The organism is Streptomyces sp. SUK 48, from assembly GCF_009650765.1.
GTDB lineage: Bacteria > Actinomycetota > Actinomycetes > Streptomycetales > Streptomycetaceae > Streptomyces.
The window spans coordinates 3,094,229-3,195,000 of the sequence record NZ_CP045740.1 but is presented as its reverse complement, the minus strand read 5'-3'; the positions used below and the strand labels follow the sequence as shown (position 1 = coordinate 3,195,000).

Annotated in this window: 85 protein-coding genes, 2 rRNA genes and 3 pseudogenes (2 of these 90 running past the window's edge); 56 read left to right on the top strand and 34 right to left on the bottom strand. The window is 70.9% G+C overall.

Going from position 1 to position 100,772, the window contains the following annotated elements; translation table 11 throughout:
* Positions 1-2,053, top strand: a 23S ribosomal RNA gene (locus GHR20_RS13510); it begins 1,067 nt to the left of the window's first position.
* A 72-nt stretch (positions 2,054-2,125) separates the two neighbouring features.
* Positions 2,126-2,241, top strand: a 5S ribosomal RNA gene (rrf, locus tag GHR20_RS13505).
* A gap of 96 nt (positions 2,242-2,337) precedes the next feature.
* On the opposite strand, the gene GHR20_RS13500 is transcribed toward rrf, so the two are convergent.
* From GHR20_RS13500 to GHR20_RS13480, 5 genes are all read right to left on the bottom strand, one after another.
* Complete coding sequence (locus tag GHR20_RS13500) at positions 2,338-2,865, bottom strand: hypothetical protein (RefSeq protein ID WP_243878013.1); 528 nt, start codon at positions 2,863-2,865, stop codon at positions 2,338-2,340.
* Between the two features lie 79 nt (positions 2,866-2,944).
* On the bottom strand, positions 2,945-7,690 hold the full coding sequence (locus tag GHR20_RS13495) for a putative T7SS-secreted protein (protein ID WP_153813299.1): 4,746 nt from the start codon (positions 7,688-7,690) through the stop codon (positions 2,945-2,947).
* Positions 7,690-8,328 (bottom strand): hypothetical protein, encoded by a 639-nt coding sequence (locus GHR20_RS13490; RefSeq protein ID WP_153813298.1) that lies wholly within the window; start codon positions 8,326-8,328, stop codon positions 7,690-7,692. The genes GHR20_RS13495 and GHR20_RS13490 overlap by 1 nt, the downstream gene beginning before the upstream one ends.
* On the bottom strand, positions 8,325-8,852 hold the full coding sequence (locus tag GHR20_RS13485) for a hypothetical protein (protein ID WP_153815962.1): 528 nt from the start codon (positions 8,850-8,852) through the stop codon (positions 8,325-8,327). Before GHR20_RS13485 ends, GHR20_RS13490 begins: the two co-directional genes overlap by 4 nt.
* Before the next feature lie 149 nt (positions 8,853-9,001).
* Positions 9,002-10,729 (bottom strand): glycoside hydrolase family 18 protein, encoded by a 1,728-nt coding sequence (locus tag GHR20_RS13480; protein WP_153813297.1) that lies wholly within the window; start codon positions 10,727-10,729, stop codon positions 9,002-9,004.
* Between the two features lie 324 nt (positions 10,730-11,053).
* On the opposite strand from GHR20_RS13480, the gene GHR20_RS13475 reads away from it, so the two are divergent.
* From GHR20_RS13475 to GHR20_RS13410, 14 genes are all read left to right on the top strand, one after another.
* A complete protein-coding gene (locus GHR20_RS13475) occupies positions 11,054-11,917 on the top strand; it encodes a hypothetical protein (protein ID WP_153813296.1) in 864 nt (287 codons plus the stop codon).
* Positions 11,918-11,990: 73 nt separating this feature from the next.
* A complete protein-coding gene (gene cpaB, locus GHR20_RS13470; RefSeq protein WP_111586810.1) occupies positions 11,991-12,701 on the top strand; it encodes a Flp pilus assembly protein CpaB in 711 nt (236 codons plus the stop codon).
* A 12-nt stretch (positions 12,702-12,713) separates the two neighbouring features.
* On the top strand, positions 12,714-13,991 hold the full coding sequence (locus GHR20_RS13465) for an AAA family ATPase (protein ID WP_153813295.1): 1,278 nt from the start codon (positions 12,714-12,716) through the stop codon (positions 13,989-13,991).
* 154 nt (positions 13,992-14,145) lie between these two features.
* Complete coding sequence (locus GHR20_RS37505) at positions 14,146-14,475, top strand: pilus assembly protein (protein WP_153815961.1); 330 nt, start codon at positions 14,146-14,148, stop codon at positions 14,473-14,475.
* A complete protein-coding gene (locus tag GHR20_RS13455) occupies positions 14,475-14,837 on the top strand; it encodes a TadE/TadG family type IV pilus assembly protein (protein WP_153813294.1) in 363 nt (120 codons plus the stop codon). Before GHR20_RS37505 ends, GHR20_RS13455 begins: the two co-directional genes overlap by 1 nt.
* Before the next feature lie 13 nt (positions 14,838-14,850).
* On the top strand, positions 14,851-16,188 hold the full coding sequence (locus GHR20_RS13450) for a CpaF family protein (protein ID WP_153813293.1): 1,338 nt from the start codon (positions 14,851-14,853) through the stop codon (positions 16,186-16,188).
* A gap of 6 nt (positions 16,189-16,194) precedes the next feature.
* Positions 16,195-17,142, top strand: coding sequence for a type II secretion system F family protein (locus GHR20_RS13445; protein WP_153813292.1), 948 nt, complete (start codon positions 16,195-16,197; stop codon positions 17,140-17,142).
* Positions 17,143-17,156: 14 nt separating this feature from the next.
* Positions 17,157-18,044: a DUF5936 domain-containing protein gene (locus GHR20_RS13440; RefSeq protein ID WP_153813291.1), complete on the top strand. Its 888-nt coding sequence runs from the start codon at positions 17,157-17,159 to the stop codon at positions 18,042-18,044.
* 364 nt (positions 18,045-18,408) lie between these two features.
* The gene (locus GHR20_RS13435) at positions 18,409-19,596 is read left to right on the top strand and encodes a histidine kinase (protein WP_153813290.1); all 1,188 of its coding nucleotides are present in this window, start codon (positions 18,409-18,411) and stop codon (positions 19,594-19,596) included.
* Between the two features lie 19 nt (positions 19,597-19,615).
* A complete protein-coding gene (locus GHR20_RS13430; RefSeq protein ID WP_153813289.1) occupies positions 19,616-20,371 on the top strand; it encodes a response regulator transcription factor in 756 nt (251 codons plus the stop codon).
* Between the two features lie 125 nt (positions 20,372-20,496).
* Positions 20,497-20,694 (top strand): membrane protein, encoded by a 198-nt coding sequence (locus tag GHR20_RS37500; protein ID WP_037664603.1) that lies wholly within the window; start codon positions 20,497-20,499, stop codon positions 20,692-20,694.
* The gene (locus GHR20_RS13420; protein ID WP_148027924.1) at positions 20,691-21,308 is read left to right on the top strand and encodes a pilus assembly protein TadG-related protein; all 618 of its coding nucleotides are present in this window, start codon (positions 20,691-20,693) and stop codon (positions 21,306-21,308) included. The genes GHR20_RS37500 and GHR20_RS13420 overlap by 4 nt, the downstream gene beginning before the upstream one ends.
* A gap of 44 nt (positions 21,309-21,352) precedes the next feature.
* A complete protein-coding gene (locus GHR20_RS13415) occupies positions 21,353-21,928 on the top strand; it encodes a hypothetical protein (protein ID WP_153813288.1) in 576 nt (191 codons plus the stop codon).
* Between the two features lie 7 nt (positions 21,929-21,935).
* Positions 21,936-22,568, top strand: coding sequence for an OmpA family protein (locus tag GHR20_RS13410; RefSeq protein WP_153813287.1), 633 nt, complete (start codon positions 21,936-21,938; stop codon positions 22,566-22,568).
* 23 nt (positions 22,569-22,591) lie between these two features.
* Here GHR20_RS13410 and GHR20_RS13405 read toward each other — a convergent pair whose 3' ends face one another.
* Positions 22,592-22,963, bottom strand: coding sequence for a DUF192 domain-containing protein (locus GHR20_RS13405; protein WP_153813286.1), 372 nt, complete (start codon positions 22,961-22,963; stop codon positions 22,592-22,594).
* A gap of 178 nt (positions 22,964-23,141) precedes the next feature.
* Here GHR20_RS13405 and GHR20_RS13400 point away from each other — a divergent pair, with 178 nt between their 5' ends.
* The 5 genes from GHR20_RS13400 to GHR20_RS13380 all read left to right on the top strand — a co-directional run bounded on the left by GHR20_RS13400 (position 23,142) and on the right by GHR20_RS13380 (position 29,649).
* Positions 23,142-23,927 (top strand): methyltransferase domain-containing protein, encoded by a 786-nt coding sequence (locus GHR20_RS13400; RefSeq protein WP_153813285.1) that lies wholly within the window; start codon positions 23,142-23,144, stop codon positions 23,925-23,927.
* Positions 23,928-24,612: 685 nt separating this feature from the next.
* Positions 24,613-25,386 carry an isoprenyl transferase gene (locus tag GHR20_RS13395; RefSeq protein WP_111586798.1) on the top strand — a complete coding sequence of 258 codons (774 nt, stop codon included), beginning with the start codon at positions 24,613-24,615 and terminating at the stop codon, positions 25,384-25,386.
* Between the two features lie 360 nt (positions 25,387-25,746).
* Positions 25,747-27,072 (top strand): PhoH family protein, encoded by a 1,326-nt coding sequence (locus GHR20_RS13390; protein ID WP_111586797.1) that lies wholly within the window; start codon positions 25,747-25,749, stop codon positions 27,070-27,072.
* A gap of 399 nt (positions 27,073-27,471) precedes the next feature.
* Positions 27,472-28,164, top strand: coding sequence for a transglycosylase SLT domain-containing protein (locus GHR20_RS13385; protein WP_181516681.1), 693 nt, complete (start codon positions 27,472-27,474; stop codon positions 28,162-28,164).
* Positions 28,165-28,278: 114 nt separating this feature from the next.
* The gene (locus GHR20_RS13380; RefSeq protein WP_153813284.1) at positions 28,279-29,649 is read left to right on the top strand and encodes an AI-2E family transporter; all 1,371 of its coding nucleotides are present in this window, start codon (positions 28,279-28,281) and stop codon (positions 29,647-29,649) included.
* A gap of 30 nt (positions 29,650-29,679) precedes the next feature.
* On the opposite strand, the gene GHR20_RS13375 is transcribed toward GHR20_RS13380, so the two are convergent.
* Together GHR20_RS13375 and GHR20_RS13370 are read right to left on the bottom strand one after the other, a co-directional pair.
* The gene (locus GHR20_RS13375) at positions 29,680-30,213 is read right to left on the bottom strand and encodes an alkyl hydroperoxide reductase (protein ID WP_111586794.1); all 534 of its coding nucleotides are present in this window, start codon (positions 30,211-30,213) and stop codon (positions 29,680-29,682) included.
* A 3-nt stretch (positions 30,214-30,216) separates the two neighbouring features.
* A complete protein-coding gene (locus tag GHR20_RS13370) occupies positions 30,217-30,771 on the bottom strand; it encodes a peroxiredoxin (RefSeq protein WP_148027885.1) in 555 nt (184 codons plus the stop codon).
* A 133-nt stretch (positions 30,772-30,904) separates the two neighbouring features.
* Here GHR20_RS13370 and GHR20_RS13365 point away from each other — a divergent pair, with 133 nt between their 5' ends.
* The gene (locus GHR20_RS13365; RefSeq protein WP_153813283.1) at positions 30,905-31,855 is read left to right on the top strand and encodes a LysR substrate-binding domain-containing protein; all 951 of its coding nucleotides are present in this window, start codon (positions 30,905-30,907) and stop codon (positions 31,853-31,855) included.
* 64 nt (positions 31,856-31,919) lie between these two features.
* Here GHR20_RS13365 and GHR20_RS13360 read toward each other — a convergent pair whose 3' ends face one another.
* From GHR20_RS13360 to GHR20_RS13350, 3 genes are read right to left on the bottom strand one after another with little or no spacing between them, the layout of a single operon-like run.
* On the bottom strand, positions 31,920-34,256 hold the full coding sequence (locus tag GHR20_RS13360; protein WP_153813282.1) for an ABC transporter permease: 2,337 nt from the start codon (positions 34,254-34,256) through the stop codon (positions 31,920-31,922).
* Complete coding sequence (locus GHR20_RS13355) at positions 34,253-34,942, bottom strand: ABC transporter ATP-binding protein (RefSeq protein WP_111586790.1); 690 nt, start codon at positions 34,940-34,942, stop codon at positions 34,253-34,255. The genes GHR20_RS13360 and GHR20_RS13355 overlap by 4 nt, the downstream gene beginning before the upstream one ends.
* Entirely contained in the window at positions 34,939-35,463 is a 525-nt protein-coding gene (locus GHR20_RS13350) for a PadR family transcriptional regulator (RefSeq protein WP_111586789.1), read from the bottom strand. Before GHR20_RS13350 ends, GHR20_RS13355 begins: the two co-directional genes overlap by 4 nt.
* Positions 35,464-35,689: 226 nt before the next feature.
* On the opposite strand from GHR20_RS13350, the gene GHR20_RS13345 reads away from it, so the two are divergent.
* Positions 35,690-38,062, top strand: a complete 2,373-nt coding sequence (locus tag GHR20_RS13345) for a transglycosylase domain-containing protein (protein ID WP_153813281.1) — start codon at positions 35,690-35,692, stop codon at positions 38,060-38,062.
* A 59-nt stretch (positions 38,063-38,121) separates the two neighbouring features.
* Here the strand turns inward: GHR20_RS13345 and GHR20_RS13340 are convergent, their stop codons facing one another.
* From GHR20_RS13340 to GHR20_RS13325, 4 genes are all read right to left on the bottom strand, one after another.
* Positions 38,122-40,215 (bottom strand): ATP-binding SpoIIE family protein phosphatase, encoded by a 2,094-nt coding sequence (locus tag GHR20_RS13340; protein ID WP_148027881.1) that lies wholly within the window; start codon positions 40,213-40,215, stop codon positions 38,122-38,124.
* Positions 40,216-40,511: 296 nt separating this feature from the next.
* Positions 40,512-41,201, bottom strand: coding sequence for a DUF402 domain-containing protein (locus GHR20_RS13335; protein WP_187279430.1), 690 nt, complete (start codon positions 41,199-41,201; stop codon positions 40,512-40,514).
* 95 nt (positions 41,202-41,296) lie between these two features.
* Entirely contained in the window at positions 41,297-42,682 is a 1,386-nt protein-coding gene (locus GHR20_RS13330; protein ID WP_153813280.1) for a class II fumarate hydratase, read from the bottom strand.
* 145 nt (positions 42,683-42,827) lie between these two features.
* Positions 42,828-44,522 carry a fumarate hydratase gene (locus tag GHR20_RS13325; RefSeq protein ID WP_148027879.1) on the bottom strand — a complete coding sequence of 565 codons (1,695 nt, stop codon included), beginning with the start codon at positions 44,520-44,522 and terminating at the stop codon, positions 42,828-42,830.
* A 156-nt stretch (positions 44,523-44,678) separates the two neighbouring features.
* On the opposite strand from GHR20_RS13325, the gene GHR20_RS13320 reads away from it, so the two are divergent.
* Both GHR20_RS13320 and GHR20_RS13315 read left to right on the top strand, forming a co-directional pair.
* Positions 44,679-45,377: a DUF1707 domain-containing protein gene (locus tag GHR20_RS13320; protein WP_111586783.1), complete on the top strand. Its 699-nt coding sequence runs from the start codon at positions 44,679-44,681 to the stop codon at positions 45,375-45,377.
* A 132-nt stretch (positions 45,378-45,509) separates the two neighbouring features.
* A complete protein-coding gene (locus GHR20_RS13315; protein ID WP_153813279.1) occupies positions 45,510-45,884 on the top strand; it encodes a WhiB family transcriptional regulator in 375 nt (124 codons plus the stop codon).
* Between the two features lie 110 nt (positions 45,885-45,994).
* Here the strand turns inward: GHR20_RS13315 and glpX are convergent, their stop codons facing one another.
* Positions 45,995-47,029, bottom strand: a complete 1,035-nt coding sequence (gene glpX / locus GHR20_RS13310; protein ID WP_153813278.1) for a class II fructose-bisphosphatase — start codon at positions 47,027-47,029, stop codon at positions 45,995-45,997.
* Between the two features lie 126 nt (positions 47,030-47,155).
* Here glpX and GHR20_RS13305 point away from each other — a divergent pair, with 126 nt between their 5' ends.
* Positions 47,156-47,701: a DUF4245 domain-containing protein gene (locus GHR20_RS13305; RefSeq protein WP_153813277.1), complete on the top strand. Its 546-nt coding sequence runs from the start codon at positions 47,156-47,158 to the stop codon at positions 47,699-47,701.
* A 64-nt stretch (positions 47,702-47,765) separates the two neighbouring features.
* Here the strand turns inward: GHR20_RS13305 and GHR20_RS13300 are convergent, their stop codons facing one another.
* The 3 genes from GHR20_RS13300 to xseA all read right to left on the bottom strand — a co-directional run bounded on the left by GHR20_RS13300 (position 47,766) and on the right by xseA (position 49,933).
* Positions 47,766-48,356 carry a malonic semialdehyde reductase gene (locus GHR20_RS13300; RefSeq protein WP_111586779.1) on the bottom strand — a complete coding sequence of 197 codons (591 nt, stop codon included), beginning with the start codon at positions 48,354-48,356 and terminating at the stop codon, positions 47,766-47,768.
* 129 nt (positions 48,357-48,485) lie between these two features.
* Complete coding sequence (locus GHR20_RS13295) at positions 48,486-48,728, bottom strand: exodeoxyribonuclease VII small subunit (protein WP_148027876.1); 243 nt, start codon at positions 48,726-48,728, stop codon at positions 48,486-48,488.
* A complete protein-coding gene (gene xseA / locus GHR20_RS13290) occupies positions 48,725-49,933 on the bottom strand; it encodes an exodeoxyribonuclease VII large subunit (protein WP_111586777.1) in 1,209 nt (402 codons plus the stop codon). The genes GHR20_RS13295 and xseA overlap by 4 nt, the downstream gene beginning before the upstream one ends.
* Positions 49,934-50,025: 92 nt before the next feature.
* Between xseA and GHR20_RS13285 the strand changes: the two genes are divergently transcribed.
* Together GHR20_RS13285 and GHR20_RS13280 are read left to right on the top strand one after the other, a co-directional pair.
* The gene (locus GHR20_RS13285) at positions 50,026-51,033 is read left to right on the top strand and encodes a 4-hydroxy-3-methylbut-2-enyl diphosphate reductase (RefSeq protein ID WP_153813276.1); all 1,008 of its coding nucleotides are present in this window, start codon (positions 50,026-50,028) and stop codon (positions 51,031-51,033) included.
* Positions 51,034-51,082: 49 nt separating this feature from the next.
* Positions 51,083-51,829 (top strand): ROK family protein, encoded by a 747-nt coding sequence (locus tag GHR20_RS13280; RefSeq protein ID WP_153813275.1) that lies wholly within the window; start codon positions 51,083-51,085, stop codon positions 51,827-51,829.
* A gap of 135 nt (positions 51,830-51,964) precedes the next feature.
* On the opposite strand, the gene GHR20_RS13275 is transcribed toward GHR20_RS13280, so the two are convergent.
* A complete protein-coding gene (locus GHR20_RS13275) occupies positions 51,965-52,495 on the bottom strand; it encodes a DUF6542 domain-containing protein (RefSeq protein WP_181516677.1) in 531 nt (176 codons plus the stop codon).
* 188 nt (positions 52,496-52,683) lie between these two features.
* Here GHR20_RS13275 and ychF point away from each other — a divergent pair, with 188 nt between their 5' ends.
* From ychF to GHR20_RS13255, 4 genes and pseudogenes are all read left to right on the top strand, one after another.
* Positions 52,684-53,772, top strand: coding sequence for a redox-regulated ATPase YchF (gene ychF, locus GHR20_RS13270; protein WP_153813274.1), 1,089 nt, complete (start codon positions 52,684-52,686; stop codon positions 53,770-53,772).
* A gap of 180 nt (positions 53,773-53,952) precedes the next feature.
* A complete protein-coding gene (locus GHR20_RS13265) occupies positions 53,953-54,237 on the top strand; it encodes a hypothetical protein (protein ID WP_153813273.1) in 285 nt (94 codons plus the stop codon).
* Positions 54,219-54,632 carry a PIN domain-containing protein gene (locus GHR20_RS13260; protein ID WP_153813272.1) on the top strand — a complete coding sequence of 138 codons (414 nt, stop codon included), beginning with the start codon at positions 54,219-54,221 and terminating at the stop codon, positions 54,630-54,632. The genes GHR20_RS13265 and GHR20_RS13260 overlap by 19 nt, the downstream gene beginning before the upstream one ends.
* A 57-nt stretch (positions 54,633-54,689) precedes the next feature.
* A pseudogene (locus GHR20_RS13255) lies at positions 54,690-55,076 on the top strand (DUF234 domain-containing protein); the annotation flags it as partial.
* 85 nt (positions 55,077-55,161) lie between these two features.
* On the opposite strand, the gene GHR20_RS13250 reads toward GHR20_RS13255, so the two are convergent.
* A complete protein-coding gene (locus tag GHR20_RS13250) occupies positions 55,162-56,394 on the bottom strand; it encodes a serpin family protein (RefSeq protein ID WP_153813271.1) in 1,233 nt (410 codons plus the stop codon).
* Between the two features lie 260 nt (positions 56,395-56,654).
* Here GHR20_RS13250 and GHR20_RS13245 point away from each other — a divergent pair, with 260 nt between their 5' ends.
* The 5 genes from GHR20_RS13245 to GHR20_RS13225 all read left to right on the top strand — a co-directional run bounded on the left by GHR20_RS13245 (position 56,655) and on the right by GHR20_RS13225 (position 61,956).
* On the top strand, positions 56,655-57,407 hold the full coding sequence (locus GHR20_RS13245; RefSeq protein WP_111586771.1) for a GntR family transcriptional regulator: 753 nt from the start codon (positions 56,655-56,657) through the stop codon (positions 57,405-57,407).
* Between the two features lie 380 nt (positions 57,408-57,787).
* Positions 57,788-57,979, top strand: a complete 192-nt coding sequence (locus tag GHR20_RS13240; RefSeq protein ID WP_181516675.1) for an SPOR domain-containing protein — start codon at positions 57,788-57,790, stop codon at positions 57,977-57,979.
* Between the two features lie 69 nt (positions 57,980-58,048).
* Positions 58,049-58,468, top strand: coding sequence for a (deoxy)nucleoside triphosphate pyrophosphohydrolase (locus tag GHR20_RS13235; protein WP_111586770.1), 420 nt, complete (start codon positions 58,049-58,051; stop codon positions 58,466-58,468).
* Positions 58,469-58,650: 182 nt separating this feature from the next.
* Positions 58,651-59,049, top strand: coding sequence for an ATP-binding protein (locus GHR20_RS13230; protein WP_241671012.1), 399 nt, complete (start codon positions 58,651-58,653; stop codon positions 59,047-59,049).
* Positions 59,050-59,367: 318 nt separating this feature from the next.
* Positions 59,368-61,956, top strand: a complete 2,589-nt coding sequence (locus tag GHR20_RS13225) for a SpoIIE family protein phosphatase (protein WP_111586768.1) — start codon at positions 59,368-59,370, stop codon at positions 61,954-61,956.
* On the opposite strand, the gene GHR20_RS13220 is transcribed toward GHR20_RS13225, so the two are convergent.
* Positions 61,852-63,732: a hypothetical protein gene (locus GHR20_RS13220; protein WP_153813270.1), complete on the bottom strand. Its 1,881-nt coding sequence runs from the start codon at positions 63,730-63,732 to the stop codon at positions 61,852-61,854. The two genes, GHR20_RS13225 and GHR20_RS13220, sit on opposite strands and share 105 nt — an antisense overlap.
* 80 nt (positions 63,733-63,812) lie before the next feature.
* On the opposite strand from GHR20_RS13220, the gene GHR20_RS13215 reads away from it, so the two are divergent.
* Positions 63,813-65,021 carry a hypothetical protein gene (locus GHR20_RS13215; RefSeq protein ID WP_153813269.1) on the top strand — a complete coding sequence of 403 codons (1,209 nt, stop codon included), beginning with the start codon at positions 63,813-63,815 and terminating at the stop codon, positions 65,019-65,021.
* 172 nt (positions 65,022-65,193) lie between these two features.
* Here GHR20_RS13215 and GHR20_RS13210 read toward each other — a convergent pair whose 3' ends face one another.
* From GHR20_RS13210 to GHR20_RS13195, 4 genes are read right to left on the bottom strand one after another with little or no spacing between them, the layout of a single operon-like run.
* Entirely contained in the window at positions 65,194-65,964 is a 771-nt protein-coding gene (locus tag GHR20_RS13210) for a succinate dehydrogenase/fumarate reductase iron-sulfur subunit (protein WP_153813268.1), read from the bottom strand.
* Positions 65,961-67,904: a fumarate reductase/succinate dehydrogenase flavoprotein subunit gene (locus tag GHR20_RS13205; RefSeq protein WP_153813267.1), complete on the bottom strand. Its 1,944-nt coding sequence runs from the start codon at positions 67,902-67,904 to the stop codon at positions 65,961-65,963. Before GHR20_RS13205 ends, GHR20_RS13210 begins: the two co-directional genes overlap by 4 nt.
* Complete coding sequence (locus GHR20_RS13200) at positions 67,904-68,725, bottom strand: hypothetical protein (protein ID WP_153813266.1); 822 nt, start codon at positions 68,723-68,725, stop codon at positions 67,904-67,906. Before GHR20_RS13200 ends, GHR20_RS13205 begins: the two co-directional genes overlap by 1 nt.
* Before the next feature lie 36 nt (positions 68,726-68,761).
* The gene (locus GHR20_RS13195; protein ID WP_111586763.1) at positions 68,762-69,049 is read right to left on the bottom strand and encodes a hypothetical protein; all 288 of its coding nucleotides are present in this window, start codon (positions 69,047-69,049) and stop codon (positions 68,762-68,764) included.
* 288 nt (positions 69,050-69,337) lie between these two features.
* Between GHR20_RS13195 and GHR20_RS13190 the strand changes: the two genes are divergently transcribed.
* The 7 genes and pseudogenes from GHR20_RS13190 (at position 69,338) to GHR20_RS13160 (ending at position 80,296) form a co-directional block, all read left to right on the top strand.
* On the top strand, positions 69,338-71,458 hold the full coding sequence (locus GHR20_RS13190) for an ABC transporter family substrate-binding protein (RefSeq protein ID WP_153813265.1): 2,121 nt from the start codon (positions 69,338-69,340) through the stop codon (positions 71,456-71,458).
* Between the two features lie 140 nt (positions 71,459-71,598).
* Positions 71,599-73,506, top strand: coding sequence for a translational GTPase TypA (gene typA, locus GHR20_RS13185; protein ID WP_111586761.1), 1,908 nt, complete (start codon positions 71,599-71,601; stop codon positions 73,504-73,506).
* 545 nt (positions 73,507-74,051) lie between these two features.
* Positions 74,052-75,080, top strand: coding sequence for an ABC transporter permease (locus GHR20_RS13180; protein ID WP_111586760.1), 1,029 nt, complete (start codon positions 74,052-74,054; stop codon positions 75,078-75,080).
* Between the two features lie 192 nt (positions 75,081-75,272).
* Entirely contained in the window at positions 75,273-77,042 is a 1,770-nt protein-coding gene (locus GHR20_RS13175; protein WP_153815959.1) for an ABC transporter substrate-binding protein, read from the top strand.
* 85 nt (positions 77,043-77,127) lie between these two features.
* Positions 77,128-78,108, top strand: a complete 981-nt coding sequence (locus tag GHR20_RS13170) for an ABC transporter permease (protein WP_111586758.1) — start codon at positions 77,128-77,130, stop codon at positions 78,106-78,108.
* A gap of 13 nt (positions 78,109-78,121) precedes the next feature.
* Positions 78,122-79,143: pseudogene (locus GHR20_RS13165) on the top strand (ABC transporter ATP-binding protein).
* Between the two features lie 13 nt (positions 79,144-79,156).
* Positions 79,157-80,296: an oligopeptide/dipeptide ABC transporter ATP-binding protein gene (locus tag GHR20_RS13160; RefSeq protein WP_148027857.1), complete on the top strand. Its 1,140-nt coding sequence runs from the start codon at positions 79,157-79,159 to the stop codon at positions 80,294-80,296.
* A gap of 47 nt (positions 80,297-80,343) precedes the next feature.
* On the opposite strand, the gene GHR20_RS38345 is transcribed toward GHR20_RS13160, so the two are convergent.
* Positions 80,344-80,490, bottom strand: a complete 147-nt coding sequence (locus GHR20_RS38345) for a hypothetical protein (RefSeq protein WP_343336003.1) — start codon at positions 80,488-80,490, stop codon at positions 80,344-80,346.
* Between the two features lie 203 nt (positions 80,491-80,693).
* A pseudogene (locus GHR20_RS38340) lies at positions 80,694-80,990 on the bottom strand (class I SAM-dependent methyltransferase); the annotation flags it as partial.
* A 172-nt stretch (positions 80,991-81,162) separates the two neighbouring features.
* On the opposite strand from GHR20_RS38340, the gene GHR20_RS13150 reads away from it, so the two are divergent.
* Positions 81,163-81,546: a VOC family protein gene (locus GHR20_RS13150; protein ID WP_153813264.1), complete on the top strand. Its 384-nt coding sequence runs from the start codon at positions 81,163-81,165 to the stop codon at positions 81,544-81,546.
* 175 nt (positions 81,547-81,721) lie between these two features.
* Here the strand turns inward: GHR20_RS13150 and GHR20_RS13145 are convergent, their stop codons facing one another.
* The 5 genes from GHR20_RS13145 to GHR20_RS13125 form a co-directional block, all read right to left on the bottom strand.
* Positions 81,722-82,765, bottom strand: a complete 1,044-nt coding sequence (locus GHR20_RS13145) for a dipeptide ABC transporter ATP-binding protein (RefSeq protein WP_111586753.1) — start codon at positions 82,763-82,765, stop codon at positions 81,722-81,724.
* Between the two features lie 25 nt (positions 82,766-82,790).
* Positions 82,791-83,828 (bottom strand): ABC transporter ATP-binding protein, encoded by a 1,038-nt coding sequence (locus GHR20_RS13140; RefSeq protein WP_111586752.1) that lies wholly within the window; start codon positions 83,826-83,828, stop codon positions 82,791-82,793.
* Positions 83,829-83,875: 47 nt separating this feature from the next.
* On the bottom strand, positions 83,876-84,856 hold the full coding sequence (locus GHR20_RS13135) for an ABC transporter permease (RefSeq protein WP_111586751.1): 981 nt from the start codon (positions 84,854-84,856) through the stop codon (positions 83,876-83,878).
* Between the two features lie 101 nt (positions 84,857-84,957).
* Positions 84,958-86,712, bottom strand: a complete 1,755-nt coding sequence (locus GHR20_RS13130) for an ABC transporter substrate-binding protein (RefSeq protein ID WP_153813263.1) — start codon at positions 86,710-86,712, stop codon at positions 84,958-84,960.
* Positions 86,713-86,791: 79 nt separating this feature from the next.
* The gene (locus GHR20_RS13125) at positions 86,792-87,781 is read right to left on the bottom strand and encodes an ABC transporter permease (protein ID WP_111586749.1); all 990 of its coding nucleotides are present in this window, start codon (positions 87,779-87,781) and stop codon (positions 86,792-86,794) included.
* A 513-nt stretch (positions 87,782-88,294) separates the two neighbouring features.
* Here GHR20_RS13125 and GHR20_RS13120 point away from each other — a divergent pair.
* From GHR20_RS13120 to GHR20_RS13100, 5 genes are read left to right on the top strand one after another with little or no spacing between them, the layout of a single operon-like run.
* Positions 88,295-89,914 (top strand): ABC transporter substrate-binding protein, encoded by a 1,620-nt coding sequence (locus GHR20_RS13120; protein WP_153813262.1) that lies wholly within the window; start codon positions 88,295-88,297, stop codon positions 89,912-89,914.
* 5 nt (positions 89,915-89,919) lie between these two features.
* Positions 89,920-90,843 (top strand): ABC transporter permease, encoded by a 924-nt coding sequence (locus GHR20_RS13115; protein ID WP_153813261.1) that lies wholly within the window; start codon positions 89,920-89,922, stop codon positions 90,841-90,843.
* Complete coding sequence (locus GHR20_RS13110; RefSeq protein WP_111586746.1) at positions 90,836-91,816, top strand: ABC transporter permease; 981 nt, start codon at positions 90,836-90,838, stop codon at positions 91,814-91,816. Before GHR20_RS13115 ends, GHR20_RS13110 begins: the two co-directional genes overlap by 8 nt.
* Positions 91,817-91,823: 7 nt before the next feature.
* Entirely contained in the window at positions 91,824-92,807 is a 984-nt protein-coding gene (locus GHR20_RS13105; RefSeq protein ID WP_153813260.1) for an ABC transporter ATP-binding protein, read from the top strand.
* Entirely contained in the window at positions 92,791-93,858 is a 1,068-nt protein-coding gene (locus GHR20_RS13100) for a dipeptide ABC transporter ATP-binding protein (RefSeq protein ID WP_111586744.1), read from the top strand. The genes GHR20_RS13105 and GHR20_RS13100 overlap by 17 nt, the downstream gene beginning before the upstream one ends.
* A 128-nt stretch (positions 93,859-93,986) precedes the next feature.
* Here the strand turns inward: GHR20_RS13100 and GHR20_RS13095 are convergent, their stop codons facing one another.
* Positions 93,987-96,101: a prolyl oligopeptidase family serine peptidase gene (locus GHR20_RS13095; RefSeq protein WP_148027849.1), complete on the bottom strand. Its 2,115-nt coding sequence runs from the start codon at positions 96,099-96,101 to the stop codon at positions 93,987-93,989.
* 177 nt (positions 96,102-96,278) lie between these two features.
* Between GHR20_RS13095 and GHR20_RS13090 the strand changes: the two genes are divergently transcribed.
* The 5 genes from GHR20_RS13090 to GHR20_RS13070 form a co-directional block, all read left to right on the top strand.
* The gene (locus GHR20_RS13090) at positions 96,279-96,473 is read left to right on the top strand and encodes a hypothetical protein (protein ID WP_037659963.1); all 195 of its coding nucleotides are present in this window, start codon (positions 96,279-96,281) and stop codon (positions 96,471-96,473) included.
* A 40-nt stretch (positions 96,474-96,513) separates the two neighbouring features.
* Positions 96,514-97,392, top strand: coding sequence for an N-acetyl-1-D-myo-inositol-2-amino-2-deoxy-alpha-D-glucopyranoside deacetylase (gene mshB, locus GHR20_RS13085; protein ID WP_153813259.1), 879 nt, complete (start codon positions 96,514-96,516; stop codon positions 97,390-97,392).
* Between the two features lie 23 nt (positions 97,393-97,415).
* Positions 97,416-97,808, top strand: a complete 393-nt coding sequence (locus tag GHR20_RS13080) for a DUF6113 family protein (protein WP_148027919.1) — start codon at positions 97,416-97,418, stop codon at positions 97,806-97,808.
* Between the two features lie 198 nt (positions 97,809-98,006).
* A complete protein-coding gene (locus GHR20_RS13075) occupies positions 98,007-100,226 on the top strand; it encodes a hypothetical protein (RefSeq protein ID WP_153813258.1) in 2,220 nt (739 codons plus the stop codon).
* A gap of 230 nt (positions 100,227-100,456) precedes the next feature.
* Positions 100,457-100,772: the start of an ABC transporter ATP-binding protein gene (locus GHR20_RS13070; protein ID WP_181516459.1), read on the top strand. The gene runs 617 nt beyond the window's last position; only the first 316 of its 933 coding nucleotides appear in the window; its start codon is at positions 100,457-100,459; its stop codon lies beyond the right edge, outside the window.

The following is a 100,772-nucleotide window of genomic DNA, read 5'->3' as shown; positions in this document are numbered from 1 at the left end:
GGTCGAGAGGGAAACAGCCCAGAGCATCGACTAAGGCCCCTAAGCGTACGCTAAGTGGGAAAGGATGTGGAGTCGCACAGACAACCAGGAGGTTGGCTTAGAAGCAGCCACCCTTGAAAGAGTGCGTAATAGCTCACTGGTCTAGTGATTCCGCGCCGACAATGTAGCGGGGCTCAAGCGTACCGCCGAAGTCGTGTCATTGCAGCATATAGCCCCAACGGGTGTTGTGATGGGTAGGGGAGCGTCGTCTGCCGGGTGAAGCAGCACCGGAAGGTAGTTGTGGACGGTTGACGAGTGAGAATGCAGGCATGAGTAGCGATACACACGTGAGAAACGTGTGCGCCGATTGACTAAGGGTTCCTGGGTCAAGCTGATCTGCCCAGGGTAAGTCGGGACCTAAGGCGAGGCCGACAGGCGTAGTCGATGGATAACCGGTTGATATTCCGGTACCCGCTGTGAAGCGTCAAACATCGAGCATCGTGATGCTAAGGCCGTGAAGCCGCCCTGATCTCTTCGGAGTTGAGGGGAGTGGTGGAGCCGCCGGACCAAGCGGTTAGTAGGTGAGTGATGGGGTGACGCAGGAAGGTAGTCCATCCCGGGCGGTGGTTGTCCCGGGGTAAGGGTGTAGGACGGTGTGTAGGTAAATCCGCACATCATGTGTCTGAGACCTGATGCCGAGCCGATTGTGGTGAAGTGGATGATCCTATGCTGTCGAGAAAAGCCTCTAGCGAGTTTCATGGCGGCCCGTACCCTAAACCGACTCAGGTGGTCAGGTAGAGAATACCGAGGCGTTCGGGTGAACTATGGTTAAGGAACTCGGCAAAATGCCCCCGTAACTTCGGGAGAAGGGGGGCCACGCTCGGTGATGGGATTTACTCCCTGAGCTGGGGGTGGCCGCAGAGACCAGCGAGAAGCGACTGTTTACTAAAAACACAGGTCCGTGCGAAGCCGTAAGGCGATGTATACGGACTGACGCCTGCCCGGTGCTGGAACGTTAAGGGGACCGGTTAGCTCCATTTCGGTGGGGCGAAGCTGAGAACTTAAGCGCCAGTAAACGGCGGTGGTAACTATAACCATCCTAAGGTAGCGAAATTCCTTGTCGGGTAAGTTCCGACCTGCACGAATGGCGTAACGACTTCTCGACTGTCTCAACCATAGGCCCGGTGAAATTGCACTACGAGTAAAGATGCTCGTTTCGCGCAGCAGGACGGAAAGACCCCGGGACCTTTACTACAGTTTGATATTGGTGTTCGGTTCGGCTTGTGTAGGATAGCTGGGAGACTTTGAAGCTCATACGCCAGTGTGGGTGGAGTCGTCGTTGAAATACCAGTCTGGTCGTGCTGGATGTCTAACCTGGGTCCGTGATCCGGATCAGGGACAGTGTCTGATGGGTAGTTTAACTGGGGCGGTTGCCTCCTAAAGAGTAACGGAGGCGCCCAAAGGTTCCCTCAGCCTGGTTGGTAATCAGGTGTTGAGTGTAAGTGCACAAGGGAGCTTGACTGTGAGACCGACGGGTCGAGCAGGGACGAAAGTCGGGACTAGTGATCCGGCGGTGGCTTGTGGAAGCGCCGTCGCTCAACGGATAAAAGGTACCCCGGGGATAACAGGCTGATCTTCCCCAAGAGTCCATATCGACGGGATGGTTTGGCACCTCGATGTCGGCTCGTCGCATCCTGGGGCTGGAGTCGGTCCCAAGGGTTGGGCTGTTCGCCCATTAAAGCGGTACGCGAGCTGGGTTTAGAACGTCGTGAGACAGTTCGGTCCCTATCCGCTGTGCGCGTAGGAGTCTTGAGAAGGGCTGTCCCTAGTACGAGAGGACCGGGACGGACGAACCTCTGGTGTGCCAGTTGTCCTGCCAAGGGCATGGCTGGTTGGCTACGTTCGGGAGGGATAACCGCTGAAAGCATCTAAGCGGGAAGCCTGCTTCGAGATGAGGACTCCCACCCACTTGATGGGGTAAGGCTCCCAGTAGACGACTGGGTTGATAGGCCGGATCTGGAAGCCAGGTAACTGGTGGAGGTGACCGGTACTAATAGGCCGAGGGCTTGTCCTCAGTTGCTCGCGTCCACTGTGTTGGTTCTGAAACCACGAACAACCAAAGTGCCGGTTGTCAGTTTCATAGTGTTTCGGTGGTTATAGCGTTAGGGAAACGCCCGGTTACATTCCGAACCCGGAAGCTAAGCCTTTCAGCGCCGATGGTACTGCAGGGGGACCCTGTGGGAGAGTAGGACGCCGCCGAACAATTTTTAGGGAAACCCCCGCACCATTGGTGCGGGGGTTTTCTGCGTTCAGGGCGGTTTCAGCGGCACCAGAGGGCCGCCGGCCGAGAGGATGTAGTCACAGAGATGACGTGTGATCCAGCCAGCGCCTAAGGGCCTCGCGTGTCTCCTCGGGAATCGACGTACTCGTGGAGAGCTTGGCGCCCGTGTCCCTCAGGGATCGAATCCTTTGTGGGTTCTTCAGACAGACGATATCTGTCCAGTCCTGCCCTCGTGAGGCTTGAACGACGACACTTCCGTCAGTGGACAGCATAACGAATTCTGGATTACCCCAGCCGTGCCCGGTAACCTGAGTTTCGGCACCGGCTCCGGAGAAGTCCCAGTCGGGTGCAAGTGCCACATGCGCCCACCACGAAAACCTGGATTCCTCTTCCGGGAGAGGGCGTACTGCGACGAGGAATTTTGGATCAGCTCTGTCAAAAAGCCCTTGACTTGCGCTGAGCATGTACCATTCGTGGTTCACTCTTTCCTGATAGTCCGGTGCGTCATTCTCGACGCTTGCCGCCCACTCCTCCCCCTCGGCCGCGGTCGAGTTCGTGAAGCCTGCGAGCCTTGGAGGCATGAGCGGGACGGAGAGTTCCGCCATGCCGAGATATCGCAAGCCTGCTGCGGCCAGGCGCTGAGCAAGGTTCGGTAGGTGCATGGAGATTGCCTCGAAGATGTGGTTAATTTATTGGCCTCTTGGCCCAAGGGTACGGAATGACTTGATCGTAGTTATGTGACCCATCCTTCCGTCGCCCGAGATAGGCGATGTTACCGTCACCGTCGACCATGACGCGCGCCTGACTGAACGGGTCCCCGTTGTCGTAGATCGGACTTCCAGCCCATCGCGCTCCCGCACGGGAGTTACCGCCCCTGTAGAAATCGGATACTCGAGCATCATGAGGGCCGGTCACGCGTTGTGGATAGTCGGGATCATTTACCAGCCTGTTGACGAGGTCGTGGATGTCTTGAGGAGTTTGGAACCAAGCCTTGCGGTCTGCGTTTTCTGCCACGCGGTCGTTGATTGAATGCGGATCATAGTTCTCGTCCGGGTACCACTGACTCTTGTTGGCGTCGGGGCATGCGTCAGGAGCGAGTCCTAGATGGTCCGTCGAAAGTGCGGGGTTGTGAATGTAGGCAGAGGGGTTCAGAGCCGGCGCGAGTCCGAGAGGGTCCGAACTGAGGTACCGCGCCGTTTCCGGGTCGTAATGGCGGAAGTAGTTGTAGTGCAGGCCCGTTTCCGGGTCGTAGTACTGGCCGGGGAAGCGTAGGGGGGTGTACGTGGTGCTGTCCGTGGTCCACGCCGTTGTGCCCCACAGGGTGCTGCGGGTTCGCCAGGCGAGGTTGCCCTGGTCGTCGATCAGTTCGGTCGGGGTGCCGACCAGGTCGGTGACGATGGCGAAGAAGCGGGAGTCGATCTCCTGCTGTGGGGCGTCGGCCGCGGTGATGCGTTCGGTCTGGGACAGGGGTCGCAGGCCCTGGTGGTCCCAGGTGAGGGTGACCGGGTGGGGGAGCGCCGATGAGGTGGTGGTCTGCTCGCAGAGGGTGGTGCCGTCCCAGGTGAAGGTCACCTGTTCCAGGACCGTCTCTCCGTCGTCCGCCAGGCGTTGTTTGGCGGTGCGGCGGCCCAGCGGGTCGTAGGTGTAGCGCCACCGCGTGCCGTCGGGGGTGGTGACCGAGGTCAGGCGGTCCTCGGCGTCCCACTCGTAGCGCCAGGTGTCCGGCTTCCTCGACAGGCGGGTCTTCCGGCGGAGGGTGATGCGGCCCAACGCGTCGTGTTCGTAGCGGACGTTGCCCGCCCGGAGGATGCGGGTGCCCTCGTAGGAGCGGGGGCCGGTTGCCTCCGCGCCCGGGTGGGCCGGGGGCCAGCTCGCCTCGGTCTGGTTGCCGGCCTCGTCGTAGGCGTAGCGCTCGGTCCAGCCCGCCGCGTGGACCGCCGTGACCCTGCCCGTCGCGTCCAGGTCGAAGTGGCGGGCGCCCGCCAGGTGGTCCTCGACGCCGGTCAGGTTGCCGTCGGCCCGGTAGGTGTAGGAGCGGTGCTGGAGCAGGGCGTCCGACGCGTCCCTCACCGATTGGGTCGTCAGGCGGCCCAGGGGGTCGAAGGTGTGGGCCAGGGTCACCGTCTCGCCGATCCGGCGGGTCAGTTCGCGGCCCGTCTCGTCGTAGGTGAAGTCGATCGCGCGGCCCGATGCCACCATGTCGGTGCGGCGGCCCGCCGCGTCGTAGGACCAGGTGGAGACGGCGCCGGTCGGGGTCGTGCGGCCGGTGCGGCGGCCCAGCTCGTCGTGGGTGTAGGCCAGCGTCCGGCCGTCGACCGTCTCGGAGCGCAGGCGGCCGAAGCGGTCGCGCAGCAGTGTCAGTGTCGTGCCGTCGGGGCCCGTCGCCCGGGCCAGTTGGTCGGTCAGGTCGTAGGCGAACGTCGTCACCCGGCCCGCGGCGTCCTTGCGGACGGTCCGGCCGAGTTCGTCGCGCTCGAAGGACACGACCTCGCCGAGGGCGTTGCGGCGGGAGGTCAGGCGGCCCGCCGCGTCGTACCCGTACGTCAGGGTGCGGTCGTCGAAGTCCGTCTCCGTCAGCAGGCGGCCGGCGGCGTCGTAGGCGTACTCCCACGTCAGGCCCTGCGGGTTCGTGACCTGTGTCAGGCGGAGTTCCGCGTCGTGGGCGAACTCGTAGCGCACCCCGTCCGGGCCCGTGCGGGCCGTGAGCAGGTCGAAGTGGGTGTACTCGAAGCGGGTCACGCCGCCCAACGGGTCCGTGTGGGTCGTGCAGTTGCCCTCGCCGTCGTACGTCCACGTCTCTGTCGTACCGTCCGCGGCCGTACGGCGGGTCAGGTGGCCCTCGACCGACCACTCCAGCCGTGTCGTCGCGCCGGCCGGGTCCGTGATCGTGGCCGGGCGGCCGAAGGGGTCCCGGGTGTAGCGGGTGACCGCGCCGAGCGGGTCGGTCACCGTCAGGGGGAGGCCCGCGCGGTCGCACACCAGCGTCGTCGTACGGCCCAACGGATCGGTCACCGAGGTCAGGTGGCCGGAGTCGTCGTACGTGAAGCGGGTCGTGCGGCCCGCCGGGTCCGTCACCGAGGTGCGGTTGCCGCGGGCGTCGAAGGTCTGCCGGACGGTCGTGCCGTCCGGGCTCGCCAGCTTCACCGGCAGGCCCGACCCGTCGTACTCCGCCCTCGACTCCCGGCCGTCCGGGCGGACGATCGAGAGGAGGTTGCCCGTCTCGTCGTAGCGGAACGACGTCGTGTGGCCGAGCGGGTCCGTCGTGGAGAGCAGGCGGTTGTGGCGGTCGCGGACGTAGCTCGTCGTCGCGCCGAGGGCGTCGTTCTCCGCGACCACCTGCCATGCGTCGTTGACCAGGTAGCGGCGGGTGTGGCCCGCGCCGGTGGTCGCCGTCGTGGTGCGCAGGCCCGTCGCCGGGTCCCGGTCCTCGTACGTCAGGCGCAGCGCCATGTGGCCGGCGGCGCCGCCCTCGGCCACGCAGCGGTCCCGGTCGTCGTACGCATAGGTGTAGGAGCGGTCGTTCGTGTCCGTCCAGGAGGTCACCCGGCCGCGGTCGTCGTAGCCGAAACGCAGGGGCAGGCCCGAGGAGTTGACGACCTCGCTGAGGTTGCCGTCCGTGTAGGCGAACCGCTTGAGTTCCTCGCCGGTCGCCGCCAGGTGGTACGACGTGACGCGGCCCGCGTCCGTGGTGATGCGGACGCCCTGGCCGGCGCTGGTGAAGACGGCCAGCGGGGTGCCCTCGGCGTCGTGCTCGAAGGTGAGCCGGTTGCCGTTGCGGTCGTCCACCTGTTCCAGCACGGCCAGGTTCTCGGTCCGGTCGGCGAAGTGCCAGGTGCGGCGGGTCTCCGGGTCGGTGATCGTGTAGCCGCCCGGCACGCGGTCCAGCGGCCGGCGGGGGCCGTGGCCGGGGAGGGTGGGCAGGCCCGGGGCGGGGTGGGGGTACGCGAGGAGCAGACCGTCCTCGGTGACGAAGACGACGCCCTCCGCGTCGATCTCCAGGCGCTGGTCCAGGGTGGAGGACCACGACGGGCCGAACCAGCGGCCCAGCCGGTAGCCGGACTCCACCCGCCGCTTGAGGACCAGGGGGAGCGCGCCGGGGAGCACGACGTCCGTCTGCGGCAGATACATCGTGCCGGTGGCGAGGTCGATGGGGTCGGTGCCCTCGCTCGACAGCGATTCCTGCTCGCGGGAGGGCTGGTGGGGGTCCTCGCGTACCGTGTCCCGGGCGGTGGCCTTCCCGGCGTCCTCCGCGCCCGCCCGCGCCCCGTCCTTCAGGGTGCCCTCGGCCGCCGAGCGGAGCCCCGCCTGCGCCGCGTCGCGGGTCAGATTCACCTCCAGGCCGGCGCCGTCGCCGACGAGGAGCTGGGGGAGCATGCGGCCGCCGAACTCGGACGGGTCCTTCTTGAAGTCGGACCACATGCCCTTCAGGGCGCGGTCGGGGTGTTCGTCGAGGGCCATCAGACCGCTGAGGGTCGTGCTGACGTGCTGGAGGTAGTTGGCCGGGTGCGTGACGTTGTAGATGTCGACGGGGTTGAGGCCGCGCACGAAGGTGAGCAGGCCCGCCGTGCCCTTGACGACGCCGCCCACGAAGTGGACGGCCTCGGCGTCGACCTCCAGATAGTCGTCTTTGAGGGTGTGGCGCAGCCGGGTCAGCGGCGGGGGCTCGGCCGGGGCGTGGGCGAGGGCGGCCTTGACCTTGCCCTGGGCCTCCGCGGCGGCGGTGTCGCGCTGCTCGCGGGCGGTGGTGAGCTTGTGCGCGGCCGCGTCGATGTCGGCCTTGCCGGGGTCGTGGAACGGCTCGGGCCTGGGACCCGGGTCCTCGTTCGCCTCGACCTTCGCGTTGTAGGCGTCGGCCTTCTTGTTGTACGCCTCGGCCGCGTCCTTGGACGCCTTCGTGCCCTTCGTGTAGAGCTCGACCGCCTCCTTGGCCTGGCTCTGGGCCCACGTGACGGTGTCCGCGTACGACTCCAGGGCCTTGGCGGCGCCGAGGCACGCCTCCGCCGCGGCGGCCCACTTCGCCGGGTGCACGCCGAACTTCTCGCGGAAGGCGTCCCCTCCCGCGCCCTCCCAGCCGGAGGAGTCGACCTTGCGCATCCCCTGGGCGACCTTGTCGAAAGCGGCGTGGAAATCGCTGAGATGCCCGGCGCTCGTACGGATGTGCTCCGGATCGCCGTGGAGGAGCTGCCGCGGGTCGTCCGTCTCGCCGAGCTGCTTCTCGCCGGGGGTGGCACCGAGGTAGGAGGCGAGCCCGTCGCCCGCGTCCTCGACCTTGTCGGCCCACTGGTGCAGTCCGATGTGGTCCAGCTCGCCGCCCGCCTTGTGCGCGGCCCAGTCGACGCCCTCGCCGACCTTCTTCTTGCCCGCGTCCCACGCCTTCTCGCCGGCGCCGAGGACGGTGTTGGTGATCTTGCCGAGTTCGCCCAGTCCCATCAGCCCGCACCGCCCTGCTGCCCGGCGGCCCGGGCGCGTTCCTCGGGGGACGGGCCGAAGGCCGCGTCGAGCAGCTTGTGGTAGTCCGCGTCGGACATTCCGCTCGGCCTGATGCCCATGGTCCTCGCGGCCGGGGAGGTCATGAAGTCGCGTGCGTCGTCGTCCCAGCCCTGCTTGCTGTTCGCCCACGCGTCGTCGAAGGACTTCTTGCTGTAGTCCACGTTCCCGTCGTACGGGCTGGACTTGAAGATGTCCCCCCAGCTCATCTTCTCCACGTCCGTCTCACAGGCGTCGGGATTGCCGATCGCCGCGTTGGCGACGTCCTTGAACGTGCCGGTCACATAGTTCTCGGTGTCGTAGTACGTGCCCGCGGCCAGGCCCGTCTTCATCGCGAATCCGCTGCCCTCGTCGATCAGCGCGCGCACGCCCCACTCCCAGCGCTCGCAGAACGACTTGAATGCGCCGGTCAGCCCGTCGTGGCCCAGCTGCAACCCGGTCAGGCCGACTTTGTCGAAGCCCCGGCCGGCGTCCGCCTCGTAGAGCAGGCCCAGTTCCTTCAGTTCGCCGAGGGCGTCGTTCAGCCCCTTGGCGATCAGGGCCAGGCCCTCGGTCTTCAAGTCCTCGTCGTCGCCGCTCACTTGGCCGAAGCCCCCCGTTCCTCCGCCACGTCCACCGCCACCCGGTCCGGCACGATCCCCGCGACCGGCGGGAACAGGGTCCCCGCGCCGCCCACGTCCAGCGCGACCCCGCACGGCACGCCCACGGCGGGCACCGCGGCGTCCAGCAGCCGAGCGCCCAGCCAGCGCTGGTAGGACCACTCCCGGTCGCCCTCGCCCCGCGCCAGCGCGTAGCGGGCCAGGGCCGTCTCGTCGGAGAAGGCGAGGATCCAGCGGACACCGCGGAGATCGGCCGTCAGGGGTACGTCGTGTTCGTCCACGGGGACGAGTACGGCCGTACGGCGGAACTCGCCTACCCGAACGGCCAATTCACGGCGTGCGCGCGCCGACTCGGCGGCGGGGGAACGGATAGGGGAATTCTCGTTCGACGGCACAGAAGGGTGCTCGCCCCGCCCGTCGCTCTCCGTCTTCTCCCGCCCGGCGGGTGCCGCCGGCTCCACGTATTCGGCGAGGCGTGATCTACGCGTTCCTGCCGTCGAATTCATTCCGTCCCCTGAGGCCACGACAGCGAGCATCACATCGGCGTATCGGCGCTCGCAACGTGAATCGGACGCGGCCGGCCGGAAAAGCACGAGGCGCCCGGACTCCGAGGAGGAGGCCGGGCGCCGGGTGGTGGGGGTGGGAGGTGGTCAGGTCACGGCATCGCGTGGACGTGGGAGCCGACCGCGGCGGACCAGCCGTTGCCGTTCGACGCGTCCCAGTTGGTGGACCAGGTCATGGCGCCGCGCAGGTCGGGGTAGGTCTTCGAGGGCTTGAAGCTGCCGCAGTTGGTGCCGGCGGCCAGGCAGTCGAGGGCGTTGTCCACGACCGAGGGGGAGACGTAGCCGCTGCCGGCCGCGCTGGTGGAGGCGGGGAGGCCGAGGCCGATCTGGGAGGGGGACAGGCCGCCCTGGAGCTGGATGCAGGCGAGCGCGGTGAGGAAGTCGACCGTGCCCTGGCTGTAGACCTTGCCGTCGCAGCCCAGCATCGAACCGCTGTTGTAGTACTGGGTGTTGACGACCGTGAGGATGTCCTTCACGTTCAGGGCCGTCTGGAAGTAGGAGGCGGACGTCGACTGCATGTCGATCGTCTGCGGGGCCATCGTGATGATCAGCGACGGGCCCGCCTTCGCGGACAGGGCGCGCAGGGCCTGGGTCATGTACGTCGCGTTCAGACCGTTCTCCAGGTCGATGTCGACGCCGTCAAAGCCGTACGTCTGCATCAGGGAGTAGACGGAGTTCGCGAAGTTCGTCGCCGAGGCGGAGTCGCTGACCGAGATCGTGCCGTTCTGGCCGCCGATCGAGACGACGACCTTCTTGCCGGCCGCCTGCTTGGCCTTGATGTCGGCCTTGAACTGGTCGACCGTGTAGCCGCCGAGGTCGGCCGAGTCCAGGGTGAAGCTCACCGCGCCCGGCGTCGTGGACGCGTCCGCGAAGGCCACCGCGATGATGTCGTAGGCGGCGGGGACGTCGGAGATCTTCTGGACCTTGGCACCGTTGTTGAAGTTCTGCCAGTAGCCCGTCACCGCGTGCTTGGGCAGCGAGCCCCCGGTGTTGCCGCCGGTGCCGGCCGAGGCGGTGGTCGCCGTCACCGCAGCCGACTTCTGCGACTCGCCCGCCGCGTTCGTCGCCGTCACCTGGAAGGAGTACGAGGTGGAGGCGGACAGGCCGGTGAGGGTGGCCGAGGTGCCCGTCGTGGAGGAGACCTTCGCGCCGTTCTCGTACACGGTGTAGCCGGTCGCGCCCGAGGACGCGGACCAGGTGAGCGAGGCGGAGGACGAGGTCGTGGCGGAGACCGCGAGGCCGGTGGGGGCGGCCGGGACAGTGGGGGGCGGGGTGGTGCCGCCGGTGCCGCCGCCGTCGGGGCCGTAGAGGGAGACGTCGTCGGCGTAGTACGCGGCCTGGCCGTACCAGCCGTGGGTGTAGACCGTGACCGACGTGGTGTTCGCGCCCGTGGTGAACGACGTCGACAGCTGCTTCCAGGCCGTCGTGTCCGGCGTCCAGGTGGAGACGTCCGTGGTGCCCGTGCCCGTCACGCCCAGGTAGGTGTAGCCGCCCTGGACCCAGGAACTCAGCGTGTACGAGGAGTTGGGCTTCACGGCGACCGTCTGGGTGCACTGGGCGTTGTCCTGCCCCGCGGGGGTCGCCTTGAGCGCACCGGTGCCGGAGTGGACCGGGGAGGAGACGGTCGTGCCGCTGCCCGCCGAACAGGTCCAGTCGGACAGGCCCGACTCGAAGCCGGCGTTCACGACGTTGTTGACGTCGGCCGCGGACGCCGGCGCGGCGGTCGCGGCGAGGCCCGCGGCGGCGAGGGCGACGGTGACGGCGGCGGACCATGCCGCGAGGCGGCGGGGTGGTCTGGCGGTGCCTGGTGCTCGGTCCACGGGGACCTCCGGGGGAGTCGGAGTGGGGCAGGGGTCCAGCGGGTGGATCCCGACGGGCGCATTCCAAGGGGGTGGAATCCGACGGGTGGAATCCGGGGGGTGGAGCCGGTGGCCACCGGTGCACAGACAAGTTGGTCCAGACCAATCCCGCTGTCAAGAGGTCCAGACCGAGGCGGGGGTCGGCGGGTTTGGCAACCTGCCCCGGTTTGCGGGGACTTGCCCTCGGCGAGTTGCACATGTGCTTCCCCAACGCTGTTCTCCCGCCCTGGACGCGTGGATACAGTGCTCAGGTAGTCACGCAGTGAAGTCACCGGGGAGCGGGGCGTGCCAACTGCCATTGCCGTGACCAGCGCCGACCTGGCGCTGCCGCCACAGGACGAACGCACCATGCCCGCCGTCGTGCTGGCCGGACTCGACCGGCAGCCGCTCGACCGGGCGCTCACCGAACTGAGCGACCTCATCGAGGGCTACGGCCATGTCGTCGTCGTGTGCTCGGCGGCCACCCCGGAGCCGGTCGTACGGCGCCTGTACACCCTGCGCGCGCTGCTGGAGAGCGACCGGGTCGCCCTGCTCCGGCCGCCCGGGCTGCCGCCCCTCGGAGTCGCCGTACTGGGGCGCCAGTTACGGCAGCTCGCCTCCTGCGACCTCAGTCCCGGGGTGCTGGCCTCCGCCGGGCGGCTGCTCGCCCACTACATCCACGCCGGGGCCGTGCTCGGCTCCGTCGCGCGCCTGGACCGGGTGCCGGTCGGGCTGACGGCGCACGCCAGGTCCTGGATGCCGGGCAGCCAGTTCGCCGTACTCGCCCATCCGGAGGCGCAGCTCGTCAAGGTCGCGCCCGACGTCACCCTCAAGGGGCCGGAATTCCCCACCTGGCTGCTGCTCGCGAAGGGTCAGCTGCCCGGCGACTGGGCGGCCGGGCTCGGCACCGCGTGGCAGGCGCAGGGGGTGCGGGAGACCCCGCTGCCCGCCGAGTCCCGCGCGTGGTGGGGGACCGGCCGCATGGTCGAGTTCTGCGCCCACCTCGACGACCTCTCCGTGCTGTACCAACTGGTCACGTCCGTACGGCAGTCCAGCTGCCACTGGTGCGGGCTCGATGTGATCGGCGACCGCTGCGTCTTCTGCTCCGCCGTCCCGCCCCTCCATGAGCCGCCCGCCCCACGGGCCCTGGAACCCCGCACGCCCGCCTGAGCCCGGGAAAGCGCCCACGACCTGTACGTCCATATCCCGAACGACCGAGTCCCCCAATGAGGTTGCACGGTTCATGAACTCCCGTCAGCGCCGCGGCGTGATACTCCTGCTCCTGTCGGTCCTGTGCGCTCTGCTCGCGTTCGCCGGCGTGCTCTCCGTCGTCCACGACGTCGACTCCAAGGTCGGCCCCGAGGTCACCGCCTACCGGGTCCGCTCCGACGTCACGCCGTACACCACCCTGGACGCGGGCCAGTTCGAGAAGGTCAGGATGCCCAAGCGGTGGCTGTCCGGGACCGCGGTCACCGATCTGCGGCAGCTCCAGGGCAAGATCGCCGTCACCACGCTGCGCGCCGGTTCCCTGCTCCAGAGCGACATGATCGTGGACCAGCCCGCCCTCCAGCCCGGACAGCAGGAGGTCGCCATCATGATCGACGCGGCGACGGGCGTGGCGGGGAAGATCACCCCGGGCTCCCGGGTCAATGTGTACGCCACCTTCGCGGGCAAGAAGGAGAGCGATCCGGACCAGTCGAAGATCATCGTGACCGACGCGCGCGTCCTCGACGTCGGCCGGATCACCGCCCTCGACCCGGACGCCGCCAAGAACAACCAGCAGCAGGCCACCGAGGCCGTCCCGATCACCTTCGCGCTGTCCACCCTCGACGCCCAGCGCGTCACCTACGCCGAGTCCTTCGCCCAGCGCGTCCGGCTCGCCCTGGTGGGCCCCGGCGGCGACACCGGCGTCCCGGACAAGGACCGCACCTACGAACTCGCGACGGACAAGTGAGAGGCGGCCCGGATGCCGACCAGGATTCTCCCGGCGGGCGCCGACCCGGACGCCGTCCGCTCCCTCGTCACCCTGCTCAGCCAGCTGCCCGACGCCGAACCGCAGCCGCCGCTCACCGACTCCACCCAGCTGGTGGACGCCCTCGCCCGGCTCGCCGCCGAGTCGGTGGACGAACTGCCCGAGGTGCTCGTCGTCCATGAACGCATCGGCCCCGCGCCGGCGTTGGAGCTGATCCGCGAGATCGCCCTGCGCTTCCCCGCGGTCGGCGTCATCCTCGTCACCACCGACGCGAGCCCCGGCCTGTTCGCCGCCGCCATGGACTCCGGCGCCCGGGGTCTGGTCGCGCTCCCGCTGTCGTACGACGAACTGGCCGCCCGGGTGCAGGCCGTCGCCCAGTGGTCGACGGAGGTACGGCGCCACCTCGGCCAGGGCGGCGAGGCGCCCGGCGGCCCCGGCGGTACGGTCGTCACGGTCAGCGGCGCCAAGGGGGGCGTCGGCGCGACGCTCACGGCCGTACAGCTCGCGCTCGCCGCGCAGGCGTCCGGGCGCTCCACCGCCCTGGTCGACCTCGACCTCCAGTGCGGGGACGTCGCCTCCTACCTGGACATCCAGTTCCGGCGCTCGGTCGCCGACCTCGCCGCCATCAACGACATCTCGCCGCGCGTCCTCGCCGACGCCCTCTTCCGCCATGACACCGGGCTCGCGCTGCTGCTCGCGCCCGGTGAGGGGGAACGGGGCGAGGAGGTCACCGACCGCGCCGCCCGGCAGATCCTGCGCGCCCTGCGCTCGCGCTACGAGGTCGTCGTCGTCGACTGCGGCGCGCAGCTCGGCGGGGCGGGCGCGGCCGCGATCGAGACGGCCGACACGGCCCTGCTGGTGACGACCCCGGACGTGATCGCCGTACGCGCCGCCAAGCGGACCGTGCGGATGTGGGACCGGCTCCAGATCCGCAAGGCCGAGGAGACCACGGTCGTCGTCAACCGGCAGAGCCGGCACACCGAGATCCAGCCCGCGCTGGTGCAGCGGATCACCGGTACGGCGCTGGCGCGCACCGCCGTACCCGCCAACTTCAGGGAACTCCAGGCGGTGGTGGACGCGGGGCGGGTCCATGAGCTGGACGCGCGCAGCACGGTGAAGCAGGCGCTGTGGGCGCTCGCGGGGGAACTGGGGCTCGCGCGGGCGGCGGAGGGCGCGCACCGGGGCGGGACGCGGGGCGGAGTGAGAGGCGGCGCGCGCGGCGGGGCACGGGCCGGGGCGCGCGCCGGGAGCCTTCGGCGGCGGAAGGAGTGAGCCGGTGATGAAGAGGGGCGCGGATTCGGGCCGGACGGGCCGGAGAGGCGGTACGGGCCGCGCGGGCGGTGCGGGCCGGTCGCGTGGTGCGGGCCGGGCATGCGGTGCGGGCCGGGCGAGCGATGCGGGACAGGTGAGCATCGAGTTCCTCGGCATGACGCCGCTGATCCTGCTCACCCTGGTGCTCGTGTGGCAGGCCGTGCTCGTGGGGTACACCTTCACGCTCGCCGGGAACGCCGCCGACGAGGCGGTACGGGCGGGGACGGCGGCGCCGCCGGGCGGTGCGCGCCAGGCGGCCTGCTCGGCGGCGGGGCGCAAGGACCTGTCGGCGGCGTGGCGGGGGGACGCGACGGTGAGCTGCGGCGGGTCCGGCTATGTCACGGCCGACGTCTCCCTGAGGGTCCCGGCGCTCTTCCCGGGCCTGTTCGCCTTCCCGGCGCGGGTGCACGGCCACGCCGGCGCGGTGGAGGAGGCGAAGGACTGATGCGCCACCCGAGCGGGCGTCGTGACCGTCGTGAGAGCCGTGAGCACGGCCAAGTCGCCATCGAGTACCTGGGGTTCCTGCCCGTGCTGCTGATCGTCGCCCTCGCCGGAATCCAGCTCGGCGCGGTCGCCTACGCCGCCGAGCAGGCCGGTACGGCGGCCCGTGCGGGGGCGCGGGCCGCCTCGCTGCGGCAGGACGCGCAGCAGGCGTGCGCGGCGGCGGTCAGCGGGGGGCTGCGGGTGAGCTGTGCGGAGGGCGGCGGGGGCGACTCCGTGACCGTGACCGCGACCGTCCGCATCCCGAAGATCGTGTGGAGCTTCGGGGACGCCACCAAGACGGCGACCATGCCGCTCGACCACTGAGGAGCCGGGGACCATGAGCCTGCGGGCACGCATCAGCACTCCGGAGGAGCACGGCAGCCGGGGCGAGGACGGGCATCTGGTCGCCGCCTACCGGGCCAAGCTGCTGGAGGAGATCGACCTCGCGGAGATGGGCGCGCTGGCCGCCGCCGAGCGCCGCAGCCGTCTCGAACGGGTGCTCGGGCACATCATCAGCCGCGAGGGCCCGGTGCTCTCCACGGTGGAGCGCGCCCAGCTGATCCGGCGGGTGGTGGACGAGGCGCTGGGCCTCGGCATCCTCGAACCCCTCCTGGAGGACACCTCGATCACCGAGATCATGGTGAACGGGGCGGACGCGATCTTCGTCGAACGCGGGGGCCGGGTCGAGCAGTTGCCGCTGCGGTTCGCCTCCGCGGACCAGCTGATGCAGACCATCGAGCGGATCGTGTCGACCGTCAACCGCCGGGTGGACGAGTCGAATCCGATGGTGGACGCCCGGCTGCCGTCCGGCGAGCGCGTCAACGTCATCATCCCGCCGCTGTCGCTGACCGGGCCCATCCTCACCATCCGCCGCTTCCCGCGCTCCTTCACCCTCCAGGAGCTGATCGGGCTCGGCTCGCTGGACGAGCCCATGGTGTATCTGCTGGCGGGACTGGTGCAGGCCAAGTTCAACATCATCGTCTCGGGCGCGACCGGCACCGGCAAGACGACCCTGCTCAACGCGCTGTCCGGGCTCATCCCGCCGCACGAGCGGATCATCACCATCGAGGACTCCGCCGAACTCCAGCTCCAGCAGAGCCATGTGGTCCGGCTGGAGTCCCGGCCGCCGAACGTCGAGGGCAAGGGCCAGGTCACCATCCGCGACCTGGTGCGCAACTCGCTGCGGATGCGGCCCGACCGGATCGTGGTCGGCGAGGTCCGCGGCGGCGAGTCCCTCGACATGCTCCAGGCGATGTCCACCGGCCACGACGGCTCGCTGGCCACCGTGCACGCCAACAGCGCCGAGGACGCCCTCACCCGGCTCCAGACGCTCGCCTCCATGTCCGACGTGGAGGTGCCGTTCGTCGCGCTGCACGACCAGATCAACAGCGCGGTCGACGTCATCGTCCAGCTCACCCGGTTCGCCGACGGCGCCCGCCGGATCACCGAGATCGCGCTGCTGGACAGCCATGGCGGGGAGCCGTACCGGCTGGCCAGCGTCGCCCGCTTCGAGGCGGAGCCGATGACGGCGGACGGCCGGGTGCCCGGCGTCTTCGCCTACTTCCCGCTGCCGCGCCGCACCGCCGACCGCCTGCACATGGCGAGCCAGCCCGTCCCGGGCGCGTTCGGCGTCGCCCGCACCGCCGACCAGCTCGCCACCCGAGAAGCCAGGTAGGCCCCCATGGAACTCCACACCCTCATCCGGCTCACCCTCGGTGCGGCGCTGCTGACCTGCGTGTTCGCGGTGATCGGCGTGCACAGTCACGCCCGGGGCCGGGCCCGGCGCGCCGAGCTGGTGGACCGCCTCTCGCACACCGGGCCGCCGGCCTCCGCCGCCGGGCGCAGGCGGTACTTCCGGGATCTCGACCGGCGGCTGCGCCGTACCCGCCTCGGCCGCCTGCTCGAACGGCGCCTGGTCACCACCGGGCTGGACATCACGCCGGGCGAGTTCTTCGTCGCCATGCTCGGTACGGTCGCCGCGCTCTGGCTGATCGGCCAGGCCGCGCTCGCGCCCTTCTTCGGGCCGATCGCCGGGCTGCTGGGCATCTGGGCGGCGGTGCAGTTCCTCAACTGGCAGCGGCGCAGGCGCATCGAACGGTTCATCGGCCAGCTCCCGGAACTCGCCCGCATCCTGGCCAACGCGACGCAGGCCGGACTGGCCCTGCGCACCGCGATCGGCATGGCCGCCGAGGAGCTGGAGGCCCCGGCCGGGGAGGAACTGGTCAAGGTCGCCGACCAGCTGGCGATCGGCCACTCCCTGGAGGACGCCCTCGGCGAACTCGCCGAGCGTCTCCCCTCACGTGAGCTGGTCGTGCTGGTGACGACGCTGGTGCTGTCCAACCGGGCCGGCGGCCAGGTCGTCTCCGCGCTGCGCAATCTCACCGAGACGCTGGAGGAGCGCAAGGAGACCCGGCGCGAGGTCCGCACCCAGCTCTCCCAGGTGACCATGACGTCGTACGCCGTGCCCGTTCTCGGGGTCGGCGCGTTGTTCCTGATGAACGGCGTCCGCGACGGCGCCCTGGCCCGGATGACCGGCTCCCCGGTGGGCCAGGGCTGCGTGCTCGTCGCGTTCGGGCTGTACGCGGTCGGTTTCGTCCTCATCCGGCGGCTCAGCCGCATCGACGTGTGAGGGAGGAGGGATCCATGGCCTTGCTGCTCGCCCTGCTGACGGGCATCGCCGTGTGGGGGATCTTCACCGGTGTACGCATGTACCGCGCCGACGCGAAGCTCCCCGCCGACCTCGCCGTCGCCCTGGAGGTCGGCGCCACCCGCACCGGCGCGGTGGGCTCCGTCATCGACCGCATGGGCATGCGGTACGCGCCGCTGGTGCTGCGGCTGATGGGACCCCGGCTGGTCGCCCGGTACCGGCGCCGGATCGACCTCGCGGGCAACCCCGGGGGCCTGACCATCGACCGGTACGCCGCCCGCCGCGCGGTGTACGGCGCGCTGGGCGGCGTCGGCTTCCTGGTGTTCCTGCTGCGCGGCCAGTGGTTCGTGGCGGTGCTGCTCCTGCTGTTCGGGGCGTTCTGGACGGAGGTCGGGATCTGGTCGGCGATCCGGGTCCGCCGGGACGTGATCGAGCGGACCCTGCCGGACTTCCTGGACGTGCTGGCGGTCGTGGTCAGCGCCGGGCTCGGCTTCCGGCAGGCGCTGGACCGGGTGGCGTCCCGCTACGAGGGCCCCTGGGCCGACGAACTCCGCATCACATTGCGCCAGATGGACCTCGGCATGAGCCGCCGCCATGCCTTCGCCGAGCTGCGCCGGCGCAACGACTCCGAGCAGGTCGCCATGTTCGTCACCGCGCTCCAGCAGGGCGAGGAACTGGGCGCGCCGATCGTCGACACGCTCGTCTCGCTGGCCAAGGACATGCGCCGCACGGACGCCCAGAACGCCCGCCGCAAGGCCGCCCGCGCGGTGCCCAAGGCCACGCTGATGATCACCACCTTCATGGTCCCGGCCACGATGCTGCTCCTCGGCGCGGGCCTGATCCTGGGGTCGGGCGTCGACTTCGGGTCCCTCACGGGGAAGTGAGAACGGTGGGGCGCGAGGGACCCAGGGGCGTGCGGGAGGTGCTGCCAGAGGGGGAGCGGGATACGGGGGCGCAAGAGCGGGCTCCGGGGGCGGCCGGGATGGCGCCGGGGGACGCGCCGGGACTCACCGAGCCCGCCGCGACCCCTGCCCTGCCCCCTGCCGGACCCTCCGCCCTGCCCCCTGCCGGGCCCTCCGCCCAACCCCCCGCCGGACCCTCCGCCCACCCCCGTCCCCGCCCTTCGCCGTACCCCCCGTACCCCCCACCACCCCTCCGGCGCCCTTCGCCGTACCCCCCACCACACTTCCGCCGGACCCCGCCCCCGGGCCCCCTTCCGAGCAGCTTCAGATCCGTGCGCTGCAAGCCATGTGCCGGCAGGTGTTCGGGTTCCGGCTGGCCATGACGGTGGTCGCGGCGCCCGCGGCCCTGGTGCATGCCGCGCCCGGGGTCGGGGTGCGGCTCGTCGGGGTGGCGGTCGTCGTCACGGTCATGGTGTCGTACGTCCTGTTCCGGGACTGGGAGCGGTTCGGGCCGCTGCTGCTGCGGCACCCCGCGCTGCTCGCCGCCGACACCCTCGTCGGCTCGCTCCTGCTGGTCTCGGCCGGCCCGGACACCACGCTCGCCTATGTCGGCGTCTGCACCCCGCTGCTCGCCGGGCTGCTCTACAGCTGGCGCGGGGCGGCCTGTTTCGCCTCGCTCCAGGCGCTGATCCTGTTCGTCGTCCACCTCACCCTGAAGGCCGACCGGTCCGCCCCCGTGGCCGAGGCGCTGCTGCTGCCCGGCCTGTGCGTCGTCGCCGGGGCCATGGGCTCGACCCTGCGCGGCCTGATGCTCCGCTTCGGTACCGCCACCGAGGCGCTGACGGCCGTACGGGCGCGGCTCGCGGCGGCGGAGGCCGTGAGCGCCGAACGCGCCCGGCTGGCACGGGAGATGCACGACTCCGTCGCCAAGACCCTCCACGGCGTCGCCCTCGCCGCCGACGGCCTCGCGGCCACCGCCTCGGCCGCCGCCCCCGACCCGGCCCGCATCCGCGAACAGGCCGAACTGGTCTCCCGCTCGGCCCGCCGCGCGGCGACGGAATCCCGGGAGCTCCTCAGGGATCTGCGCCGCGAACAGCCCGATCCGGACAAGCCGTTCTGGTCCGAGCTCGCCGACTCCGTACGGGACTTCGCCGCCCGTACGACACTCGACGTCACCTGCGCCTGCCCGGACCCGCCGGCCACCCTCCCGCCGCTGCCCGCCGCCTCGGCCCGCGCCCTCCTCGCCGTCGCCACGGAGGCACTGGAGAACGCCCACCGGCACGCCGAGGCGACCCGGGTGGACGTACGGCTGTGCGTCGACGGCACCCTGCTGCGCCTGACGATCCACGACGACGGCCGCGGCCTGCCCCCCGGCACCACCCTCGAACAGCTGCGCGCCCGCGGCCACTTCGGGCTGCTCGGCATGGTCGAACGCGCCGCACACGCGGGCGCCCGCCTCCGGGTCGGCCGCGGCACCCATCCCCGCGGCACCGAGGTCCGCGTCGAACTCCCCCTGCGAACCCCGGACTCCTGAAAGGAGGCACGGCACCCCCATGCGCCGGCACACGAACGACCCCGGCATACCGGCCTTCCCCCCGCCCGCCCGGCTGAGGCTGCTGGTGGCCGACGACAACCCCGTGGTGCGCGCCGGCCTGACCGCGCTGCTCACGGACCGCGCGGACACCACCGTGGTGGCGCAGGCGGCGGACGGCCGCGAGGCGTACGAGGCCGCGCTCCGGCACCATCCGGACGTCATCCTCCTCGACGTCCGGATGCCCGGGGTCGACGGCATCTCGGCATTGCCCCACCTGGCGCGCCTCGCGCCCGTCATGATGCTCACCTACAGCCATGAGGCCGAGACGGTGCGGGAGGCGCTGCGGCTGGGGGCGGGGGGTTACCTGGTGCACGGCGAGTTCACCAGCGAGCAGCTGGTACGGGCCGTACGGGACGTCCACGAGGGCCGGCCGCATATGACACCGGGGGCGACCCGGGCGTTACTGGCCGAACTGCGGGGGAGTGCACCTGCACACGGAGACTCCCAACTCGCCCCAAGCGAAGGCCAAAATACCTCCCCTCCTCCTTCACAACTGCAATCCACTATGGGACAGTCGATCCGCTCGCGGTTCCGGCTGAGTGCCAGGGAGGCGGAGATCATGGACCTCATCGCGTCCGGTATGACCAACCAGCAGATCGCCGCCGCCTGCTTCATCAGCGAGAAGACGGTCAAGAACCACATCAACCGCATCTTCGCCAAGCTCCAGACCGCCACCAGGTCCCAGGCCGCGGCGAAATGGCTGGGGGTGGCGTGAGATGCCGGACCGGACCGGCGCCGACACCGGGAAATGGGCCCGGGGTTGGGCCCTGGGACCCTCGGCCGCGCGGGTGACCGCCTCGTACGGTGCCCCGACCGGACGCGCTGCTGGAGGGGACAACCGTGAGCAAATGGTTCAACACCACCGTCACGTACCTGATGACCCGCGCCGCGCGGAACGACCGGGGGCAGACCGCGGTGGAGTACCTCGGCATCATCGCGGTGGTGGTGGCGATCGTGCTGGCGATCACCGGGACGAGCATCGGGCAGACCATCTACGACGCGATCACCTCGAAGATCTCCGAGGTCACCGGCGGCTGAACGGGCCGGGCCGCGACGCAGGGCAGGCTTTCCCCATCTATCTCACGGTGGTGGCGGGCCTGCTCTTTCTCGCGCTCGCTTATCTCGCGGTCGGCCAGGCGGCGGTGAACCGGGGCGGCGCCCAGACGGCCGCCGACGCCGCGGCGCTCGCGGCGGCCCAGGACGTGCGGGACCAGCTCACCGGCCAGTGGCTGAAGGTGCTGCTCGACCCCACGAAGTGGCAGGCCGTCCTCGACGGCGACGCGCCCCTCGACGACGACCCCTGCGGGCGGGCCGGGGAACTGGCCGGGCGCAACGACGCCCGGCTGACCGGATGCGCACCGGACGGCCCGCTGAAGTACCGGGCCGAGGTGCGGACCGACAAGTCCGTCGGCCACTCCGTCGTACCCGGCACGGAGAAGTTCCGCTCGACGGCCTCCGCCACCGCCGAGATCGAGCCCCTGTGCACCTTCGAGCTGCCGCCGAAGGGTGCCGGGGGCGGTGCCGCGCGGGGCGCCGCGAAGCCGGAGCTGCCCCGGCTCACCTGCAAGGACAAGGTGTGGAACCTGGACCCGGACGACCCGGCGGGGCTTCCCGGGCCCGAGGACCTCTTCGATGTGCATCTGGCCGACTGACGAACGACCGACTGGCGAACGATGAGTGACGAAGGAAGCGGACTATGACCATGCGGCTCACCGCGAAGACCCGCAGAGGGATGGTCGCCCTGGCCGTCGCGGCCGCACTGGCCGCGGGTGCGGCCGGGTGCGGCAAAGGCGGCGACGACGGCAAGCGGCCGGCGAAGACGGCGTCCGCCTCCAGGACGGCCGGGGCCGGACCCAGCGCCCAGGAGGGGCAGTCGGACAAACCGCTGGCCGAACTGCGCGGCTCCGACGGCCTGAGCCTCCGGATCACGTCCGCCCAGCGGGACTCCGGCGGGTTCGTCACCATCAACGGCACCCTGAAGAACGACGGCGCCCAGAGCGTCGTCGTCCCCTCCGCGCTCAGCGGCAACGAGACCGAGATCATCAAGAACGGCAGGTCCCTGGGCGGGGCCACGCTGGTCGACCCGAAGGGCAAGAAGCGGTACTACGTGCTGCGGGACACCGAGGGCCGGCCGCTGACCACGACGGGCTTCACGACCCTGCGGGCCGGTGACACCCTCGCGGTCTTCATGCAGTTCCCGGCGCCTCCCGCGAACGAGGTGGAGTTCCAGCTGCCGACCTTCTCCTCCGCCACCCTCCCCATCTCCGGCTGAGGCCCCCGTGACCACCCGACCCCGTCTCGCGCTCACCCTCACCTCCGCCGCGTTCCTGCTGGCCGCGACGCTCACCTCCGCGCACGCCGACGGCACCGGCCCCACCGGGCCCCCCGGCCCCCCCGACACGGCGCCGTCCGCCGCCGCGCCCGTGAAGATCGACCCCAGGGACCCGGACCTCAAGCTGCCCGAGGGCGCCACGCTCGCGCAGCCCAAGGTGCTGGACATCAAGTCGGTCGTGGAGGACCAGAGCGGGGACGAGCGCCGCGAGGACACCAACGCGGACGTCACCTTCGCCCTCCAGGCCGAGGTCCTCTTCGGCAAGGACAGCGCGAAGCTCGGCGCCGACGCCAAGGCCCGCATCGCCTCGATCGCCGACGAGATCAGGAAGCAGCACGCCACCCAGATCCGCGTCTTCGGCTTCACCGACGACCTCGGCTCCTCCAGTCACGGCGTCCTCCTCTCCCGGCAGCGGGCCAACGCCGTGCAGGCGGTCCTCGGCCAGGACCTCGGCAGCCCCGACATCACCTTCGAGGTCCGCGGCTACGGCGAGCAGTACCCCATCGCCGACAACTCCACGGAGGAGGGCCGCAAGAAGAACCGCCGGGTGGAGGTGTCCTTCCCGCGCACCGCGGACTGACGGCCGGGACCGGCGGCCGGGGCTCATCCGCCCTCGCCCACCTCCACCCGCACCCCGGCCCGCAGCCCCCACCCCGCCATCGCGCCCGCCTCCGCCTCCAGCACATGCCGGGCCCGCGGGCGGGGCAGGCCCAGGCGGCCCGGCCGCATGGTGCGCACGGCACGGACCGTCAGCCGGCGGTCCAGATACGCCACGTCGATGGGCATGCGCATCCCGAAGGTGTGGATGCTGTTGGCCGGGGACAGCAGCAGCGCGCCGTCGATACCGGTCCGGCCGAGCAGGCCCCTGGTGCGGGCCCGGTAGGAGGCCGCGATCTCCAGGGGGACCTCCACCCCCTGGGCTTCGCCCGGGACCCGCAGCACTCCCCGGCCGTCCCGCCACCGTCGTCGCGCCATCGTTCCTCCACCGTCAACGGGCCTGCCCCGTAAAGCGTTCGTGCCCTTCCCATCCCCCGCCGGAAGCGCCCCCATGACTTCGATCGGCGGTGTGTTCATGCCGCCGATCGAAGGCAGCCGCCCGGGGCAGGCGGAAAAGGGGAGGACCGGGGCGGCGGCGCTCGTCATCATGGAGGGCATGACTCCAGCGCGCCGGTCCTTCGCCGAACTCCTCGCCGAGGGTGCCGCCGTGCCCACCGAGGGGTGGGACTTCTCCTGGTTCGAGGGGCGGGCCACCGAGGCACGGCCCTCCTGGGGGTACGCGCGCGGGGCGGGGGAGCGGCTGGCCGGTGCCGAGTCCGCGCTGGACATCCAGACCGGGGGCGGGGAGGTGCTGGCCTTCAGCCTCGCGGCGGCCGCCCCGGCCCGGCCCGGGCTGCTCGCCGCCACCGAGGGCTGGGCACCGAACACGGCCAGGGCCACCGCGCTGCTGCGGCCGCACGGCGTGGTGGTCGTCGCCGCCCCGGACGACGCGCCGCTGCCGTTCGCCGGTGACGCCTTCGACCTGGTGCTCAGCCGGCATCCGGTGGTGCCGCACTGGGACGAGATCGCGCGGGTGCTGCGGCCGGGCGGCACGTACTTCGCCCAGCACGTCGGGCCCGCCAGCGTGTTCGAGCTGGTCGAGTACTTCCTCGGGCCGCAGCCCGAGGAGGTGCGCCGCGCGCGGGATCCGCTGCGGGAGCGGGCCGCGGCCGAGGCGGCGGGCCTGGAGATCGTCGCGCTGCCGGCGGAGCGGCTGCGGATGGAGTTCCATGACATCGCCGCGGTTGTCCACTTCCTGCGCAAGGTCGTCTGGATGGTGCCCGGGTTCACCGTCGAGGCGTACGAGCCCCAACTCAGGGCGCTGCACGAGCGGATCGAGCGGGAGGGGCCGTTCGTCGCCCACAGCTCGCGGCACCTCTTCGACGCCCGCAAGCCCCGCTAGGCCGCCCGGGGGCCCGCAGTGTCCACATCGTTATCGGACTCTGTTCACACCAGCCCCACCCGTCACGTAAGTTCAGACCAACGTAATTCGCGCCAGCAAAGCAGCGCGGGTGGTACCGCGCAGTGGAGGGGGCTGCGCGGTGCCATGAAACGGGGCGATCGCCCCGTGGGGGCGCGCGGGGGCCGGCGCGTCACCGTTCGCCCGCCGGGTGGTCCGTCGGGGGGATTCGGGGGCAACACGCCGACGCGCCCCCGGATGGCGGCAAGTCTCCGAATTCCTTGGGTTTCAGCGCGTACGGCCAGGTTTGCCTGGGATTCCCCGGCATATTGCCCGGAAAGACCCCTGAATCCATCGTTCCGGATCCACCAGGGCGTTTTCGGGCGACTCCGGAGAGTAGTTGTTTGGCGCCAATGCCCCCATCCGCCCTTACGAAGGGTTATGGTGGAAACCCCCCCTCGGGCCGGTCCGTCTCCCCCCCACGGACCGGCCCGTTTTTTCTTGCCCGCGTCAGAGGTCCCGACCGGGAACCGGTCACCGCCCGGCGCGCGTCCCTACAGCGAGGACCGGAATCCCGATCCCGCCCCGCCCCCTCGCCCCCGCCGCATCAGGGCCGGACCAGGGCCCGGGCAGCGGTAGGCTCGACGGGCCCGGCAACGTACCCCGCGCCAACCCCCCGGAGGGCCACGTGAACCTGCGCGACAAACTGCGCGGCCTGCTGGTCAGGCTCTACGCACGCCGGGTGGAAGGCCACCTCGACCACGACCAGGTGCCCAAGCACATCGGCGTCATCATGGACGGCAACCGCCGCTGGGCGAAGGCGTCGGGCTCCACCACCGTCCACGGGCACCGGGCCGGCGCGGAGAAGATCGAGGAGTTCCTCGGCTGGTGCTCCGAGACCGATGTCGAGGTCGTCACCCTGTGGCTGCTGTCCACGGACAACTTCGACCGTCCGCAGGACGAACTCGTCCCGCTGCTCGGCATCATCGAGGACGTCGTCCGCACCCTCGCCGCCGACGGCCGCTGGCGGGTGCACCACGTGGGCGCCATGGACCTGCTGCCCGCGGGCATGCAGGCCACCCTCAAGGAGGCCGAGGAGACCACCGCCCACACCCGGGGGATAGTGGTCAACGTGGCCATCGGCTACGGCGGCCGGCAGGAGATCGCCGACGCCGTGCGCTCCATGCTGTCCGAGGCCCACGACAAGGGCGTCACGATGGCGGACCTCGCCGAGTCCGTCGACATCGACATGATCGGCCGTCACCTCTACACCAGCCACCAGCCCGACCCGGAGCTCGTCATCCGCACCAGCGGGGAGCAGCGGCTGTCCGGATTCATGCTGTGGCAGACCGCCCATTCCGAGTACTACTTCTGCGACGTCTACTGGCCGGCCTTCCGCAAGGTCGACTTCCTGCGCGCGCTGCGCGACTACGCCGCACGTCATCGGCGGTTCGGCGGCTGAGACACGCGGGCGGGCCCCGTCGGTGAGTTCACCGGCGGGGCCCTCGCGCGTTCCCGTTCGAACGGTCGTCACCAGGAGTTCACCGGCGTGGCGATGGCCGCTTTTGCATGGCGGCGCTCCTTCGAGGGCATAAAGCAAGCAGGTCGACGCCCGAACCCCGGGCGTCGGATCTCAGCGGGCGGCAGGGGCCGTCCGCCCGGGAGGTCCTTTGCACCAGCACGACCGTGCGACAGCGCCGCGGAGGTCCGGCCCCCGGCCCGCCGTGTGCATGGCCCGCCGGCCGGCCCGGTCCGTCCCGCCCTCCCGGCCCGGCTTCCACCTCGTCGCTCCCCGACCTCATCCGAGGGGGTACGTCCTTCCGTGGTGACCAGCACAAAGCGCCACCAGCCCGACCGGCGCACCTATGTTCTCGACACCAGCGTCCTGCTGGCCGACCCCAACGCCCTGACCCGCTTCGAGGAGCACGAGGTCGTGCTCCCCATCGTGGTGGTCACGGAGCTGGAGGCCAAGCGGCACCATCCCGAACTCGGGTACTTCGCCCGGCAGGCCCTGCGCCTGCTGGACGACTACCGGGTGCGGTACGGCCGCCTCGACTCCCCCATCCCGATCGGGGACCTGGGCGGGACCATGCGTGTCGAGCTCAACCACTCGGACCCCAGCGTGCTGCCCAGCGGCTACCGCCTGGGGGACAACGACTCCCGCATCCTGGCGGTCGCCCGCAACCTCCAGGCCGAGGGTTTCGACGTCACGGTCGTGTCGAAGGACCTGCCGCTGCGCATCAAGGCGTCGTCCGTCGGACTCCTCGCCGAGGAGTACCGGGCGGAACTGGCCATCACGGAGAACTCCGGATGGACCGGGATGACCGAACTGACGCTCCCCGGCGAGCAGGTGGACGTCCTCTTCGAGGCCGGGCACCTCTATGTGCCCGAGGCGTCCGAACTCCCGGTGCACACCGGTCTGACCATCCAGTCGGAGCGCGGCAAGGCGCTCGGCCGGGTCACCGCGGAGGGCAATGTCCGCCTGGTGCGCGGCGACCGGGAGGCGTTCGGCATCAAGGGCCGCAGCGCCGAGCAGCGCATCGCCCTCGATCTGCTGCTCGACCCGGACGTCGGGATCGTCTCGATGGGCGGCCGGGCCGGCACCGGCAAGTCCGCGCTGGCGCTGTGCGCGGGCCTGGAGGCGGTCCTGGAGCGCCGCCAGCACCAGAAGGTCATGGTGTTCCGGCCGCTGTACGCGGTCGGCGGGCAGGAGTTGGGCTATCTGCCGGGCTCCGAGGCGGAGAAGATGAGCCCCTGGGCGCAGGCCGTGTTCGACACGCTGTCGGCGGTCACCAGCCGGGAGGTCATCGAGGAGGTCACCGCGCGCGGCATGCTGGAGGTCCTGCCGCTCACCCACATCCGCGGCCGCTCGCTGCACGACGCGTTCGTCATCGTGGACGAGGCGCAGTCGCTGGAGCGCAATGTGCTGCTGACGGTGCTGTCCCGGATCGGCGCCAACTCCCGGGTGGTCCTGACCCATGACGTGGCGCAGCGGGACAATCTGCGGGTCGGGCGGTACGACGGCGTGGTCGCCGTGGTGGAGAAGCTGAAGGGGCATCCGCTGTTCGCGCATGTCACCCTGACCCGGTCCGAGAGGTCCCAGATCGCCGCCCTTGTGACCGAAATGCTCGAAGACGGCCATATCTGAGCCGATCCAGCCCAGTTGGCGCCGTCCGGCAAAAGGCATCAGAGCCTAGCCGGGCGGCGCCTTCATGTGTGGGTGATTCCGGAAATCCCTTGGGCCAAACGGGATGTGAGCTTTCACACTCAACTCGGAATTGCCTCCCGGCGTCCGGTTACGGCAGAGTCTCAGTCCTGTCAGGCCCCGCATACGACACAGCTGCACCCCCAGCGGTGTGGAACATCAGGAAAAGCACCAACTCCATAGCGTTCGTCGTATGCCGCCCGCGCACCACGCGGCGCTTCCCGCAGGGGAGTTGCCCACCGGGCCCGCGCCTCCCGTGACCCCGCAGTTCGGAGGCCAGTGCCAGGGGCACGATTGCGTCCGCCAGGGTCACCGAAGCGGGCGATGCTGGAAGGAAACCGAGTGAGCCGGATTTCGGTCCGGGGATTCGCAGTGGCCTCGGCCACCGCGGTCACCGCCGTCGGAAGCGTCGTCGGAGTTGCCTCGGGCAGCGTCGCGCAGAACAACGACGCCGAGCCTACGGCAGCAGCCGACACCACGCTCCTCGCGGACATACCGACGGGTCAGCAGGCCCAGGTCCAGTCCGCGACCCTGACGCAGCAGGCCGATTCCCAGGCCATCGCCGCGGACGCGAGCGCCAAGAAGGACGCCGAGGCAGCAGCCCGCAAGGCCGCCGCCGAGACCGCGATCGCGAAGAAGGCGGCCGCCGAGAAGGCGGCCAAGGACGCCAAGCAGCGCGCGGAGACCAAGGCCGCCGCCAGCCGTGGCGACGCCAATGCCAGCTTCCCCGTGCAGACCTCGTACTCGGTCGCCCAGATCCAGGCGATGGCGCGCCAGATCGTGCCGTCCGGCCAGTACCAGTGCTTCAGCAACATCGTGGACCACGAGTCCACCTGGAACTACCGCGCGGTCAACGCCTCCTCGGGCGCCTACGGCCTCGTCCAGGCCCTGCCCGGCGGCAAGATGGCCTCCGCGGGTGCCGACTGGCAGACCAATCCGGCCACGCAGATCAAGTGGGGCCTCAACTACATGAACCAGCGTTACGGCAGCCCCTGTGACGCCTGGACCTACTGGCAGGCCAACGGTAACTACTGAGTTCCCGGCCACGCCACGCTCAACCCCGCGCAGCCCCTTCCCGTTCTCGGGGAAGGGGCTTTCGCACGGTACGGTCGTAACCGCACGACTCCACGCGGGGGAAGAGGACGGAACATGTCGCGAGTGCCAGGGTGGCTCGGCAAGATGGGTGCGAGTCTCACCGAGATGAGCAGGCGCCTGGACGCCCGCCAGGCCGAGGTGGCCGACGAGGACACCGCGCCCGCGTCCGAGACGGCGCGCTCGGAGGCGGCCAGGGCCGATGCCGCGCCCGAGGCCGTCGCCGACGCGGTGCCGCACGCCCGCCGTGCCCCCGGCGCCCCGCCCGTCCCGCGCCCCGACCCCGCCCAGGCCGTGCCCTGGGGGGTGCGGGTCGCCGCCGAGGCCGGCTGGCGGCTGCTCGTCCTCGCGGGCACCGTCTGGGTGCTGATGCGGGTCATCAGCGCCATCCAGCTGGTGGTGTTCGCCTTCGTCATCGCCCTGCTGATCACCGCGCTGCTCCAGCCGACGGTCGCCCGGCTCACCCGCCGCGGCGTGCCGCGCGGCCTGGCCACGGCGCTCACCGCGATCAGCGGCTTCGTGGTGATCGGCCTGATGGGCTGGTTCGTGACCTGGCAGGTCATGGAGAACATCGACACGCTCTCCAACCAGATACAGTCCGGCATCGATGATCTGCGCAACTGGCTCCTGAGGAGCCCCTTCCACGTCACCGACAAGCAGATCAACCAGATCGCCAAGAACCTGCGCGAGGCCATCGGCGCCAACGCCGACCAGATCACGTCGGCGGGCCTGGAGGGTGTCCAGGTCATCGTGGAGGCGCTGACCAGCATCCTGCTGGTGTTCTTCTCCACGCTCTTCCTGCTCTACGACGGCAGGCGCATCTGGAACTGGTTCCTGAAGCTGGTGCCGTCCGCCGCCCGGGAGGGCGTGGCCGGCGCCGGTCCGCGCGCCTGGCGCACCCTGACCGCGTACGTCCGCGGCACCGTGCTCGTCGCCCTGATCGACGCCACCTTCATCGGCATCGGCATCTACTTCCTCGATGTGCCGATGGCGGTCCCGCTGGCCGTCTTCATCTTCCTGTTCTCCTTCATCCCGCTGGTCGGCGCGGTGGCCTCCGGCGCGCTCGCGGTGATCGTGGCCCTGGTGACCCAGGGCGTCTTCACCGCGGTGATGACCCTGGTCGTGGTGCTCGCCGTGCAGCAGATCGAAGGGCATGTGCTCCAGCCCTTCATCCTGGGCCGGGCGGTGCGGGTGCATCCCCTCGCGGTGGTGCTGACCGTGGCGGCCGGCGGCATGGTGGCCGGCATCGGCGGCGCGGTGGTCGCCGTACCGCTGGTGGCGGTGACGAACACGGTGGTGGGCTATCTGCGGCAGTACTCCGCGGAGTTGCACCAGCCGGCCGCCGCCGCGGCCCTGGAGGAGACGGCTGCCCCGGCGCTGGAGGAGACCGCGCCGGTGAACGCGGAAGACCCCGCCCACCAGGGGTGAGCGGGGTCTTCCGCGGACGCGGCGCCGGCCTTACTCGGCCAGCACGGCCTCGGCCTCCAGGGTGGCGCCGACCGCCTGCACGACGGCAGCGATCTTGAAGGCTTCCTGGATGGTGTCGCGCTCCAGGCCGGCCTTGCGCAGCACCTGCTCGTGCGAGTCCAGGCACAGACCGCAGCCGTTGATCGCGGAGACCGCGAACGACCACAGCTCGAAGTCGACCTTGTCCACGCCCGGGTTGCCGATGACGTTCATCCGCAGACCGGCGCGCAGGGTGCCGTACTCGTGGTCGGACAGCAGGTGCCGGGTGCGGTAGAAGACGTTGTTCATCGCCATGATGGCGGCCGCGGACTTGGCCGCGGTGTACGCCTCCGGCGAGAGGTTCGCCTTCGCCTCCGGCTCCAGCTCACGCAGCACGATCGGGGAGCGGGAGGCGATCGCGGTCGCGAGCACCGTGCCCCACAGCTGCTGGGCCGGAAGGTCGGAGTTGCCGATGACCGAGCCCAGGTTGAGCTTGAGGTCCTTGGCGTAGTCCGGGACCCGGGACTTCAGCGAGTCGAGCGACATGGGTCACTCACCAGCCAGCAGCGCGACCGGGTCCAGGGTCTCGTCGCCCTTGCTCCAGTTGCACGGGCACAGCTCGTCGGTCTGCAGGGCGTCGAGGACCCGCAGGACCTCCTTGGGGTTACGGCCCACGGAACCGGCGGTCACCATCGTGAACTGGATCTCGTGGTTCGGGTCCACGATGAACACGGCGCGCTGCGCGAAGCCGTCCTCGCCCTCGATGCCCAGGTCACGCATGAGCTCGTGCTTGGAGTCGGCCAGCATCGGGAAAGGCAGGTCGGTCAGGTCCGGGTGGTCCTTGCGCCAGGCGTGGTGCACGAACTCGGAGTCACCGGAGAAGCCGAGGATCTGGGCGTCGCGGTCGGCGAACTCGTCGTTCAGCTTGCCGAACGCGGCGATCTCGGTCGGGCAGACGAAGGTGAAGTCCTTCGGCCAGGCGAAGACGACCAGCCACTTGCCCTCGTAGGACTTGTGGTTGAGCTGGTCGAACTCCTTGCCCTTCTCCAGCGAGACGCAAGCGGTCAGGTCGAACTCGGGGAACTTGTCACCGACAGTGAGCACAAACTCTCCTAGCAGCGAAGAATCACCCCTTTTGAGGATGATTCCCATGGGTTGGACTCTGACGATGTTGGCACAGGGTGCATTGATTAGGGAAATAGCTACACTCGGTCGTGTTGATCGGAGGTATCTATCAGTGACCATCAGTAACGGCAAGCGGAGGCAGCCGAGCCTCGCGCAGCTGCGCGCCTTCGCCGCCGTGGCCGAGCATCTGCACTTTAGGGACGCGGCGGCGGCCATCGGCATGAGCCAGCCCGCGCTGTCCGGCGCGGTCTCGGCGCTGGAGGAGACACTCGGAGTGACCCTCCTCGAGCGTACGACGCGCAAGGTACTGCTCTCGCCCGCGGGGGAGCGGCTGGCGGTGCGGGCGAAGGCGGTGCTGGAGGCGGTCGGCGCGCTGCTGGAGGAGGCGGAGGCGGTCCGCGCCCCCTTCACCGGGGCGCTGCGCCTCGGGGTGATCCCCACCGTGGCGCCATATCTTCTGCCGACCGTGCTGCGGCTCGTCCATGAGCGCTACCCGGACCTCGACCTCCAGGTGCACGAGGAGCAGACCTCCAGCCTGATCGACGGCCTGGCCACCGGGCGCCTCGACCTGCTGCTGCTCGCCGTCCCGCTGGGCGTCCCCGGCATCGCCGAACTCCCGCTGTTCGACGAGGACTTCGTGCTGGTCACCCCGCTCGACCACTGGCTCGGCGGCCGCGAGGGCATCCCGCGCGAGGCGCTGAAGGAGCTGAACCTGCTGCTGCTGGACGAGGGTCACTGCCTGCGCGACCAGGCCCTCGACATCTGCCGGGAGGCGGGCCGCGCGGACGCCCCGGTGACGACGACGGCCGCCGGGCTGTCCACGCTGGTCCAGCTGGTCGCGGGCGGCCTCGGCTGCACCCTGCTGCCGCGCACCGCGCTCAAGCTGGAGACCACCCGCAGCAGCCAGTTGCTCACCGGCTACTTCGCCGACCCGGCCCCGAGCCGCCGGGTCGCCCTCGCGATGCGCGCGGGCGCGGCACGCGGTGCCGAGTACGAGGAACTGGCGGGGGCGCTGCGGGAGGCGATGCGGATGCTGCCGGTACGCATGTTCGACGGCGGTTGACGCCGTACGCGAAGGGCCCCTCCCGCATCCGGGAGGGGCCCTTCGCCGTAAGGGACTCGGGGACCTACTCGGTCCGCAGCCCCTCCGGGCGCATCAGCCGCAGCAGCGGCGGCAGGCTCAGCGTGGTGACCACGAGGACCACCGCCGCGCCGGCGCCGGTCATCGACAGCACGCTCCGCCAGTCCACGCGCAGCGGCGAGCCCACCATCTTCAGCAGCACCGAGCCCAGCGTCAGCCCGACGGCCGTGGCCAGCAGCAGGCCGAGCGCGACCGGGATCGCGGTCTGCCAGAACACCGACAGGCTCAGGGTGCGCCGCCGGGTGCCGAAGGCCATCAGCGAGGACAGCAGCTTGCGCCGCTCGCGCAGCTGCTCCAGCTGGGTCACCAGCAGGCTCGCGCCGATCAGCGCCAGCACGCACAGGGCTCCGACGTACAGACCGGTGCGGATGGAGGTGAAGTTCCTGGACTGCTCGGTGGACGACCACACCATGACATCGGCGAACGGATCGACCTTGGCCGCCGTGTTGCGGATGTACTCGGACACGTCCGGCACGTTCTTGTCGAGCATGACGTACACCGCGCCGTCCAGCAGCCGGCCCACCTGGCCGGGCACCGCCGCCGGGGTCAGCAGGATGGCGCTGTTCTTGGTGCCGTTGGGGCTGGTGATCGCGCGAGCCGGCTTCAGGCCCGCCGGCACGGTCCAGCGCACGTCCCGGCCCTGGCCCGCGCCGTGGTCCGCGTCGAGATGGAGCACCCGGCCCGGCCGCGCGAGCTTCTCGACCGCGGTGTCGTCGTCCCCGCCGGTCGCCAGGAAGGCGTCCCCGTCGTGGCAGGACGGCAGCTGGGCCGTCTCCCGCAGCGAGGCACAGGTGCCGGAGATCAGCGTGGTCGTGTCCCCGGGCCCGCTCTTCCAGTCCTTCTCGCCCAGGCTGGTGCTGCCGAGCGAGACCGCCTTGCGCACCCCCTTGGTCGTGTTGAACCGGTCCGCGGCCGTACGGAACGGGGTGCCGTCCGACAGGTTGATCTGCATCTGCGCCCGGGTCACGTCCTGGCCGGTCGCCTTGGTGTAGTCGCCCTGGACCCCCGCGAACAGCATCTGGAGCGCGACCGCGCCGGCCACCGCGACGGCGATGCCGTTCACCATGCGGGCCGCCGAACCGCTGCTCAACTGGAGCCTTCGTACCGCGAGTTGCCAGGCCACCGGGCCGTGGTGCAGCCGGGCCACCATCGCCTCCACGACCCAGGGCAGCAGCGCGGTGACGCCGACCAGCAGCAGCAGCACGCCGCAGGTCACCAGGTACTGGTTGAACTGGCCGTTCGAACCGCCCTGGCCGATCATCGGGGCGAGCATCGCGACGCCGCCCAGCGGCAGCAGCAGCCGCCACCACAGCCGGCGGCGCGGCGGCCTGGCCGTACGCACCACGCCCAGCGGCTCGATGACCACCCCGCGCAGCGCCAGCAGCGTGACCAGCACCGCCGCCGCGGGCACGGCGAGGGCGACCAGCGCGGCCAGCGCGGGCGAGGGATCGAGGTAGTCGGGGAAGGCGCTGACGCCCAAGACCTCCACCGAGCCCGCGAACTGCCGGCCCAGCAGGAAGAAAACGGTGCCGAGGACCAGTCCGACCAGCGATCCGGCCAGCGCCTCACCGGCCGCGATCCGGCGGGTCATCCGGCTGTCGGAGCCCACCAGGCGCAGTGCGGCCAGTCGGCGGTCGCGCCGTTCGCCGCCGAACCGCACGGCGGTGGCGATGAACACCGCCACCGGCATCAGCAGCACCACGAAGACCACGAGCACCAGCAGGATCAGGATCGGGTCCATGTGGGACGGCGGGGTCGCCTCCGTCGCCCCGTACATGTTGATCCGGGCGGTCCGGGAGCCGTCCATCTTCGGGGCCAGGTTCTTCGCCCCGGCGTAGTAGGCGAGTTCCCGCGAGCCCACCAGCCCGTCCTCGGTGATCGTGCCGGTGATCCGGTACGGCAGCCGCGCCCGCAGCAACCGGCCCCCGGGGGAGCCGAGCAGCTCCTTCAGGGCGGGCGAGACGACCATGTCGCCGGGCGCCGGGTACGCGGTCAGGCCCGGCGGGACGGGCGCCTTGGGGCCCTCCGGCTCCACCAGCCGGCCGCGCACGTCGTGGCCGTGGAACTCGGTGTCGGTGTCCGAGATCACCAAAGTGTTCGCGGCCTTCGGCCGTACCGGCCCGTAGGTGTGGTCCGCGCGGGCGTTGTCCCGGTCGTGCCGGACCGAGAGCGCGTTCGGCATCGCGGTGGTGAGCAGCAGCAGCGCCACGCCGAGGCCGACCCCGACCGCCGTCAGCAGCACCCGGATCCAGCCCTCGCGCCCCCCGGTGAAGGCGAACCGGAAGCCCAGGCCGAGGTCTCTGCCCCACTGGCGGGTGCTCATACGGCGCGCTCCATGTCCCGGGACTTGCCGTCGCGTACGACGATCTCCCGGTCGGAGTAGGCGGCGACCCGGGCCTCGTGCGTGACCAGCACGACGGCCGCGTTGGTGGAGCGGGCCGCGTCGGTGAGCAGCTCCATCACGCGTTCGCCGTTGAGGGAGTCGAGCGCGCCGGTCGGCTCGTCCGCGAACACCATCCGGGGCGCGGTGACCAGCGCCCGCGCCACCGCGACCCGCTGGCCCTGGCCGCCGGAGACCTCGCTGGGCCGCTTGCCGCCCAGGTCGTCCACCTCCAGCCGCTCCAGCCAGGTCAGCGCGGCGCGCTCGGCCTTCTTGCGGGGGGTGCCGTTGAGCCGCAGGGGCAGGGCCACGTTCTCCGTACAGGTCAGCTCGGGGACCAGCTGGCCGAACTGGAAGACGAAGCCGAACTCGCTGCGCCGCAGCGCGCTGCGCTCAGCGTCGCTCATGCCGGACAGCTCCCGGCCGTCGTACATGATCGACCCGGAGTCGGGCGGCACGATGCCGGCCAGGCAGTGCAGCAGTGTCGACTTGCCGGAGCCCGAGGGGCCCATGATCGCGACGACCTCGCCGGGGTGGATGGAGAACTCGGCGCCGTCCAGCGCCAGCGTCGGGCCGTACGCCTTGCGCAGGTCCCGGGCGGTGAGCAGGGAACCGGGGGGAGGAGTCATGCGGCGACCTCCGCGCGCAGCTTGTCCAGACGGGCGGTGGTCAGTTCCAGCCAGCGCAGATCGGCTTCCAGATGGAACAGGGCGTGGTCGCAGATCAGCTGGTCGGCGAGGTCGCCCTTGCGCTTGCGGTCGGTCAGGATGCGCATGCTGCGCAGGTGCTCGGAGCGCTGGATGTCGAGGATGCCGACGGCGTCGCGGTGGGTGAGGAGCGCGAGGACGACCTTGGTGTACAGGGTCGACTGGAGGTACTCCTCCGGCTTCTCCGGGGTGGCGAGCCAGCGCTGCACGTCGGTGACGCCGGCCTCGGTGATGGCGTACCGCTTGCGCTCGGGGCCGCCGCCGGACTCGACGCCGTCGACCTCCACGAGGCCGTGCTTCAGCAGCCGGGACATCGTCGAGTAGACCTGGCCGTAGTGCAGGGGCCGGTCCTGACCGAACTTCTCGTCGAAGGCCCGCTTGAGGTCGTAGCCGTGGCGCGGGCCGGACTCCAGGAGTCCTAGGAGGGTGTGACCGATGGACATGCCCTGCACTCTACACACCGTGTATACGCAATGTGTATACGCACGGGGAGCAGGTCGGCGACTTCGGGACGCGGAGCAACCTCAAACCCCTGGTAACCGTCGGTTCCTTTGGGGCGGGGTGCTGATTCTCACGTCCGCAAAAGAGCGGATCGGTTGCCCTTTGTCATAGAGGCGAGTGTTAGCTTTCGGAGCTGACCACCGAAGACGGAAGCGGAGCGAAGGACCCATGGGACGAGCGGAAGAGAGACGAGCGCGACAGCGCGGCGGACACCGCGCGGCGCCCCCGAGCCGCCGCTCGACACCCGAGTCCGGAAACGGATCGGTGGGTCGCGCGCCCGGGGGCAAACCCCGCAAGAGCTTTCTGCGCCGGCTGTTCACCTGGAAGAAGATCCTCGGCACGATCTTCGGACTGTGCCTGCTGTGCATAGGCGGCTTCGCGGCCGCGTACATGCTGGTGGACATACCGGCGGGCAACGCCGACGCCCAGCTCCAGAGCAACATCTACAAGTACGGCGACGGCACGATGCTCGCCCGCACCGGGCAGCTCAACCGGGAGAGCGTCGACCTCGACCAGGTCCCCAAGAACGTCCAGCTCACCTTTGTCGCCGCCGAGAACAAGAGCTTCTACCACGACTCCGGCGTCGACCTGCGGGGTACCGCCCGCGGTGTGCTCAACACCGTCATGGGGCGCGGTACGCAGGGCGGTTCGACGATCACCCAGCAGTACGTCAAGAACTACTACCTCGACCAGAACCAGACCGTCTCGCGCAAGCTGAAGGAACTGGTCATCTCGCTGAAGCTGGACCGGCAGAAGTCCAAGGACTACATCCTCGCGGGCTACATCAACACCAGCTACTACGGCCGCGGCGCCTACGGCATCCAGGCCGCGTCGCAGGCGTACTACCACAAGGACGCCAAGAACCTCACGGTCGAGGAGGGCGCCTACCTCGCGGCCCTGCTCCAGGCGCCCAACGAGTACGACTGGGCGCTGGCGTCTCCCACCGGCAAGCGGCTGGCCCAGGCGCGCTGGAACTACGTCCTGGACAACATGGTCAAGCAGCACTGGCTGGACGCCGGCAAGCGCCAGGCCATGAAGTTCGAGAAGCCGAAGGCGCCCAAGGCGGCGCCCGGCATGAAGGGCCAGACCGGCTACCTGGTGGACGCGGCCAACGCCTCCCTGGAGCGGCAGCTGGTCGCCCAGGGCAGCGCCGCCACGATCGGCGACGCCGAGGCGCTGGTGAAAAAGGGCGGCTGGACCATCACCCTCAACATCGACAAGGGCAAGCAGCACCAGCTGGAACAGGCCGTCAAGGAGCAGCTGACCAGCAAGCTGGACGCGAAGAGGCGCTCCGTCGACGGCGACGTCCAGCCCGGTGCCGTGTCCGTGGACCCGAAGACCGGCAAGGTCCTCGCGATGTACGGCGGCGCGGACTACTTCAAGCACTTCCGCAACAACGCCACCCGCACCGACTACCAGCCCGCCTCCACCTTCAAGCCGGTGATCCTCGCCGCGGCGCTCCAGCAGGGCTCCGTCACCCAGGACGGCAAGCCGATCAACGCCGACACGGTGTACGACGGCACCAGCGGCCGCCAGGTGGTCGACCACGGCGCCAAGGTCGGCTTCGACCCGCCCAACGAGGACCACGCCGACTACGGGAACATCACCGTCCAGAAGGCCATGGACGACTCCGTCAACTCCGTCTTCGCGCAGATGGGCGTCGACGTGGGCATGGACAAGGTGATGAGCACCGCCAAGCAGCTCGGCATGGACACCACCGGCATGCAGGCGGTGCCCGCCCAGACGCTGGGCTCCATGGGCGCGAGCCCGCTGGAGATGGCCGGCATCTACGCGACCCTCGACAACCACGGCAAGAAGGTCACCCCGGCGATCATCAAGTCGGTCGAGCACAAGGACCGCGACGTCACGCTCCCGAACCCGGTCGGCGACCAGGTGATCAGCAGGACGGCGGCCGACACGGTCACCTCCGTGCTCACCGGCGTGGTCGACGACGGTACGGCCAGGGTGTCGGTGGCGGCCAATCCCGCGCGGGACGGGCAGCAGGTGGCCGGCAAGACGGGCACGTCCGACAACAACAAGTCGGCCTGGTTCACCGGCTACACGCCCGGCCTGGTCACCTCGGTCGGCCTGTTCGGCGAGAGCGCCAAGACCCACGCGCAGGTTCCCCTGACGGGCGCCACCGGCCTGCTCCCGGGCACCGGCCGGGTCAACGGCGGCACCTACCCCGCACAGATCTGGGCCGCCTACACCTTCAACGCGATGGACAGCGTCGGCAAGTTCGACCTGGACACCTCCCAGGGCGCCGCCGTCGAGACCCCGACGCCGACGCTCAGCACCAGCCACACCCCGACGCAGTCGCCCTCGCAGTCGCCGTCGGGTACGCCGTCCTCGTCCCACACCCCGACCCAGTCGCCCACCCAGTCGCCGACGCAGACCCCGACCAAGTCGCCGACGCAGTCCCCGACCGGGCCGCCGACCACCGGGGCGCCGACCGGCGACCCCTCCCCGGACGACCCGCTCGACCAGCTCGGGGGAGAGCGGGAGCAGCTGGGACACCAGCAGCGCCAGCAACAGCCGTAGACGGACCTGAGGGAGGGCGCCCGGTACTTCACCGGGCGCCCTCCCTCATGCGTGCCGCGTCAGCCGCGGTGCAGCTCGAACCACACCACCTTGCCGGTGCTCAGCCGCGTCGCGCCCCACCGCCGGGCCAGCTTGTTGACCAGGTACAGGCCCCGGCCGCCCTCGTCGGTGGCCCGCGCCTGCCGCAGCCGCGGCAGCTGCGGCACGTCGTCGCCGACCTCGCAGCGCAGCACATGGGTGCGCAGCAGCCGCAGCGTCACCGGCCGCGACGCGTACCGTACGGCGTTCGTCACGACCTCGCTGACCAGCAGCTCCACCGAGTCGGTGAGGTCCTCCATGTCCCAGCGGGCGAGCGCGCGCCGGGCCAGCCGGCGGGCCTGCCCCGGGGCCGAGTCCTCCGGCTCCAGCGTCCAGTACGCCACATCGCTCGGCGCGATCCCGTCGAAGCGGGCCGCGAGCAGCGCGATGTCGTCGTCCCGGTCGCCGGGCCCGAGCATGTCGAGGACCTCGTCGCACAGGGCCTCCAGCGGCGGCGGATGGTCCGGACCCGTCAGCTGCGCGGTGGCGGCGAGCCGCTCGCGCAGCTGCTCTATGCCCGTCCACACGTCCCGCAGCCGGGACTCCACCAGGCCGTCGGTGTACAGCAGCAGCGTGGCCCCGGCCGGCGCGTCCAGCTCGACCGCCTCGAAGTCCACCCCGCCGACGCCGATCGGCGCGCCCGGCGGCACCCGCAGCACCTCGGCCCGCCCGCCCAGGTGCAGCAGCACGGGCGGCGGATGACCGGCGTTGGCGATGGTGATGCGATGCGTGACCGGGTCGTAGACGGCGTACAGACAGGTCGCCATGCGGTCGGTGCCGAGCCGCTGCGCCTGCTCGTCCAGGTGGTGCAGCACCTCCTGCGGCGGCAGATCGAGCCCGGCCAGCGTCTGCGCGGTGGTGCGCAGCTGGCCCATGATCGCCGCCGAGGTCATGGAGTGGCCCATGACGTCGCCGACCACCAGCGCCACCCGGCTGCCGGGCAGCGGGATCGCGTCGTACCAGTCGCCGCCCACCCGCGCGGTCTCCGCGGCCGGCAGATACCGGGAGGCGAGCCGCACCCCGGTCGGGCGGGGCAGGGTCTCGGGCAGCATGGTGCGCTGCAACTCGTCGGCGATGTACGCCTCGCGGCCGTAGAGGACCGCCTTGTCGATGCCGAGCGCGCTGTGCGTGGCCAGTTGGGCGGCCACCAGCAGATCGTCCGTCTCGAACGCGAGGCGCTCGGGGCGGCGCAGGAACAGGGCGGCACCGATCACCCGGCGCCGGCCGCGCAGCGGCGCGAGGATCGCGTGCTGCCCGGACGGGACGAGCGCCTCCGCGCCGTCGCCGAGCAGTTCGGGCAGGGCGGCACGGGCGGCGGGCGCGTCCGCGAACACCGGGCGCACCCCGCGCAGCACCTCGTTCAGCGCGCCGCCGGGGCGCACCTCGCACAGTTCGGTGGTCAGCGAGGACAGTTCGGCGAGCGCGACCGGCTCGGGCTCCGGCTCGAACGCGCCGGGCAGCAGGACGCCGTCGGTGTCCCGCTCCTCCGGTATGCGGTCGGTACGGCGCAGCCGCAGGACGACCGGGCCGGTGGGCCGTTCGTCGCCGACCGGCAGCGGGTCGCGCAGATAGACGAGGATCGCGTCCGAGAACGTCGGCACCGTGGCCCGGCACAGACCCATCACGATCTCGTCCAGGTCGAGGCCGCGGGCGATCCGGCGGGTGGCCGCGCCGACGAACCTGAGCCGGTCGCCGTCACGCCGCATCGGCATCGGCCGCCCCGGCGGCAGACCCCGGCCGGTACGGCGCTCCGGACCGCCCGGAGACCGCTCCTGGTCGGCGCCCGGCTGCGGCGGAATGGCCTCCGCGGGACGCGGGCGATGGGCCGCGCCGGCGTCCGCGGTGGCGGGCTGGGAGTGCTCCGGGCCGTTGACTGGGGGCTCCTTCCCCTTGCCGTCCATGGGCTGGCCACACGAGGTGGCCGCCCCGGACCCCGACGGCGTCCCGTCCGCCCGTGCCTGCACGGGTAAGACGGGGGTGCCGACCGGTTCCGGGGCATGCGTCAGGGCCCCGCGGCCGTCCGCGGGGTCGGCGCCCGCCTCGGGGCGCTCGAAGGAGGTGGGCTGCTCCGTCACGCGTGTCGCATCCATCCGTCCGGGGCTGCGCGCCGGGCGCGCAGTCGGTCCCGCAGAAGTCCCGATACCCGCAATACGTGCCCCGGGAACGGATTTTCCGTGTACCCGAGGGAAGTTCCCGTGCCACCGGCGTGGCCTGCGCGCCCGGCGGTGCTCCCCTGATACCCCTCGTTCACGTCCTTGCCGCCCCTCGGTGACGATCGGTCAAGCCCGGCGCAAGCCGCGGAAGTTGTCGCTCCGAAGCGCCCTTGCGGAGGACGATCCTACGTTTCCTGCCCGGGGGCGCATCAAGAGTCTCATGAGGACACGTGCGCGGGCGTACGGTCCCAGTCCTCGGGGAGTGACGGTACCGCCCAGGACTCGTCCGGGCGCCATCCCGGCCAGCCTTCCGAGAACGGCGGCCCCCAGGCCGCGATCGCCTCCAGGGCCGCCCGCCCGGCCGCGCGGACCCGCTCGGCGGTCCCGGCGGGCATCAGGCCGTCCCGCTGGGCCTGTGCGAACTCGTCCTCGTCGCGCCAGTGCCAGCTGCGGTCCGGGCGTACGTCGATGTCCAGGAAGTGGTCCTCCGAATCCACCCCGCCCGCCCAGCGGACCAGCGGTTCCTCCAGGTTGACGTACCAGTTCTTGAACCGCCAGCCCGGTTCCCAGAACAGCCACACCGACCAGGGCACGCCGGGCTGGGCGAGCTTCAGCACGCCGGTGCCGAGCCAGCGGTCCCGCCGCACCGTGCGCGGCTTGGTGTAGCGGGACTCCAGCGGCTCGCGGTGCACCGGGGTGCCGTCGGCCAGGGCCGGCTTCACGCACTCCGTGCCGGGGGCCAGCCAGACGGCGAGCAGCTCGGCGTCGTCGCGTACGACGGTGACGGGCCGCACGATGTGGAACTTCGCGCCGCCGTTCTCCCGGTAACGCCACAGGATCTGGGTCCCCGGCGCCCAGTACGCCGCAGGTCCCGCCGCCGCTTGCCGCATCGTTCCGTCGTCCGTCATGGGCAGATATTAGGTGCCGGGCGGGACGGGCGCTGCGGCGCGGGTCACGGTTCCCCCGTGCGCGTGCGCGGTGGCCGAAAAGGTTCGCTCAGGGGTTACGGACGGGTCATCCGCAGCACGTCCAGCGCCTCGTCGAGCTGCTCCGCGGTCAGCTCGCCGCGCTCCACGTACCCGCCCTCCAGGACCACCTGACGGATCGTCCTGCGTTCGGCGAGCGCCTTCTTGGCGACCTTCGCGGCCTCCTCGTAGCCGATGTACTTGTTCAGCGGGGTGACGACGGACGGCGAGGACTCGGCGTACTCGCGGGCGCGTTCGCGGTCGGCGGTGATGCCGTCGACGGTGCGGTCCGCCAGCAGCCGGGTCACGTTGGCCAGCAGCCGGATCGATTCCAGGACGTTCTTGGCGATGACCGGGAGCATCACGTTCAGCTCGAAGTTGCCGGCGGCGCCCGCGGTGGCGATCGTCGCGTCGTTGCCGACGACCTGGGCGGCGACCATCAGCACGGCCTCCGGCACCACCGGGTTGACCTTGCCCGGCATGATCGAGGAGCCCGGCTGGAGGTCGGGCAGCCGGATCTCGGCGAGCCCGGTGCGCGGGCCCGAAGCCATCCAGCGCAGATCGTTGGCGATCTTCGTCAGGCCGACCGCGATGGTCCGCAGCTGCCCGCTGGTCTCCACGATGCCGTCCCGGGCGCCCTGCGCCTCGAAGTGGTCGCGGGCCTCGGTCAGCGGCAGGCCGGTGGTGCGGGCGACCTCCTCGATGACGGCGGCGGAGAACCCGGGCGGAGTGTTGATGCCGGTGCCCACCGCGGTGCCGCCCAGCGGCAGCTCGGCCAGCCGGGGCAGCGAGGCGCGCAGCCGCTCGACGCCGTACCGGACCTGCGCCGCGTAGCCGCCGAACTCCTGGCCCAGCGTCACCGGCGTCGCGTCCATCAGGTGCGTACGGCCCGACTTCACCACGTCGGCGAACTCGGCGCTCTTGCGCTCCAGCGCGGCGGCGAGGTGGCCGAGGGCCGGGATCAGGTCATGGGTGACGGCGGCGGTGGCGGCGATGTGGATCGAGGAGGGGAAGACGTCGTTGGACGACTGCGAGGCGTTGACGTGGTCGTTGGGATGCACCGGGCGCCCGAGCCGCTCGCTCGCCAGGGTCGCGAGGACCTCGTTGGTGTTCATGTTGGACGAGGTGCCCGAACCGGTCTGGAAGACGTCGACCGGGAAGTGCTCGTCCCAGTCGCCCCGGGCGACCTCCCCGGCCGCCTCCTGGATCGCCCCCGCGACGTCCTTGTCCAGCACCCCGAGTTCGGCGTTCACCTTCGCCGCGGCCGCCTTGATCCGGGCGAGCGCCTCGATGTGCGCCCGCTCGATCCGCTGCCCGGACACGGGGAAGTTCTCCACGGCCCGCTGCGTCTGCGCCCGCCACTTGGCGTCCGCCGGTACCCGGACCTCGCCCATGGAGTCGTGCTCGATGCGGTATTCGCTCATACCGGGTACAGCGGTCGAGGGGCCCGTGTTGTTCCGGGGGTTGGGCCATCGGCCGCGGCCCGGCCCCCGTACGGGTCAGGCGAGGCCGCGGGGGAGGGGCGGGTGGTGCGGCGGGGCGGGAGCCGTCCCCGCCGCACCGGGAGCGCTACGCCAGGCCGGGGCCCCGCACCGGGATCGACGTGAACGTGGGGGCGGGGGCCGGGTTCTGGAAGAAGTCGTTGCCCTTGTCGTCGACGACGATGAACGCCGGGAAGTCCTCGACCTCGATCTTCCAGACGGCCTCCATGCCGAGCTCCTCGTACTCCAGGACCTCGACCTTCTTGATGCAGTCCTGGGCGAGACGGGCCGCGGGGCCGCCGATGGAGCCGAGGTAGAAGCCGCCGTGCTCGTCGCACGCGTCGGTGACCTGCTTGCTGCGGTTGCCCTTGGCCAGCATCACCTTGGAGCCGCCGGCCGCCTGGAACTGCGCCACGTAGGAGTCCATCCGGCCGGCCGTGGTCGGACCGAAGGAGCCGGACGCGTAGCCCTCGGGCGTCTTGGCCGGACCGGCGTAGTACACCGGGTGGTCCTTCAGGTACTGCGGCATCTCCTCGCCGGCGTCCAGGCGCTCCTTGATCTTGGCGTGCGCGATGTCGCGGGCCACGACCAGCGGACCGGTCAGCGACAGCCGGGTCTTGACCGGGTACTTGGTCAGCTCGGCGAGGATCGCGTCCATCGGCTGGTTGAGGTCGATCTCGACGACGTCGCCCTCGGTCTCCAGGTGCTCGTCCGTCGTCTCCGGCAGGAACCGGGCCGGGTCCCGCTCCAGCTGCTCCAGGAAGACGCCCTCGGCGGTGATCTTCGCGACGGCCTGGCGGTCGGCCGAGCAGGACACGGCGATGGCGACCGGGCAGGACGCGCCGTGCCGGGGCAGGCGGACCACGCGGACGTCGTGGCAGAAGTACTTGCCGCCGAACTGCGCGCCGATGCCGATCTTCTGGGTCAGCTCGAAGACCTTCTCCTCCAGCTCCTTGTCCCGGAAGCCGTGGCCGAGCGGCGAACCCTCGGCGGGCGCGTTGTCCAGGTAGTGCGCGGAGGCGTACTTCGCGGTCTTGAGCGCGTACTCCGCGCTGGTGCCGCCGACGACGATCGCCAGGTGGTACGGCGGGCACGCGGCCGTACCGAGCGAACGGATCTTCTCCTCCAGGAACTTCATCATGGAGGCTTCGTTCAGGACGGCCTTGGTCTCCTGGTACAGGAAGGACTTGTTGGCCGAGCCGCCGCCCTTCGCCATGAACAGGAACTTGTAGGCGCCGCCGTCCGTCGCGTACAGCTCGATCTGCGCGGGCAGGTTGGAGCCGGTGTTCTTCTCCTCCCACATGGTGAGCGGAGCCATCTGCGAGTAGCGCAGGTTCAGCTGGGTGTAGGCGTCGTAGATGCCGTGCGAGAGGTGCTTCTCGTCCGTGCCCTCGGTGAGGACGTTCTGGCCGCGCTTGCCCATGACGATCGCGGTGCCGGTGTCCTGGCACATCGGCAGCACGCCCGCCGCCGCGATGTTCGCGTTCTTCAGCAGGTCCAGGGCGACGAACTTGTCGTTCGCGGACGCCTCGGGGTCGTCGATGATGCGGCGCAGCTGGGCGAGGTGGGCCGGGCGCAGGTAGTGCTGGATGTCGTGGATGGCCTCCGCGGCCAGCGCCCGCAGTGCCTCGGGCTCCACCTTGAGGAACGTCCGTCCGTCCGGGCCCTCGACGGTGGACACGCCCTCGGACGTGACCAGCCGGTAAGGGGTGGTGTCCTCTCCTTGGGGGAGCAGATCGGTGTATGCGAACGCTGGGCGGGGCGGTTGGGAACTACGCGGCATCTCAGCCCATTCCTCACTCTGACGGACGGCGCCCGCCGACGCTGGCGGGCCCGTCCAGCGTAGAACCTGCCGTCGGCGCCCGGCTTGTGAGGTAAGGCTCAGTCGAGTCATCCACACCCCTAGTCGCGATCTATCGCGTTTCGGTACGCTGCTGCCGTGGACCTTCAGAAGCCCGTTCGTATCCAGGACGCCACCCCGAGCGTCTCCGCCCTGCGCGCCTCGGACGCCGAGCGCGACCGGGTCGCCGACATCCTCCGCGAGGCCCTCGCCGAGGGCCGGCTCACCGCCGACGAGCACGCCGAGCGCGTGGACGGCGTGCTGCACGCGAAGACGGTCGGCGAGCTGGAGGTCTTCATCCAGGACCTGCCCGCCGCCCACCAGCACTCCGCCCGTGCCGCCTACACCCCCGCCCCGCCGCGCCCCACGGACGACATACCCAGCGAGTCCGACGCGAACGTGGTGGCCGTCTTCAGCAGCGCGGTCCGCCGCGGCCGCTGGCGCGCCGGCCGCCGGCTGCACGCGTACTCCGTCTTCGGCAGCGTCGAGATCGACCTCAGCGAGGCGGTCTTCGAGTACCAGCAGGTCGTGATCAAGGCGGTCTCGGTCTTCGGCGACATCCAGATCCGCGTCCCGGAGAACGTGTCGCTGCGCGGCACCGGCGGCGGCGTCCTCGGCAACTTCGACGTGGCGACGCTGGACTCGACCGAGACGGACGCGCCGGTCGTCTACGTCGACGGGTGGGCCGTCCTCGGCAATGTGGAGGCCCGGCCCAAGCGGGGCAAGCTCGTCTCGGACATCCTGGAGCGGGTCCAGGACAAGGTCGAGCGGAAGCTGCGCAGACACCTGGACCGTTGACGGCCGCGAAGGACGGCCGCGAACTCCCCGGCAATCACCCGTGGTTGGGAACGCAGTGCATAGGCGCGCGTACAGCGGGTAGGGCTTGCTGCATCGTCTCTCGCTCGCGAAGCCGTCGTCAGGAGTAGACCCGTGCTGCGACCGCCGCATTCGTCCTTGCAGGTAGCTGCCGTACCGGCCCAGCGGGAGCCGGCACGGGAGCGGGACCAGGAGGCACCCTGGCACACCGAGGCCGTGTGCCGGCGTGACGAGGCGGGGCTGTTCTTCGCCCCGTCCAAGGAGCCGACCGCCGCCCGGCTGTCCCGGGAGGAGGCGGCCAAGCGCGTCTGCGCCCGCTGCCCGGTCATGGTCGAGTGCCGTGAACACGCACTCCTCCAGCCCGAGCCCTACGGCGTCTGGGGCGGTCTGACGGCCGCCGAGCGCCGGGTGGTCCTGGCGCGGCGCCGCCGCCGCGAACTGGACCTGAAGAAGGCGACCCGCGCGACGACGGACCGCATAGCCGGCTGACAAGGCCGGCTTGCCGGGCCGGCCGACACAGCCGGCCGGCAAGCGAAAGCGCCCCCTCCGCACAGGGGGCGCTCGCGCCGAGCGGACCGCCTGGCCCGCTCGGCCTCGGCCTACTTGGCCCGCTCGAAATCGATCGCGCTGTAGGCCCGCAGCTTGCGCAGGCGGTGCTCGGAGTCGATCCGGCGCACCGTGCCCGACTTCGAGCGCATCACGATCGACTCGGTGAGCGCGGTCTCCGACCGGTACCGCACCCCGCGCAGCAGCTCGCCGTCGGTGATGCCGGTGGCCACGAAGAACACGTTCTCCCCGGAGACCAGGTCGTCCGTCATGAGCACCCGGTCGAGGTCGTGCCCGGCGTCGATCGCCCGCTGCCGCTCCTCGTCGTCCTTGGGCCACAGCTTGCCCTGGATCGTGCCGCCCAGGCACTTCACGGCGCAGGCCGAGATGATGCCCTCCGGCGTACCGCCGATGCCGAGCAGCAGGTCGACGCCCGTGCCCTCGCGCAGCGCGTAGACGGAGCCGGCGACATCGCCGTCGGAGATCAGCTTGATGCGGGCGCCGGCCTCCCGGACCTCCTTGATCAGGCCCTCGTGCCGGGGCCGGTCCAGGATGACGACGGTGACGTCCTCCGGGGTCGCCTTCTTCGCCTTGGCGATCCGCCGGATGTTCACGGCGACGGGCGCGTCGATGTCCACGAAGTCCGCGGCCTCGGGGCCGGTGACCAGCTTGTCCATGTAGAACACGGCGGACGGGTCGAACATGGCGCCGCGCTCGGCGGCGGCCAGCACGGCGATCGCGTTAGGCATGCCCTTGGCGGTCAGCGTGGTGCCGTCGATCGGGTCGACGGCGATGTCCACCTCGGGGCCGGTGCCGTCCCCGACGTGCTCCCCGTTGAAGAGCATCGGGGCTTCGTCCTTCTCCCCCTCGCCGATGACGACGACGCCGTTCATCGAGACGGTGGAGACGAGGGACCGCATGGCGCGCACCGCGGCGCCGTCGGCGCCGTTCTTGTCACCGCGCCCGACCCAGCGGCCGGCGGCCATCGCCGCGGCTTCGGTCACCCGGACGAGTTCCAGGGCGAGGTTGCGGTCGGGAGCCTCGGCGGGAACATCGAGTTCGGAGGGCAGGTGATGATTTTCGGTCATCGGGGCGCACCTTTCTGATACGGCGACGGCCGGATGAGGGTCTTGGCCATGACTCTATCGTTAGGCAGACAAAATGAGCAGGGGACCCCACGTTTGAGCGCCTGAGGCACCTGCGACCATAGGGACGTGGCAGGTTCGAAAGGCAAGCAGAAGACGGCCCGGGACATGATTCTCTCCCTGGCCCTGATCGGCATCGCGGCGGCGGTCGTCTACCTCTTCGCCATCCCGCACGACAATCACGCTCCCGACCTCAAGCGGGTCGACTACCGGGTCGAGCTGATCACGGCCCGCAGGGCGGCGAGCTACCCGGTGGCGGGCCCCGAGGGCCTGTCCGACGCCTGGAAGGCCACCTCGGTGAGCTACGACGGCGCGAACGGCGACTACTGGCACCTGGGCTTCCAGACCCCTGATGCCCAGTATGTCCAGATCGAGCAGTCGACGCAGAAGCGGGCCGACTTCATCGACCAGGCCACCCAGGGCGCGAAGGCCACCACGACCACCGAGCGGATCGACGGCCGCACCTGGACCCACTACACCGGTGGCCGCTACGACGCCCTCGTCCTGCGGGACACGCCCGGCTCGACCACCGTGGTCGCCGGCACGGCGTCCTTCACCGATCTGACGAAGATGGCGTCGGCGCTCCGGATGGAGAAGACCTCCTCCGCGTCCTGACCCGTCGACCGACGCGGAGAGGCCCCCGGCGATGCCGGGGGCCTCTCCGCGTGGCGGGGGCGGCTCAGACGGTCGTGACGACGTCCTCGTACGCGAGCCGGGGGGAGCGCGGGTACGACGCGTCCGGGCCCGGGCGGCCGATGTTGACGACCATCAGCGGGGTGTGGTCGTCGTCCAGGAACTCCTTGCGCACACCCTCGGGGTCGAACCCGGTCATCGGGCCCGCGGCGAGACCGGCGGCGCGCACGCCGACGATGAAGTAGGCGGCCTGGAGCGCGGAGTTCAGCGCGGCGGAGCGCTCACGGGCCGGGCGCTCGGCGAAGAAGGCGTCCTTGGCGGCCGGGAAGGCCGGGAACAGGGTCGGCAGCTCCTCGTGGAACTCGTTGTCCGCGGCGAGGATCGCGACCAGCGGGGCGGTGGCGGTCTTGGGGCGGTTGCCCTCGGCCATGTGCTGGACGAGGCGCTCACGGGCCTCGGGGGAGCGGACCAGGGTGACGCGCAGCGGGGTCTGGTTGAAGGCGGTCGGGCCGTACTTGACCAGGTCGTAGATCGCCCGGACCTGCTCCTCGGTCACCGGCTCGTCGGTGAAGGTGTTCGCGGTGTGGGCCGCACGGAACAGCAGGTCCTGGGCGGCGGGGTCGAGAACGAGAGACATCGTGACTTCCTCGGTGATGCGTACGGTCCGCTCCGGACCGCTGCTGACCGTACGACCCTACGCCCATTGAGTTTTAACTTTCAACAAAACCGGCCGCAGGGTGACCCACCCCACAGCCTCGGGCGGCTCCTACTCGGCCTCCTCGCCCGTGCCCTCCTCCTCCGCGAGCGCCGCGTCCAGCCGGGCGCGCGCCCCCTCCAGCCAGCGCCGGCACACCTTGGCCAGCTCCTCCCCGCGCTCCCACAGCGCCAGGGAGTCCTCCAGCGAGGCGCCGCCCGCCTCCAGCCGCCGCACGACCTCGATCAGCTCGTCCCGCGCCTGCTCGTACGAGAGCGTCTCCTGCGCCTCGCCGGTCTCCGTCTTGCCGGTCATTCGCCCACCTTCACCGTGAATTCGCCGTCGGCGACGCGCGCGCGCAGCGCCTCGCCCTCACTCACCTCGCCCGGATCGCGCACCACGTGCCCGTCGGAGCGTTGCAGCACCGCGTAACCGCGTTTCAGCGTGGCCGCGGGGGAGAGGGCCACCACGCGCGCGCGGGTGTGCGTCAGCTCCGAGTCCGCGCGGTCCAGCAGATGGCCGAGGGTGCGCCGGGCCCGCCCGGCCAGGGAGGCCACATGGTCCGCCCGCTCGTCGAGCATCCGGTGCGGATCCTCCAGCGCGGGCCGGGCCAGCGCGTGCGCCAGCCCCCGCTCCTCGCGGTCGAGGAGCGCGTGCACACAGCGCCGGGCGCGGCCCCGCAGCATCCGCACCCGCTCCAGTTCCTCGCCCACGTCCGGTACGACCTTCTTGGCCGCGTCGGTCGGGGTGGAGGCGCGCAGATCCGCGACCAGGTCGAGCAGCGGACTGTCCGGCTCGTGCCCGATCGCGGACACGACCGGCGTACGGCACCCCGCCACCGCGCGCACCAGCTGCTCGTCCGAGAAGGGCAGCAGATCCTCCACGCTGCCGCCGCCCCGGGCGACGACGATGACGTCCACGTCCTCGATCGCGTCCAGCTCCTGGACCGCCCGCACGACCTGCGGGACGGCGTGCACCCCCTGCACGGGGACGTTGCGCACCTCGAAGCGCACCGCGGGCCAGCGGTGCCGGGCGTTCTCCAGCACGTCCCGCTCGGCGGCGGAGGCGCGGCCGCAGACCAGGCCGATCAGCTGCGGCAGGAACGGCAGCGGCTTCTTGCGCTCCGCCGCGAACAGCCCCTCCGCCGCGAGCGACTTCTTCAGCTGCTCCAGGCGGGCCAGCAGCTCACCGACCCCGACCGGCCTGATCTCGGCCGCGCGCAGGGAGAGCTGGCCTCTCGGCGCGTACCACTCCGGCTTGGCCAGCACGAGGACGCGGGCGCCCTCGCCGACGACGTCCGCCACGTCGTCGAACACCTGCCGGAAGCAGGTCACGCCGACCGAGATGTCGTACGACGGGTCGCGCAGCGTCAGGAACACGACGCCGGCGCCCGGCCGCCGCGACAGCTGGGTGATCTGCCCCTCGACCCACACCGCGCCCAGCCGGTCGATCCATCCCCCGATCAACCGGGAGACCTCACCGACCGGCAGGGGTGCCTCAGGGGTCGTCTTCAAAGCCATGCGCCGAGCGTAATGGCCGCCACCGACAAGGAGGTCCGGCCGGGCGCGGGCGGCGGAACCCGGCGTCGTCGTACGCCCCCTACGATGGACCCATGACCGCTTCGCCTCGCCGCCGTGTCCTGCTCGCCGCCCCCCGAGGCTACTGCGCCGGTGTGGACCGCGCCGTGATCGCCGTCGAGAAGGCCCTGGAACAGTACGGCGCCCCGATCTACGTCCGGCACGAGATCGTCCACAACAAGTACGTCGTGCAGACCCTGGAGAAGAAGGGCGCCGTCTTCGTCGAACGCACGGAGGAGGTGCCCGAGGGCAACATCGTCATGTTCTCGGCGCACGGCGTGGCCCCCGTCGTCCACGAGGAGGCCGAGCGGGGCCGGCTCGCCACCATCGACGCGACCTGCCCCCTGGTCACCAAGGTCCACAAGGAAGCCGTCCGGTACGCCAACGAGGACTACGACATCCTGCTGATCGGCCACGAGGGCCACGAGGAGGTCATCGGCACCTCCGGCGAGGCCCCCGAGCACATCCAGCTGGTCGACGGCCCCGAGGACGTCGCCAAGGTCGAGGTCCGGGACCCGTCGAAGGTCGTCTGGCTGTCGCAGACCACCCTCTCCGTGGACGAGACCATGGAGACCGTCGACGCCCTGAAGACCAAGTTCCCGGGCCTGGTCTCCCCGCCCAGCGACGACATCTGCTACGCCACGCAGAACCGCCAGATCGCGGTGAAGCAGATGGGCGCCGATTCCGACCTGGTCATCGTGGTCGGCTCGCGCAACTCCTCCAACTCCAAGCGCCTGGTCGAGGTCGCCAAGCTCGCCGGCGCCCGCGAGGCGTACCTGGTGGACTTCGCCGACGAGATCGACGAGAGCTGGCTGGAGGGCGCGCACACCGTCGGCGTCACCTCCGGCGCCTCCGTGCCGGACGTGCTGGTCGAGCAGGTCCTGGAGTGGCTCGCCGCGCGCGGCTACGCGGACGTGGAGATCGTCAAGACCGCCGAGGAGTCCATCACCTTCTCGCTGCCCAAGGAGCTCCGCCGCGACCTGCGCGAGGAGGCGGCGAACCTGGTGGCCGAGCGCGGTGGATCGGGCGCTTCCGAGGAGTGATCACGCCCTCACGGGCGGGACGGTCAGTGCCCCGTCGTAACGTGGAGCCATGCAGATCTTCGGCGTGGACATCGGCGGATCCGGGATCAAGGGCGCCCCTGTGGACCTCGACAGGGGCGATCTCGCCCAGGAGCGCTGCAAGGTGCTCACCCCCCACCCGGCGACGCCCGACGGCGTGGCCGACGGGGTGAAGCAGGTGATCGACCACTTCGGCTGGACCGGCCCGGTGGGCCTGACCTTCCCCGGCGTGGTCACCGGCGGGGCCACGGTCCGTACGGCGGCCAATGTCGACAAGAGCTGGATCGACACCGACGCGCGCGCCCTGTTCGGCGGCCGGCTGGGCGGCCTGCCGGTGACGGTGGTCAACGACGCGGACGCGGCGGGCGTCGCCGAGATGCAGTTCGGCGCGGGCCAGGGCCGCGGGGGCACGGTCATCCTGCTCACCTTCGGCACCGGCATCGGCAGCGCCCTCTTCGCGGACGGCGTCCTGGTCCCCAACACCGAACTGGGCCACCTGGAGCTGCACGGCCACGATGCCGAGCACAAGGCATCCAGCAAGGCCAAGGAGGACCACGACCTCAGCTGGGAGCAGTGGGCGCGCCGCGTCCAGAAGTACCTGGCGCACGTGGAGATGCTGTTCTCGCCCGAGCTGTTCATCATCGGCGGCGGGGTCAGCCGCAAGGCCGACAAGTTCCTGCACCACATCGAGGGCATCAAGGCCGACATCGTCCCCGCGCAGCTCCAGAACAACGCGGGAATCGTGGGGGCGGCGATGCGGGCGGCACAGCAGTCGTAGGCCGCCGCGGCGATGCGGGGAGCGGTCGCGGGGAGCGGGAGCGGTCGCGGGGCGGCGCGCGGAGGGCCGTCAGCCGCGCCGTCCAGGCCGCTGATCCGCTCAGCTGCCCCCTGCTGCCCCCTGCTACCCCCTCGCTCAGTGCGGGCGCCGCCGCCCCCGCACCCACCGCACCCGCCGTACGAGCACGATCACCCCCGCGACGAGCGTCCCCCCGTACAGCCAGCCGGCCTGGGTGGCCAGCCCCGTCACCAGGCCCATCAGCCGGCCGAGCACCCCCTCGCGCCCGTCGGCGACCACGAGCAGCCCGGCCGCGAAGGCGATGGGCACCGCGACGGGCGCGGTCAGCACGTCCCCGGGGCGCACCCACAGCGCGGTCAGCACGCACACGGGCAGGAACAGCACGCCGTACACCGGTGGCGAGCCGCCGAAGAGCAGCTCGTCGAGGCAGCCCAGGACGAACATCGCGGCGACGCAGAACAGGCCGCCGCCGAGCCCGGTGAGCCGGGGGCCCGGCAGCCCCGGGCCCGGCACCGGCCGTGACTGCCCCGCGCCGCGCCCCGCCACCGGGCCGGGCGGGCGGCGCCGGGCCTGCGGCGGCAGATGGGCGTGCGGCCGGTTGCCGCGGCGCCGTCCGTCGTTCGGGGGTCGCGTTCTGTGCTGCTCCATTGGACCAACTTAGGTCTGCTTATGTGCCTGATCGGCTCCCAGACACGCCGATGGGCGGACCTTGGCCGGGTGGGCGACGTTCCCGGGAGGAGGGCGCGCGAAACGCCGTAGACTGGTGGATCGGCCAGTGTCCTCCGAGGGCCTGGCAGCCCCAGCTCCTGGCCCTCTCATCCACGGGAAGTCGCAACGTGTCGCTCACGATCGGAATCGTCGGCCTGCCCAACGTCGGCAAGTCGACCCTGTTCAACGCCCTGACCAAGAACGACGTGCTGGCGGCCAACTACCCGTTCGCCACGATCGAGCCCAACGTCGGCGTCGTCGGTGTCCCCGACGGCCGGCTGGCCCAGCTGGCCTCGATCTTCTCCTCGGAGCGCATCCTTCCGGCCACGGTCGACTTCGTGGACATCGCCGGCATCGTGCGCGGCGCGTCCGAGGGCGAGGGCCTGGGCAACAAGTTCCTCGCGAACATCCGCGAGTCGGACGCGATCTGCCAGGTCATCCGCGCCTTCAAGGACGAGAACGTCGTCCATGTCGACGGCAAGGTCTCGCCCAAGGACGACATCGAGACGATCAACACCGAGCTGATCCTCGCCGACCTCCAGACCATCGAGAAGGTCCTGCCGCGGCTCCAGAAGGAGTCCCGGATCAAGAAGGACGTCGCGCCGAAGGTGAAGGCGGTCGAGGAGGCCAAGGAGATCCTGGAGAAGGGCGACACGCTCTTCGCGCACGGCATCCTCCAGGGCACCGAGCGGGCCGAGCTGCTGCACGACCTGCACCTGCTGACCGCCAAGCCGTTCCTCTACGTCTTCAACGTCGACGAGGACGAGCTGACGGACGAGGACTTCAAGAACGAGCAGCGCGCGCTGGTCGCCCCCGCCGAGGCGATCTTCCTGAACGCCAAGCTGGAGGCCGACCTCGCCGAGCTGGACGAGGACGAGGCCCTCGAACTCCTCCAGTCCGTCGGCCAGGAGGAGCCCGGCCTCGCCACCCTGGCCCGCGTCGGCTTCAACACCCTCGGCCTGCAGACCTACCTCACGGCCGGCCCCAAGGAATCCCGCGCCTGGACCATCAAGAAGGGCGCCACCGCCCCCGAGGCCGCCGGTGTCATCCACACCGACTTCCAGAAGGGCTTCATCAAGGCCGAGGTCATCTCCTTCACCGACCTCGTCACCACCGGCTCCGTATCCGAGGCCCGCGCCAAGGGCAAGGCGCGCATGGAGGGCAAGGACTATGTGATGCAGGACGGGGATGTGGTGGAGTTCCGCTTCAACGTGTAGCGGCTGATATATCACCACGTCACTGAACTGGCAAACATGCAGGTCAGAGAGGGCTCGACTCTTCGGGGTCGGGCCCTTGGTCTTTTCCCGTGCTGGGATTTGTGCGAGCAGGGCGCCGGCTGAGCTGTGGAGATAGTGCGGACCTGGCACTTTTCCTACTCGTTTGACACAATCGAGGGCATGGCTGAGACGACGTACAGCATCGGGGAAGGGCCGGCGACGCGGGTGAGCTTGTCGCTGCCGGAGGGGACCGCGGAGGCGATCCGGGCTCGGGTGGGCAAGCGGGAGTTCTCCGCGTTCATCGCCGAGGCGGTCGAGCGTGAGCTGCGGGGGCAGGTCCTGGACGAGTACCTGGCGGACTACGAGAGCCGCAAGGGGCCGGTCTCCGAGCAGGCTCGCCAGCGGGCACGGCACGTCTTCGACGAGGTGTTCGCCGAGGAGGGCGAGTGGCCCGCCGCAGGCTGAGTCACGAGGGGACGCTGGTCCTCGACAGCGAGGGACTCTCGAAGCTGCTCGCTGACGAAGAACAGGTGGTGGCTCTGATCGCTGAGGCGCGCTCGCGCGGCATGGAGGTCGTGATCAGTGCGCTCACCATCATCGAAGCCGTCCACGCCCGTACGAACAAGTCCCGCCTGAACTGGGTGCTTTCCGGACTTCGGGTCGTCCCCGTCGGTGACGAGGAGGCGAGGGCTGCCTCGAAGTTGCTGATGAATGCCGGGTTGCACGGACACAAGTACGCGATCGATGCGGCCGTCGCCGAGGCCGCGCGGCGACAGCACCGCCCGGTGATCATGTTGACCTCCGATATCGACGACATGGTCAAGCTATGCGGCGATCGGGTCCGGCTCGTGGCGGTCTGATTTCTGCTGTCGGAGTGGTCCAGGAGGCTCCTGGAGGTCTTGCCTCAGACGTCTGGCGCACGGATCCGGGAGAGCTGGACCAGCCGGCGCGGCCGGGCGATCGAGCCGCTCGTCCGGGAGGCGCTCGCCCGGACACTGCCCGACGACCGTCTCCCGGCAGCCCCCGCGGTAGGCGGCTACTGGACGCGCACCGACGACGTCGAGATCGACATCGTCGGGGCGGACCGGGCCCCCATCGCCAAGGAACTGCTCTTCGTCGGTTCCATCAAGTGGCTGGAGCAGTCACCCTTCGACCGGCACGACCTGGCGGCTCTGTCTCGGCATCGGGCCGCCCTCACCGGTGAACCCGTCCCCGTCGTGGCGGTCTCGCGCAGCGGAGTCGACTGTCCGGGGCTCGATGCCGTCTATGGCCCCTTCGATGTGCTGGCCGCATGGCCGCGGTGAGCGGCGGATCGGCAGACGCGGCGACGCGGGCCGGGGCCGGGGCAGGGGAGGGGGCCCACAGGGCTCCTCCCCTCGGCCATGCGCGTCACACGCCCGGCCTCCCCGCGCTGCCCGCGTACCCCTGGGCCGGGTAGGGGGAGGGGTCGGTGATCCAGCCGGACATCAGGACCAGGCGGGAGTCGCGGTCGACGGCGAGGAAGGCGAAGGGACGGTCGAAGGCGGCGTGCACGACGGTGGTCTCGTAGCGGGGCTGGGGCGGGGCGCCGCCGGGTGCCGCGGCCACGGCCGTCACCGTGGCCGCGCGGAAGCCGAGGGCACCGAAGCGGGTCACGGACGACTGGCGGGCCTCCGAGACGGCCAGCGGGTGGGCGCTCACGCCCGGGAAGTGGCCGTAGCGGGGGTCGGTCGCGGTGTGGAGGCCGAACAGGTCGGGCTGGGCGAGCAGATCGTGGTCCGCGCGGACCTCGTAGGCCACCGTCCGCACGTCCAGGGACGTCGGCTCCGGGGTGACGGACTGTTCTCGCGCCACCCGCAGCCCGGGCCCGACCTCGCCGTACGGCAGGGCGCCGCCCGGCGTGAGCGGGAGCGTGCGCTCCACCACGGCCACGCCCGCGGCGATGACCTGGCCCGGCGTCATGCGCTCCTCGCCGAGGACGAGATGGACGTCGATGCCGTTGTCGCCGGGGACCGTCAGCGCGGTGACGAAGCCGTCCGGGGTGCCGCTCACGCCGACCCGGTCCGGGCGCACGCTCCGCCGGTGCAGGCCGCGCAGGGTGCGGCCCTGCCAGGGGCCCGCCGCCGGGGTCAGCGGCTGCTCGGTGAAGGGCTGGCGCCAGGTGGTGTGCAGGGCGAGCGCGCCGGCCAGCACCATCCGCGTCTGCCGGTTCAGCGCCACCGGCATCCGCTCGACCAGTCCGCCGGTGCGCTCGGCCGCCCAGCGGTCCATCCGCTCCTGCGCGGTGACGAGGTCGTCCCCGAACGAGCCGTGGGTGGCCGCCGGCAGCTTGGCCAGCCACTCCTCGCGCAGCAGCAGTTCCGCCTGGGTCCACAGGCCGAGCGCCGCGTCCAGGCCCGACACCGAGCCCAGGGCCGCGAGCAACTCCCGCGCGGTGACGGCCGCTTGATCCGCGGGCACGCCCAGCGCGTCGGCCAGCTCCTGCCGGGCGGGACCCGCCGCGCCGTCCGCGAGGAGGGCCAGCAGGGGCCAGACCCCGGCGGCGGAGAACACCGTGCCGCCCCGCGCGGTGGCGCCCCAGCGCGCGGTGAGTCCGTTCACCGTGCGTACGACGGCGCCGTCGACCCGGTTCTCCACCTTCAATTCCGCCCCCTGTGTCCCGCTTACCTGCGACAAGTCGTAAGAGGCACGGTACCGGTGTTCCCGGACTGCCGTTCGGGCGGCCGGAGTTGTCCGGGTCGCCCGGCAGGTGTGAAGGGGGGTGCGGGTGGGGGAGAAAGTGCTGGGTGGGGGCTTGCCCGCCCAGATGTAATCACTTCGAGTGAATCTCTGGCCTTTGCTTGCACGGCTCAACCCACGGTTGCCACGCTGTTGCTGTCTGTACAATCTGATGGGAGCGGCCAGTGACTTTCGGTGAGCAGCCGGCGTATCTGCGTGTCGCGGGTGATCTCCGCAAGAAGATCGTCGACGGTTCACTGCCGCCCCACACCCGGCTCCCCTCGCAGGCCCGCATCCGCGAGGAGTACGGCGTCTCGGACACCGTCGCCCTGGAGGCCCGCAAGGTCCTGATGGCCGAGGGTCTGGTCGAGGGCCGCTCCGGCTCGGGGACGTATGTGCGCGAACGGCCCGTGCCGCGCCGGGTGTCCCGCTCCGGCTACCGCCCCAGCGGCGGCGCCACCCCCTTCCGGCAGGAGCAGGCCGACGCCGCGGTGCGCGGCAGCTGGGAGTCCCGCAGCCGGCAGGCCGAGGCCGGTGCCGCGATCGCCGAGCGGCTCGGGATCGAGATCGGCGAGCGGGTCATGCGCACCAAGTACCTCTTCCGTGAGGCCGGTGAGCCGATGATGCTCTCCACCTCCTGGGAGCCCCTCGCCGTCACCGGCCGCACCCCGGTGATGCTGCCCGAGGAGGGTCCGCTCGGCGGGATGGGCGTGGTCGAGCGCATGCGCGCCATCGACGTGATCGTGGACAACGTGACCGAGGAGGTCGGCGCCCGCCCCGGTCTCGCCGAGGAGCTGCATCTCCTCGGGGGCGTCCCCGGCCATGTCGTCCTGGTCGTGCAGCGCACCTACTACGCCTCCGGGCGGCCGGTGGAGACCGCGGACGTGGTCATTCCGGCGGACCGGTACCGGGTGGCGTATCACCTGCCGGTGCGGTGAGGGCCGTACACCGCCCGCCGGTCGCGGAGTGACGTAGCGCACATCGCGGGCTCGTGCGGGAGGCGGGTGCGCCGGTTGTGGCGTTCCCCGCGCGGCGCGGGTGCTGCCACGATCCGGGCGTTCTCGCAGGTGGGTGCCCGTTTTCCTGGGGTGTGCCCGATGCGCGCGCCCAGGGCGCATTCGTTCGTGCGCGCCCCCGCCGGTCTGGCGGGTTGCGTACCTCTTTGTGAAAAGGCGTATTCGCTGAGTAAAGGTTGGGCGTACGCTCGGGCATATGCGGAGTGCGGTTTCCTTGGGCGGGGCCCGGCAAGGGCCCGGGACGGGATGGGGGTCCCGTGATGCCGGAGAGGGTGAAGGGCGCGATGGGGGCGGAGCGGATCATGAGTGAGGGCACGGCTTCCCTGCCCTGGAGCGTCATACGGCGGGACGACAACGGCAATCGCTACCGCGTCGGCCGGTACGCGACCGAGGCCGAGGCGCAGAAGATCGCCGACAGCTTCGAGAACCTCGGGCCCAAGCAGCTCTACACGGTCGAGCGGCTCGGGCAGAACGGGGACGGCGGCCGCGGCTGACCTGCCGGGTGCGCGGAGGGCGGACGGCGTGGCGCCGCGCGCCCCGGAGCCTCCCGTAGGCTCCGCTCCATGACGCCCGAGACCGAACGGACCGTGGTGGTCGGCGCCGCCCTGCTCGACGGCGGCCGCCTGCTGGCCGCGCGCCGCAGCGCGCCCGCCGACCTGGCCGGACGCTGGGAGTTGCCCGGCGGCAAGGTCGAGCGAGGAGAGCGGCCCGAGGACGCCCTGGTGCGCGAACTGCGCGAGGAACTCGGCGTCGACGCCGAGACCGTGGAACGCGTCCCCGGCGCATGGCCCCTGCGGGAGCCGTACGTCCTGTGGGTGTGGACCGTTCGGCTGCGCCCCGGCTCGCCCGCGCCCCGGCCCCTCCAGGACCACGACGAACTGCGCTGGCTGGCCCCGGCGCGGCTGTGGGACGTGCCGTGGCTGGAACAGGATGTGCCGGCGGTGCGCGAGGTCGCCGAGCGGATGGGGGCGGGGGCGCGCTGAGCCGGGCCTCGTCCGATGCCCCGTCCGGCGGTCCGATGCCGCTGTCCGGCCCTGCCGTACCGGCCCGGGTACGCCGTTCGACCCACACGCCCGCCGTCCGGACGGTATTGGCCACCGCTTATCGGGTATGGGCCAATTAACCCCACGAAACCGGACAGCTCGCGGCCTGGGAAGTGATCGGCGTGATCGACACCGATGGCGACTGCGCCGCGTGGACCTTCCCCGCGGAACCGGGCGCCGTGCGCAGCGCCCGGACCGCGGTCCGCGGCCAGTTGCACGGCTGGGACCTCGACTGTGTCGCCGATCTCGCCGCGCTGCTGGTGAGCGAGCTGGTCACCAACTCGCTGCGCTACGCCACCGGCCCCATCGGCGTACGGCTCGTACGGCCGGCCGGCGCCGACGACCCCCTGCTGGTCGAGGTCTCCGACCCGCTCCCCGATCCGCCGCGCGAGCGGATCGCCCGGCCCGAGGACGAGAGCGGGCGCGGCCTCCAGCTGCTCGCGGGGTCCTCGCGCCGCTGGGGCACCCGGCCCGGCGCGAGCGGAAAGACCGTCTGGTTCGAGCTGGCGGTGCCCGGATGACGGACCGGGGGCGCACTGGGGTGGCGCGGGGGTGCCCGGGGTGAGGCAGGGGCGCCCGAGGGGGCGGAGGGGGGTGTACGTGGACCGCCGTACGGCCCGCCGTGTGACCCCGGCTCGCGGACAGGCCCGGAGTGTGTGATTCGAGGCCGTGTTCCCTGGTTAGAAGAGTGGAAGTGTTGTCGCGGAGCGGTCCGAAAAACGTCTGGACCGAGCTGTGATCGTGAACACCGTGTCGCGCGGCGCCGTAGTACTGGATACTGCGGGCAGCCGCCCCCGGTGACCGGTGCCGGGCGCGGTGAGCTGGAGGGGACGGTTCGCGTGAGCGAGATACCAGCGAAGGCCACGGAGTCCGAGGACCCGTCGGACGGCGCGAGGGACCAGACCGCCGCGGGTGCGGCGGCGACCGGTGGCGCCCTGTGGCAGAGCAGTCCGCCCGGCTCCATGTACGACTACATAAAGGTGGCCTCCTTCTCCATCGGACCCGGCGGTCTGGTGGACCAGTGGAGCCTGCGCGCCGAACAGCTCTTCGGCATTCCGGCCTCGCGCGCCGTCGGCATGGACCCCATCGAGGCGTTCATCGACCCCGACCTGCGGGAACAGGGCCAGCGCAAGATGGCCGAGATCCTCGACGGGCGGGAGTGGACCGGGGTCGTGCCCTTCCGGATGCCGGATCCGCCCCAGGGCGGGCGCGGTTCGGACGGGCTGGCCGAGGTCTATGTGATGCCGACCCGGACCGCGGAGGGCGAGAACGCCGCCGTCTGCATCGTCGTGGACGTCCGCACGCTGCGCAGGATCGAGACCGATCTCGCCGCGTCCCAGGCGATATTCGGACAATCCCCCTTCGGTTTCCTGCTGCTCGACTTCGACCTGCGGGTACGCCGCGTGAACCAGCGGTTCGCCAACGTCTTCGGCGGCACCCCGGACGACCACCGCGGCAAGGGCGTGTCCGACTATCTGCCGCGCGGCGAGGCCGAGCGGGTCTCGGCGACGCTGCGGCGGGTGCTGGAGAGCGGCGACCCCGTCACCGACATGCATGTCACCGGCCATGTCCCGGGGTCCGAGGAGCGCCGGCACTGGTCGGTCAACCTCTATCGCGTGCACAGCGGCAGCGGTCGGCCCATCGGCGTCGCCTGGCTCGCCACCGACGTCACCTCCCGCCGCGCCGCCGCCCGCGAGGCCGCCGCGGCCCGGCGCAACCTGGCGCTGCTCAACGAGGCCGGGGCGCGGATCGGCAACTCGCTCGACCTGGAGACCACGGCGCGCGAACTCCTCGACGTCGTCGTCCCCGGCTTCTGCGACCTCGCCACCGTCGACCTCTACCAGGGGCTGCTGACCGGCGACGAGACCCCGCCCGGGATGGCCGACGGCAGCGCGGAGCTGCGCCGGGTCGCCATCGCCAGCGCGGTCGCGGACGCGCCGGTGGGCCGGGTCGCCGAGACCGTCAAGGTCGGCGCCGTACACCACTTCCCCTTCAACTCCCCCTGCGCGGATGCCCTGCGCACCGCGCGGCCGCGGGCGGTGCCGGCCGAGGAGGGGAGCCTCGTGCAGTCCACGCTGGCCGTGCCGATGGTGGCGCACGACACGGTGGTGGGACTCGTACGGTTCGCGCGGACCAAGGGCAGCGAGCCGTTCGGGGAGCGGGACCGGGACCTCGCGGTGGAACTCGCCGCGCGCGCCGCGGTCTGCATCGACAACGCGCGGCTGTACCGCCGGGAGCACGAACGCGCGCTGATCCTCCAGCGCTCGCTGCTGCCGCCGGGCGACCCCGAGGCGTCCGGGCTGGACATCGCCTGCCGCTATCTGCCCGGCAACGCGGCGACCGAGGTCGGCGGCGACTGGTTCGACGTCATCGAACTGCCCGGCCACCGCACGGCGTTGGTGGTGGGCGACGTGATGGGGCGCGGACTGCGGGCGGCGGTCGCGATGGGTGAACTGCGCACAGCCGTACGGACCTTGGCGCTGCTCGATCTCGAACCGGCCGAGGTTCTCTCCGCGTTGGACGAGATCGCGCGCGGGCTCGGCACGCCGGGCGGTGTGCAGCAGGCGACGCGCACGGCGCGGCAGCCCAGGGACGCGGACCTGTCCGAGGTGTACCTCGCGACCTGCGTGTACGCCGTGTACGACTCGGTGACCCGGCGATGTACGTTCGCCAACGCCGGTCATCTGCCGCCGGTGCTGGTGGAACCGGGTGAGCCCGCGCTGATGCTGGACGTGCCGCCCGGGATGCCGCTCGGGGTGGGGGGCGAGCCCTTCGAGGAGGTGGAGGTCGAGCTGCCCGAGGGCGCGCTGCTCGCGCTGTACACGGACGGTCTGGTGGAGTCCCGGGACCACCCGCTGGACGAGGGGCTGCACGCGTTCGTCGGCGCGCTCACCGATCCGGCGCGGCCGCTGGAGGATGTCTGCGACCACGTGCTCAGCACGCTCGACACGCACCACGGCGAGGACGACATCGCGCTGCTGATGGCCCGGGTGCAGGGGCTGCCGGCGGACTCCGTCGGCGACTGGACGCTGCCGCGGGAGCCGCGGAGCGTGGGGCGGGCGCGGGAGCACGCCCGCGCGCGGTTGCTCGACTGGGGCCTCGAAGCGCTGGTCGACACGACGGAGCTGCTGGTCAGCGAGCTGGTGACGAACGCGCTGCGGTACGGCGAGGGGGAGATCAGGCTACGGCTGCTGCTGGACCGCACGCTGGTGTGCGAGGTCTGGGACGGCGGGCTCGTGCAGCCCCGGCGCCGGCGGGCCCGGGACACGGACGAGGGCGGACGGGGGCTGCAACTGGTGCAGTTGCTCAGCGCGGCATGGGGCTCACGGCGGACGCCCCGGGGGAAGACGGTGTGGTTCGAGTTGCCGCTGCCGGGCGCGGAGGCGGTCCTCACGGACCCGGCGGAGGCCCTGCTCAGCCTGTTCTGACAGGCCCTTACGCGTGGCGTCACGCGGGCGCCCGCATATGTCTTCGCCCCCGCGTCGCCGGGCCTCCGAACGTGGCCGGGGGCCGCCGTCGGGGTCCTCGGCGAGGAGGATGCCGCCGAGGACGGCGCCGGGCAGACCGGTCGTGGGGGTGTCGGGGTAGGGGGTGCCGTGCGCGCGGACATCGCGTTCGGCCAGCTCACGCGCCTGGCGGGCGGCGGTGTCGGCGTCGAAGGCGGTGCCGGCACCGCCGGCGAGCGCGCGGGCCGCCTCCGACAGCAGGGCGCGGGCCCCCGGGCCGACGGCGCCGCGGTGCACCGTGACGAAGTCGTCGGCCGTCTCCAGCGCGGTGCGGGCGACGAGGAACGCCGCCGTGCCCAGGACGCCGGAGCGGCCCACGTCCAGGCGGTCGACGGCACGGGTGATCCGGCGCAGCGCGTCCAGCGGGTCGTACGGGAGGGCACCGGTCGACTCCTCCCGTACGGCGGCCAGTACGGCGTCCGCGTGGGTCAGCCGGGCGTGCAGCTCGCCGGTGGCCAGGGCGGTGCGGGAACGACCCTGCCGGGCCGCCGCCAGCTCGGCCTCCGCGCCGGTCAGAGCGGCCGGTACCAGTGCCGCGGCCTCCCGCAGCCGGGCGGCGAGCCGTTCCACACCGGTCACCAGGGTCTCGGCCTGGGCCACGGCGCCCTCGGCGGCGCGCAGGTTCCGGGCCGTCGCGTCGCCGTCGGCGGCGTCGAGGGACCGGCGGGCCGCGTTGAGGTGGGCGGTGGCGAACAGCAGGCGGTCCTTGGCCTGTTCGACCGCGGCGGTGACGGGCTCCGCGGCCGAGGGCGCGTACCGCTCCCGCAGCGCCGCCAGGGTCGCGTGGGCGGCCACCGTGCGTACCGCCAGCCCCCGGAACCTGCCCTCCGCCACGTCCAGTGCCGCGCCGGCGCCCGGTCCCTCCAGCCCCCGCACCTGGTCCAGGGCCGCCGCCTGTGCGTCCAGCCGCCGCCCCGCCTCCGCGCACCGCCCGACCATCCCGGCCAGCGCCTGCCGCCGCGCCCCCGCGTCCCCGGGCAGCCCCCGCTCGTACCTCCGCCACAGCGCGAACGCCGCCACCAACTCGGCCTCGGCGCCGCGCAGGGCACGGGCGAAGGCCGCCGCCTCCGTCTCCGCCCCGGTCTCGGCGCCGGCCCGATTTCGCGCGCCGGCGTCCGGCGGGGGGTGCCCGAAGCCGCCGTCGCCCGGCTCCGCTCCGGGGACTGCCGCGCGCGCTCTCTCCTCCGAGGCCACGGGTATCGCTCCGGTCCGCGCCTCCCGCGCCGCCTCCCCGGCCCGCGGCCCCACCCCGCCCTTCCCCGCCTCGAATCTCTCCCGCGCGAAGCCCAGTTCCTCGCGGCTCGTCCGTACGCAGTCGTCGGCCAGCACCAGCGCGACCCGGGCCTGCCGTTCGGCGTCGGCGACCGTGGGGGGTGCGGGGCGTCCCGGCAGCGTGGTGCCCGGCGTCGTACGGGTCCGGGCCCGGCGGACGCGGCGCAGGTAGCCGTAGGCCGCCATGACCGCCGCCGCGGCCACGGCGATGAGCGGGAGCACGTAGTCCGCGGCCGAGGTGACGCCCTGCCCCGGCGCCGCCGCTCCGGGGGAGGTGGCGGGAACCGGGCGGCGGGTGGCCACCGTCATCAACGGCAGCATCAGCCACCCGGCCCCCGCCAGGGCCCCCAGCACGGCATGCGTCACCCGCACCCGTATGTGCGCCTTGGCGCGTCGGGGGCGGCCCCGGAACAGGGAGGACGTCACATTTCGGAGCGTATGGGGGAGTAGGCCGCACCGCGAGCGGGGCGGAGACGGGTGGGGGACCAGGCGGACAGGGGGACGGAATGGACACGGAGACCGGGCCGGGCAACGGGCCGGGGCCGGAGGACCGGGGGACGGAACCGGCTCCGGGCGACGACGCCGACCCCGCGAAGGCCACCACCCCCGAGCCGACGCCCGCCACCGGCCCGGCACCCGAAAACAACCCGGCGCCCACCCCCGCCCCCGATCCCGCACCCCCCGCCGCCCCCCGACCCCGCCGCCCCCGCCGTCTCCTGCGCCGCGCCCTCACCGCCCTCTCCCTCGCCCTTCTCCTTCTGCTCCTCGCCCTCCTCACCGCCGAGGGCGCCCTCCGCGTCGACTACTCCGGTGAACCCGCCCCCGGCACCCGCACCCGCGGCCAGGACGCGCTCTGGCTGGGGCACGCCTGGGTGGACGGGCGGAAGACGGAGGCGGATGTGGAGGCGCTGGCGCGACGGTTGAGAGGGACCGGGATCAAGGACCTGTACGTGCACTCCGGGCCGCTGGAGGACGACGGGACGCTGCCCGACGCCGACCACCCCGAGGCGCCCCGGCTGATCGCCGCCCTGCACCGGGAGCTGCCCGGCGTCCGGGTGCAGGCGTGGCTCGGGGACGTGGTCGCGAGCGAGGGGCCCACGGGGCTGCACCTGGAGCGCCCGGCGACCCGGACCGCGATCCTCGCCTCCACCCGGCGGATACTCGCCGCCGGCTTCCAGGGCGCCCACTTCGACCTGGAGCCGATGCACTCCGGCGACCGCGACTACCTGGCCCTCCTCGACGACCTGCACGCCCTCACCCGCGCCCACCACGCGCTGCTCTCCGTCGCCGCCCACCAGATCGACCCGCTGCCGGGCTTCCACTCCTTCTGGGGCGCGACCACCGGCCACCCCAAGTGGTGGTCGCAGGCGTACTTCGGGCAGGTGGCCCGCCGGGTGGACCAGATCGCCGTGATGTCGTACGACACCATGCAGCCGCTGCCGAGCCTGTACGGCGGCTACGTCGCCCAGCAGACCAGCCTCGCCCTGGAGGTGACGCCCCGGTCCACCCAGCTCCTGATGGGCCTGCCCTTCTACCACGAGAACCGGTTCGGGCACTTCGCCCGCGCGGAGACCGTCCCGGCCGCGGTGCGGGGCGTACGCCTCGGACTGTCCCGCACCGACGCCCGCCGCGCCCGCTTCGGCGTCGCCCTGTACGTCGACTTCGCCGCCACGGACGCGGACTGGCGGGCGTACCGGCAGGGGTGGGCGCGGTGAGCGGCGACGGCTAGGGCCTCTCGTTTGGATCTTGCCGGGCTCGCGGGCCCTGGCACCGCGCCTCGCGGCGTTGTCGTCGGTTGCCATGGCTCCGCCATGTCGCCCTCCTCCGCCTTGCGACGCACGGCACCAGACCCCGCTCCCTGATCCGGCCTGATCCAAACGAAAGACCCTAGGAGGAACGTCTCCTGATCTTCGAGCCCAGCCACACCAGCGGGTCGTACTTGCGGTCGACGGCCCGTTCCTTCAGCGGGATCAGGGCGTTGTCCGTGATCCGGATGCCCTCCGGGCAGACCTCGGTGCAGCACTTGGTGATGTTGCAGTAGCCGAGGCCGTGTTCGTCCTGGGCGGTGCGTGCCCGGTCGAGGCCGGAGCGCTCGGCCGCGTCCAGCGGGTGCATGTCCAGTTCCGCGACCCGCATCAGGAAGCGCGGGCCCGCGAACGCCCTTTTGTTCTCCTCGTGGTCGCGCACCGCGTGGCAGGTGTCCTGGCACAGGAAGCACTCGATGCACGTGCGGAACTCCTGCGAGCGGTCCACGTCCTGCTGGAACATCCGGTACTCGCCGGGGGCCAGCTCCGCGGGCGGTACGAACGCCGGTATCTCGCGTGCCTTCTCGTAGTTGAAGCCCACGTCCGTCACCAGGTCGCGGATCACCGGGAAGGCGCGCAGCGGGGTGATCGTGACGGTCTCCGCGCGGTCGAACACCGACATCCGGGTCATGCACATCAGCCGGGGCCGGCCGTTGATCTCCGCCGAGCACGAACCGCACTTGCCCGCCTTGCAGTTCCAGCGCACCGCGAGATCCGGGGCCTGGGTCGCCTGGAGCCGGTGGACGATGTCGAGGACCACCTCGCCCTCGTTGACCTCGACCGTGAAGTCCCGCAGCTCGCCGCCCTGTTCATCGCCCCGCCACACCCTGAAGCGGGCCTCGTAGCCGCTCATCCGGGCAACTCCCCTTCCAGTTCCTCGTCGGTGAGGTACTTGGCCAGCTCCTCCTTCTCGAACAGGGCGAGCAGATCGGGGCGGATCGGGGGAGTGGTCTCGCGGGTCAGGCGGACCCGGCCGGCCGCCGGATCGGCGAGCGCGCAGAGCAGGTTGACGTTGCGCCACTGCCGTTCCATCGCCGGGCAGTCCTCCCGGGTGTGGCCGCCGCGCGACTCCGTGCGCTCCCGCGCCGCCCGTGCCACGCACTCGCTGACCAGCAGCATGTTCCGCAGGTCCAGGGCGAGGTGCCAGCCGGGATTGAACTGCCGGTGCCCCTCGACGCCGGCCCGGCCCGCGCGCTCGCGCAGCTCCGCGAGCCGGGTCAGGGCCTGCTCCATCTCGCCCGCCCGGCGGATGATGCCGACCAGGTCGTTCATGGTCTGCTGGAGTTCCTGGTGCAGGGTGTACGGGTTCTCCGGGCCGCTCCCCTCAACGGCCTTACCCTGTATGTCCGTTCCGCCCCCGGCCCCGAGGGAGAAGGGGCGCAGCGCCTCCGCCGAGGCCGCGCCGATCTGGCCGTCGTCCACCCGCGGCCGGTCCTCCCCGAGCGAGTGCGCGTACTCGGCCGCGTGCCATCCCGCGCGCCGCCCGAACACCAGCAGGTCGGAGAGGGAGTTGCCGCCGAGCCGGTTGGAGCCGTGCATGCCGCCCGCCACCTCGCCGGCCGCGTACAGCCCCGGCACCCCGCGGGCCGCCGCCGTGTCGGAGTCGACGGCGACCCCGCCCATCACGTAGTGGCAGGTCGGCCCGACCTCCATCGGCTCGGCCGTGATGTCGACGTCCGCCAGCTCCTTGAACTGGTGGTACATGGACGGCAGCCGGCGCCGGATCACCTCCGCCGGCATCCGCGTGGAGACGTCCAGGAAGACCCCGCCGTGCGGGGAGCCCCGGCCCGCCTTCACCTCGGCGTTGATGGCACGGGCGACCTCGTCGCGGGGGAGCAGCTCGGGCGGGCGGCGATGGTGCTCGGGATCGTCGTACCAGCCGTCGGCCTCCCGCTCCGACTCGGCGTACTTCTCCTTGAACACGTCCGGCACGTAGTCGAACATGAACCGCTTGCCCTCGCTGTTGCGCAGCACTCCGCCGTCGCCGCGCACCGACTCGGTGACGAGGATGCCCTTGACCGACGGCGGCCAGACCATGCCCGTCGGGTGGAACTGCACGAACTCCATGTTCAGCAGCGGCGCCCCGGCGAGCAGCGCCAGCGCGTGGCCGTCGCCGGTGTACTCCCAGGAGTTGGACGTCACCTTGAAGGACTTGCCGATGCCGCCGGTCGCGAGGACCACGGCGGGCGCCCGCAGCACGAAGAAGCGGCCGCTCTCGCGGTCGTAGGCGAAGACCCCGCAGACGCGCGAGCCGTCCTTCAGCACCCGGGTGACGGTGCATTCCTGGAAGACCCTCAGGTCCGACTCGTAGTCCCCGGTCCGCGCGTGGTCCGCCTGCTGCAAGGCGACGATCCGCTGCTGGAGGGTGCGGATCAGTTCGAGGCCGGTGCGGTCGCCGACATGGGCGAGGCGCGGGTACTCATGGCCGCCGAAGTTGCGCTGGGAGATCCGGCCGTCCTTCGTGCGGTCGAACAGCGCGCCCCAGGTCTCCAGTTCCCACACCCGCTGCGGCGCCTCCCGGGCGTGCAGCTCGGCCATCCGCCACTGGTTGAGGAACTTGCCGCCGCGCAGGGTGTCGCGGAAGTGCGTCTGCCAGGTGTCGTGCTCGTTGGCGTTGGCCATCGCCGCCGCGATGCCGCCCTCGGCCATCACCGTGTGCGCCTTGCCGAACAAAGACTTGCAGATCACCGCCGTACGCGCGCCCCGCTCCCGCGCCTCGATCGCGGCCCGCAGCCCGGCGCCCCCGGCCCCGACCACGACGACGTCCCACTCCTGGCGGTCCACCACGGGCATCAGAAGAACCTCGGATCGTCGAAGACACCGGACGCGAGCAGACAGACGTAGAAGTCGGCGACCGCCACCCCGAGCAGCGACGCCCACGCCAGCTGCATGTGCCGGGCGTTGAGCCGCCCCACCAGCCGCCAGGCCCGGTAGCGCACCGGGTGCCGGGAGAAGTGCCTGAGCTGGCCGCCGACGATGTGCCGGCAGGAGTGGCAGGAGAGGGTGTACGACCAGATCAGCGCGATGTTGGCCAGGAAGATCAGGGAGCCCAGGCCCATGTGGCCCCAGTGGTGGTGCGCGTCGCGGAAGGTCAGGGCGGTGTCGTAGGTCAGCACGCCCGCGACGAGCAGGGCCGCGTAGAAGAAGTAGCGGTGGAGGTTCTGGAGGATCAGCGGGAAGCGGGTCTCGCCGGAGTACGTCCGGTGCGGCTCGGCGACCGCGCAGGCGGGCGGGGAGGCCCAGAAGCCGCGGTAGTACGCCTTGCGGTAGTAGTAGCAGGTCAGCCGGAAGCCCAGCGGGAAGACCAGGATGAGGACGGCGGGGGAGATGCCCCACCAGCTCCCGAAGAGGTCCGCGTTGGGGCCGCCGGGCATGGACCGGCAGTCGTGCGCCAGGCAGGGGGAGTAGAACGGCGAGACGTACGGCGACGCGTAGTAGTCGGCGTTGGCGAAGGCCCGCCAGGTCGAGTAGACGACGAAGGCCAGCAGCCCGGCCGCCGTGCCGGCGGGCGCAAGCCACCAGCGGTCGGTCCGCAGGTGGGCGGCGGTGATCGCGGCGCGCCCGGGGGCACGCACGCCGCCGCCGTTGTGTCGGTGTTCCGTACCAGTGGCCAAGACAGCGCTCCGCTCGGCTCGGGGAACAGGGGCGTATCAGGGGGCGTGCCGGTCGCGGGCGCCCAGGCCCTCGTCGTCCGAGTCCGTCCACAGGCTGATGTCGTACGGCGTGTCGGAGATGGTGACGAGGTCGGGTCCGGTGGCCGGGCCCTGGGCCGCGGCCGTCTGGCGCAGCAGCGCCACGCTCGCGCGCAGATGGTCGGCGTCCAGCCGGGCCCGGCGCATCTCCGGGCCGCCGCCGAGCTGCCGCTCCAGCCGGCTCAGCGACCGCCGCAGTTCGTCGAGGCTGCGCTGGACCGTGGTCAGTTCGTCGTGCACGGACATGGGTGTGCCCTCACTTCCGCGGAGGCTGCGGGTCCCGGGCTGCGTTGCTCATGCGCCTGAGAGTGTCGCGCGTCACACCTCGCGTGGGAAGGGATCTGCGTCGATCGGACCGGCTCCCGGGGGCTCGTCCCGGCGTGTTTGCGCCGCACGGGTGGGCTTGCCGGCCCTCGCCGCCGTGTCGCTCGTGGTCGGCGGATCCTTTCCTCTTCAGTAGCCGCATAGATCTGATCAGCTCCAAATACCGCCAAACGTGATCATATCGCTCGCGGCTTCCCGGAGGTAGCAGAGATGTCCCACCACGGCGTCGGCCTGCGCGCGGTCCTGCGCTCGGCCGCCTTCCTGACCGCGGGCGCCCTCGCGGTACCTCTGCTCGCCGGTTGCGGCTCGGACGACGACGTGGCCAAGCCCCTCGCCGCCCAGGACATCGATCTGGTCGCCCGCAGCCAGGTGGCCGACGGCGGCACCCTGAAATGGGCCGTGGACGACCTTCCGGAGACGCTGAACACCTACCAGGCCGACGCCGACACCGGGACCACCCGCGTCGCCCAGGCCACGCTGCCCGCCATGTTCCGGATGGACGCCACCGGCCGGCCGGTCGTCAATCCCGCCTATCTGGAGTCCGCCAAGGTCATCGAGACCGAGCCGCGCCAGGTGGTGCTGTACAAGCTGAACCAGCAGGCCGTGTGGAGCGACGGCCGGGAGATCGGCGCCGCCGACTTCGTCGCCCAGTGGCGGGCCCTGTCCGGCAAGGACAGCGCCTACTGGACCGCGCGCAACGCCGGGTACGACCGCATCGAGAAGATCGAGCGCGGCGCCAACGACCTCCAGGTCCGGGTCACCTTCTCCCGCCCCTACGCCGACTGGAAGTCGCTGTTCTCGCCGCTGTACCCGAAGGACGTCATGGGCACCCCGGACGCCTTCAACGACGGCGCCCGCCGCAAGCTGGCCATCAGCGCGGGCCCCTTCAAGGTGGACAAGGTCGACACCATCGCCCAGGACATCGTCCTCACCCGCAATCCCCGCTGGTGGGGCAGGCCGGCCAAGCTGAACCAGATCGTGCTGCACACCGTGCCCCACGACAAGCGGGTCGGCGCGCTCGCCGACGGCAGCGCGGATCTCGCCGACCTCGACCCGGCCGACGCCGAGCGGATCGGGCTCGCCGCGAGCGGCAAGGGCGGCTCCTCCCCGCTCCGGGGCGGCGGGAAGGCGTCCCTGTCGACGCTGCGCTCCTGGGCGCGCGCCCACGGCCTCGACTCCGCCGACGTCAGGGCGGGCCGCACCGAGCTGGCCCGGGCCATCGGCGCGTACCTGGACCAGCAGACGGCCCTGAAGTCCTACGGCGTCCGCAAGTCCCTGGAGCCCGCCTACACCCAGCTCGCCCTCAACGGCGCCTCCGGGCCGCTCACCGACGAGCGGGTCCGCCGGGCCATCGCGCGCGCCCTGGACCGCAAGGAGATCGCCCGCCTGGTGCTCACCCCGCTGGGCCTGCCCGCCGTACCCGTCGGCAGCCATCTCGCGCTGTCCGGGCAGCTCGCCTACGCCGACGACAGCGGGGCGCTCGGCGCGCAGGACACCAAGGCGGCGCAGGCGCTGCTCACGGACGCCGGCTGGGTGGCCGGCGGGCCGGTCAAGGAGGAGCGGAAGGCGCCGAAGGCGGCCGGGCCCGAGAGCGGCCGGGAGGAGAAGTCGGACGGCGGCCACGACGGCGAGTACGTCGTCGGCGAGGACAACAAGGGCGACGCCGGCGGCAAGCACCTCGCCGAGTCGGGCCGGCACGGGGGCGCGGCGGGCGCCTACGCCCCCAAGGGCACGGCGGCGCCGGCCGGGGTCAAGGCCGGGCCGCTCGCCAAGGACGGAAAGGCGCTCACGCTGCGCTTCGTGCTGCCGTCCGGGCCCGGCTCGGACACGCTGAACACCGTCGCCGACCGGATCTCCGCGATGCTGGACCGGCTCGGGATCGTGACGACGATCACCAAGGTGTCCGACGAGAGCTACTTCAAGGACCACATCGCCGCCGGTGACTTCGATCTCGCGCTGTACTCCTGGCCGTCCTCCGCCTTCCCCGCGACGGACGCCCGGCCGATCTACGCCAAGCCGCTGCCCGGCGCGGACGGCTCGGTGAACGTCGAGCAGAACTACACCCGGGTCGGCACCGACCAGGTCGACCAGCTCTTCGAGCAGGCGGCGACGACGCTGGACGAGGGCGAGGCGAAGTCCCTGATCCGGCAGGCCGACAGCCACATCTGGGCCGCCGCGGGATCGATCCCGCTCTACCAGCGCCCGCAGCTGGTCGGGGCACGGAAGGACCTGGTCAACGCGGGTGCCTTCGGGTTCCAGACACCGGTGTACGAGGACATGGGATTCCTGAAGAAGGGGGCCCGCGTCTCGGCGAGCCCGTCCCAGGGCTGAGGGGCCCGAAGGCCCTGCGGAGGCCGCCCGGCCCAGGGCCACGTACCATGGGGTGAGGCCGTGGCGTGTCAAGCCCGGCAGGCCCGCGTCACGGACGTACGCAGCAGGGTCTTCTCACCACTTCGGGAGTACGCCGCACTATGGCCACGCGCCACGACATCCGCAACGTCGCCATCGTCGCCCACGTCGACCACGGCAAGACCACCATCGTCGACGGCATGCTGAAGCAGGCCGGCGCGTTCGCCGCCCACCAGCTCGACTCGGTCGACGACCGGGTCATGGACTCGAACGACCTGGAGCGTGAGAAGGGCATCACGATCCTCGCCAAGAACACGGCGGTGAAGTACCACCCCAAGGACGGCGGGGAGGTCATCACCATCAACATCATCGACACCCCCGGCCACGCCGACTTCGGCGGCGAGGTCGAGCGCGGTCTGTCGATGGTCGACGGCGTGGTGCTGTTGGTGGACGCCTCCGAGGGCCCGCTGCCGCAGACCCGGTTCGTGCTGCGCAAGGCGCTCCAGCAGCGGCTGCCCGTCATCCTGTGCATCAACAAGACGGACCGCCCGGACGCCCGCATCGACGAGGTCGTCAACGAGACGTACGACCTCTTCCTCGACCTGGACGCGGACGAGGAGCAGATCGAGTTCCCGATCGTCTACGCCTGCGGCCGTGACGGCGTCGCCTCGCTGACCAAGCCCGAGGACGGCACCGTCCCGGCCGACAGCGACAGCCTGGAGCCGTTCTTCTCCACGATCCTGGACCACATCCCGGCCCCGACGTACGAGGACGACGCGCCGCTCCAGGCCCACGTCACCAACCTCGACGCCGACAACTTCCTCGGCCGTATCGCGCTGCTCCGCGTCGAGCAGGGCGAGCTGCGCAAGGGCCAGACCGTGGCCTGGATCAAGCGCGACGGCTCGATCGGCAATGTGCGCATCACCGAGCTGATGATGACCGAGGCGCTCACCCGCAAGCCCGCCGAGGTGGCCGGCCCCGGTGACATCTGCGCCGTCGCCGGTATCCCGGACATCATGATCGGCGAGACCCTGGCCGACCCGGAGAACCCGATCGCGCTGCCGCTGATCACGGTGGACGAGCCGGCCATCTCCATGGTCATCGGCACCAACACCTCCCCGCTGGTCGGCCGCGGCGGCACCGGCAAGGGCGCCGAGGCGAAGGCGGCCGTCAAGGACCGCAAGGTCACCGCCCGCCAGGTCAAGGACCGCCTCGACCGCGAGCTGATCGGTAACGTCTCGCTGCGCGTCCTGGACACCGAGCGCCCCGACGCCTGGGAGGTGCAGGGCCGCGGTGAGCTGGCGCTGGCCATCCTGGTCGAGCAGATGCGCCGCGAGGGCTACGAGCTGACCGTCGGCAAGCCCCAGGTCGTCACCCGGGAGATCGACGGCAAGGTGCACGAGCCGGTCGAGCGCATGACGATCGACGTGCCCGAGGAGCACATGGGTGCCGTCACCCAGCTCATGGGCGTCCGCAAGGGCCGCATGGACAACATGTCGAACCACGGCTCCGGCTGGGTGCGCATGGAGTTCGTGGTCCCCTCGCGCGGTCTGATCGGCTTCCGTACCGAGTTCCTGACCCAGACCCGCGGTACCGGCATCGGCCACTCCATCCACGAGGGCCACGAGCCCTGGTTCGGCACCCTGACGACCCGTAACAACGGTTCGCTGGTGGCCGACCGCTCCGGCGCCGTCACCGCGTTCGCGATGACGAACCTCCAGGAGCGCGGCGTGCTCTTCGTGGACCCGGGCACCGAGGTGTACGAGGGCATGATCGTCGGTGAGAACTCGCGCGCCGACGACATGGACGTGAACATCACCAAGGAGAAGAAGCTCACGAACATGCGGTCCTCGTCGGCCGACTCGTTCGAGGCGATCGTCCCGCCGCGCAAGCTGTCGCTGGAGCAGTCGCTGGAGTTCTGCCGCGACGACGAGTGCGTCGAGGTGACCCCGGAGGCCGTTCGCATCCGCAAGGTCAACCTCGACCAGCGTGAGCGCGCCCGCGCCGCGAGCCGCGCCAAGCACGGCTGATCCAGGGCCACTTGAACCCGGGTCCCCCCGCGATGGGGGACCCGGGTTTTTTGCAACCCGTTTTTCCGTGGCGTATGTCCGACATGCGGAGATCGCTGCCCGATACCCATGTAACAAGTCCGTTTCGCGCCTTCTTCGGGCAGACGCTTTGTCCAGATTTTAAAAGGTCTGGGCGGCAGCTGTGACTGAATCGAGATCTACGGGCAGTGGTCGGTGGTTCCGACCATGTCAGATAGTTAGCCGCGTAGCGCTCGGGTCAATGGGTCACGCGCTGTGGGGACAGCTGCGTCGACTCACGAGCACCAAGGGGTGCCTGAGCCTCCGTCAGGGGTGTCGGAGGCGAGGCCAGAACCCCCTCCTGTCGGTGAACGCGTGCAGTCGTGAGGAGGAACATCCATGTGCGGTGTCGTAAGCAACAGGCGGATCGGTTCTTCGCTTTCCGTGGTGTGACCAGGTTCTGGAACTACGCGCGTCCGCCTGTGGGTTCGCGCGTTCTCGGAGTACCCGGGCACCATTCACACCCATACCTGTGAAACGGACGAACCGTGACAAGTCCTATCGACATGGGGGGCGGCGGAACCGCGGTCGTCTCCGGCGGACCAGGGCCGAAGGCGACGGGTGAGATCACGCTGACGGGCCGGTCCCCGGGCCGGCTGATGTGGACGCGCTTCAAGCGTGACCGCACCGGAGTGATATCGGCCTACGTGGTGGGCTTCTTCTTCCTGGTCGGGCTGCTCGCACCGCTGATCTCGAAGCTGTACGGCAAGAACCCGTACACGGTCTACGCGGACGAACGCCCGGACCTCTTCGACAGCGCCGGGGTGCCGCTGCATCCCAACGGAGGCATCAGCGGCCAGTTCTGGTTCGGGCTCGAACCCGGCAACGGCTACGACGTCTTCACCAAGCTCGTCTACGGCATCCGCACCTCGCTGATGATCTCGGTCGCCGTCACCGTCGCGGTCGTGGTCACCGGCATCCTGCTCGGCGTCACGGCCGGCTACCTCGGCGGCCGGACCGACTACTTCATCGGCCGGGTCATCGACTTCCTGCTCGCCTTCCCCGCGCAGCTGTTCTTCATCGCGAGCATGCCGGTCGTGGTCTCCCTGTTCGTCAGCCCGCGCGACGAGACGCCGACCTACGTCCGCGTGGTCGCGCTGATCATCGTCCAGTGGTTCCTGGGCTGGATGGGCCTCGGCCGCATCCTGCGCGGCACCGCGCTCGCCCTGCGCGAGCGGGAGTTCATCGAGGCGGCCAAGGTCAGCGGGGCCTCGCCGTGGCGGATCATCCGCAAGGAGATCCTGCCGAACATCGTCACCCCGCTGCTGGTGCAGTCGACGTATCTGCTGCCCAACTTCGTGACCGCCGAGGCCGGTCTGTCGTACCTGGGCGTGGGCATCGTCGAACCGACGCCGGACTGGGGGCAGATGTTCTCCAAGGCGTCCACCGAACTCGTGATGCAGAACGACATCACCTACATGTTCTTCCCGGGCGTCTCGATGATCATCTTCGTGGTCGCCTTCAATCTGCTCGGCGACTCGGTCCGCGACGCCTTCGATCCGAAGACCGCGCGCTGACCCGTACCGCGGCGGCCGGCGGGAGACGGGCCCGTCCGGCACCTCCTGTGCACAGCAAGGCACTTCAGCATTCCTCGCACCTCGCAGAGTCCTTTTCATGCCGGTGTCGGATGAAACGCGCCGGTGACACACAGATGGGTGGGAATCCTCGTGACGAGTAGGGGCGGACGCCACGCGTACGGCGCACTCTCCATGCTCGCGGCCGGAGCTCTCGTGCTCACCGGTTGCAGCAAGGGCGGCAGCGACGCGGGCGACAACAAGAAACAGGACCGGCAGAACGCGCAACGCCAGCAGGCGTCCATCAAGTTCGGCGACGCGGCCGACTCCACCGGGCCCGCGGCCCCGGTACCCGGCGCCAGGAGCGGCGGCAGCATGGAGGTGCTCGAACGCGACAGCTACGCGCACCTGGACCCGGCACAGGTCTACGTCTACAACGAGATGACGGTCGCCCAGCTGCTCGACCGGGGCCTCACCGGCTACAAGTCGACCAGCGACGACGGCAAGCGGCACGAAGTGGTCGGCGACCTCGCCACCGACTCCGGCACCACCACCGACGGCGGCAAGACCTGGAAGTACACGCTCAAGGACGGCATCAAGTTCGCCGACGGCACCCCGATCACCTCCAAGGACGTCCGGCAGTCCGTCGAGCGGCTCTTCGCCCCCTTCATCACCACGGGCCCGAGCTACCTCCAGCAGTGGCTCGCGAACACCAGCGGCACCGACTACCGCAAGCTGCTGCCCGACGGCCCCTACAAGGGCAAGCACCTGCCGGACAGCGTCCTGTCCACGCCGGACGCCAAGACCGTCGTCTTCCACTTCAAGACGCCCCACCCGGACCTGCCGTACACGCTGGCCATGGCGGGCTACTCCGTCGTCTCCGCCCAGGGCGACACCAAGGAGAAGTACGACAAGAACCCGGTCACCACCGGTCCGTACAAGATCCAGTCGTTCAAGTCCGGCAAGTCGATGGTGCTGGTCAAGAACCCCGACTGGGACCCGAAGACGGACCCGATCCGCCACCAGTACGTGGACCGGTTCAACATCACCTTCAACCAGCAGTTCGAGGCGTCCACCAAGGCGCTGCTCGCCGACAGCGGCGCCGACCGGACGGGCATCAGCTTCAGCAACTCGGTGGACGCCGGCAACCTGTCCCAGGTGCTGAGCGACCCGAAGCTCAAGTCCCGCGTGGTCTCCGGCTACCAGCCGTACGTGGGCCAGATGAACATCAACATGAGCAAGCCCGAGATGAAGGACATCCGGGTCCGCGAGGCCATCGCCTACGCCCTGCCGGTCACCCCCTTCATCCGCGCCTACGGCGGCACCGACGCCATGGAGGTCGCCGGCGGGCTCATCGGCCCGACCGTCAGCGGCTACGACCCCGCCTTCGACCCCTACGGCAAGAAGAAGAACCCCGCGGGCGACCCCGCCAAGGCACACGCCCTGCTCAAGGCGGCGGGCAAGCTCGGCATGAAGCTGACCTTCGGCTACATCAACACCCAGGAGGGCCAGCAGTACTCCACCGCCATGGCGGCCGGCCTGAAGAAGGCCGGATTCGACGTCCAGCGCCAGGAGATCCCCTCCGAGACCTTCTACGACCAGGTCTCCAAGCTGAACAACCCCTACGACATCTTCCACACCGCCTGGGGCGCCGACTGGCCGTCCGCCTCCACGGTGATGCCCCCGCTGTACGACGGGCGGCAGATCGCCGACGGCGCGGCGAACTACTCGCAGATCAACGACCCGCACGTGAACAGCGAGATCGACCGCATCAACACCATCACCGACCCGGTCAAGTCCGCGGCCGAGTGGGAGAAGCTCGACAAGTACCTGCTGACCAAGGTGGTCAACGAGGTCCCGACCGCCTACTACAAGGCGACCCAGATCGCCGGCTCCAAGGTCGGCGGCCTCGTCTACGACGACGTGATCGGCGGCGTCGACCCGCGTCGCCTCTACATCAAGTAACCGTCTCCCGCCGGTGCCCGGCGCGCCTCACCCGCGGGCGCGCCGGGCACCGCCCGGACCGCCGACGTCTGAGAGCTGCCCCCTCATGCTGCGCTTCCTCGTCCGCCGGATCATCGGTGCCGTCGTCATCCTGTTCCTGCTGAGCATCGTCACGTTCGTGCTGTTCTTCGGGGTGCCCCGGGACCCGGCGCTGCTGATGTGCGGCAAGACCTGCAACCCGGACAGCATCGCGAACATCCACCATGTGCTCGGCCTGGACAAGCCCCTCACCGAGCAGTACTGGATCTTCCTGCACAACCTCGTCGCGGGCAGCAGCCAGTTCGCCCAAGGGCCCTGCCCCGCACCCTGTTTCGGCTACTCGTACCACACCAACGACCCGGTCTGGTCGACCCTGATGGACCGGCTGCCCACCACCGTCTCGCTCACCCTGGGCGCGGCCGTCTGCTTCCTGATCGTCGGCCTCGGCACCGGCCTGCTCGCGGCCTGGCGGCGCGGCACGCTGGTCGACAAGACGGCCACCGCCGGGGCCATGGTGATCAGCTCGCTCCAGATCTACTTCCTCGGCCCGCTCGCCCTCGCGATCCTCGTCTACCAGACCCACTGGTTCGACAAACCGGCCTACAACGACTTCACCGGCGACCCGCTGAGCTGGTTCACCGGGCTGATCATCCCCTGGGTGGTGCTGTCCACGATCTTCGCCGCGCAGTACACCCGTATGGCGCGCTCCGCGATGATCGAGCAGCTCCAGGAGGAACACGTACGCACCGCCCGTGCCAAGGGCATGTCCCGGCGCTACGTCTTCTTCCGCTACGCCTGGCGCGGCTCGCTGATCCCGATCGTCACCATCTTCGGCATCGACCTCGGCTCCCTGCTCGGCGGCGCCATCATCACCGAGTACACCTTCGGACTGCCGGGCCTCGGCCAACTCGCCGTGCAGTCCGTGTTCTTCAGCGATCTGCCGCTGCTGCTCGGAGTGATGCTCTTCGCCGCCACCATGATCCTCGTCTTCAACATCGTCGTCGACGCCACCTACGCCTTCATCGATCCGCGCGTGCGGCTGGCCTAGAGGAGAGACATCCATGAGCACCCCTCTCCTGTCCGTGCGGGACCTGCATGTCAGCTTCAAGACCGAGGACGGCGTCGTACGGGCCGTGGACCGGCTCTCCTTCGACCTGGAGCGGGGCAGGACGCTCGGCATCGTGGGCGAGTCCGGCTCGGGCAAGTCGGTGACGAACCTGACCGTCCTCGGCCTGCACAACCCGATGTTCACCACCGTCGAGGGCGAGATCCTGCTGGACGGGCAGGAGCTGACCACCGCCCGCGAGCAGGAACTGGAGACCCTGCGCGGCAACAAGGTCGCCATGATCTTCCAGGACTCGCTCACCGCGCTCTCCCCGTACTACACCGTCGGCCGGCAGATCGCCGAGCCGTACATGAAGCACAACGGCGCCGCCAAGAAGGACGCCTGGGAACGCGCCGTCGAGATGCTCGGCAAGGTCGGCATCCCCCACCCCGGCAGCGGGCCAAGGACTACCCGCACCAGTTCTCCGGCGGCATGCGCCAGCGCGCCATGATCGCCATGGCCCTGGTCTGCGATCCCGACCTGCTCATCGCGGACGAACCGACCACCGCGCTCGACGTGACCGTGCAGGCGCAGATTCTCGACCTGTTGAAGGACCTGCAACAGGAGTTCGGATCGGGCATCATCTTCATCACCCACGACTTGGGGGTGATCGCCGACATGGCCGACGACATCATGGTGATGTACGCGGGCGGCGCGGTCGAGCGGGGCACCACCGAACAGGTGCTGCGCTCGCCCCGGCACCCGTACACCTGGGGCCTGCTGAACTCCATGCCGCGCCTGGACTCCGACACCGGCGCGCGGCTGTCCCCGATCCCGGGCACTCCGCCCTCTCTGCTCAACCCGCCGTCCGGCTGCCGTTTCCATCCACGCTGCGCCTTCCGGGACCGGGTGGCGGGAGCGGGCCGCTGTACGACCGAACGCCCGCCGCTCGCCACCGACCGGGCGTCCGCCTGCCATCTGACCGCGGACCAGAAGCGCACCATCTTCATCGAGGAGATCAAGCCCCGCCTGGGCTAGGGAGGACACTGTCATGAAAGAGGACCTGGTCCTCCCGGCCCAGCGCGCGCAGGGCCCCGGTACGGACGGGGAGCGGCTGCTGGAGGTCGCGGGACTGACCAAGCACTTCCCGGTCAAGGGCGGCTTCCCGATCCGCCGCACCATCGGGCAGGTGCAGGCCGTCGACGGCATCGATCTGACCGTGCACGCCGGTGAGAGCTTCGGGCTCGTCGGCGAGTCGGGCTGCGGCAAGTCCACCACCGGCCGGCTGATCACCCGGCTCATGGAGCCGACCGCCGGCACCGTCACCTATCGCGGCCGGGACATCAGCCATGCCTCGCGGGGGCAGCTGGCGCCGATCCGCTCCGAGATCCAGATGATCTTCCAGGACCCGTACTCGTCGCTGAACCCGCGGCAGACGGTCGGCACCATCATCTCCGGGCCGATGGAGATCAACGGCCTCAACCCGCCGGGCGGCCGGGAGAAGCGGGTGCGCGAACTCCTGGAGATCGTCGGGCTCAACCCCGAGCACTACAACCGCTTCCCGCACGAGTTCTCCGGCGGCCAGCGCCAGCGCATCGGCGTGGCCCGGGCGCTGGCCCTGGAGCCGAAGCTGATCGTGGCCGACGAGCCGGTCTCCGCGCTGGACGTCTCCATCCAGGCCCAGGTGGTCAATCTGCTCCAGCAGGTGCAGAACGACCTGGGCATCGCGTTCCTCTTCATCGCCCACGACCTCGCGGTGGTACGGCACTTCTCGCAGCGGGTCGCGGTGATGTACCTCGGCAAGATCATCGAGGTGGGCGACCGCGACTCCATCTACACCCGGCCCCGGCACCCCTACACCCACGCCCTGCTGTCCGCGGTCCCCGAGGTCGACCTCACGGACGAGGGGACGGGCCGCCGCGAGCGCATCCGCCTCGCCGGTGACGTGCCCTCGCCCATCTCCCCGCCCTCCGGCTGCCGCTTCCGCACCCGCTGCTGGAAGGCCCAGGACACGTGCGCGACCAAGGAGCCGCCGCTGGTGCGGATCGCCGGCAACCACGAGGGGCACCTGACGGCGTGCCACTTCCCGGAGGAGCCGACGATCGAGGGGCGCGAGGAGGACATCGTGCTGGACCCGGCGCTGGCGGCGCTGGAGGAGGGGACGTCCGGCGAGGGGGAGGGGCGGGTGTGACGCGCGCCGCCTGATCCCCGGCTCGGCCCGCCGTCTGGTCCTGGTGCTCAGGCGGCGGGCGACGCCACGGTGATGATCTCGGGGGCGGCGGGCGCCGGCGGCCGGCCGTCCCAGTCGCCGTACTGCTCCACGACCGCGAGCCCCGCCGCCGACAGGAAGCCGGCGAGGGCGTCCGGTTCGAGGAAGCGCAGCACGCTGTGGCTGACGCGGGGGCGGGCCAGCGGTCGCTGTCGTACGTCTCCGTGAACCGCACCCGGCCGCCCCGCGGGCCGTCCAGCACCTGGTGCGTGACCCGTACGGGGGTGCCGTCGGCGGCGACGGTCTCGTGCGCCCGGTCGGGCGTCCAGCGCTCCCACGGCCGTGCGGCCGGGTTCCTGACCTCGAACACGAACCGCCCGCCGGGGCGCAGGGCCGCGCGCACGGCCCGCAGGCAGCCGCGGATCTCCTCGTCCCCGACGAGTGCCTGGAAGGCGTGCCCGGTCATCACGACGAGGTCGAACTCCCGGTCCCAGCGGCGCACCCGGGTGTCCCCGAGCACCCACTCGACGTCCGGCCGGGCCGCGCGGGCGTGGACGAGCATGGCGGCGGCCGGATCCAGCCCCATCAGCCGCCCCCGGTGCCCCTCGGCCCGCGCCCTGCGCAGCAACTGCCCGGTACCGCAGCCGACATCGAGGACATCACCCGCCCGTCGCACGAGCCCCAGATAGTAATCGTCGCCAGGGCCCCAGGGGTTGAGGCTGTCGTACAGCGCGGCGAGCGAGAGATCAGCGAACGAGTGATCCACCACCGCGGCAGTGTGCCATACGTTTCTGAACGGCACACCTCGATGGCGGGCGATGTGCCGTGCGCTGGAGGGGAGTTGAGGCGTGCTGCATCACGTCGAGCTGTGGGTACCGGATCTGGACCGGTCGGTCGCCTCCTGGGGGTGGCTGCTGGGCTCCCTCGGGTGGGAGCCGTACCAGGAATGGCCCGCGGGGCGGAGCTGGCGGCTGGGGGAGACCTATCTCGTGGTCGAGCGGTCGCCCGCGCTGCGGCCCGGTGCCGCGCACGACCGGATGCGGCCGGGGCTCAACCATCTGGCCTTCCGGGCCCGGGGGAGGTCGGCCGTCGACGCGCTCGCGCAGGAGGCGCCCGCGCACGGCTGGACGCCGCTGTTCCCCGAGCGGCACCCCTACGCCGGCGGTCTTGGGCACTACGCGCTCTACCTGGAGGACGCGGACGGGTTCGAGGCGGAGGTGGTGGCGGGCTGAAGGCGGGGGCCGGGTAGGGCCGCTGAGGGCCGCGGGAGGCCGGGTACGGCGAAGGCCCGCGTCTTGGGGAGACGCGGGCCTTCATTTCCCGTGGAGCGGACGTTTCAGGTGGCTCGGGTCAATGGGCCGGTGAAGTCCGTTCCGGCGAGGGAGCGGCGGACGGAAAAGGGGTGTGTCAGGCCGCTGCCTCGGGGTCCTTGGAGAGGCGCGGAGCCGGGACGGTCTCCCGCGTCTCGGGGTAGTGGCACGCCGTGAGGTGGCCGGGCTTGTTGCCCTCGACCTGGACCAGCGGCGGGGCCTCCGTCGCGCACTTCTCCGTCGCCTTCCAGCAGCGGGTGCGGAACCGGCAGCCGGACGGCGGGTTGATCGGCGAGGGCACGTCGCCGACCAGGCGGATGCGCTCGCGCGGCTCCTCGTCCACCGTCGCCTCGGGCACCGCGGACAGCAGCGCCCGGGTGTAGGGGTGACGCGGGTTGTCGTACAGGTCCTCGCGGTCGGCGATCTCCATGATCTTGCCGAGGTACATCACCGCGACCCGCTGCGAGAAGTGCCGCACGATCGCGAGGTCGTGGGCGATGAAGACGAACGCGATGCCCAGCTCCTGCTGGACCTTCTGGAGCAGGTTGACGACCTGCGCCTGGATCGAGACGTCCAGCGCCGAGACCGGCTCGTCCGCCACGATCAGCTTCGGCTCCAGGGCCAGCGCGCGGGCGACGCCGATGCGCTGGCGCTGGCCGCCGGAGAACTCGTGCGGGAAGCGGTTGAAGTGCTCGGGGTTCAGACCCACGATCTCCAGCAGCTCGCGCACGCGCTTCTCGCGGCCGCCCGCCGGGTTGACGTCGTTGATCTCCATCGGGCCCGCGATGATCTTGCCGACCGTCTGTCGCGGGTTCAGCGAGGCGTACGGGTCCTGGAAGATCATCTGGATCTCGGACCGGATCGGCGCCAGCTGCTTGCGGCCCGCGTGGGTGATGTCCTGGCCCTGGTACTTGATGGTGCCCGCGGTCGGCTCCATGAGCCGGGTGATCAGCCGGCCCGTGGTCGACTTGCCGCAGCCCGACTCGCCGACGAGGCCCAGGCTCTCGCCCGCGGAGACCTGGAAGTCCAGCCCGTCCACGGCCTGCACCGCGCCGACGGTCCGCCGGATCGGGAAGCCGCCCTTGATGGGGAAGTGCTTCGTCAGCCCGGAGACGTCCAGGAGGGGGTTCGTGTTGCTCATGATCGTGAAGTCCCGTCTGCGTCCGTCAGTTGTGCCGGGTCGCGGCGAAGTCGGCGAAGAGTTCCTGCTTCTGCTCGGCCGTGAGGTGGCAGGCCGAACCCCGGCCGTCCACGATCTCCAGCAGAGGGCGCTCGCTTGAGCACTTGCCGCCCGAGACCTTCTCGGTGAAGGCGCAGCGCGGGTGGAAGCGGCAGCCGGACGGCGGGTTGAGCAGCGACGGCGGCGCACCCGGGATCGGCGTCAGCGGCACGTCGACCGGACCGTGCAGGCTCGGCATCGAGTTCAGCAGGCCCAGCGTGTAGGGGTGCTGGGGGTCCCTCAGGACCTCCTGCTTGGTACCGCGCTCCACGCAGCGGCCGCCGTACATCACCAGCACGTCGTCGGCGATGTCGGCGATCACACCCAGGTCGTGGGTGATGAAGATGATCGCGGTGCCGAACTCCTGCTGGAGGTCCTTGAGCAGGTCCATGATCTGCGCCTGCACCGTCACGTCGAGGGCCGTGGTCGGCTCGTCGGCGATCAGCAGCTCGGGGTCGCAGACCAGCGCCATGGCGATCATCGCGCGCTGGCGCATGCCGCCGGAGAACTGGTGCGGGTAGTCGTCCACCCGCATGTCCGGCTGCGGGATCCCGACCCGGCGCAGCATCTCGATGGCGCGCTTGCGGGCCTCGGCCTTGCCGCAGCCGGTGTGCTTGCGGTAGGTCTCGGCGATCTGGATGCCGACCGTGTGGTACGGCGACAGCGAGGCCAGCGCGTCCTGGAAGATCATGGACATCTTGTTGCCGCGCAGCCGCTCCATCTCCCGCTCGGAGGCGGTGAGCAGCTCCTTGCCGTCGAGGAGGATCTCGCCCTCGATCGACGTACGGGCCGGGTCGTGCAGGCCGAGGATGGTCAGGTTGGTGACCGACTTGCCGGAGCCCGACTCGCCGACGATGCCGAGCGTCTGACCCTTGGCCAGGTCGAAGCTGAGACCGTCGACGGCCTTGACGACGCCGTCCTCGGTCGAGAAGTGGACCTTTAGGTCCTTGATCGAGAGGAACGGCTGCTGATCGGTGCTCGTCACGGGGACGCTCCTGGGGGTGATGCGAGGGGTCGGGAATGGGGCGGAGGTCAGGCGAGCCGGATCCGCGGGTCGATAAGGGCGTAGACGGCGTCCACGATGATGTTGAAGATCACGATCGCGCCGGCCGACAGGAGGGTCACGCCCAGGACCATGGGCAGGTCGCTCTTGTTGACGGCGTCCAGCGCGAGCCGGCCCACGCCCTGGAGGCTGAAGACGGACTCGGTGATGATCGCGCCGCCGATGAGCGTGGCGAGGTCGATACCGAAGATGGTGACGATCGGGCCCATCGCACCGCGCCAGGCGAACCGGAAGAAGACCGTGCGCCGGGACAGGCCCTTGGCGCGCGCCGTGCGCACGTAGTCCTCGCTCAGCGTCTCCACCAGCTGGGAGCGCGACATACGCGTGTAGTTGGCGGTCCAGATCAGCGCCAGCACCAGCCACGGCAGCAGCAGGCCGGAGGCCCACTCGGCCGGGTTGTCGGTGATGGGGGTGTACGACGGGTTGTCGAGGATGCCGAGCTGCGCCACCAGGAGGTACATCGCGATGTAGCCGACGAAGTAGATCTGGAGGGAGGAGGCGATCAGCGAGCCGGAGCTGGCGACCTTGTCCTGCCACTTGCCCTGCTTGACGGCGGCGATCATGCCCGCGCCGACACCGAAGATGATGAAGACGACGGCCGAGCCGAAGGCCAGCGACAGCGTCAGCGGCAGCCGGTCCAGGATGGTGCCGAGGACGGGCTGGCGGTTGGCGAAGGAGTAACCGAGGCAGGGCGCGGGGCAGTTGCCGAAGTCGCCGTAGCTGCGGCCGGCGAAGATGCCCTTCAGCCAGTACCAGTACTGGACCGGGACCGGATGGTCGATGCCCAGGTTGTGCCGGACCTGCTTGAGCATGTCGGGCGTGCAGTTCTTGCCGCACGACATCATGGCGGGGTCACGCGGAATGGCGTAGAAGAGCCAAAAGGTGACGGCGCTGATGACCAGCAGGATGACCAGTGCGCCGAGGGTTCGGCGGACAAGGAAGCGGAGCATGGGGCGTGACTTTCCGGACGGGGCGCCGTCGCCGGGATAGGGGGGTGGGCCGTAGGGGGGGGCGGCCAGATCGTGGCCGCCCCCCGGTGGGTACTACACGGTTACTTCATCGCGTACAGCTTGGTGAGCATGACGCAGGTGTTGCCCGGGTCGTAGATGACGCCGCCGACCTTGGAGCCGTGCATCCAGTTGCGGATGGAGTGGTAGTCCGGGACCACCGCGGCCAGCTCCATGACCTGGCGGTCGACCTCGCCCCATGCCTTGTTGGCCTGGGTGACGTCCGTGATCTTCGCCGCGGCGTCGATCGCCTTGTTGACGCCCGGGTCGTTGAGCTGGGCGTAGTTGCTGCGGCCGTCACCGATGTTCTTGCCGTCCCAGCAGGGGTAGAACACGGAGTAGCCGTTCGGCCAGTCCGGGCTCCAGCCGGCCGCGAACAGGTCGAAGGTGTTGTCGACCTTGCCGATCTGGGTGTAGAAGGTCGACTTGTCGACCTGCTTGTTGACGACCTGGAAGCCGGCCGCCTCCAGCGCGTTCTTGATGGCCACGGCGCTCTTGACCGAGGCGTCCGAGGACTGGTAGGCGATGACCAGCTTCTGGCCGACCTTGCCGGCCTCCTTCAGCAGGGCCTTCGCCTTGTCCGTGTCGCCACCGGGCTTCTTGTCCGTGCCGTAGAGGTCGAACTTCGCGTAGCCGGGGGTGACCGGGCTGAGGATCGTGGTGGCGAGCTCGCTGCTGGACGCGCCGCCGCGGATCGTCTGCAGCTGCTGGTGCGGCCACGCGTAGTTGATGGCCTGGCGGACCTTGAGGTCCTTGATCCGGGTCATGTTGATCGGCCAGTAGTAGGTGACCGTGTCGACCTGGGTCAGCACGCGCTTCTTCAGCGTGGCGTTGGTCATGACCTGCGCGATGCGCTCGGGCGCGACCTCGTTGAAGATCGACATCGCGTACTGGTCGTTGCCCTTGTCCGCGATGTAGCGGTCGGTGGAGGCGACGAGCTCGAAGCCGAACTGGAAGACGTACTTGTCCGGGTACGCGTTGCGGATCGGGTCCGTCTTCGCGTCCCAGTGCTCGTTGCGCACGTACGTCAGCGACTTGCCGATGTCACGGTTGCCGATCCGGTAGGGACCGAGCGCGAACGGCTGCTTGTCGTACTTCTCCTTGGTGTCCTTCTTCTTGTTCACCAGGCCGTAGCCCGGCATGGCGAGCGTGAAGTTGAAGTCCGTGCGGGCTTCGGTCAGGTTGAAGGTGACCGTGTTGCCGGAGACCTCGACCGAGTCGAGGTGCTTGCCGTCGTACGGGCCCTTGTACTTGTCGCCGCCGACCAGCCACTGCTGCACGTAGCGCGGGCCCTCGGTCACGAAGGACGCGAAGAGGCGCTCGAAGGTGTGGCGGACGTCGTCCATGGAGAGGGCGGAGCCGTCCTCCCACTTGATGCCGTCCTTGATGGTGAACGACCAGGTCTTGCCGCCGTTCTTCATGGTGCCGGCGTCCGTGGCGACGTCGCCGACGAGCGTGGCGGCGCCCTTCTCGTCCACCTTGTAGCCGGTCAGACCGCGCAGGATCGGGCGGGTGATCGCACCCTCGGTCGCGACGTAGACCTGCGCCGGGTCCAGGTGGTCCATGTCGAACTGGTCGAGGGAGTACAGCGTCCCGCCCTTGACCGCGCCCGGAACCTCGGCGGCCGGACCGGCCGAGTCGGCCTTGGTGCCGACCGGGATGTTCATGGTCTTGGCCTTGCTCACCGACGGGATGTTCTTGTCGGTCGAGTTGTCGCTGCTGCTGCACGCGCTCAGCACAGTCGTGGAGGCCGCGGCCACACCGGTGGCGATCAGGAAGTTTCTACGTGAAAAAGACATGCTGAGCCTGCCTATAGAGGTCGATTCGGACGGTCGTGACCAGCCGGACGCCATCGAGCCGGACCGGGTGGAGGAAGTGCTACCGCTTGGACTTGGGGTCGAGCGCGTCGCGCACGGAGTCGCCGAGCAGGTTGAAGGCGACCACGAAGAGGACCATCGAGACGCCCGGGAAGAGCATGAACGTGAGGTCCTGCGAGTAGAAGGTGGACCCTCGAGCGATCATCACGCCCCAGTCCGGGGTCGGGTCGATGATGCCCACGCCGAGGAAGGACAGGCCCGCCTCCGCGGTCACGAGCGTCGGGAGCAGCAGCGTGCCCTGGATGATGATCGGTGTCCACAGGTTGGGCAGCAGCTCCTTGAACACGATGCGCATCGGAGATGCGCCCGTGACCTTCGCCGCCTCCACGAACTCGCGCTCACGCAGGCCGAGTACCTGACCGCGCAGCAGACGCGCGATGGTGGCCCAGCCGAACGCGGTCAGCACCGTGATCAGGGCCAGCGCGCGCAGCGAGGTCGGGATGTTGTCGTCGGGGGCGACGAAGATGCCGTAGACGACCGGCATGAACGCGATGAAGAACAGGGTGGACGGGAACGACAGCAGGATGTCGATGACCCGGCTGACGACGTAGTCGGTCTTGCCGCCCAGGTAGCCGGCGGTGATGCCGACCACGACGCCGACGACCACGGTGAGGACCGTGGCGGCCAGGGCGATGCCCAGCGACGTCCGGATGCCGTACAGCAGGAACGTGAAGACGTCCCGGCCGAGCTGCGGCTCGATGCCGAACCAGAACTGCGAGCTCATGCCGCCGTTCGGACCGGACGGGTACGAGAACGCGTCCAGCAGGCTCGGGTCCTGGCTGGCGTACGTCGTGTACGGGTTCTTGCCGTAGAGCTTGGCGATCAACGGCGCCGCTATCGCGATCACGAAGAAGAAGATCACGACATAGGCGGATATGACGCCCGTCTTGTCGCGCTTGAAGCGCTTCCAGGCGAGCCGGCCCGGGGAGCGGCTCTCGCTGCCCTTCGGACCGTCCGAAGTGGTCGACTTCGCGACGGTCTCGTCGGTCACCTCAAGCGGGGTGGCCGCGGATGGAGTTGGGGAGGTCATGGTGCTCCTGGCCCAAGGGAGGGTCTGATGACTCCGCAGGGCGCTCCCCTACGGGCTACGCCGGACTTTTTCAACGCAATTCATTCAAGGTCAATAAATTCTCGGCCGACTTGGGCTTGTCTTTACCTTCTTTGCCTCGACTTGGTGGAACTGTAGCTACGCGGGTAGCGCGCTGTAACCAATCCGTGCTTCACATCGGACCATTTGGACTAATCGGGCAAGAAGTCCGTTATGCGGACGGTCGAGTGTCGAAATACGTACATCGGCCGGTTCGAATCCAACGTTTCGGCAACGTTACGCGGAGATCCGTTGCGTGCGCGGCACAAGATCATCGGGTGCCCCGGGCGGGGTGCCTGCATTCGGCTGACGTGTCCCTCTAAAGGTCCCTCAATCCGGTAATGCGCATGCGGTATGTGTCGTATCGACCGATATTTACCGGGTAATAAATCCGGTGATCACCATGAGGAGGCGCCCATGCGGGGACCGACGCGCGCCGGACGGGCCGCCTGTGCTATTGCCGCCGCGCTCACGATGGCTGGATGCGGTGGTGGCGGAGGCTTCGGCGGGGCCGGAGTGCTCACCTCGTCCTGGGGCGATCCGCAGAACCCGCTGGAGCCGGCCAACACCAACGAGGTCCAGGGCGGCAAGGTGCTGGACATGGTCTTCCGGGGCCTGAAGAAGTACGACCCCCGCACCGGCCGGGCCGTGAACATGCTCGCCGAGCGCATCAGCACCCCGGACTCGCGCACCTTCACCGTCACCGTCAGGGACGGCTGGCGCTTCAGCAACGGGGAGCCGGTCACCGCCCGGTCCTTCGTGGACGCCTGGAACTACGGCGCGAGCCTGCGGAACAACCAGAAGAACGCCTACTTCTTCGGCTACATCGACGGCTACGACCGGGTCCACCCCGCCGCCGGCCGGCAGCGCGCCGACACCCTGTCCGGGCTCCGGGTGACCGGGCCGCGGAGCTTCACCGTCCGCCTGAACCAGAAGTTCGCCGGCTTCCCCGACACCCTCGGGTACATCGCCTACGCGCCCCTGCCGCGCGCCTTCTTCACCGACCACGCGGGATGGCTGCGCAAGCCGGTCGGCGACGGGCCGTACCAGATCGCCTCGTACACCAAGGGCTCCGCGATGACCCTGAAGAAGTGGAACGGGTACCCCGGCCCCGACCCGGCGCGGAACGAGGGCGTGACCCTGCTCGTCTACACGGACAGCAACACCGCGTACACCGATGTGCTGGCCGGCAACCTGGACCTCGTCGACGACGTGCCCGCCACCCAGCTCAAGAATGTCCGCACCGACCTGGACGGGCGCTACATCAACACCCCGGCCGGCATCCTGCAGACCCTGGCCTTCCCCTACTACGACCCGAAGTGGAACACCGCGGGGGCGCGCAAGGTCCGCACCGGGCTGTCCATGGCGATCAACCGGGCGCAGATCACCCAGACCATCTTCCGCCGCACCCGCACCCCGGCCACCGACTGGACCTCCCCGGTCCTCGGCACGGCGGGCGGCTTCCAGGACGGGCTGTGCGGACCCGCCTGCGCCTACGACCCGGCGGGCGCCCGCCGGCTCGTCCGGGAGGGCGGCGGCATCCCCGGCGGCCAGTTGAAGATCACCTACAACGCGGACACCGGCTCGCACAAGCAGTGGGTGGACGCCGTGTGCAACTCCATCAACAACGCCCTGGGCGACGACAAGGCGTGCGTCGGCAACCCGGTCGGCACCTTCGCCGACTTCCGCAACCAGATCGGGCAGCACAGGATGAGCGGACCCTTCCGGGCCGGCTGGCAGATGGACTACCCCTTGATCCAGAACTTCCTCCAGCCGCTGTACTACACCGGCGCCTCCTCCAACGACGGACAGTGGTCGAACAAGCAGTTCGACCGGCTCGTGGACCGGGCCAACGCCGAGACCGACCGGGCGGCCTCCGTGCGGCTGTTCCAGGAGGCCGAGAAGGTGGTCCGCGACAACATGGCGGCCATCCCGCTCTGGTACCAGAACGGCAGCGCCGGCTACACCGCCCGGCTCTCCCGGGTGGCGCTCAATCCGTTCAGCGTCCCGGTCTACAACGAGATCAAGGTCGGCTGAGCCGCGTGGGCCGCTATGTCGCGAGGCGACTGCTCCAGATGATCCCGGTCTTCATCGGGGCCACCCTGCTGATCTTCCTCATGGTGAACGTGATGGGCGATCCGATCGCCGGGCTGTGCGGCGAGCGCGCCTGCGACCCGGCGACCGCCGCCCAGCTGAAGCGCGAGTTCGGCCTCGACCAGCCGCTGTGGCGCCAGTACGTCACCTATATGGGGAACGTCTTCACCGGCAACTTCGGCACCGCGTTCAACGGGCAGCCCGTCACCGAACTGATGGCGGCGGCGTTCCCGGTCACCATCCGGCTCACGATCGTGGCCGTCGCCTTCGAGATCGTCGTCGGCATCGCGCTCGGCGTCGTCACCGGACTGCGGCGCGGCCACCCCGTCGACACGGGTGTGCTGCTGGCCACCCTGGTCGTCATCTCCGTGCCCACCTTCGTCACCGGCCTGCTGCTGCAACTGCTGCTCGGCGTCTCCTGGGGCTGGATCAAACCGTCCGTCTCCCCGGCCGCCTCCTTCGGCGAGCTGATCGTGCCGGGGCTCGTCCTCGCCTCCGTCTCCCTCGCCTACGTCACCCGGCTCACCCGCACCACCATCGCGGAGAACAAGCGCGCCGACTACGTGCGCACCGCGACCGCCAAGGGCCTGCCCCGGCGCCGGGTCGTCACCCGGCACCTGCTGCGCAACTCGCTGATCCCGGTGGTCACCTTCATCGGCACCGACATCGGGGCGCTGATGGGCGGCGCGATCGTCACCGAGCGGATCTTCAACATCCACGGCGTCGGCTACCAGCTCTACCAGGGCATCCTGCGCCAGAACACCCAGACCGTCGTCGGCTTCGTGACCGTCCTGGTGCTGGTCTTCCTGCTCGCCAACCTCCTCGTCGACCTCCTGTACGCCGTACTCGACCCGAGGATCCGCTATGCCTGAACAGCCCTACGAGCCCGAGGGCGCCATCGCCGGGACCGGCATGGGCGGCGCCATGGACCTCGGCGCGAGCGAGGCCACCACCCTGGAGAAGGGCCCCGGCGCCCCGGCCGGCGGCGGACCCGCGGGCCGGCCCCGCTCGCTGTGGTCGGACGCCTGGCGGGACCTGCGCCGCAACCCCGTCTTCCTGCTGTCCGCCCTGGTCATCCTCTTCCTGGTGTTCATCTCCCTGTGGCCCTCGGCGATCGCCTCCGGCAGCCCGCTCAGCTGCGACCTGGCCAAGTCCCAGGACGGTCCGGGGCCGGGCGCCCCCTTCGGGTACGACGGGCAGGGCTGCAACGTCTACACACGCACCGTCTACGGGGCCCGTACGTCCGTCACGGTCGGCGTCCTGGCCACCCTGGGGGTCGCCGTCCTCGGGTCCGTCCTGGGCGGTCTGGCGGGCTATTTCGGCGGATGGTGGGACGCGCTGCTGTCCCGCACCACCGACATCTTCTTCGCCATCCCCGTCGTCCTCGGCGGCCTGGTGCTGCTGTCCGTGGTCACCAGCAACACGGTCTGGCCGGTGATCGGCTTCATGGTGCTGCTCGGCTGGCCGCAGATCTCCCGCATCGCGCGCGGCTCGGTCATCACCGCCCGCCAGCACGACTACGTCCAGGCGGCCCGGGCCCTCGGCGCCTCCGACTCCCGCATCCTGCTGCGGCACATCGCGCCGAACGCCGTCGCCCCGGTGATCGTGGTGGCGACCATCGCGCTCGGCACCTACATCTCCCTGGAGGCGACCCTGTCCTACCTGGGGGTGGGCCTCAAGCCGCCCAGCGTCTCCTGGGGCATCGACATCTCCGCAGCCTCGCCCTACATCCGCAACGCCCCGCACGCCCTGCTGTGGCCCTCCGGCGCCCTCGCCGTGACCGTCCTGGCCTTCATCATGCTCGGCGACGCGGTGCGCGACGCCCTCGACCCCAAGCTGAGGTGACGGCGCCATGCTGCTCGAAGTCCGCGATCTGCACGTGGAGTTCCGGACCCGGGACGGGATCGCCCGGGCCGTGAACGGGGTGTCGTACGCCGTCGACGAGGGGGAGACGCTGGCCGTGCTCGGCGAGTCCGGGTCGGGCAAGTCGGTGACCGCGCAGGCCGTGATGGGCATCCTCGACATGCCGCCGGGGCGGATCACCGGCGGCGAGATCCTCTTCCAGGGCCGCGATCTGCTGCGGATGAAGGAGGAGGAACGGCGGGAGCTGCGGGGCGCCCGGATGGCGATGATCTTCCAGGACGCGCTGTCGGCCCTCAACCCGGTGCTCTCCGTGGGCGATCAGCTCGGCGAGCTGTTCGTGGTGCACCGGGGGATGTCGAGGAAGGCCGCGCGGGCCGAGGCCGTCGAGCTGATGGAACGGGTGCGCATCCCCGGCGCCGCCCAGCGGGTGCGCGACTACCCCCACCAGTTCTCCGGCGGGATGCGCCAGCGGATCATGATCGCCATGGCGCTGGCCCTGGAACCCGCCCTGGTCATCGCCGACGAGCCCACCACCGCCCTGGACGTCACCGTGCAGGCGCAGGTCATGGATCTGCTCGCCGAGTTGCAGCGCGAGTACCGGATGGGGCTCGTCCTGATCACCCACGACCTCGGGGTGGTGGCGGACGTGGCCGACCGGATCGCCGTGATGTACGCCGGGCGGATCGTGGAGTCGGCCCCGGTGCACGACATCTACAAGGCGCCCGCCCACCCCTACACCCGGGGCCTGCTCGACTCCATCCCGCGCCTGGACCTCAAGGGACAGGCGCTGTACGCCATCAAGGGCCTGCCGCCGAACCTGACGCGGGTGCCCCCGGGCTGCTCCTTCCATCCGCGCTGCCCGATGGCCCGGGACGTCTGCCGTGCCGAGGTGCCCCCGCTGTACGAGGTGTCCGAAGTCCGCGGCAGCGCCTGCCACTTCTGGAGGGAGTGCCTGGATGGCGACGAGCGGTGAACCGGTCCTGGAGGTCAGCGGGCTCGTCAAGCACTACCCGCTGACCCGGGGCGTCCTGTTCAAGAAGCAGATCGGCGCGGTGAAGGCGGTCGACGGCGTCGACTTCACCCTCGGGCGGGGCGAGACCCTGGGCATCGTCGGCGAGTCGGGCTGCGGCAAGTCGACGGTCGCCAAGCTGCTGTGCAACCTGGAGCGGCCGAGCGCCGGGTCCATCCGGTTCAAGGGCGAGGACATCACCCGGCTGTCCGGGCGCGCCCTGAAGGCGGTGCGCCGCAACATCCAGATGGTCTTCCAGGACCCCTACACCTCCCTCAACCCCCGGATGACCGTGGGGGACATCGTGGGGGAGCCGTACGAGATCCACCCCGAGGCGGCCCCCAAGGGGGACCGGCGCCGACGGGTGCGGGAACTGCTGGACGTGGTGGGGCTCGACCCGGACTTCGTCAACCGCTATCCGCACCAGTTCTCCGGCGGCCAGCGCCAGCGCATCGGCATCGCGCGGGGGCTCGCGCTGCGCCCGGAGGTCATCGTCGCCGACGAGCCGGTGTCCGCGCTCGACGTGTCGGTGCAGGCCCAGGTCATCAACCTGCTGGACCGGCTCCAGGCGGAGTTCGAGCTGTCGTACGTGTTCATCGCGCACGACCTGTCGATCGTGCGGCACATCTCGGACCGGGTCGGGGTCATGTACCTCGGCCGGATCGTGGAGATCGGGCGGGACGCCGAGATCTACGAGCATCCGACGCACCCCTACACCCAGGCGCTGCTGTCCGCGGTGCCCGTGCCGGACCCCGGGGCGCGGGAGAACCGCGAGCGCGTCATCCTCAGCGGGGACGTGCCCTCCCCTACGGACATCCCCTCCGGGTGCCGCTTCCGCACCCGGTGCTGGAAGGCGCGGGAGCGGTGCGCGGTCCAGGTGCCGGCGCTCGCGGTGCCGGCCGTCTTCGGTACGGGACCGGCCGCCCACGAGTCGGCGTGCCACTTCGCGGAGGAGAAGCGGGTGGTGCCGCCGGAGTCGGAGCCCGGCCGGGCGGACGGCGACGGGCCGGGGTGACATGGTGCACCCCGGCCCGTCCACGGCACCCGCACGGCCGTACGCTGTGCAGCCTGCCGCGTCCGTATATCGCAACCGCTTCCGTCAAGTTGCCCGTGTGTTAACGCGGTTGACGTCCGCCGTCCGCCTCAGTCCAGGGACCGCCGCAGGAAGTCCAGCTGGAGGTTGAGCAGGTTCTCCGCGACCGTCTCCTGCGGGGTCATATGGGTCACCCCGGACAGCGGCAGCACCTCGTGCGGGCGGCCCGCGGCCAGCAGCGCGGAGGACAGCCGCAGCGAGTGCGCGACCACCACGTTGTCGTCCGCCAGGCCGTGGATGACCATCATCGGGCGGTGCGGCCCGGCCGCGTCGACCAGACCGGCGTCGTCGATCAGCGAGTTGCGGCGGTAGACGTCCGGCTGCTCGTTCGGGTCGCCCAGGTAGCGCTCCTGGTAGTGGGTGTCGTAGAGCCGCAGATCGGTCACCGGGGCGCCGACCACCGCCGCGTGGAAGACGTCCGGGCGGCGCAGCACCGCGAGCGCGGACAGATAGCCGCCGAAGGACCAGCCCCGGATCGCCACCCGGGTGAGGTCCAGCGGGAACCGCTCGGCGAGTGATCGGAGCGCGTCCACCTGGTCCTGGAGGACGATCTCGGCGAGGTCGTCCTTGATCTCCTTCTCCCAGGCGGGCGAGCGGCCCGGGGTGCCCCGGCCGTCGGCGACCACCACGGCGAAGCCCTGGTCGGCGAACCACTGGGAGGTGAGGTGGGCGTTGTGCGCGGCGACCACCCGCTGACCGTGCGGACCACCGTAGGGGTCGAGCAGAACCGGCAGGGGAGTGTCACCGTGGTAGTCCCGTGGCATAAGCACGGCGCACGGAATTCGGCGTGCGCCCCCCTCGGTGAGCGTGACCCGGAGGGACAAACCGGGGTCTTCGGCGTACGACCGGACAGTAGCCGTCGGTTTTCCGTCAGCCAGCACCTGTACACGGGTGCCCGGACTGTCCGGCGTCGCGGACACCAGCACCGTCACGCCCCCGGCGCGCACCGCCGCGTGCACACCGGGTTCCCGGGACACGCGCTCCGCGCCCAGTTCGCTCACCCGGTACACATGGATCTCGCCGATCTCGGACTCCTCCGCGTCGGCCCCGGCGGAGGCGGTGACGAGGACGTCGTCCGCACCCACGTCCAGAACCGCACGGATGTGCAACTGGCCGCTGGTCAGGAGGCGTTCGCCCACCGCGAGGACCCGGGCGCCGCCCTCGTCCGCGATCCGGACCAGCTGTCCGGAGGGGCTCCAGCACGGCGCCCCGGCGAACAGTTCCAGCCAAATCGGGTCCTCATCGGCGTGCACCATCCGCGTCGTCCCGGTGTCCGGGTCCACCGCCAGGTACAACAGGCCCCGCTGGTCCCGGGACTGCACCAGGACCAGCGGCGCACCCGCCTCTGACCAGTGCACTCGGGCGAGGTAGGGGTAGCGGTCCCGGTCCCAGAGCACCTCCGTGCGCTCCCCGTCGAGGCCCAGCACGAACAGCCGTACGTCCGCGTTAGGGGTGCCCGCCGCGGGGTACGCGACGTTATTTGGCTCACGCTCGGGGTGGGCCGGGTCGGAGATCCACCACCGGGTCACCGGCGTGTCGTCCGCGCGGGCCACCAGCAGCCGGTCCGCGCCCGGTGCCCACCAGAAGCCGCGGGTACGGCTCATCTCCTCGGCCGCGATGAACTCCGCGAGCCCGTAGGTGACCTGCTCCGACTCCGGTTCGGCGAGCGCGCGGTCGCCCTCGCCGTCGGCGCCCACCACGCGCAGGGCGCCCCGGGAGACGTACGCGATGTGCCGGCCGTCGGGTGCCGGGCGGGGGTCGATCACCGGGCCCGGCACGGTGAGTTCACGGGTCTCGCCGGTCGTCAGGCTCGCCGTGAAAAGCCGCCCTGACAAGGGGAAAGAGGCCAACTCAACGGCGGCGTCGGTGGCGTAGCCGACGATGCCGGCCCCGCCCTCCCGGCTGCGCTCGCGGCGGGCCCGTTCCTCGGGCGAGAGCTGCTCACCGGCGCCGCCCAGCAGGGCGCCGGGATCGGCGGCGAGGCGCTCGGTGCCGTCCGGAAGGTCCAGCACCCAGAGGGAGTTGGCCCGGTCGGAACCGGAGCTCGAACGCAGGAACGCCACCCGGGCGCCGTCGGGCGACACGGTGAACCCGCGCGGCGCGCCGAGGGTGAATCGCTGGGTCCTGGCGTGTCTGCGGGGGAAGGAGTCGGACTCGGTCGTCATACCCCGACCATATTGGCCATGCGCCCCCTTGTGCGGCCGTGCGCCGAGAGATGCGCGAGCACGGATAGTTATGATCACTACCGCTGCGTGGGTATGAACCTGCCGGTGTCCGCATGGACTTGCTCTACCGATCTTTCCGAACAGCCGTGTCCCTGGGATCTTTGGAGGTGAGCCGCCGTGGCACTCTCGATTTCGGCGGTGGTGCTGCTGGCGATCATCGTCTTCCTGCTGATGAAGAAGTCGGGACTGAAGGGCGGCCACGCGGTCGTCTGCATGCTGCTCGGCTTCTACCTCGCCTCCTCGACCATCGCGCCCACCATCAGCCAGCTGACGACGAACGTGGCGAGCATGATCGGCAGCATCAAGTTCTGACGGCCGGGCGGCCGGCCCCGGGCCTGCGTAGGGTGGTGGCATGACGGAACTGCCCACCTCCGGCCCGCGCGCCGCCCGGCGGCTGCTGCTGGTGCACGCGCACCCGGACGACGAGTCGATCAACAACGGCGCCACCATGGCCAAGTACGCGGCCGAGGGCGCGCAGGTGACGCTGGTCACCTGCACCCTCGGGGAGCGGGGCGAGTGCATCCCGCCCGGGCTGCGGCACCTGACCGGCGCCGCGCTCGGCGCCCACCGGCGCGGCGAGCTGGCCGCCGCCCTGCGCGAGCTGGGCGTCACCGACGCCCGGCTGCTCGGCGGCGCGGGCCGCTACGGCGACTCCGGGATGATGGGCATCCCCGACAACGAGGACCCCGGCTGCTTCTGGCAGGCCGACGTGGACGAGGCCGCGGCACACCTCGTCGAGGTGATCCTGGAGACCCGCCCCCAGGTCCTCGTCACCTACGACGACAACGGCGGCTACGGCCACCCGGACCACATCCAGGCCCACCGCGTCGCCATGCGCGCCGCCGACCTCGCGGCCGGGCGCGGGCACACCATCGACAAGGTCTACTGGATCCGCACCCCGCGCTCCGTCGCCGAGGACGCCTTCGCCCGGCTCCAGGACGAGCTGCCGGCCCTGCCCTTCGAGAAGAGCGCGGCCCTGGACGACGTGCCCGGCGTGGTGGACGACGCCCGCGTCACCACCGCCGTCGACGGCACCGCCCACGCCGCCGCGAAGGCCGCCGCGATGCGCGCCCACGCCACTCAGGTCGAGGTAGCCGAGCCCTGGTTCGCGCTCTCGAACGAACTGGCCCAGCCGCTGTTCACCACCGAATACTACGAGTTGGTGCGCGGCACCGCCGTCCCCGGCGAGAGCGACCTGTTCGCCGGGATCGCCACCGGGGAGGCGCCGTGAGCGGCACCGGCACCCCGGGCCCGATGCTCGCCCAGCCGCTGCGCCCGCCGACCCCCGGGCGCGCCCTGGCCCACATCGGCCTCTTCCTGCTCGGCGCGCTCGTCGCCCTCGCCGGGTCCCTGGTACAGGCCGCCTGGTTCCCCGGCGGGCTGCTGCTCGGCCTCGCGGGCGCCGTCGGCGCCTTCCTCGGCGGTGCCCACGCCACCCGGTCCCGGGGCGGCGCGATGGCCCCGGCGGCGGGCTGGATCGTCACCGTCATCCTGCTCACCACCTCCCGCCCCGAGGGCGACTTCCTCTTCGGCGCGGGTGGCGGCTCCTATCTCTTCCTGTTCGGCGGCATGGCGCTCGCTGTGATCTGCGCCACCCTCGGCGCCGGGAGGCAACCGCGCCTCGGCTCCGCCCGACTTGGGAAGTGACGTACCGCTTTCCGGTGCGGCCCACGTGCGAGTCGGGTGTGGGTTTCCTCAAAGGTCAGGGGATACGGGCCGGAGGCGGCCAGTATGGTGGTGCGCGCCGCCGAGCCTCCCCCGCGTCCTCGACCCCGTTCGAGTCGGGGGGACCGCCGAAGCAGTGAGGTCAGTGTCGGGCGGCGGAGCCAACTGGGAGAACCTGCCTTGAGTCGTGAAACTGACACTCCGTCCTCCGGGCCCAACGGGCGCGGCACAGCCGCATACCCGTCCGGCACCCCGCCGTACGGGACCCCCATGGCTTCCGACGACGGTGCGGACGCGGGCCGTTCGGGCGCGCAGTCCGAGGAACGCAAGACCGAGACCACGCTGACGACCCGGATCCGGATCAACATCCCCGGGTCCCGGCCCATTCCGCCGGTCGTCGTGCGCACACCCGTGGGCGACGGCGAGTCCGCCGACGCTGGCCGGGACGACAAGCCCGCCGCCGGGGAGAGCGCCCCGGCCGCGCCCGCCCCCGAGGCACCGGCGGAGCCCGCGGCCCCGGCCGAGGAGAAGACCAGCGACTGGTTCGCGCCCCGCAAGGCGGGCGCGCCCGCCAAGGGCGGCGCGGGTGCCAACGGGGGCAAGAACCCCGGTGGTTCCGGCGCTCCCGCCGGCGCGCCGGGCGCCCGTCCGGGTGCCCAGGGGACCGGGAGCGCGGCCGGTGGCGGCGCCCGCCCCGGTGGTGTGGTCGGCTCCATGAGCGTGCCCGGCCGCACCTCCGGCAAGACGAACGGCTCGGGCCTGCCCGGCGCCACCGGCGGACCCGTGGCCCCCGGGCACGGCGGCGGCACCGGCTCCTTCGACGTCACCGAGGCGCTGGCCGCGGGCCCGCTGGGCGGCGGCTCCCGTTCCGCCGAGGCGGGCGGCGGCGAGCCGCGCCGCGACGAGCTGCCGTACTTCTCGGAGCACGGCACCGCGGGCGGCCAGGACCCCTTCGGCACCGCGGGCGCGGGCGGCGCGAACGGCGCCGGCGGCCGGGGCGGCCAGGGCGGTCCGCAGGGCCCCGCCGGGCCGACCGGCGGTCCGGTCACCGGCGACAGCCCGCTGCGGCCGGGCGCCGAGAGCCCCTACGGGACTCAGGGTGCCGGGCGCGGCGCCCGCACCGGCCTCGCCGACCTCGAAGGTCCGGCCGGGGTGCCGGGCGCCGGAGTCGGCGCCGGTGGCGGCCTCAGCGACGACACCGCGATCCTCACCCCGCAGAAGCCGGCCCCCGAACCGGGCATGCCCGGCTACCGGGCCCCGGACAACGTCTCCGGACACACCGTCACCAGCGGCATCCCGGTGGTCCCGGGCGGCAGCGGCGGCCCGTTCGGCGCGGGTGCTCCCGGCGGCTCCGGTGCTCCGGCCGGCGGTCCCGGCGGCCCGGCCGCTCCGGTGGCGCCCAAGCCCGAGCCGGCCGCGACCGCGCCCAAGGCGGCGGCCAAGCCGAAGAAGAAGGGCCGCAGCAAGCTGGTCCTGCTCTGCGTCGGCCTCGTCGTGATCGCGGGCGGTGTCTACGGCGCCGGGCTGCTGATGAACCACACCGACGTGCCCAAGGGCACCACCGTGCTCGGCGTCGACATCGGCGGCGGCACCCGGGACGACGCGGTCAAGAAGCTGGACGACGTGTTCGGCCCCCGGGTCGCCAAGCCGCTCAAGCTCTCCGTGGGCGGCCGCACGGTCATGCTCACCCCGGCCAACGCCGGTCTCCAGTTCGACTTCCAGGCCACCGCGAGCGCGGCCGCCAAGAGCGACTACAACCCGGTCTCGGTGGTCGGCACGCTCTTCGGGCAGCACCGCGTGGTCGAGCCGGTCATGCCGGTGGACGAGGAGAAGCTCCAGGCCGCGCTCCAGCAGGCGGGCGGCGGCTCCGGCTCGGGCGCGGTGGTCGACGGCGGCATCACCTTCCAGGCGGGCAAGGCCGTGGCCGTGCACGGCAAGGCGGGTGCGGCCATCGACGCGGCCCGCTCGACCCAGGCGGTCGAACAGGCGTACCGCACCGAGGTGGAGACGGACAACGCCACGACGGTCACGGTGCCCACCGCCAACCGGCAGCCGGCGGTCTCCGACGCCGAGGTGGACCGCGAGATGAAGGCGTTCGCCCAGCCGGCCATGTCGGCGCCGGTGACCGTGCGCACCGACGCGGGGCACTCCGTCATGTTCAGCCCGCAGAAGTCGCTGTGGAAGTTCCTCGGCGTGGCCGCGGTCGACGGCAAGCTGACCGACAAGCCGAACTACCCCGCCCTGAAGGAGCTCTACGGGCAGACCTTCGACGGCGTCCTGATCACCCGGGGCAACGGCCAGAAGACTCCGGTCACGCCCCAGGACGTCTACCTGGCCATGCGCCAGGCGCTGACCAGCACGACCAACCGGGTCGCGGTGATCAGCACCCACCCCAACTAGGGGCGCGGACACGGCCCGTGAGGGGCGCCCGGCACGCATGCCGGGCGCCCCTCGGGGCTCTTCGGCACACCTGTAGGACTACACCCGGTAGGTCTACGACCCTTACGGGTACGGCCCGCCGACGGCGACCCCCAGGGGTCGGTCACCCCCACCCCTATGACATCTGTCATCCGCCACCCAGGACCCCCGACACTGCCGGGCACCCGCCCCGGACCCGCACCATGGACGACATGACAACGACAGCGGTACCGGCCGCCTCCACCACCGAGGTGGTCGGGTTCGACCAGGTGACCAAGACATACGGGACGGTACGGGCCGTCGACGGGCTCTCGCTTCGGCTGCACCCGGGGGAGACCGTGGCCCTGCTCGGCCCCAACGGCGCGGGCAAGTCCACCACCCTCGACCTGCTCCTCGGCCTCAAGCAGCCCGACGCCGGCACGGTGTCCGTGTTCGGCACCAGCCCGCGCGAGGCGATCGTGGCCGGGCGGGTCGGCGCCATGCTGCAGAGCGGCGGCCTGATGGACGACGTGACGGTGGCCGAGCTGG

What these genes read in the sequence shown, in the direction of transcription:
- GHR20_RS13500 (WP_243878013.1), bottom strand. Translation starts at nt 2,865, where the DNA reads ATGGCGGAACTCTCCGTCCCGCTCATGCCTCCAAGGCTCGCAGGCTTC.
- GHR20_RS13495 (WP_153813299.1), bottom strand. Translation starts at nt 7,690, where the DNA reads ATGGGACTGGGCGAACTCGGCAAGATCACCAACACCGTCCTCGGCGCC.
- GHR20_RS13485 (WP_153815962.1), bottom strand. Translation starts at nt 8,852, where the DNA reads ATGAATTCGACGGCAGGAACGCGTAGATCACGCCTCGCCGAATACGTG.
- cpaB (WP_111586810.1), top strand. Translation starts at nt 11,991, where the DNA reads ATGAACTCCCGTCAGCGCCGCGGCGTGATACTCCTGCTCCTGTCGGTC.
- GHR20_RS13465 (WP_153813295.1), top strand. Translation starts at nt 12,714, where the DNA reads ATGCCGACCAGGATTCTCCCGGCGGGCGCCGACCCGGACGCCGTCCGC.
- GHR20_RS37505 (WP_153815961.1), top strand. Translation starts at nt 14,146, where the DNA reads ATGACGCCGCTGATCCTGCTCACCCTGGTGCTCGTGTGGCAGGCCGTG.
- GHR20_RS13455 (WP_153813294.1), top strand. Translation starts at nt 14,475, where the DNA reads ATGCGCCACCCGAGCGGGCGTCGTGACCGTCGTGAGAGCCGTGAGCAC.
- GHR20_RS13450 (WP_153813293.1), top strand. Translation starts at nt 14,851, where the DNA reads ATGAGCCTGCGGGCACGCATCAGCACTCCGGAGGAGCACGGCAGCCGG.
- GHR20_RS13445 (WP_153813292.1), top strand. Translation starts at nt 16,195, where the DNA reads ATGGAACTCCACACCCTCATCCGGCTCACCCTCGGTGCGGCGCTGCTG.
- GHR20_RS13440 (WP_153813291.1), top strand. Translation starts at nt 17,157, where the DNA reads ATGGCCTTGCTGCTCGCCCTGCTGACGGGCATCGCCGTGTGGGGGATC.
- GHR20_RS13435 (WP_153813290.1), top strand. Translation starts at nt 18,409, where the DNA reads ATGTGCCGGCAGGTGTTCGGGTTCCGGCTGGCCATGACGGTGGTCGCG.
- GHR20_RS13430 (WP_153813289.1), top strand. Translation starts at nt 19,616, where the DNA reads ATGCGCCGGCACACGAACGACCCCGGCATACCGGCCTTCCCCCCGCCC.
- GHR20_RS13415 (WP_153813288.1), top strand. Translation starts at nt 21,353, where the DNA reads ATGACCATGCGGCTCACCGCGAAGACCCGCAGAGGGATGGTCGCCCTG.
- GHR20_RS13405 (WP_153813286.1), bottom strand. Translation starts at nt 22,963, where the DNA reads ATGGCGCGACGACGGTGGCGGGACGGCCGGGGAGTGCTGCGGGTCCCG.
- GHR20_RS13400 (WP_153813285.1), top strand. Translation starts at nt 23,142, where the DNA reads ATGACTCCAGCGCGCCGGTCCTTCGCCGAACTCCTCGCCGAGGGTGCC.
- GHR20_RS13380 (WP_153813284.1), top strand. Translation starts at nt 28,279, where the DNA reads ATGTCGCGAGTGCCAGGGTGGCTCGGCAAGATGGGTGCGAGTCTCACC.
- GHR20_RS13375 (WP_111586794.1), bottom strand. Translation starts at nt 30,213, where the DNA reads ATGTCGCTCGACTCGCTGAAGTCCCGGGTCCCGGACTACGCCAAGGAC.
- GHR20_RS13360 (WP_153813282.1), bottom strand. Translation starts at nt 34,256, where the DNA reads ATGAGCACCCGCCAGTGGGGCAGAGACCTCGGCCTGGGCTTCCGGTTC.
- GHR20_RS13355 (WP_111586790.1), bottom strand. Translation starts at nt 34,942, where the DNA reads ATGACTCCTCCCCCCGGTTCCCTGCTCACCGCCCGGGACCTGCGCAAG.
- GHR20_RS13350 (WP_111586789.1), bottom strand. Translation starts at nt 35,463, where the DNA reads ATGTCCATCGGTCACACCCTCCTAGGACTCCTGGAGTCCGGCCCGCGC.
- GHR20_RS13345 (WP_153813281.1), top strand. Translation starts at nt 35,690, where the DNA reads ATGGGACGAGCGGAAGAGAGACGAGCGCGACAGCGCGGCGGACACCGC.
- GHR20_RS13335 (WP_187279430.1), bottom strand. Translation starts at nt 41,201, where the DNA reads ATGACGGACGACGGAACGATGCGGCAAGCGGCGGCGGGACCTGCGGCG.
- GHR20_RS13330 (WP_153813280.1), bottom strand. Translation starts at nt 42,682, where the DNA reads ATGAGCGAATACCGCATCGAGCACGACTCCATGGGCGAGGTCCGGGTA.
- GHR20_RS13325 (WP_148027879.1), bottom strand. Translation starts at nt 44,522, where the DNA reads ATGCCGCGTAGTTCCCAACCGCCCCGCCCAGCGTTCGCATACACCGAT.
- glpX (WP_153813278.1), bottom strand. Translation starts at nt 47,029, where the DNA reads ATGACCGAAAATCATCACCTGCCCTCCGAACTCGATGTTCCCGCCGAG.
- GHR20_RS13300 (WP_111586779.1), bottom strand. Translation starts at nt 48,356, where the DNA reads ATGTCTCTCGTTCTCGACCCCGCCGCCCAGGACCTGCTGTTCCGTGCG.
- GHR20_RS13295 (WP_148027876.1), bottom strand. Translation starts at nt 48,728, where the DNA reads ATGACCGGCAAGACGGAGACCGGCGAGGCGCAGGAGACGCTCTCGTAC.
- xseA (WP_111586777.1), bottom strand. Translation starts at nt 49,933, where the DNA reads ATGGCTTTGAAGACGACCCCTGAGGCACCCCTGCCGGTCGGTGAGGTC.
- GHR20_RS13285 (WP_153813276.1), top strand. Translation starts at nt 50,026, where the DNA reads ATGACCGCTTCGCCTCGCCGCCGTGTCCTGCTCGCCGCCCCCCGAGGC.
- GHR20_RS13280 (WP_153813275.1), top strand. Translation starts at nt 51,083, where the DNA reads ATGCAGATCTTCGGCGTGGACATCGGCGGATCCGGGATCAAGGGCGCC.
- GHR20_RS13275 (WP_181516677.1), bottom strand. Translation starts at nt 52,495, where the DNA reads ATGGAGCAGCACAGAACGCGACCCCCGAACGACGGACGGCGCCGCGGC.
- GHR20_RS13265 (WP_153813273.1), top strand. Translation starts at nt 53,953, where the DNA reads ATGGCTGAGACGACGTACAGCATCGGGGAAGGGCCGGCGACGCGGGTG.
- GHR20_RS13240 (WP_181516675.1), top strand. Translation starts at nt 57,788, where the DNA reads ATGAGTGAGGGCACGGCTTCCCTGCCCTGGAGCGTCATACGGCGGGAC.
- GHR20_RS13235 (WP_111586770.1), top strand. Translation starts at nt 58,049, where the DNA reads ATGACGCCCGAGACCGAACGGACCGTGGTGGTCGGCGCCGCCCTGCTC.
- GHR20_RS13215 (WP_153813269.1), top strand. Translation starts at nt 63,813, where the DNA reads ATGGACACGGAGACCGGGCCGGGCAACGGGCCGGGGCCGGAGGACCGG.
- GHR20_RS13210 (WP_153813268.1), bottom strand. Translation starts at nt 65,964, where the DNA reads ATGAGCGGCTACGAGGCCCGCTTCAGGGTGTGGCGGGGCGATGAACAG.
- GHR20_RS13205 (WP_153813267.1), bottom strand. Translation starts at nt 67,904, where the DNA reads ATGCCCGTGGTGGACCGCCAGGAGTGGGACGTCGTCGTGGTCGGGGCC.
- GHR20_RS13195 (WP_111586763.1), bottom strand. Translation starts at nt 69,049, where the DNA reads ATGTCCGTGCACGACGAACTGACCACGGTCCAGCGCAGCCTCGACGAA.
- GHR20_RS13190 (WP_153813265.1), top strand. Translation starts at nt 69,338, where the DNA reads ATGTCCCACCACGGCGTCGGCCTGCGCGCGGTCCTGCGCTCGGCCGCC.
- typA (WP_111586761.1), top strand. Translation starts at nt 71,599, where the DNA reads ATGGCCACGCGCCACGACATCCGCAACGTCGCCATCGTCGCCCACGTC.
- GHR20_RS13175 (WP_153815959.1), top strand. Translation starts at nt 75,273, where the DNA reads ATGCTCGCGGCCGGAGCTCTCGTGCTCACCGGTTGCAGCAAGGGCGGC.
- GHR20_RS13170 (WP_111586758.1), top strand. Translation starts at nt 77,128, where the DNA reads ATGCTGCGCTTCCTCGTCCGCCGGATCATCGGTGCCGTCGTCATCCTG.
- GHR20_RS13160 (WP_148027857.1), top strand. Translation starts at nt 79,157, where the DNA reads ATGAAAGAGGACCTGGTCCTCCCGGCCCAGCGCGCGCAGGGCCCCGGT.
- GHR20_RS13145 (WP_111586753.1), bottom strand. Translation starts at nt 82,765, where the DNA reads ATGAGCAACACGAACCCCCTCCTGGACGTCTCCGGGCTGACGAAGCAC.
- GHR20_RS13135 (WP_111586751.1), bottom strand. Translation starts at nt 84,856, where the DNA reads ATGCTCCGCTTCCTTGTCCGCCGAACCCTCGGCGCACTGGTCATCCTG.
- GHR20_RS13130 (WP_153813263.1), bottom strand. Translation starts at nt 86,712, where the DNA reads ATGTCTTTTTCACGTAGAAACTTCCTGATCGCCACCGGTGTGGCCGCG.
- GHR20_RS13120 (WP_153813262.1), top strand. Translation starts at nt 88,295, where the DNA reads ATGCGGGGACCGACGCGCGCCGGACGGGCCGCCTGTGCTATTGCCGCC.
- GHR20_RS13110 (WP_111586746.1), top strand. Translation starts at nt 90,836, where the DNA reads ATGCCTGAACAGCCCTACGAGCCCGAGGGCGCCATCGCCGGGACCGGC.
- GHR20_RS13105 (WP_153813260.1), top strand. Translation starts at nt 91,824, where the DNA reads ATGCTGCTCGAAGTCCGCGATCTGCACGTGGAGTTCCGGACCCGGGAC.
- GHR20_RS13100 (WP_111586744.1), top strand. Translation starts at nt 92,791, where the DNA reads ATGGCGACGAGCGGTGAACCGGTCCTGGAGGTCAGCGGGCTCGTCAAG.
- GHR20_RS13095 (WP_148027849.1), bottom strand. Translation starts at nt 96,101, where the DNA reads ATGACGACCGAGTCCGACTCCTTCCCCCGCAGACACGCCAGGACCCAG.
- mshB (WP_153813259.1), top strand. Translation starts at nt 96,514, where the DNA reads ATGACGGAACTGCCCACCTCCGGCCCGCGCGCCGCCCGGCGGCTGCTG.
- GHR20_RS13080 (WP_148027919.1), top strand. Translation starts at nt 97,416, where the DNA reads ATGCTCGCCCAGCCGCTGCGCCCGCCGACCCCCGGGCGCGCCCTGGCC.